This is a genomic window from Nonomuraea sp. NPDC050451, assembly GCF_044458585.1.
In genome coordinates this window covers 1-99,451 of sequence record NZ_JBITHZ010000006.1, presented here as the reverse complement: position 1 = coordinate 99,451, position 99,451 = coordinate 1, and the positions used below count along the sequence as shown (strand labels likewise).

Below are 99,451 nucleotides of genomic sequence, written 5' to 3'. Positions count from 1 at the left end.
CGGCCAGCGTAGCCCCGCAGGCCGGCCAGTGTGGGCCGGTTGGAGATGGCCGGCAGCTTCAGCAGCCCGAAGACTGAATTTCCTGATCGTCAGTGCGGCAGCAGGGCGTGCGACAGTTGGTCCGCGGCCCAGCTTTCCCACTGCCCCGTCGTCCATCCGCATTCGCGGATCATCACGAGAAACAGGTCCGGCGACAGCAGCCCGACGGTGATGTCGGTGGCTCGCCGTTCGGTCAGGCCGGGCCGCAAGGCGCGCAGCCCGGACAGGATGGCGACGAACGCCCCATGCGCGGTCTGACGCTGCTCGCTGTTGGCCGCCCATTGGTCGGCCATGTCGGCGTCGACGGCTGCCGCGTCACGGACGACCGCCAGTACGGGGGCGACCCGATCGAGTATGACGCCGCTCGCGTGGGTCCACCCTCGCACGACCGCCGCAGGGTCCCGCTCCGCCTGCAGGGCCGCGAACCAGGCCCGGCCCAAAAGCGGCACGGGCTCGTCGTCTCCGGCGGACGCGGCGTCGACCACGTGTTTGAGTAGCTGGCTCTTGCTCCCGTAGTGAAAGTACACAGTCTGCACCGACACCTCGGCCGTATCGGCGACCTGCTGGAAGGTCGTCCCGGCATATCCCCGCACCACGAACAGCTCGTACGCGGCCTGCACGATGCGGCCCTTGGTCTGCGCGGAGCGCCCTTTGGGGTTCTTGACGTCAGGCATTGATTTAGAGTACCACTTTAGAGTGTCACTCTATAGTCGCACTACAAAAGCCAGGAGTGGTTCATGACCGCGTTAGGTGGGTTCCACCACGTCAAGCTCCCTGTCTCCGACATCCACAAGAGTTTGGAGTGGTACAGACGCGTGCTCGGCCTTGAGGTGGCGATCGAATTCGTCGAGGACGGCGCGCTGCGCGGCGCCGCCTTACGCGACGCCGGCCAGAGCCTCATGCTCGCGCTCCGCGAGGAGCCCGAGCGAGCCGCCGCCCTGAGCGGGTTCGACCCGGTCGCGCTCGGCGTGCCGACCCTTCATGCGTTACACGCCTGGTCCGACCGCCTTGAGGCGCTGGGCGTGGGGCACTCCGAGATCGCCGAAGGCAGCGTGGGGTGGCTGATCAGCGGCATCACCGACCCGGACGGCATCGAGATCCGGCTCTACACGTTCCAGGAGCGGCCATGAGCGCATTGCACCTGCCCGCCGGCTCCGGCACCGTCCATCTGTTCCTCGGCACCACCATGACCGTGAAGGCGGGCGAACGGGAAACCGGCGGGGTTCTGACTCTCATCGAGCAGGAGTGCCCGCCCGGCTTCGCCGCTCCCCTGCACCTTCACCGACACGACGATGAGGCCTTCTACGTGCTGTCGGGAACCATGCAGGTCTCCTGCGGCGACAGGACGTGGCCGGCGGGCCCTGGTGCCTTCGTCCTGCTGCCTCGCGGGCAGCCCCACGCCTTCGTCAACCGCCAGGACCACCCCCTGCGACTGCTCCAACTGACCTGGCCGACCGGGTTCGAGCGCTTCGCCGCCGACATCGCCGCCCTCGGCGCCGGCCCACCCGACCCCGCGCGGCTCACCGAGGTGACCGCCCGCCACGGATACCAGATCATCGGCCCGCCCGCGGGGGCCGGACCAGGCCGATCACCAATTGGAGAGAACCCTCCATGACGAAATCCGCCGGGCCACAGGTGTCGCCATGACCATCTGCGCCGTACTGCTCAGGGACGGCGAGTGCCTCTGTCTTCGACCAAGCGACGTTCACCTGAAACCGCTACATGACCGCAGCCGGGGGTGCATGCTGTCCGGCGTCGGCATGATCCTCTTCGCGCTCACGATCACCGCGGACACCCTGCCGTTCGCGTACGCGGCCGACCCCGCGATACTGCCGGAGCCCCAGCTTTTCGACATCCTGAACGCGCATCTCGTCCCGGCGATCGCCGGCACCCAGATCGCCATCTCGGCCGCCATGCTGGTCGCGCTCATCGGGACGCTGCTGTCGAAGGCGATGCCACGCCGGCTGTAGATCGCGGGCATCGCGTACGTCATCGTGCGCCGGCCGAGAAGCTCGGCCGCGTCGCCGTCACGATCGCATACCCGCTGCAGGTCGCGCGCATCGCCGCCATCGGCTGGTACGGGCTTCGTACCGCGCTCAACAGCCGCTGACTCCGCAGGACCGCCGGCGTTCAGAGCCGGACCGGCGCCCACTCACGCCCGGAGTCCTCCCCGAGCGCAACCTGATCTCCCCACAGAAACGCCAGGAAGGGAACATTTCATGAGAAGCGCAGGCAGAACGATAAGCACAGCCGTAGCCGCCATCGCCCTCGCCCTCGCGGTACCGACCGCCGAAAGGGCGAGCGCCGCCACCCTCGAGGAGAAGACGTTCACCTGGAAGCGCCCCATGTACGCGGGCGACTGCGAAATCTCCTCCGGCGCGACGTGGACGCTGTACGCGAACGGCACCGCGCGACTGGACGCCACGGTGTTCAGCGTGGACGGCGATGACGCCTGGCTGATGTGGGCGCGACTGCTGGATGCGGACCGTGCCGTGCTCGGGGAGATCCGGGTGGCCGGAAGCAGCAGCACGAAGTTCGTCAAGAACCTGCCCGTCCAGTTCCGCAGGTACCGCTGGCTCGCCAGTGGCCGGTTCGACTCCGACCTGTTCGACCTGGTCGAGTACGTGTCGCTGAGCAAGCACTGCTGACCCCAAGGAGAAGATCATGAAGTACGTCACCTTCGGCGCGGCCGCCGGTCTGACCATCGCCTTGATGCCCGCCTCCGCCACTGCCGCGTCCACCGCACCGGGCCCGGACACCTGCCTGGTCGGCTACGTGTGGCGGGAGGCGCGTCCCACCGACCGGGTCTGCGTGACCCCGAAGGTCCGCGACAGGACCGCGCTGGAGAACCGGCTCAAATACATGAACTGGGTACCGGGCGCGTACGGCCCGCACACCTGTGTGAAGGGAATGGTGTGGCGGGAAGCCTTCGCGGGTGACGACGTCTGTGTCAACCAGAAAAGCCGCGACGAGGCGCTGCGGGACAACGCCGAAGCCGCCGATCGCAGGGTCACGGCCAAGCTGTGGATCACCAAATACCGCCTCGGACCGCAGGACAACGGCGACGGCACCGCCTCCACCACCTCGACCGACGACATCGAGCGGCTGAAACTGAACGGCAGCCACTACAACGTCGGCCAGGTGAGACTGTTCATCTACTACGACACCGGCAAGCTCTTCTGGAGCGGCACGGTCAGGGCCGCCAAGAACGGCGCGTACCCCGGTGGCAGTTGGGGCATGCAGACCGGCAAGTTCGACTGCTCGGCCCCGGGCAAGCCCGCCAACGCCTACGCCCGGGCCCAGGACGTCACCTCGGGCCGCTGGTCGCCCAAGGTCGCGGTCCGTATCGGCTGCGCCGTCTACTGAACGTCCGGCATCGGTCTCACAAGGACAGATCGCAAGCCGCCATCAGTCCGCATGAAAGCGATCCGCCATACACAAGGCGTGCCCCACTGGACCACTGGTGCGAGGAGACTCCCGTGCGTCGCGCAACATTCACCGCTCTGACCGGCGCCGCGATTCTGGCGGCAGGACTCGTTCCCCTCACGGCGACCCCCGCCAACGCCATGCCCGCCGGATGGTTCCACCTCCGGGGCACCACGAAGGACAAGACCGCTCCCTTCGCCCTTCGCGCCATGGACGTGCAATGGGCCCCCGACGGCAAGATCACTGGATTGGTCCGGTTGAACGCGAGCACGTTCGCCAAGGATTCGCAGCTGTGGAAGGTGCGATTTCCCACCACCGGAAAAATCGGCGAGGTCAAACTGGAGAACAAACTGACGGGACGATGCATCCTTTTCGGCGGCGGGCGCATGCAGGACGGCGGGGGCACCGCGGCGGGTCTGGGACCGTGCAGCAGCAACACCGTCTGGATGGCCATCCCGATGGGCCCCAACAAGTACGTCTTCCGCTCCCGGGCCAACGCCCCGGCCCACCCGATGTGTCTGAGCAAGAGCACGACGGGAAATCCGGAGTTCCTCAGACTCAAGGACTGCAGCGACAACCGCTTCACGCCCGAGATGGTCTGGGAAACGTACACATCAGGGTAGTGAACGGGGTCAGGAGACGGCGGCGTCCCGTCGCGGAGCCGTGGCCTCGGCCAGGGCCTTCTGCTCGGCTTCGACCAGGCTCCCGTGGCACCTGGTGGCGGTCACCGGCTACCCCGGCAAGGACGCCTTCATCGCCGACCCCGGGTCGCCGCTGCAGGGCCGCACCAAGCTTCTGAGCTGCACGGTCGCCACCTGCCGTTTCGGGTCAGCCGGACAGGGTCTGTGCTCCGAGCACCGCGACCGGTGGCAGCGTGCCGGGCGGCTCATCGCCACCACCTACGAACTGGCCCGGCGAAACTTGGCCGGACGGCGCGAAGGCCTCGTCCGACAACGGGCGGTGGTTCGGCGTCGACACGATCCCGCGGCGACGCCGAACCTCCTCGTCGGTGCCGGTCACGTCGGTCGTGCCGAGGGATCACCGGTTCGGCGGAGTCCGGCCGGCGTGCCCGGCAAGGGCCGCGTCACCCACTCGCCAGAGACCTTTCTCGGCGGCTACTCCGCGTAGGGCTGGTCCTCTCCCCGGGCGCTGTAGCCGAGGCTCCAGATGTAGCCGTCCGGGTCCGCGAAGGAGCCGCCGTACCCGCCCCAGGGCATGGCGCCGGCGGGCTTGAGGATCGTGGCGCCGGCCTTCGCGGCCTCCGCGATGATCTCGTCGACTCGCGCCTCACTACGGACGACGTAGGTGAGGACCAGTCCGCTGAAGCCGCTGCCTTCCGGGCTCGTGCCCACCTGGTCGGCCAGGCCTTCGCGGCCGTAGAAGCCAACAGGTGAGGCTCCGTCCGATTCGAAGAACACCGAGATGCCGTAGTCGTGTTCGACCTTCCAGCCGAGCCCCTCCGTGTAGAACTGCTTGGCCCGGTCCAGGTCTCGGACGCCGAGGAGGATCGAGCTGACGTGCGCTTTCACGCCTTGTCTCCTTTGTGCTTGAGGTGTATGTGCCGCCTGAACCCGCAGGCCGGACATCCGGGTCGGAGCCGGATGTCACATCGGCCTGGTTCCGCCGGTCAATTGATATGACCGGCGAAACGGAGGAATGTGACAGATGGCCGAGCAGGACTGGCTGAGCGAGCGGTTCGCCGAGCACCAGGACCGCCTGCGCGCGGTGGCCTACCGGATGCTCGGCTCACCGGGCGAGGCCGAGGACGCGGTGCAGGAGGCGTGGCTGCGGGTCGGCCGCGCCGACACCGGGCAGGTGGAGAACCCGGGAGGGTGGTTGACCACGATCGTCGCCCGGGTCTGCCTGAACATGCTCGAAGCACGCCGGACCCGGCGTGAAGAGTCGGCCGGGGCGCTGCCGCCCGAGCCGGCCGGGCCGCACGTGAGCCTCCATCCACCTGGCCAGGCCGGCCCCGAGGACGAGGCGCTGCTGGCCGATTCGGTCGGTGTCGCGCTGATGGTGGTGCTGGACACGCTGACTCCCGCCGAGCGGCTCGCGTTCGTCCTGCACGACGTCTTCGCCGTGTCGTTCGGCGAGATCGGCGCCATCATCGACCGATCCCCGGCGGCGGCCCGGCAGCTGGCGAGCCGGGCCCGGCGCCGGGTGCAGGGAGCTGCGAGCACATCCGATGCTGCGCGGTCGGCGAAGCGGGACATCGTCGAGGCATTCCTTGCCGCCTCCCGGAGCGGGGACTTCGCGGCCCTGCTCGAGCTGCTCGATCCGGACGTCGTGGTCGGCGAGATCCGCGGATACCACGCGGCGGCGACCTTCTTCGCCGGACGAGCTCAGGCCGCCCGGCTCGCTCTGGTCGACGGCGTACCGGCGGCCGTCTGGTCGCACCTCGGCCGGCCGAAGGCCGTCTTCACGTTCACCGTCAACGACGGGAAGATCACCCGCATCGATATCGGCACCGACCCCGACCGGCTTCGCGACCTCGACATCGTCATTCTTGCCGCCGGCGACAAGGAGCGGCCTTGACCCGCACGGATCTCAAGCTCTCGTCTTGCACTCTCGCTGTCCACGACCTCAACGAGGCGCTCGGCTTCTACGGTGACGTGCTCGGCTTCGAGATACGCGACGACGACGGGTCCGAGGGGATGCGACGGGTGAGCGTCGGCCCGCCGTCGCAGCCGGACGTGCGGATCGTCCTCGACTCCCCCGGCGCGGACCCGGGTGTCTCGCCGGCCAACCGGCAGGCGCTCGCAGACCTGATGGCCAAGGGCCTGCTGGGCCGTCTCGTCTTCGTGACCGACAGCTGCGATGCCACCTTCGAGCACATCGAGGCCGCGGGCACCGAAGTGATGCAAGAACCGATCAGCCAGCCCGACGGGGTCCGCGACTGTGCCTTCCTCGATCCCTCCGGCAACATGCTGCGATTCACCCAGCCGACGGGCCGACCGGCACCCTGAACGCGGCCACGGAAACGGGCCGCCTGCCGTCACCACCCTCACCGGGGCGAGGGCCCAGGACGGCTGGACGCGTGCCGCGCTCGTCCATGACCAGGCGCGGTGCTTGATCATCGTTGCCGCAGCCGTCCCGGGCACGGCGATAGCCTCGGCGAGGAAAGCGGACCGGTATCTGGGGCGGGGCGGGCCGGCAAGACAGCGGGAGCAGATCATGAAATTTCGAGCCTACGTCGAGCCTGCAGAGCCCATGAGAGGGCTGGAAGTTCCCGAAGGAGTCGTGGAGGCGCTCGCTGCAGGCAAGCGGCCGAGGGTGACCATCACGATCAACGGGCATTCATGGAAGAGCAGGGTCGCCATCATCCGCGGCCGCTACCTGCTCGGCCTGAGCAACGCCAACCGGCAGGCCGCTGGTGTCGTGACCGGCGACGAGGTCGAGGTGGAACTCGATGCCGAGCCTCCTGTCGTGGTCGAGCCCGCCGACTTCGCCCACGCCCTGGACGCCGATCCGGTCGCCCGCGCCGCCTACGACCGCCTGGCCTACAGCCACAAGCGCGAGCACGTGCTCGCCATCGAAAGCGCGAAGAAGCCCGAGACACGCGTACGGCGGATCGAAAAGGCCTTGGCAGCGCTGCGGGACCGGGAGCGTCCGTAGCGGGCCGACGCTGACAGCCGGTTCGGCGGAATGCTCGCGACCTGGACGCCCTGGTTGCCGCCTTTGCCCCGGACGGCGAGGTCACCCGTCCCGTCCGTGGGTACGGCGCCATCCGCGCGTGGGCGCATGCCGAGGTGATCGGCGGCACCCTGGAGGTGGTCTCCATCGCCGAGAGCGGCAGTCGAACGGGCAGAAGCTCCTGGTCCACTGGGCTCCGGCGGGATCCGGCGGATGGCGGGCGCACGGATTTCGGGGCCCGGGCGGCGGTGCGGGCGAGTGCTGGATGCCGGGCGGATCGGCGACGTCAACGGCGACCGCTATGACGAGGGGAAGGGGCGGAGGGGCACGGCATTCCGCATTCTGTATGGCATTTGGGTCTTGTAGCCGACCAAGTTAAGGATCACCCTGGCGGCAGGAGGCAGTGAGATGTCGCACCCACTCGGAGTAAGCCGACCGGATCTCGAAGTCACCGACCTACCCACGCCGGAAGAGGTCTTCAAGGTCTCCAAGATCGGCACCAAGGAACTGTTCAAGTACGCCGTAGGGCCGAGCCTGATCGCGCTCGGCATCTCCATCGGCAGCGGTGAGTGGCTGCTCGGGCCCCTGAACGTGGGGCAGTACGGATTCGTCGGCGTCGGCTGGGTCATCGTGGTCTCGGCGCTGCTGCAGACGTTCTACAACGTCGAGTGCTCGAGGTACGTCCTCGCCACCGGGGAGACGCCGGTGGTGGGGTGGGGACGGGTGCCGCCGGGGTGGCCGCTCTGGGTGCCGCTGTCCGTGCTCATCGTGATCTTCGCGTTCATCGCGGGCGGATGGGCCGCGTCGGCGGGTCAGGGCGTGTACGCGCTGGTCCACGGCGTCCCGCCGGCGGCCAACGACGTCGAGCCGCGCTGGTGGGCCGTCGGCCTGCTGGTGCTGGTGTTCCTGATCACCGCCGGGGCCAAGCGCATCAGCCGCGCGCTCGAGCTGGCGAACTGGGTGATGGTCGGCACCATCCTCCTCGCCCTGGTGGCCGTCGACCTGCTCGTGGTGCCGTTCAGCCAGTGGTGGGAGGGCATCCGCGGCTTCCTCACCCCGGCCGCTCCGCCCGCCGGGATCACGGCGACGCAGCTCGGCGCCCTGGCCGGGTTCACCGCGCTGGCCTCGGGCCTGAACTGGTACGTCATGGGCCACTACCGCGACAAGGGCTACGGCATGGGCCACCGCGTCGGCTACATCTCCGGCCTGCGCGGCGAGCGGCGCGAGATCCTGGCCAGCGGCGTCACGTTCCCCGACGACGAGCTCAACCGGGGCCTGTGGCGCAGGTGGTACCGGCTGCTGCTGACCGACATGTGGGGCGTGTTCTTCGTCGGAGCGATCCTCGGCATGCTGTTACCCACGATCCTCATGGCGCAGGCCGTCACGATGGCCGGGGAGAAGCCCACCCGGGCCAACGTGCCGACGTTCGTGGCCAGCGCGCTGGGCGAGCAGTACGGGCGGGTGAGCTTCTACGCCGCGCTCGTGATCGGCGTGCTGATCCTCTTCTCCACCCAGCTCGGCATCTTCGAGGCGATGGTCCGGGTGACGACCGACGCGGCGAACGCCACCAGCCCGCGCCTGCGCGCCCTGATCGCGGGGGACCCGCGCCGGTTCTACTACCCGTTCATGATCCTGCTGCTGGTCCTCATCTCGATCGTCATCTTCCAGTCGCTGCCGGTCGGCCTGGTGGAGTGGTCGGCCAACATGTCGAACCTGGGCGCGCTGATCTATCCGTTCCTGCTCATGTATCTGAACAGCAAGCTGCCGCGCCCGGCCCGCCCGCGCCCGTGGCACTACGTCATCCTCGTGCTCAACTTCCTGTTCTTCGGCTTCTTCTTCGTGAACTTCATCGCCGACTTCATCGGGGATCCGCTGGTGACGTTCTGACGAGGAAGACGTCGCCGTTGCCCGGCGCGTCGCCGCCCTTCGGGGCGCCGTAGGTCAGGCCCGTGATCGCCACCTCGCCCGACGGGGTGGCGGTCGCGTACAGGTTGGGCTCGGCGAAGGCGTCCACGCCGTCGTCCCTGGCGGTGCCGAGCTGGGCAGCGGCGCGCTGCCTGCCCTTGCCGTCCAGGCGCAGCGTCAGTACGTCGGCGCCGCCCGCCTGGACGCTCACCCGGCCCCGGGTGTAGCCGGCGACCTCGACCTCGCCGCCCGCGAGCGGGACCACGGCGGCGCCGGCATCCGTGGCGGTGGTGGCGAGGGTGTGCTGCCAGCGCTGCTTGCCCTGGCTGGTGTAGGCGGCGGTGTACGCGTCCCCGCCGATGCCGCCCGTGGCCACGGCCAGGCCCATCGTGGTGACGGCCACCGCGTTCAGCCGGTCGCTCGCGGTGCCGCCCGCCGTGGCGGCCCACTTCCTGGTGCCGTCCGTCGTGAACGCGGCCAGCCAGCCGCCGGGCGTGGTCGTGCCTGGCAGGACGGCACTGGCGCCGCCGGTGACGTAGACGTTCGAGGCGTCCGCGGCGACGCCGTAGGCCTTGTCCTCGCCCGCGCCGCCGTACTGGCGGATCCAGGACACCTCGCCGGCCGGAGTGAGGCGGGCGAGGATGGCGTCCTTGTCGCCGGCGTTGGCCCCGTCCAGCGCGCCCTTGGTGTAGCCCACGACGTACGCGCCGCCGTCGGGCGAGGCGGCCAGGCCGTAGAGGCGGTCGGCCACGCCCGGCACGCCGAACTGCGTGGTCCAGCGGACGGCTCCGGCGGCGTCGAGGCTGACCACGAACGCGTCGTCCGTGGTGTTGCCCGCGTGCCGCCCGTCCAGGTCGCCCTTGGTGTATCCGGCCGCCAGCACGCCGCCGTCCGGCAGGGCCGCCACACCGTACAACCGCTCGTCGGCCGCGGTGCCGAGCTGCTTGGTCCAGCCGCCGACGCGGGTGAGGACCGCGTTCCCGCCGGCCGCGTACCCGATGGTCAGGGAGCCGTCCGCGTGGGCCGCCACTCCCCCGGCCCAGTCGGGGCCGGCCGTTCCGTACAGCGGGGCGGGCAGCCCGGTCGGCGGCGTGACGCTGAGGCCCGGGCCCAGCTCGGCCATGGCCTGCTCGAAGGCGGGCTCCCACACCGTCCAGTCGTGACCGCCGTCCATGACGCGCAGCTGCGCGGAGAGCGCGGGCGAGCGCCGGGCCGCGTTGTAGAGGGCGGCTGACTCGAAGTCCAGGTCGTGGCGGGCGTCGGCGGGGTCCGGGTTGGCGTACTCGTCGTCGCCGACCGCCACGAACAGCCGCACCGGCAGGTCGGGGTCCAGCTTCGGCAGCAGGGCCGGGTAGTTGAGCTCCCGGTAGACCTCGTCGGAGAACTTCTCGCCGTCCTTGCCGAACGCCCCGTAGTCGCGGGTGGAGGAGTCGGACGGCGGCAGCGGCGTGTAGACGGCCGGGCTGAGCACGGCGGCGGCGCTGAACAGGTCCTGGTGCGCGAGTGCGAACCGCAGCGCGCCCGCGCCGCCCATCGAGTACCCGCCGACCAGGCGGGCCTCCCTGATGGGCGCCGTACGGTACGTCGCGTCCACGTACGCCACCAGGTCCCTGGTCAGGGCCGTCTCCACCGGCTCTCCTGGCAGGTCGGCGCCGGTGTAGCGGGAGTCCACGTACCAGCCGCCGCGCTCGCTCCAGGGGGCGTCCGGCATGACGGCGATGACGGGCGGGATGCGCTTGGTACGGATCATGTCGTCGAGCAGGGTCCTGACCCGGGTCCAGGCCTGCATGGTGTCGCCCCGCCCGTGGAGCAGGTAGAGCACGGGGTGGCGGTCGGTGCCGCGGTCGTAGCCGCTGGGCAGGTAGACGTTGAAGGCGATGTTCTCGCCCAGCGCCTGCGACGGGGCGGAGCCGGTGGTCAGCGTGCCGCCCGCCCGTACCTCCGTCTCGCCCGGAGCGGCCAGGAAGGTCAGTGACGCCAGGACGGCGAGCACGGCGAGCCAGCGGGGTTTGCGCATCAACCGCTCCCGTAAACGTTTACAGTACGCACCTTGCGGTGTTTCGGGAGAGTTTCGTGGTGAAGGTGTGGCCGTGTCAACCGCCTGCCCGCCGGGCGCGCCGGGGCGGGAAACCCCGGCGCGCCCGGCTCAGCGGCGGAAGACCTCCAGCAGTTCCTCCGCGCGCTGCGTGCGCGTGATCCACACCTCGCGCCCGCGCCGCTCCCTGGTGATCAGCTGCGCGGCGCTCAACCGGTCGCAGTGGTACGTGATGCTGCTGGGCGCGACCTGCATGCCCGCCGCCAGCATGCTCATGGTCATGGGCCGGCCGATCGCGACGAGCAGATCCGCGCGCACCGGCCCGACCAGCGCCGACAAGTCGTCGAACGCCGGCGCGACGGGCCGGTGCCACAGCGTCTCCGCTCCGGGGATGGGGTACGCGATCCAGACGGCCTCGTCGTGGTCCAGGCTGACGATGACCGCGTCCTTGCCCGCCAGCATCGGCACCAGGACGATCTTGCGATCCCCCAGCTCGAACGTGCTCGACTCCACGTCGGCGATGAGCAGCCCGCGCTCGCCGTACATGATGCGGCTGTTGAGGGCGCCGAGCAGCAGCTCGGGGCCGCCGCGGACGGCGGCGACGCCGACCCGCCGGACCTCTCTGTCCAGCAGCGCGCGGGCCCGCCTCCACACGGGCTCGGTGGTGTTCCAGACCCCGGCGAGGGCGTCGGTGTAGCCGTGCAGCCAGCGGGCGGGCCGCTCGGCCGCCGAGCGCCAGTGCGCGGGCAGCGGTCCCTGGCCGAACGCCTGCTCCAGATCCTTGAGCAGGTTGTCGGGCGGAAGGTCGCGCAGGGCGCCGATCTGGGCCTGCACGGAGATGTCTCCACCGGTGGGGGTGCGCGGCACGATGCTGTCGGGGACCACCGAGTAGCCGGGGGCGGCGAGTGGGCGTACCGCCTGGTGCCCCTGGGGGCTGATCCGCGAGCTGATCGCCTTGCGCCAGAGCTCCGGCAGACCGCGGCGGCGGCCCGCGAGAGCGTCGGCGATCATGGCGAGGGCGGTCAGGTGAGGCGAGATCGAGATGGACAGCTGCGGCGCGGAGGTGATGCGCAGTTCGCTCCACATAGTGGTGCTGATTACGTCGGCTCCTTCAGATCGGAATCGATCGGGTAACGATCTCCAACCTATTGCCGGTGGTTTCGTCCCACTTACAGCCTGGTTGCACGATTACGATCACGGAGCGCTTCACTTCGGACACCCGGCGCGGCCTGCGACGACCGGAGCACCGGTCGCCGCAGGAGCCGCGCTAGCGGGTCACCAGTCGCCGCCCTCGTCGTCTTCCTCGAAGATCTCCTCGACGATCTCCCCTGCCACGAGGCCCCCCACGACGCCCGCGGCACCGGCGGCGGCCACCGTGCCCCAGCCCGGACCGCCGCGGTGCTCGTCGTAGTGCCCGCCGTGGTGGTGCGGGTCGTAGTGTCCGCCGTGGAGGACCGGCCCATATTGGGACAGGCCGTCCAGCCAGCGGCCCAGCTCCCCCACCCAGTCGGTACGCAGGGCGTCGTCGTGGCTGACGTGGAAGCGGCCGATGGCGTCGCTCGACGAGAAGCGCCCGATGCGCTTGTCCGCCTCCAGCACCACCTCGAGCCCCGCCGGGTCGGCCACGAACGTCACCTCGACCTCGCCCACCCGGCCGGCGTAGTGGCCGGTCGGGTAGAACTCGATCTCCTGGTAGAACGGCAGCTGCTGGTGCACCCCGTACAGGTGACCCGCCTCCAGGTCGGCCGACCTGAACGCGAACCCGAGCCCCAGGAACGCCTCCAGGATGCGCAGCTGCGACGGCAGCGGCTCGATCGCGATCATGTCGAGGTCGCCCTTGTCGACGGCCTTGGCGATGGCCAGCTCCGTACGCACGCCGACCGCCATCCCGGTCAGCGGCTGCCCGGCGATCTCGCTGATCGGCGCCTCCCACGGCACCGGCAGCTCGAACCCGACGACCCGGTCCTCCCCCTTGCGCAGCGTGAACGGTCCGGAGACCCGCAAACTGGCGAACTCGCCGAGCCCGCCGTGCTCGCCGTTGCCGTGCTCGATCTCGACCCTCGCGACCAGGCCGAGGGTGATGTGCTCGATCTCGGCGTCGAAGTCGCCGCCCTTGAGCCGTACCTCCCCACGCAGCGTGCCGCCCGGCTGGGTCCGCGGGGTGGACAGCACGGTGTCCACCGAGGGCGCGCCGACGCCGAACGCTCCCAGCATCCGTTTGAAGACCACGGCTCTGTTCTCCCTGTCGAAGATCGGGTTGGGTTGTCTGCCGCAGGCCACAACGATCAACGCCATCCCCGGAGTTCCGCGCCCCGGAGCGTCGGCGGGAGTCAGGGAGTGGGATTTGGAGGTGGGGTGAGCCCGCCGGAGGCGTGGACGCGCTCGACGAAGCGGCAGATGTGGTCCCGGAGGAGGTCGGCGGCCTGCGACGGAGAGCCGGCCTGGGCGGCGTGCAGGATGCCGCGGTGCTCCTCGGCCTCGCGCTCCCACGTCGCCGCCCGGCTCCACGCCGCCGCCGAGATCAGCGCGGTCTGGTCGCGCAGGGAGTCGAGGGTGGAGACGAGCAGCGGGTTGCCGCACCCGGCATAGAGGGCGCGGTGGAAGTCGCGGTTGGCCAGGCTGCGATCGGCCCGGTCGGCGGCCTCGTCGGCGCGGCGCAGGGCGTCGGCGGCCGGGGTCAGGTCGGCGCCGCGCTGGACCGTACGGGCGACCGCCTCCGGCTCCAGCAGCACGCGCAGGTCGTAGACCGACTCCATCAGCGCGGTGTCCACCGTGCGCACCGTCGCGCCCTTGTACTCGCTCATGGTGACCAGCCCGGCCCCCGCCAGGGTCTTCAGCGCCTCGCGCACGGGCGTCTTCGACACCCCGAGCTGCTGGGCCAGGTCGGTCTCGACCAGGGGCTGGCCCGGCTGGAGGGCGCCGGTCAGGATCGCGTGCTTGATCGCCTCCAGGACGACCGTGCCCCGCGAGGACATTGACCTGGGCTGCCCGCCGAAGACTGGTGACGCGATGCTCATGACAAGAAGATATCTTACATCGCATCTCGTATATGACCGCTGTTTCCGTTACAGTCGCGTCAATTACCGACTTCAGTACCTTCACGAAGGGGGCTCGTACGAAGAGAGCCGTCCGGTGTGACCCGCGGACACGGGCCACACCGTTGATGACGGCTCACCACGCGCTGGACCGGACGGAACCCCGGAGGGCGTCGCGCCAACGACGCCGGCTGGGAACGCGATCCGGCGGTCCGGCGTGGCCACTGCACTGACTTGCAGCATGGAGCTCGAAATGCAGTCTAACTCCGCCATGCCCGCCCCCGCCGTGCCCGCGACAGCGCGACCCGCACGGTCCCGACTCCGCTGGACGATCATCACACTCTCGGGCCTCGGCCTGACGATCGCCTACCTCGACCGGTCCAGCCTCAGCGTCGCCAGCACCTACATGCAGCAGGAGCTGGGATTCGACCAGACCATGAAGGGGATCCTGCTCTCCTCGTTCTTCTGGAGCTACGCGATCTTCCAGCTCCCCTCAGGCTGGCTGCTCGACCGGTTCGGCCCCCGCGTCATCTATCCCATCGCCGTCGTGTGGTGGTCGCTGTGGACCGCCGCCACCGCCCTGGCCAGTGGCTTCGCCTCGCTGGTGGTCTGCCGGCTCGGCCTCGGCATGGGCGAGGCCCCCGTGCAGCCGGCCAACATCAAGGTGGTCTCCGCCTGGTTCCCGCGTAAGGAGCGGGCGCTGGCCTCCAGCCTGTTCGACACCGGCCAGCAGGTCGGCGTGGCCCTGTCCGTCCCGGTGGTGACCGGGCTCATCGCGGCCTTCGGCTGGCGGGCGGCGTTCGTCGTGATCGGCGTGCTCGGCCTGTTCTGGGTGGTCGGGTGGCTGATGATCTACCGCTCGCCGCGCGAGCACCCGCGCATCTCCCAGGCCGAGCTCGACTACATCGAGGGCGGCGACTCGGCCGTGCCCGACACCGGGCCGAAGATGCGCTGGATCTCGCTGCTGCGCTATCCGACCGTGTGGGGGCTGGTGCTCGGCTACATCTGCCGCTCGGCCACCGGCGCGTTCTTCCTGACCTGGTACCCGAGCTACCTGGTGGAGGACCGCGGTTTCACGATCCTGCAGCTGGGCGTGTTCGGCTCGATCCCGGCCCTGCTCGGGGTCGGCGCCACGATCGCGGGCGGCGCGTTCTCCGACTGGCTGGTACGCCGCGGCGTCCCCATCTCCCGCGCCCGCAAGATCCCCATCATCACCGGCATGCTGCTGGCCTCCACGATCGCGCTGACCACGTTCGTGCCGGGGAATGTGGCCGTCATGATCCTGCTGTCGGTCAGCAACTGCGCCCACTCCTTCGCCGGCGCCGCCATCCTCAGCCTGCCCGCCGAGGTGGCCCCGTCGCCGTCGGTGGTCGGCTCGGTCGCGGGCTTCCAGAACTTCGGCTCGCAGATCGGCAACATCATCAGCCCGATCCTCATCGGGTTCTTCCTGACGCTGAGCGGCAACTCCTACACCGGGCCCATGCTCTTCGCCGGGGCGATGGCCATCCTGGGCACGCTCATCTACGGGTTCGCGGTGAAGATCCGCCCGCTGAACGAAAGCAGAGGTTGATTCTTGCGTACTGTGCTGAACGACGTCGTGGCCGTCACGGTGACGCCCTTCGACGAGGGCGGCGCCGTGGATCTCGACGCCAACGCCAAGCTCGTGCGCAGGCTGGTCGACGCGGGTGTCAACGTGATCACGCCGAACGGCAACACGGGCGAGTTCTACGCGCTCAGCCCGGCCGAGCGGCGCCAGATGCTGGAGTCCACGGTGGCGGCGGCAGGTGAGGACGCCACCGTGCTGGCGGGCGTCGGGCTGGACGTGGCCTCCGCCGTGGAGTCCGCCCGGCAGGCCCGTGACCTGGGCGTGCCCATGGTGATGGTGCACCAGCCCGTGCACCCGTACGTGTCGGCCGAGGGCTGGGTGGCCTACCATCGCGAGATCGCCCGCGCGGTGCCCGAGCTGGGCGTCGTCCCCTACATCCGCAGCCCGCGCGTCGGCGGGGGCGAGGTGCGGCGGCTCGGCGAGGAGTGCCCTAACGTGGTCGGGGTCAAGTACGCCGTGCCCGACCCGGTGAGGTTCGCGTCGGTCGCCCGGGATGCAGGGCTCGACCGGTTCGCCTGGCTGTGCGGGCTCGCGGAGCCGTACACGCCGGCGTACTGGGCGGTCGGGGCGCGCGGCTTCACCTCGGGCCTGGTCACCGCGGCGCCCTCGCTGACGCTGCGGATGCGCGACGCGCTGCGCGCGGGCGACTATCCGGCGGCGATGGAGGTGTGGGAGCTGATCAGGCGGTTCGAGGAGCTCCGTGGGGCGGACGCCTCGGCCGACAACGTGTCGGTCGTCAAGGAGGCGCTCGCGCAGCTCGGGCTCTGCCGCCGCGACGTCCGGCCGCCCAGCCGGGCGCTGCCCGACGCCGTACGCGAGGAGGTGGCCACGATCCTGGCCGCCTGGCACGGAGGAGGAGCATGAAGATCACCGCGTTGCGGACGTACATGCAGCGCGTCGGGAACCGGCCTCGGCTGCTGGTGAAGATCGAGACCGACGAGGGCGTGTCCGGCTGGGGCGAGGCCTACAACCACGGCCCCGACCATGCCCTGCCGCCGGTGCTGGAGTACATGTTCCGGCAGATCGAGGGGGTGGATCCGCGGCGGGTCGAGTACGTGGTGCGCCGCCTGCTCCAGGAGGCCCGCTTCCCGCCGGGCGCGATCGGGCTGGCCGCCATCGCGGCCATCGACCAGGCGCTGTGGGACATCTCCGGGAAGGCGGCGGGCCTGCCGGTCTACATGCTGCTCGGCGGCAACGTACGCGACCGCGTCCCGGTCTACTGCGGCGTCTACACCGCGCCCGACCCGCCCGCCTGCCGCGACCTCACCCAGGAGCTGAACGACCGGTACGGCTTCACCGCCTTCAAGCTGAGCCCGTACCGGCGCGACCTGTACGCGGGCCGGTGGGGCAACGTGGTCAAGGAGGCGGCCGACTACTTCGCCGAGATCCGCTCGATCAGCCCGCCGGAGTGGGAGTTCGCCTTCGAGGCGCACGCCCGCATCTTCGAGCCGCGCCAGGCGATCCAGCTCGGCAACGCGCTGGCGCCGTACGACCCCCTCTGGTTCGAGGAGCCGATCCGGCCCGAGTACATCCCGGCGTGGGGGCACCTGCGCTCCCAGCTCAACGTGCCGCTCGCGACCGGCGAGTCGCTGTTCCTGCCGCAGGACTTCCTGGCCCTGCTGACGGCCGGCGGCGCGGACATCGTCCAGCCGGACGTGTGCGTGGTCGGCGGGCTGGCGCAGCTGCGCCGGATCGCCGCCATCGCCGAGGCGCACTTCGCGAGCGTGGCCCCGCACAACCCGATGGGGCCGCTGGCGACCGCCGTGAACGTGCACTTCGCGGCCGCCCATCACGGGCTGAAGCTGCTGGAGTACAAGCCGGATGAGACGACGTGGTGCCCGGACCCGTACCTGCCGGTGGACGGCTACCTGGAGCTGCGGCCCGACCGGCCGGGCTGGGGGGTGGAGATCGACGAGTCGGCCCTGCGCACCGACGACTACGTGCATTGGGAACGCGTCCTCCCCATCCGCCCGGACGGCTCCACCGGATACGTCTGACGCCCACCGGGGCTGAAATTCTGCCGTCGTCCGCGAACACGTAGGGAGTGAGACCCCACAGCGTGAGGATGACGCGTGAATGAACAAGACGACCAGTCCCGGTTCGAGGCGGTTTACCGGCGCACTCATGAGCAGATCCTCGGCTACGCCGTGCGGCGGTGCTCCTCTCCGGAGGACGCCGCCGACGTCGTGGCCGAGACCTATGTGATCGCCTGGCGGCGGATCGCCGAACTCCCGGACGGCGAGGCCGGCAGGTTGTGGCTGTACGGCGTGGCCCGGCGGGTCCTGGCCAACCACCGCCGCGGCGAGCGGCGCCGCCTCACCCGGCACACCGAGCTCACCGACGAGATCGAACACCTCTACGCCGCCACCTCCCACCAGAACGAGCACCAGAGCGAGCACGACGGCGTGGACGAGGCCATGAGCATGCTCTCCGACGCCGATCGCGAGCTGCTCGCCCTGGCCCTGTGGGAGGAGCTCGACCCAGGCGAGATCGCCCAGGTGCTGGACTGCTCCCGCAACGCCGCCCGCATCCGCCTGCACCGGGCCCGCAAACGCTTCGCCAAGGCGCTGGAACCCGCTCCGGCCCGGCGCCGGCTCATGCCCTCCCCTCGCCGCGCCCTGCTCGGCCTGGCCGTGGCCGCCGCGCTGGCGGGAGCCGTCGTCGTGGGGCCGTCCCTGTTCGGAGCGTCCGAGCAGGTGTACGCCAGCCAGGCCGTGACGATCGACCGCGTCGGCGACGAGTACGCCTTCTACTTCACCGAAGGCGACCCCGATCCCGCCGAACTGAAGAAGGCCTTCCACAAGGTCGGCCTGGACAACCTCACGGTGACGCTGATCCCCGTCTCGCCGCGGCAGCCGGGCTCCGTCTTCGGATTCGAGAAGTCCGACCCCGACGCGAAGGCGACGTTCACCGGGGACAGCTGCCCCGAGCGGGTCGACGACTGCATCACGGCCTTCAGCGTCACCGCGGACATCGAGGGGCCCGCTGAGGTCAGGCTGGGCCGCCCGGCGAAGCCCGGGGAGAAGTACGCCTACCCCGCCGACGCCAGTTGGCCGGGCGAGGCGCTGGCCGGGGTGAACCTCCAGGGACGCTCGGCGGCCGAGGCGGCAGGCGTCGTGCGCGAGCACCACCTGAAGGTGTCCTACGCCCTCGACTGGCCGCTGCGGAACGGCGACAAGGGCTGGCGTGTCGAGGAGGACGTGCCCGCCTCCCGCATCGATCCAGGCTGGCAGGTGGCGACGGCGGACACCTACAACGACGGCGTGATCGTCCTGCACGTGGTGCCGGGCCCGTCAGCCACCCCGCCGCCCGGATTCTGACCGGACCCGATGCTGGATAACGATTAGCTGTGAACCCCGCTCCCGATGTGCCCCTTTCAGGCGACCCGTGGAACGCTACAGACGGTATACCAGTGGCGAGGATCAGGTGAGAATCGGGTGGCATCGACTAGCGGGGGATCGATCTTGCGGAGGCTCGGCAGAGCGAGCGTCTTAGCGGCCGTCATGGCGCTGGCCATGACCAGCTGTTCCTTCGCTGGGCCCGCGGAGCAGGGGACCACGGGCGCCCAGCAGAAGGAGCAGCAGCAGTCTCCCGCCACGTCCCAGGCGGCGCCCGAGGCGCCGCCGAAGGTGGACGACGGCTGGCCGCGCTGGGGCTTCACCCATACGGGCGTCAGCGCCAACAACATCACCCCGCAGTTCGAACGCGACGTCGCCGGGCGGCTCTCGCAGACCCCGATGCTGCAGAACCAGCACATCATGGGGTTCGGAGCGCTCAACCCCGAGCCCTACCCGGGGCAGTACTTCTGGGAGGACCTCGACAGCCGGATCAACCTGATGAGGGAGTCCGGCGGCGTCCCCGTCGTCACGCTCTGCTGCGCCCCCGACTGGATGAAGGGCGGCCCCCAGGGTCCCACCGAGGAGTCGGCCTGGAAGGAGCACCTGGAGGACGCCCCCTACCCCGAGCACTTCGACGACTTCGCCAAGCTGGCGGCGGCCGTGGCCACGAGGTACAAGGACGTCAAGTACTTCATGGTCTGGAACGAGTTCAAGGGCTTCTGGCGCGACCACTCCAAGCCCGCGGACTACAAGGGCTACACCGAGCTGTACAACAAGGTGTACGCCGCGGTGAAGCAGGCCCGGCCCGACGCCAAGGTCGGCGGCCCATACCTCGGCTTCGACAGCAACAAGGGTGGTAACTCCGAGCTGCGCGGCGACTGGGGGGTCGTCAACCAGAACGTCCTGGACGCCTTCAACTACTGGTTCGAGAACAAGAAGGGCGCCGACTTCGTCGTGGTCGACGGCGCCTCGCCCACCGACGCGCACGAGCTGCTGCCCGACGAGTTCGGGGCGCTGGCGAAGTTCGGCGCGGTCACCAAGTGGCTGCGGGACAAGGTCGGCGACCTGCCGGTCTGGTGGTCGGAGTGGTACTTCGTGCCCGAGGACGGCACCACCTGGCCGGAGAACAAGCGGATCGCGGTGCAGGCCGCCTCGATGATCGAGTTCGCGAGCAGCGGCGCCGCCACGGCCCTGTACTGGAACCCGCAGACCAAGGACCGCGACTGCCAGCCGTGCCTGTGGGACCCGCGCAGCGGCGCCGAGACGGGCACCGGCCGGCTGCTGGCGAACTTCGTCAAGTGGTTCCCCGCCGGGGCCGAGCTGGAGCAGGTCACCTCGTCGGACGCCAAGGTCAGGGTGCTCGCGCAGCCGCAGCAGCTGCTGCTGGTCAACACCGCCGACTCCGCCGTGACCACGACCGTGGACGGCAAGGAGTACGCGCTCAAGGCGTACGAGATCAAGTGGACCGGCCGCTGAGGGTCGCAACCCCAGGGTAATCCCTGGGCCGTTCCCTGTGTCGCGGCGTGCCCCGCGGGCGGAGCCTGAGGGCATGGCCGCTGAGGGTGACATCGTCTCGGCCGAGGTCGAAGCGGCGCCTGGCCGGCAGCGCCAGGCGGCAGCCGCTCTGGCGTGCCTCGGGCTCAAGGTGCTCCACATCGGGACGACGATCAGCGTCAGCGCGCCCAGGGACGTGTGGGAGCGGGTGTTCGGCCTGCCTCAGCCGGCGGTGCCCGCCGAGCTGAGCGGGGACGTGGTCGCCGTGCACCGGGTGGAGCCGCCCGACTTCCATGCCCTCTGACGACCCGTCCACCGGTCTCATCTCGCAAAGGAGCGACATGACCACGATGACCGAGCGACGTGAGGACACCGTCTACTTCGAAGCGGCCCTGCGGCCGGAGAGCGGCGCCTCGATGTTCGCCGAATCCTCGGCGGCGCAGACCGCGAGCCTCGACCAGCTCAAGCCGGCCCCCGGCCTCGCCGAGCGCACCGCGAACGCGCTCCAGGCCAAGGGCTTCACGGTACGGCACGTCGGCACGTACTCCATCAGCGGCGAGGGACCGCGATCGCTGTGGGAGAGCACGTTCGGCACCCACGTGGAGGTGCGCCAGGCCGAACTGACAGGCCGTCCGCCGGACGTGACCTCCACGACCGGTGCCCAGGTGTCCTATCTGTCGCACGTGAGCGGCGAGCCGTTCTCGATCCCGCCGGACCTGGAGCCGTACATCGAGCGGGCCTACCCGCAGGCCCCGCCGCGCTTCTTCGGGGCCTCCCCCATCCCGCCCCGCGTCGGCTACCACCACCTGCGGGTGCCCGACGACGTGGCGCTCCTCCTGCGCGCGCACCAGGTGCACGACCGCGGGGTGACGGGCCGCGGCGTGCTGGTCGCGATGCCCGACACGGGCTTCTACCGGCACCCCTTCTACGACCACCACGGCTACAACTACAACGCCACGCTCGCTCCCGACGCCACCGCGGTGCAGCACGACGAGTACGGGCACGGCACCGCCGAGGCTGCGAACATCTTCGCCAGTGCCCGCGACATCGACTTCGTCGGCGTCAAGATGGGGGCCAACCCCACGCTCGCCTTCAAGACGGCCTCCGACCTGTCGCCGGCGGTCATGACCAACAGCTGGGGCTTCCACCTGCCCAACGTGACCTCCCTGCCGAACGCGCTGCGCCCGCTGGAGCTGGCGGTCATCGAGGCGGTACGCGAGCGCGGCATCGTCGTCTGCTTCTCGGCGGGCAACGGCCACGTCGCCTTCCCGGCGATGATGCCGGACGTCATCGCGGTCGGCGGCGTCTTCGTGGACGAGACGATGGCCAACGGCGAGTTCAGGATGGAGGCCTCCGACTACGCCAGCAGCTTCGACAGCCTCATCTACGCCGGGCGGCACGTGCCCGACGTGTGCGGGCTGGTGGGCAAGCAGCCGCGCGCCATCTACATCATGCTGCCCGTCGAGCCGGGCGACGAGATCGACACGAGCCTGGCGGGGCCCGGCTACCCGAACAAGGACGGCACGGGCAAGGACGACGGCTGGGCCGTGATCAGCGGCACCAGCGCGGCCTCACCGCAGGTCGCCGGGGTGTGCGCGCTGCTCAAGCAGGCGCAGCCGGGGCTGTCGCCGGCCCTCGTCAAGGCCGTGCTCAAGGCGTCGGCGCGGGACGTGGTCGACGGCAAGAGCGCGATGGGCGAGGTGGCCACCGACGGTTACGACGGGCCGACCGGGTCCGGGCTCGTGAACGCGGAGGCCGCGTACCGGCTGGCCCGCTCGGTCACGCCGCGCAACCTCCACACCCTCCCGCCGCCGCGCTGACGGATCTCAGGCCGTGCCCTCGCCCTGCTGGCGCAGCAGGGCGAGGGCCGCCTGCTTGGCCGTGGCGGCGGCGTCGCGCAGGCCGTGGTGGTCGGCGAGCACGGTGGCGCCCTCGACCAGCATCAGCAGCTGCCTGCCCAGGACCTCCGGCCGCCGGGCGCCGGCCCGGCGGGCGATGCCGGTCAACAGGTCGAGGTGGCGGTCGAGATGCCGGGCGGCGAGGGTGCGCGGGACGCCGTCGTGCCACTGGGTGGACGCGTTGACGATCGCGCAGCCGCGGAAGGCGGGCTCGGCGTACCAGCCGTCGAGCGCGTCGAAGACGGCGGCGAGCTGGGCGGCCGGGTCGTCGCCCGCCGCCTGCGCCGCCTCGCGCAGCCAGCCTACGACGTGGTCGCTGCGAGCCTCCAGCACGGCCTGGACCAGCCCGTCCTTGGAGCCGAAGTGCCGGTAGAGCGTCTCCTTGGACGCGCCGACGGTCGCGCACAGCTCGGCCACGCCGATGCCGTCGAGGCCGCGCTCGTAGAGCAGGCCGGTGGCGGCGCGCAGGATGGTCGCCCGGGTCTGGACGGGGTCGAGGGACGCGCCTTTGGGTACGGGCATACGTCAGATGGTACCGGCCGGTTCCAAGTCTCTGCTAAGTTTCGCATCGAAACGACCGGTTCGATGACGGACGGAGACCCGCGTGACCGACGTGTACGACCCTCCCACCACTCTCACGCCGCCGGCCAGCACGCCCGCGGTCACGTTCGAGAGTGGCGGCCACCGGCTGCTCGGCGTCCTGCACCTCCCGGCCGGGCCCGGACCCCATCCGATCGTGGTGCTGCCGCACGGCTTCCCGGGCAACGAGCGCAACTTCGACCTGGCCCAGGCGCTGCGCCGGGCCGGCTACGCGGCGCTGGTGTTCCACTACCGGGGCTCGTGGGGCGTGGGCGGGTCCTACTCGTGGCGGCACGTGCTGGAGGACGCGGCCCGGGTGGTGGAGGCGGTGCGCGAGGACTCCCGGCTGGACCCGGCGCGGCTCGGCGTGGTGGGGCACAGCATGGGCGGGTTCGCGGCTCTGATGACGGCCGCCGCCGATCCGGCGGTACGCGCGGTCGCCTCGGTGGCGTGCTTCGACGTGGGCCCGGCCGCCGCGGCGTGCCTCGCGGATCCGGCGGTGCGGGCGGCGTACGTACGGGATTTCGAGGGCGAGCTGCTGCCACTGCGGGACACCAGCGGCGCGGCGCTGGTGGCCGAGATGGAGGCCAACGCCCAGGAGTGGAGCCTGGCCTCGCTCGCCCCCCGCCTGGCCGACCGGCCCGTGCTGCTCATCGGCACGGGACGCGACCCCGTCACGCCCGCGGAGACGCACCACCATCCGCTGGTCCGGGCCTACGAGGCGCATCCGGTGCCGCGGCTGGAGCACCACCTGTTCCCCACCGACCACGCCCTGTCCGACCACCGGCTGACCCTCACTCACACGGTCCTGGACTTCCTGAACCGCACGCTCCACCCCTGATGCCCTCTGGTGAGGTTTTGGAAAAGATCTATACTTTTGTCCGAAACTCCCCCGGCATCCTCCCTTCACCCTTCAGGAGGGCATCACCGTGGCAAGCAAGACGAAGACCCGTGTCGGACTGGTCGCCGGCGGGCTGGGCGCATATTGGCCGCAGTTCCCCGACCTCCTCCCCCAGCTCCAGCGATCGGCCGACCGGGTCTCCGAACGGATGCGGGAGCTGGACGCGGAGATCGTGGACGTCGGGTTCATCTCCGACGCCCAGGAGGGCGCGGTCGCGGCCGAGAAGCTGCGGGCCGCCGACTGCGATCTCATCGTCGGGTTCCTCACGACGTACATGACGGCCACCATGCTCGTGCCCATCGCGCAGCGCAGCGGCGCGCCCGTGCTGCTGATCAACCTGCAGCCGACCGAGTCGATGGACCACGCCACCTTCGACACCGGCCAGTGGCTCGCCTACTGCGGCGCCTGCCCGCTGCCCGAGATGGCCAACGCCTTCCAGCGGTGCGGCATCCCGTTCCGCTCGGTGTCGGGCTACCTGGAGGACGAGCGCGCCTGGACCCGCATCACGAGCTGGGTGCGGGCCGCCGGGGCCCGCGCGGCCCTGCGGCACGGCCGCCACGGCCTGATGGGACACCTCTATCCCGGCATGCTGGACGTCTCCACCGACCTCACGCTCGTCTCGGCGAACTTCGGCGGGCACGTCGAGGTGCTGGAGTTCGACGACCTGCGGGTACGCGTGGAGAAGGTCACCGACGCCGAGGTCGCCGCCAAGCGCGCCGAGACCGAGAAGATCTTCGAGCTGGCCGACAGCGTCAACGGCACCGACCTCGAGTGGGCCTGCCGCGTCTCCGTCGGCCTGGACCGGCTGGTGGAGGACTTCTCGCTGGACAGCCTGGCGTACTATCACCGCGGCCTGGACGGGGAGACGCACGAGCGGCTGGGAGCCGGGATGATCCTGGGCGCGTCCCTGCTCACCGCGCGCGGCATCCCGGCGGCCGGCGAGTACGAGCTGCGCACCAGCCTGGCCATGCTGATCATGGACCGGCTGGGCGCGGGCGGGTCGTTCACCGAGCTCCAGGCGCTGGACTTCCACCGGGGCCACGTCGAGATGGGACACGACGGCCCCGCGCACCTGGCCATCAGCGCCCGCAGGCCGCTCCTGCGCGGGCTCGGCGTCTACCACGGGAAGCGGGGGTGGGGTGTTTCCGTGGAGTTCGACGTCAAGCACGGGCCGGTGACGGCGTTCGGGATCATCCAGCGCCGCGACGGCCGCTTCGCCCTGGTGGCCTCGGAGGGCGAGACCGTGGACGGGCCGCACCTGCAGATCGGGAACACGACGTCCCGCGTGGACTTCGGCCGGGACCCCGGCGAGTGGACCGACGACTGGAGCGCCACCGGCATGTCCCACCACTGGGCCCTCGGCACCGGCCACCGCGGCGCGGAGCTCAAGGCCCTGGCCCATCTGATGGAAACGGACTACATCCAGGTGTGACCCCTGGGCGCCCCTGCCGGGCCCGGGCCGCCGCAGGGCCCCGGCAGGGGCGTTCGGAGGGCTACTTTTACCTCCGCTTGCCGATCGATCAACGGGCCGCGGGGCTGAGCGGGGTGCTCAAGCTGTCCGGGTGATCGCCGTTCAGGGCTTCAAGAATGTCCGAACGGGAGGGCCGCTTCATGACGAACATTTCGCAAACACGTCAAGCGAGATCTTCCTCAGCGCCCTTCCGCTAGATCTACGCCCTGGCGCACCGTAAGCAATCTGCTACGTACGTGCGTGTATTCTGCCCATATGCGAGGTTTCAGACAATTCGGGCGCTCGCACATCGTGAGCGAAACGGGCTGAGGCGGTGCAGGGAAACGGCGCCCTGGCGACCGGTTCGTCCCTCCTGGACGAGCTGCTGGTCGAAGCCGTCGTCAGCACACGGGCGCACATAGGCAACCTCTATCTCCTGGACGAGGACGGCGACGTCCTGAAGATGGCCAGCCAGCTGGGGCTTCCCCCCATGATCGCCAAGGCGTGGGCCAGGGTCAGGACCAACGACCGCGCGCCGATCGCCACGTCGGTGTGCGAGCAGCGGCTGGTCTGGGTCCCCGACAGGGAGGGCCTGGCACGCGAGTTCCCGTCGGCGGCGCTGTCCGTGCCGTACGACTTCGCGTCCGCCGCACACCCTCTCATGTCCCACGGCACCGTCTGGGGCGGCTTCGTGCTGTTGTGGCCGGCGGGACGGGTGACCCGGCTGACCCAGCGCCAGCTCGACCGGATCGAGGACATCAGCGCCCAGATGGCCGAGGTGCTCCAGGAGGCGGCCGAGCAGGGGCAGCCGATCAGGCCGGGCCCGCGGCCCCGCGTGCTGGACCCGAAGCGCAAGGCCGACCCGCGGCCCGACCTGGTCGCGCTCGACTGCCTGAACCGGCTGCCCGAGGGTTACGGCTCGCTGGACGTGAACGGGCGCGTGACCCTCGTGAGCGCCCCGGCCGCCGACCTGCTGTTCAGCTCCGCGTCCGATCTGCTCGGCAAACGTCTGACCGAGGCGCTGCCGTGGATGAACGACCCCGCGTACGAGGACGCCTACCGCGCCGCGGTCGTCGGCCGCCAGGTCACCCACTTCACGGCGCGCAACCCCGCCGGGCGCCAGCTGTCGTTCCGCTTCTTCCCCGGCCTGTCCGGGATCACCGTGCGCATCACTCCGGCCGTCGGCGCCCGTGGCCCGGGTCACCTGGTGGCCGGCGCCGAGCGGTCGTCACCGCACGTCGCGCTGCACGAGATCCTGCACCTGGCGACCAAGCTCTCGCGGGCCGTGACCGCGCAGGAGGTGGTCGACCTGGTGGCCGACCACGTCATGCCCGTCTACAACGTCCAGGCCCTGGCCATCCTGACCTCGAAGGGCGGCCGGCTGCGCGTGGACGCCTCGCGCGGCTACAGCCCTCAGGCCATCCAGGATTTCGACGGACGTCCCGTGATCCCGCCGGACCCGGCCAACCACTCCTTCGACGCCGGCCAGCCGTCGTTCTTCTCCACATGGGACGAACTACGCAAGGCGTATCCGGGCGCCATCCGCTCGGACGACATGTCCGCCTGGGCCTTCCTGCCGCTGGTCACCTCGGGTCATCCGATCGGCACGTGCGTCCTCGCCTACGACCGGCCGCACCAGTTCTGCGCCAACGAGCGGGCCACGCTGACGGCGCTCGCGGGGCTGATCGCGCAGGCGTACGAGCGGGCCCGGCTCTACGACGTCAAGCACCAGCTCGCCCAGTGCCTGCAGAAGAGCCTGCTGCCGCGCAGGCTGCCCGAGATCCCCGGCCTCGAACTGGCCGCCCACTACCTGCCCGCCACCCCGGGCATGGACATCGGCGGCGACTTCTACGACCTCATCCGCCTCAGCGACACCATGGCCGCGGCGGTCATCGGCGACGTGCAGGGCCACGACGTGACCGCGGCCGCCCTCATGGGCCAGGTGCGCACCGCCATCCACGCCCACGCCACCTCCGGGGCCAGCCCGGGCGAGGTGCTCGCGCGCACCAACCGGCTGCTCAGCGAGCTGTCCCCCGACCGGTTCACCAGCTGTCTGTACGTCAACATCGACCTGCGCAAGCGCATCGCCTGCCTGGCCAGCGCGGGGCACCTGCCGCCGCTGTTCGGCCGGCCCGGGTGGCGTACCGAGGCCATCGACTCGTCCCCCGGGCTGCTGCTCGGCGTGGACCCCGACGCCGAGTACGCCACCACGGAGGTGCCGATGCCGCCCGGCTCCGTGCTGGCCCTCTACACCGACGGCCTCATCGAGGAGCCGGGGCGCAGCATCGGCGAGGCCATCGACGACCTGGCGGAGCGCTTCATGCCCTCGTCCGGCCAGCCCCTGCACGACCTGGCGGAGTCGCTCATCAAGCAGGCCACGGCCGAGCAGCGCATGGACGACATCGCGGTGCTCCTCTGCAGGACGTGAGGCGTCGGCCGGCTGTGTCAGGGCTCGCGCACCGCGCGCCCCATCCTGGACAGCGCCTGGCGCAGGACGGCCGGCGAGGTGGCGAAGTTGAGCCGCACGCAGCCGGCCCCGCCGGAGCCGAACACGTGCCCCGAGCTCAGGGCCACGCGGGCGCGGTCGAGGAACGTGTTCGCCGGTCCCGCGACGTCGCTGACGACGCCGAGTTCGTCGCCCTGCAGGTCACTGTGCAGGCCGAGCCAGGTGCAGTCGAGCCAGGCGAGGTAGGTGCCCTCGGGCGGCCGGTAGTGCGCCTCGGGGAGGTGTTCTTCGATCAGTTGGCCTAGAAGGGTGCGATTCGCGTCGAGTCCGCGTATCAGCTCGTCGAGCCAGGTTCCGCCCTCGCGGAACGCCGCGGTGTGCGCGATGACGCCCAGATGGCTGGGGCCGTGGCTGACTTCCTCGGGCATGCGCCGAAGGTCGTCAGCGGCGTCGGGGCCCGCGATGACCAGGGCGGCTTTGAGACCGGCGAGGTTCCAGGCCTTGGACGCGGAGGTCAGCGCGAAGCCGTTCTCGGATCCTTCGATGCTGAGGAACGGGATGAAGGTGGCTCCGGGCAGCACGAGGGGGGCGTGGACCTCATCGGCGATCACCCGGATGCCGTGCTTTCCGGCGAGCCGGGCGATCGCCTGCAGTTCTTCACGCGTGTGGACGACGCCGGTCGGGTTGTGCGGGTTGCTCATGAGGAACGCGGCGCGACGGCCTTGGCTCCGCGCGCGTACGAATGCCTCTTCCAGGGTGTCGAGGTCGACCCGCAGGTCCGGGCCGAGCCTCGCTTCGACGATCTTCCTGGCGTCGTGCGTGACGAACGCGTAGAAGGGCGGATAGACGGGCGAGCACACGACGACCGCGTCCCCGGGGGCGGTGATCAGGCGGAGGACTTCGACGATGCCCATCATGACGTCGGGCACGACGGCCGTGCGCTCGATGCGAACGCCGTCCCACCGCCATCTCTCCTGGGCGAACTCCGCGAGAGCCTCGGCATAGGCGGTCCCGTACGGGTATCCGGTGTCGCCGAGGTCGATCGCCCTGTGCAGCGCTTCGGCGATGGGAGGAGCCAGCGGCACGTCCATCTCCGCCACCCAGAGCGGCAGCACGTCAGCAGGGTGGACGCGCCACTTCATGCTCGTGCGCTCGCGTAGCTGTTCGAGCGACAGCCGCACGAGAGGATCGGCCCGCTGGGCCTCCGGGACTTCGGAACCCGCCCTCTTCATCACTCGTGACCCTCTCCCGCCTCTACGGTTCGAATCTGATCCGTCCGACGACGGACGGCGTGGCGCGGCTGACCATCACCTCGCCGCGCTCGACGGCGGTCTCCCGCACCCCGAACCGGGCCCCGAGGCTCTCCTGGACCCCGATCACCGCGCTCTCGGCGCGGGAGGCCGCCTCCGCGTCCCCGAACATCGTGATCGTCATCACCGTCCCGCCGCCGGTGTCGACGGCGGTGTAGAGGACCGATCCCACCTGTTCGGGGACGCGGTCGGCGAACTCCCGGTCCACGTGCTTCACCATCTCGGTGATCGCGCTCGCGTCCGCGCTGTAGTGCCTGACTATCGCATACATGCGGATTACGCTATATCCCCATACGAGGACTTTCAAGTCCCCAAATAAGGACTTAAACCACAGCCCCCGAGGCACGCCGGCGCTTGACGGGCGGCCCAGGAGGCGGCTTCCGGTCGAACCGCGACAGCCAGACGGCCAGCGGCCCGGCCACGAAGGCGGACGACAGCGTGCCCGCCACGATCCCCGTCACCAGCGCCAGCGCGAAGTCCCGCAGGGAGTCCCCGCCGAAGGCCATGAGCGCGAGCAGGATGAACAGCGCGCCGAGGCCGGTGTTGACCGTGCGCGGCATGGTCTGCAGGATGGCCGAGTTCACCGCCGTGGCGAACGGGTTACGGAGCGACCAGAGCTCGCGTACCCGGTCGAAGACCACGACCTTGTCGTTGACCGAGTAGCCGACGATGGTCAGCATCGCGGCCAGGAAGATCCCGTCGACCGGCTTGCCGAGCCACGCGAACATGCCCGCCACCACGGTCACGTCCACCAGCAGCGCCAGCACCGCCGCCGCGCCGAACGTCCACCTGAACCTGATCGCCAGGTAGGCCAGCTGCATGGACACGGCCACGCCGAGCGCGACGAGGGCGTTGCGGCGCAGCTCCTGGCCCAGGCTCGGGCCGACGAACTCCTCGCTCCGCTTGGTCACCTCCCCCGCCTGCCGCTCCAGCTCCTGCTCGATCCTGGCCACGTCGTCCAGGCCGAGCCGCCCGGCGCGTACGGTGACGCCGTCGCCGCTCGCCTGCACGACCGCCGAGGGGAACCCGGCCCGCGAGACGGCCTGCCCGGCCGCGTCGGCCGACAGGGGCTTCGCGGTGGCGAACTCGACGAGCCGCCCGCCGGTGAACTCCACGCCGAAGTTCAGCCCGCGGGCGAGCAGCCCGGCGACGGCCGCCGCCACCAGCGTGCCCGCGATCGCCAGCCACAGCCTCCTGGCCTTCATGAGCTGGGGGTTCCTGCGCGTCAGCCAGGTCCGTACGGCTCCCGGCGAGCCCAGGCCCGACAGGCGCGGCCCGACCCGCCCGATGACGGCGTGGGCGAGCACGCGGGTGATCAGCATGGCCGAGACCAGCGAGGCCAGCACGCCGACGGCCAGCGTCACGCCGAAGCCCTTGACCGGCCCCGAGGCCAGCCAGAACAGCAGGCCCGCGGCGATGAGGGTGGTGACGTTGGAGTCGGCGATGGCACTCCAGGCGTTCCTGAACCCCCGGTTCAGGGCCGCCTTCAGCCCGCGGCCGCGTCCCTGGTCGTACTCCTCCCTGGCCCGCTCGAAGACCAGCACGTTGGCGTCGATGGCCATGCCGATCGCCAGCACGAACCCGGCCAGCCCGGGCAGCGTGAACGTCGCCCCCATCGCCACCAGCGCCGCGTACGAGATCAGGCCGTAGCAGGCGAGCGCGATCGTCGAGAGCAGCCCGGACATCCGGTAGACCGCGACGATGAAGGCGGCCGTCAGGACCAGCCCGGCGACCGCCGCCTTGGCGCTCGCCTCGATGGCCGCCGCGCCGAGCGTCGGGCCGACCGTGCGCTGCTCGACGATGGTGAGCGGCACGGGCAGCGCGCCGCCCTTGATCAGCACGGCCAGGTCGCGGGCCTCTTCGTGGGTGAACGAGCCCGTGATGTCGGCGCTCCCGCCCGGGATGCCGGTACGGCAGGGGATCGACGGGTCGAGCGGCGGCGAGGAGATGACCTCGTCGTCGAGCACGATCGCGATCCGGCGCTTGGGGTCGCCCACCGGCTCGCACGCCGCCGCGCCGCTCATCCGCTGCCAGGCGCCGGCGTCGCGGAAGTCGATGCTCACCCACCAGCCGGGGCCGCGCTGGGGGTCGCTCTGCTCGACGGCGTCGGCGATGCCGTCGCCGGTGATGGCGGCGGGCCCGAGCCGCAATTGCCCGCCGTTCTCGTCGCGTACGCCGCCCTCGTCACCGAGGACGGGGTGGAAGGCGAGCTGCGCGGTACGGCCGATGACCTCGGCCGCCTGCCGCGGGTCGAGCACGCCGGGCAGCTCGACGATGATCCGCCGCTCGCCGGAGCGGACCAGGGTGGGATCGACCACGCCGAGCGCGTCCGCCCGCTGGCGGAGCACGTCGAGGGCGCGGTCGGTGGCGGCCGAGTCGGCCTTGACGGTGGGCGAGTCTCTCGTCTCGAAGACGAGCTGGGTGCCACCGCGCAGGTCCAGGCCCAGGCGCGGGGCGCTGACCAGGGCCAGGACCGAGGAGATCGCGATGACGGCAAGGGCCGTCACCGCACGCCAAACAGGCGCACGGAACATGAAAGCCTCCACAGGCTCAGATGTGCGAAAAGGGGATCTTCAGCACCCTGTGGAGGGAGGCCCCCGCGCGGGGGCCGCCGCCGGCCGGCGGTCGGCGGGGACGTCGGCGGCCGGGCTCGCGACCACGGCCACCCAGGCCCGCCGCGGCCGCGGCAGGACCGACGGCAGCACGGCCGGCCCCGCGGGTCCGGCGGTGCCGAGCAGGCCGTGCCGGGCCTGACCCACGGCCTCCCGGTACGGCTCCCGCTGGAGCCCCGGGTGTTCCTGGACCCTCGCCTGCACCGCCACGACGTGCGAGGCGACCTGGGCGTGGGCGGAGGGCGGCAGGAACCACGACAGGAGAAGGAGCAACGCGGCAGGCAGCCTGGTGCGCATGTCGCCTCCTTCTCCTCGAGCCTCAACCTAGCCCAGGAAAGGCCTCACCGGGGTGCGGGTCGTTCAGGGACGAGGGCCGAGCTGGAAGTGCCAGACGACCGCGACCGGCATGCCGCTCATGGCCGCGTCCGCGGCCTCCGGGCACCAGTGCACGATCTCCCAGGAGCCCTGCGGCGGGAGCGGGTCCGGCGGGCTCCCCCTCCAGGCCCAGCGGTACCCGGCTCCGGGCGGCTCCACGGAATATCCCGGCGCCATGCTACTTTCTATACGTGTATAAAAACCCTTGGGCCGCCATCGGCGTGCTCGCGTTCGGCGTGGCCGTCGGGACGCTGCAGATGACGGCGGTGGTGCCGATGCTGCCCGTCCTGCAGCGGCAGCTCCACGCGCCCCTGACCGCCGTCTCCTGGGCCCTCACCGCCGCCCTGCTCTCCGGCGCGGTCACCATCCCGCTGCTGTCGCGGCTCGGCGACCTCTACGGCCGGCGCCCCGTGGCGCTGGCCGCGCTGGGCCTGCTGGTGGCCGGATCGGTGCTCAGCGCCCTCGCCACCACGCTGCCCGTCATGATCGCCGGCCGGGTGCTGCAGGGCGTGGCCGCGTCCTTACTCCCCCTGGCCATCGGCATCGCCAGGCAGGCCGTGGCGCGGGACCGGCTCCCGACGGCCATCGGCGTGCTGAGCGCGATGATCGGGCTCGGCAGCGGCGCGGGCATGATCCTCGCGGGCCTGGCCGGGGGCACCTACCAGGCGCTGTTCTGGATCCTGGCCGGGCTGGGCGCGGCGAGCCTCGCCCTGGTCGTCGTCTTCGTGCGCGAGCCCGCCGGCCCCGCGCTGCGCGGGCGCCCCGACGTGGCGGGCGCGATCCTGACGGCCGGCTGGCTGGTCTGCCTGCTGCTGGCCATCAGCCAGGGCGCGGCCTGGGGCTGGACGTCGCCAGGCGTCCTCGGGCTGTCGGTGGCGGGCGCGGTGCTGTTCGGCGGGTGGGTGGTGCAGGCCCGGCGGAGCGCGTCACCGCTGATCGAGATCCCGATGCTGCTCCACCGCGGCACGGTCGGGGCGACGGTGGCCTCGCTGCTGCTCGGGTTCGCGCTGTTCGGCACGATCACCACGTTGTCGGCCGTGGCCCAGGCGCAGGGCGCCTCGGTGCTGCGGGTGGGCCTGTACCTGCTGCCGGCGGCGCTGCTGATGCTGGCCGTGTCGCTGTCGGCGGGCCGCCTGATGCGCAGGTTCTCGGCGTCCGCGCTGGTCGGCGCCGGGTCGGTGCTGGTGGCCTGCACGGCGTTCGGGCTGGCCACCTCCTCCGGGACGCCCCTCGGCCTGTACGCGGCCTCAGCCGTCCTGGGCGTCGGCATCGGCCTCGGGTACGCGGCGCTCGGCACGATGGCGGTCGAGCACGTCGAGCCGGCCAAGACGGCGGCGGCCGGCGGCGTGAACGCCCTGGTCAGGCTCGTCGGCAGCAGCCTGGCCGGAGCCGTGACGGGGGCCGTGCTGTCCGGCGCCGGAGCGGGATGGAGCTTCGCGATCGCGGGCTGCGCGGCCGTCGTCTCCGCGGTCTTCAGCTACGTGAACGGCGTCCTCGCCCGGTTCCCGCTGGCCGCGCCCGTGCCCGCGTGCGACGATCAATAGCGGCACCCCAACATCCCCCGGGGAGGGTCGATGCCCGGTCTGTCGTTCGAGCCCCTGACCCCGACGAGCTTTCTCGAACGGTCGGCGGCCGTGTTCGCGCGGCGGGTCGCGGTCGTGGACGGGGAGCTCGCGTTCACGTACGCGGAGCTGTGGGAGCGGGTGCGGCGGCTGGCCGGCGGGCTCGCCGCGACCGGGGTGCGGCCGGGCGACCGGGTGGCGGCGCTGAGCGCCAACGGTCACCTGCTGCTGGAGGCGACGTTCGGCGTGCCGGCGGCCGGCGCGGTCCTGGTGCCGATGAACATCCGGCTGTCACGAGCGGGACGACCGGGCGGCCGAAGGGCGTCGTCTACCACCACCGGGGCGCCTACCTGCAGGCCCTGGCCATGGCCATGCACACCCGGCTCGACGCCGCGAGCGGCTACCTGTGGACCCTGCCCATGTTCCACTGCCACGGGTGGTCCTTCCCCTGGGCGGTGACCCTGGCCGGCGGCCGCCACGTCTGCCTGCGCAAGGTGGAGCCGGGAACGGCCTGGCGGCTGATCCGCGAGCAGCGCGTCACCCACCTGTGCGGCGCCCCGACGGTGCTCACGTCCCTGCTGGCCCACCCGGCCGCGCCCGCCGACCCGCTCGAACCGCGCCTGCTCGCCTGCGTGGGCGGCGCGCCGCCGAGCCCCGTCCTGCTCGGGCGGGCGCTGCGGGCGGGGATCGACGTGATCCACCTGTACGGGCTCACCGAGACGTACGGACCAGCGGTGATCTGCCAGCCGCAGCCCGAGTGGCGCGACCTGGACGTCGGCGAGCTGGCCGCCCTGACCGCCAGGCAGGGCGTGGGCAACGTGATCGCCCAGCGGATCAGGGTCGTCGACGACAAGGGCGGCGACGTGCCGGCCGACGCCACCACGGTCGGCGAGATCGCGGTACGCGGCAACGACGTCATGGTGGGTTACCACCGCGACCCCGAGGCCACGGCCGGGGCCGCGCCCGACGGCTGGTTCCGGACCGGCGACCTGGCGGTGCTGCACCCCGACGGCTACGTGCGGCTGGTGGACCGCGCGAAGGACGTGATCATCTCGGGCGGCGAGAACATCGCCTCGGTCGAGGTGGAGAACGCCCTGGTGAGCCATCCGGCGGTGGAGGAGGCCGCGGTCGTCGCGCGGCCCGACGCCCACTGGGGCGAGGTGCCCGTGGCTTACGTGAGCCTGGCCGCCGGGTGGAGGGCCACCGAGGCCGAGCTGATCGAGCACGTACGGGGGCGGATCGCGCGCTTCAAGGCGCCCAAGGCGGTGTCCTTCTGCGAGCTGCCGAAGACCTCCACGGGAAAGATCCAGAAGACCGTGCTCAGGGAGCGGGCGGCGCGCACAGACCTAGCTCGACCAGAGCCTGAGCGATCTTGACGGCCTCGGCGGGGTTGCCGGAGAGCTCGCTGACCTTCACGGGGCCGCTCGTGAGGAGTTCGCAGGCCGCCGCGACCGCGCCCGGCACGCGGAAGGTCCGGTCGCCGGTCTTGATCCGCGACTCGCCGATCAGCGGCCAGGTGCCGGGACGCAGCGCGATCCGGTCGGACAGCCCGATCGAGACGCCGAGCAGCGCCTGGCTGAAGAGTCCGCCCTGGTGCGCCTCCCCGAAGGCGGGCCTGCTGTAGATCATCTCGTGGACGGCGGGCGCGGTGGCGGCCTCGGTCAGCGCCGCCGCGAGACGGTCGGCGTACTGCCTGACCATGGGCTGGACGCGCTCGGCGAGGCCGGCGCCCATGGGCAGCGCCACGGCGTACTCGTCGGAGCGCAGGAGGTCGGTGACGAACCCCTTCAGCAGGCCCGCCCAGGTCAGGGTGTTGACGCTGATCGTGATGTGGACGGAGGCGGAGGCGGCCGTCCGCACCAGGTGCGGCATCCCGCGCGGGACGTGGAGCACGTCGCCCGCGCGCAGCTCGTACGTGGAGCCGTCGCCCTCGGTGGCGACGACCTTCCCGCCGCCGGGGTTCGGCACGATGTCGTCGAACAGCGTCCACTGCTTGGCGCCGTGCGCCTGGATCACGATGATGTCCTGGGCGTCGCAGTGGACGTCGAACGCCCGCGCGCCCGGCGGCGCGACATAGACGTTGGCGTCCACGGGGTGCCCGACGTCCCGCTCGACGGTCTTGCAGAGCTCGTGCAGGCGCGGGAGCAGGAGGTTCACGGTGCCCAGGACGAGGGTCGCGCCCTCGCGGTAGAGCCGGACCACCTTGCCCGGATCGACCACGTCGTCGAGACCGGCGTAGCCGAAGGTCGACGGCGACGTGTAGTGGGCCGAGGGGATGACGGCCCCGTCCTTGACCACGCGGATCCCGGGCGCCCGCAGGCCGCTGCCGGTGAGGACGCGGTCGACGTCCGCCACGGAGGCGATCTCGCCGGGATCCGGCACCGCGCCCGGACGGAAGACCGCCCGCCGGGCCGGGAATTCGTCCCCCACGAGGTCGGCGAGGCTCAACATGGTCCATCTCCTCATAAGTCAGTCGAGCAGCAGGGCGGCGTCCCAGCCCGTCGCGGGTGGCCGGCCGGCCGCGTAGTGGTGCAGCGCGAGCGCGATCCCGGCCGCTCCTTCGAGCAACCCCACGCGGTCCGGAGCCACCTCGGCGCCTCCCGTCGCGGAGTACCGGAAGCCGAACGGGGCCTCGGGGCGGAACTCGCCGGCGACCCGCGCGGCCAGCCCGTCGGCCGCTTCGAGCAGTGCCTCGTCGCCGGTCTCCCGCGCCACGCGGCAGGTGACGTGCAGCATCCCGGCCCAGCCGTGGCACAGGCCCGCGTCGACCATGCCCCATTCGTCCCAGGGGCGGGCGAGCGCCGTGCGCAGCCCGAGCAGGGCGGCCTCCCGCCACTCCGGCCGGTCGAGCGCCTGCCCCGCCAGGAAGAGGGCGCGGGCGACGCCCGCGGCGCCGTAGCACCACGCGGGCCGGGTGGGCGGCCTGGCGGGGACGGCTCGCTCGAGCTGCTGCCGCAGGGGGACGACGGGCGGCCAGGAGCCGTCGTGCGCCCATTCGAGCAGCCAGGTCGCGATGCGCTCCATCGCCTCCTCATGACCCGGCAGCCGGAAGCCCTCGCGGTGGGCGATGGCGAGCAGGGCCAGCGGGCCGGGGATCCCGTGGGCGAGGCCGAGGTTGAAGTGGCCCTCGCCGGCGGGCGCGCCCATGACGGAGGCGTGCGACACGAGCCAGCCGGGGACGTTCTCCGAGCTCGGCTCGGTCAGGGCGATCAGGTACGCCAGCGGCTCCGTGTCGCCGTACGACAGCGCCAGGCGGCCCAGGCCGGTGAGCCCCTCGATGACGTCGTAGGCGCTGAAGCGCACCTCGCCCCGGCGCGTCTCGTCCTCGGCGCGATGCTTGATCAGCTCCCGCACGGCCGGCTCCGCGCGGGCCAGCAGCCCGGCGTAGTCGCCCGGCCGGCTCACCGCCGCCCTGATCGCGAACAGCAGCGCCGGCAGCCCGTCGATCAGCCCGTGCCGCCCCGCCTGGGATCTGGCGGCGGCGGCGAGGAACGCGTGGGCGCTCTCGCGGCGGCCGAGCTCGCTGTGCAGGAGCGCGACGCCGAGATAGCCCTCGTTCAGCGACATCGCGTGCCAGACCAGCGGCTGCCGGCCGTCGGAGAGCCGGTCCTGGTTGGCCGAGGCCACCCGGGCCACCTCCACGGGGTCGGCCAGCCGCCGCGCGACCTCCTCGACGATCTCCGCTATCTCTGTCATCGCCCGTGCCTCGCCCGGTCGCGGAGGGCCTGGACGGCGCCGCGGGCGATGGCGTACGAGGCGCTCTCGGCGGTCTTGGAGGCGCCGACCAGCCGGTTGTGATGCATGTGCAGCAGCGCCTGGAGGGGTGACCTGCGCCTCAGCGAGCGGATCAGCTCGCCGTACGCGGCCACCGCCGGCCTTCGGGCCCGCCAGATCTCCTCCAGCCGCGGGTCGAGGCCCGCGCCGCCGACGACCTCGACGGCGTTGCGCCTGATCGCCTGGAACGCGCGATGGTGCTCGTCCACCGGGTACTCGGCCAGCAGCCGCTCCTCCCACCCCGGCCCGTGGAAGGCGCGGGCCAGGTCGGCGTAGTTGGCCGCGGCGAGAAGCTCCGGCCGCAGGTCGAGCTGGAGGCGCAGCTGCGCCAGCACCGCGTCGCTGTCGGCCGCGAACACCCGCTCGGCCGCCTCCAGCGCCTCCGCCCCGCCGTACCGGTCGATCTCCGGCTCGTACGTGTCGAGCTGCACGGTGCGGGCGAGCCCGGCCCGGCACAGGTCGGCGGCCCAGTCGTGCACCAGGGGCAGCACGCCGCGGTGGAGCAGGGCCGGATCCCCGTGGAAGCGCAGGCGCAGGTGGGCGGCGGGATCGAAGTAGCGGATGAAGAACCAGCGGTCGACGCCCTCGGGCAGCGCGTCCAGCAGGACGGGGAGCCGCTGCCTGAGCAGGTCCGTGTGCCGGTCGGCCGAGGCGTACAGCTTGGCGAACAGCCACTCGCCGCCGGGATGGTGCCGCACGACCTGCGTCCCCGCGCGGGCCGAGGTGCGCACCGCGGGCTCCGGCGCGGCCGAGCGGAGCGTCACGACCACCTCGTTGGCGTGGCCGCCCAGCCAGGCCGTCCCGAACCCGGTGCCGCCCGGCGACTCCACCAGCAGGGTGCTCGGCCTGCGGGCCAGCTCGTCGCGGAGGATCCGGCGGTGCAGCGGGGCGTCGAGGTCGAGCCCGATGCGGTTGTCGCCGTTGGTCAGGTAGACCTCGTCCGGCACCCGCCACCGCTCGCGCCAGGCGTCGAAGCTCCGGTCCCAGTCGGCGTCCGGCGCCTTCTTGTCGTTGAGCTCGGCGGCGGGCCTCCAGATCGCCGAGGCCAGGATCGTGCGGTCGCGGCGCACGCGCGGCAGGAACGGCAGCGTGGCGCCCGCTCCGGCCCAGTCCCAAACCTGGCACGCCCGGTGCCGGTCCTCGCCCAGCTCGTAGATGAAGCGGACCAGCTCCAGGGCGACGCGGGGGACCACAAGCATGTGGAGGGTGGCGGGCACGATCTCCGTGCCGAGCCGCGGGCAGAACAGGAACAGCCGCTCGCCGGTGGCCCCCACCGCCAAATCGTCGAGGGTGAGCACCGACGGGTCGCCGCGGTCGGCGTACCGGCCGATGGGCAGCGTGCGGTCGGCCAGGATCGGCACGCGGGCCACGTTCGAGATCCGCGACCACGCCGGCTGGAACGTCACCTGCGCCGGCACCGCGCCCCCGCCCTCGCGCCACAGCCGCGCCGTCTGGTCGCGCAGCTCACCGAGGAGGTACGTGAACCGCCCGCTCAGGGCCCCGCCACGGCGCGAGATCGGCATGTTCGCGAGCACCAGCCGGAAGTCGCCCCGGTCCAGCGCCTCCACCGAGTCGGCCAGCAGGTGGGCGCCGATCTCCAGCACCTCGGGCAACCGCCCGTCGTCCGCGGTGGCCAGCCGGGCGAGCGTGGCGTCGTCCAGCTCCACCTCGCGCACGCCGTCGAAGACCGCGCCCTGGGCCAGCTCGCCGAGCACCTTGTCGCGGTAGCGGTTTCGCTCGGGGTCGGCGTCCGCGCGCTCGGAGGCCCGGTAGCCGGCCGGGGCGCCCAGCCCGAACTCGGGGTCCAGCAGCTCCTTGATCGGGACGAGCCGGGCGATGCCGTACCTCGTCACGAACTCCTCGAAGTAGCGGCGCAGAGCGTCGGAGCCCTGGTCGGGCGGGGTGATGCGGGTCAGGACGCCGGACATGGACTCGAACTCGGCCGCCACCTCGCGCGGGAGCCGCACGTCCACGTCGAGCTTCAGGTCCACGTGCGGCGCGTGGTGGTCGGGGCGCAACCGCCTGGTGGCGCGGAGCAGGTCGTTCCAGGCGAACATCCCCTCGCCCGGCGCGGGCTCGGTGTAGGCGCGCAGCGCCGCGGAGACCGCCGCGAGCCCCTCGTCGGGCGGCAACCGGCTCGCGACGTGCGCGACCGGGTCGGGGGCGTCGTCGGGGGGAACCAGCTCGGTCAGCAGCACCGTACGCTCGACGAGCTGCGCGAGCACACCCTCCACCTGCTCGCGCGTCCCCTGCGGGAAGGCCGCGCGGAGCTGGTCCGCCAGCTCGCCGAACAGCACCGGCCGCCGCGCCCGCTCCATCACCGCGCGGACCAGAGCGGTCAGGCGGACCGACACCTCGAGCACCGCGCCCTCGCCGTCCTGCGGGAGGTACGGCAGGGCCAGCCGGTCGCCGCGGGCGAAGCACAGGTCGTTGAGCACGACCCGCAACCGCCGCAGCACCTCGGGGTCGCGCTCGTGGTCGCGGATCAGCGCGAGCAGCCAGGCCGTGTCGGGGCGCACCCCCTTCTGGTGGTGCGCGCCGATCCTGGCCTTGGCCGAGTCGTCGAAGCGGGCCGCCGCCACCCCCGCCATCAGGCCGAACGGAGTCGGCCTGGTGGCCATGCGCAGCACGTAGCGGGTCGCGGAGACGACGGCGCGGCGCAACTTCTTCGGGTCGACCGGGCGACCCTCGTGCACGGCGTCGAGCGTGTGGGCGAGCGACGGGCTGGAGACCGCGATCGCCTCCCTGACCAGCGGGTCGGCGGTGACGGTCCGGAGGTATCCCGCCGGGTCGCCGTGGTCGCTGCGCGTCTCGTGCCCGCGCGCCGCCGGGAGCGCGCCCATCCGCAGCAACGCGAAGTCGGCGGCGATGAATCCTGCCTTGTCGGTCACCCGCTGCCCCCTTGCCTCTGTCCGGGTTGACTGAGGACCGTACCATCGATTTTCTCCGACCGTAAAACCCTTTCAAGTTATTCGAAACGGCGGCCTCAAGTCCGTCCGCTCTGTAAGGTCACTCCCCGATCAACTCTTACGAGGGAAATCAACGAAGAAAGGCAGACGATATGAGCCCAGTGGCCCAGATCGACCTCAGCGAGGACGTGTTCGACCTCGACATCGAACTCGTCATGGAGTCCGGCGCCGTGCCGTCGATCTACGCCTGCAGCGGCTCCGACGAGACCTGCGGGACCCAGGTGTCGTGGAGCGGGACGTGCGCCCACACGCAGGACTGCGGCACGTGTACGCCCACGTACGGGGCCAAGGCGCCGGGCCGGTGCATCTGATCACCGACGCACGTAGGGCCGCCGCCCTGGCCATCGCGCAAGAGGTGGCGGCCCGCCTGGCCCGGCCGGAAACCCTTTCTCCGGCCCCTTCTCCGGGGCCTGATTCGCTGGCGCGCGGAAAACTCGGACTAGTCCCGCTTTATGCGGTGCTGGATGGCCTGGCGCCGAATTCAGAATGGGACGTGTCCGGGCATCATATTCTTAAGGACGTCACATTTAGCGGACCGGCGGGAACGGCCGGACTTTTCTCCGGCGGGCTCGCCGGATTCGGGGTCGCGGCGGCGCTGATGGGGCGGCGCGCGGGCCGTTACGGGAAGGTGCTCGGGCGGCTCGACGCGGCGGTGGGGCCCGTGGCGGGCCACGATCTCATCGACGGGACGGCGGGCGCCGCCGCCTACCTGCTCATGAGACCTCCGTCCCCCGGCCTGGAGGCCGTGGCCCGCGATCTCGTGCGGGGCGCCTCGGCGTGCCCGCCGTTCCCCATGCGCCGGATCCCGCCGGGCTGGTCCGTCGGGGACGGATACGCCGACTGCGGCCTGGCCCACGGGGTCGCGGGGCCGCTCGCCGTACTGTCCCTGCTCAGCGGGCAGGTCGGGGAGCTCGCGCGGCCCGCCGTGCAGGCGCTGGCCGAGTGGCTGCTCGACGCGGCGGTCCAGGACGAGTGGGGGACGGCGTGGCCCGCGGGTGTGGACGGCGCGCGGACGTACTCCTCGCCGCGGCGGGCGTCGTGGTGCTACGGGGTTCCGGGCGTGGCGCGGGCGCTGTGGCTGGCCGGGGAGACGCTGGACGAGCCCCGCTACCGCCGCGCCGCCCGCGCCGCGATGGCCGAGCTGCTCGAAGCCCCGGACGGGTGGGGGCTGGAATCGCTCGGCGTGTGTCACGGGCTCGCCGGGCTGATGCTGATGACGGCGACCTTCACGGGCGCTGAGTTCGGAACGGCGGTGGAGATGCTCTTCGATCGGCTGTGCGCCGCCTACGACAGCCGCCTGCCGCTCGGCTTCGACGTGGCCGGACCCGGCCTGCTCAACGGCGCGGCGGGGATCGCCCTCGCGCTGCTGGCCGTGACGGGTGACCTGGAGGCCGCGCCCATGTTCCTGGCGGCCTGATGGGGCGGCATCGCGCGGGCGCCCACGACGCGTCGGTCCGCGGGGTCCCCGGGCGCGACCCGCTGTTCGGCCGGGGCATCCGCCTGTCGATCGGCCAGCTCAAGCACGAAGGGGCGGGACTGCGTACCGGCTTCGTGTCGATGCTGCGCGAGTTGCCCGGCCTGATCTCGGTCACGGTGCGGCTGGCGCGGCAGGCGGCGCCGAGGGCCCTCGTCGCCGTACTGGTCGCCGAGTTCCTCGGCGGGGTGGCGACGGTGGTCACGCTGCTGGCCACGTACCGGGTGCTCGTGCCTCTCATGACCGGCGGCCCGACGGCGGAGCGGATCGCGGCGGGCGTCCCCGCGCTGACCGCGATGGCCGGCGCGGCCGCGACCGGCAGCGTCATGCGGGCGATCAGCAAGGCGGCGGTCAGCCGGCTGGGGCCCAAGATCGAACGCCTGGCCTACACGCGCCTCCTGGAGGGGGCCGCCGGCGCGGAGCTGGCGGCGCTGGAGGAGGCGGGGTTCCACAACCTCCTGGAAGCCGCCAGGCAGGGCACCCGCTCGGCGCGCATCGTGATCACGCAGGCGGCCCAGCTGCTCGCCGGGCTCACCACCCTGCTCGCCGTCGGGAGCGTGCTCGGGGTGCTCCATCCGCTGCTCCTGCCGCTCCTGCTGGCCACGGTCGTGCCGAAGGGCTGGAGCGCCGTACGCTCGGCCCGCGCCCGCTTCGCCTCCGTCAAGCGGCAACTGGAGCTCACCCGGCAGCTCGAGGTGCTCAGCGGGCTGCTCACCCGGCCCGACGTCGCACCTGAGATCCGCGCCCACGGCGCGGGCCCGTTCCTGCTCGGGCACTACGGCCGGCTCTCCTCGCGGGCCGAGGGCGAACAGGCCCGGCTGGGCCAGGACGAGGCCCGCCTCTCGCTCGCCGGGGACGCCGTCTCCGGCGTCGCGACCGCGATCACGTACGCCACCCTCGCGGGGCTGCTGATCGCCGACGCCATCCCGCTCGCCGCCGCCGGTGCCGCCGTCATCGCCATCCGCACCGCCAAGGCCGGGCTGACCAGCCTGGTGATGTCGATCAACCAGGTGTACGAGCAGGGCCTGTTCGTCATGGAATGGGAACGGGCCTGCGCGGAGGCCGCCAGGCAGCGCATGCGCAGCGGACCCGTACCCCTTCCGCCGCACCCCGTCGAGATCCGGGCCGACAACCTCACCTTCGCCTACCCCGGGCAGGCCCGGCCCGCGCTCGACGGCGTCAGCGTCCGGATCCTGCCGGGCGAGATCGTGGCCCTCGTCGGCGCCAACGGCTCCGGCAAGAGCACCCTGGCCAAGCTGCTGGCCGGGCTCTACCTGCCGACCGGCGGCAGCGTCAGCTGGGGCGGCGTACCCATCGAGCTCCTGAGCCGCCGCAGCGTCTTCGACCGGGTCGCCCTCGTCGCTCAGGACTTCGCCCGCTGGCCCGCCACGGCCCGCGTCAACCTGGCCCTCGGCCGCGCCGACCAGGCCGAGGACCGCGAACGCCTGAGGCGCGCCGGTGCGGCCAGCGGCGCGGACGCCGTGGTGGCCTCCCTCCCCGACGGCTGGGAGACGCTGCTGGCCCGGGAGTTCATGGGCGGGACCGAGCTGTCGGGAGGGCAGTGGCAGCGCATCGGGCTGGGCCGCGCGTGGTTCCGGGACGCGTCCGTGCTCGTCTTCGACGAACCGACCTCGGCGCTCGACCCGAGGGCGGAGATCGAGATCTTCGACAAGGTCGCGGGCCTGGCCGCCATCGGGCGCACGGTCATCCTCATCACCCACCGCCTCACGTCGGTGACGCGCGCGGACCGCATCTACGTGTTCGAGGGCGGGAAGGTCGTGGAGCACGGCACCCACCAGAGCCTGATGCGCGTGGGCGGCTCATACGCCGCCCTGTACCGCCTCCAAGCCACCCAATACGCCCACGCCGACTAACCCCCGCCCGCCTTGGGACGGAGCGGGGCCAGCGCGAGGCGGGGTGGACGCGAGGCGGACGCGGGGCGAGGCGGACCAGCGGGGCCGGGCGGATGGGCAGGGCGGGGCCGAGCGCGGCCGTGCACCGGGGCTGGCCGAGCGGACGGCAGCACCGGCCGACGGCTCCCCTCCTCGCGCTCCCCCGAAGGACCCAGCCGTAGTACGGGCCGCACTTCGGCTGGGGTCCCTCGGGGAGACGCGCGGTAAAACCGCCCCGTCGCCGACGTACGCCGAGCCAGCCGAACGGCGGGCCGGGTGAGCGGGCCAGGTGGACGGGGCGGGTGGGTGGGGTGGGTGGGCGGGGTGGGCATTGCCGTCGACGGGCGCTCAGGCGGCCGGGTGGCGGGGCCTGACCTCGGGGGTTAGGCGGGTGGGGTGGGGTGGAAGGAGGTGTCGGCGTGGAACAGGGCGGTCCCGTCGTTGGCCTCGAAGCGGATCAGGAAGTCGCGATGCCGCAGGTAGTGCCCCTCGGGGTCGACGAAGGAGTAGGCCTTGGCGTCGTCCAGACCGGGCACGACGCGAAGGGTGACCGGCTCCGCCCCGAGCCGGCCCGTCGCCTGGATGTACGCCTGCGGGCGGTTGACCGACCGGAACACCCTCGGCACCCCCGTCGCGAGCAGCCCGCCGCCGCTCCCCGCCGTGGCGCGGGTGAAGGTCAGGGTGCCGAAGCCGAGGTGGTCGTACTTGGAGCCGCCGTAGTCCCCACCGCCCCCTTCCGCGTAGCCGTACAGGTCGATGCCCTGGTTCCAGGCCATCTCGCAGATCACGCCCATCCACCCGACGCCGACGCTGGTGTGCCCCTGGTCGCGGCCGCTCTCCTGCCACTGCCCGAGCCCGCCGGGGTGCAGGAACGGCACCGCGTTCATGATGGAGCCGTTGCCCTTGCCGTGCTTGAAGTACTCGACGGCCTGGTCGACCTTGGCGCGGTCGTCGCACAGGACGCCGATGGCCAGCACGGAGGCCATGCTGCACAGGTCCCAGTTGGCCCAGTAGTTGGTGATGCAGGCGCCGTTGTGCTCCTTCAGGAACCGGTCGTTCATCGGGTAGAAGACCGTCAGCATCATCTTCGTGAAGCGCTCGAAGTCGAAGCCGGGGTAGCCGCGCATGATCTCGGCGACGTTGGCGAACTGCCAGCCGAGGATCCCGGCCGCCAGGTAGCGGTCGGCGTTGCCGGTGACCGCCTTGAGCGCGGCCGACCAGGCGTTGAGGATGTCGCGGGCGGCGTCGCCGTGCGCCTTCTCCCCGCTGATCTTCCAGCGCAGCGCGTTCTGGTAGGCGGCGGCCACGTCGATGGCGAGCTGGACGTGGTTCGCGCCCGTGCCGCCCCTGACCACCGTCTCGAGCGGGCGCGGCTTCCAGGTGCTCTTGGAGCGCCCGTTGGCCGTCAGCCTGTCCCAGCCGGCCTTCCACGGCTGGGCGCCGGCGTTCACCTGGGCCCGTATCCGGTCGAAGTCGGCCTGCGTGTGCAGCAGGCCGGGATGCTTGAAGGCCGCCGCGGCCGCGGGCACGGCGGGCAGTACGGCGGCGCCCGCGGTCGCGGGCAGTACGGCGGCGGCGCCCGTCGCCGCGGCCGCCTTCAGCACGCTCCGGCGGGAGGGCTGCGTGGTCATATGGATCCTTCCTCAGGGGTCACTCTCGTCACAGGAGACCGCCGCGGCCGGCCCGGATAACACAAATCTCAGACCCGGCTTCGCTGCGGGATCCGCTCCGGGTTCGCCGCCCTGGTGACGTACTGGGGGACGGGGGCGCGGTCGTCGCCGGTGTCGCGGGTCAGGCCGTACCGGACGATGCCCTTGGCCGGGTCGGGCCTGGCCGAGAGGTCGGCCCAGACCTCCTGCCAGGTCCTGGGCGCGACGGTGAGGTCGATGTCCGTGCCGCTCTCGTTGTTGTGGAGGGTGACGCGGCCGTCGAGGTAGTAGAACTCGTTCTGCCACATCTGCTGCTGGCCGCGCGGCAGCCGGACGAAGCCGGTCTCGGGCGAGCCCATCCAGGTGACGCCGGGCGCCTGCTCGTCGTCCATCCGCCGGCCGCCGCCCGACGCCACGTGGAACAGCTTGCCCTTGAGCCCGGTCCAGGTCGCGGGCAGGAAGGGGCCGACGCGGTTGCGGTAGAGGATGCCCCAGCGGACCTGGACGTAGCCGCGGCCGGAGATGGTGACGTAGTCGCCCCTGTGGGTGATCGACGGGGCTCCGCCGAACCTGGAGTATCCGTGCTTGCCGCCGATGGCGACCGTGCCGCCGGGTCGCCGGGGCAGCGGGGCGGGCGGCCGGTTCCTGGGCGGCGCCTGGTCCACCGCGTCGACCGTCAGTCCGTACGGGCTCCGCGCGGGCCTGGCCGGGCGAGGTGAGGAGACGGGCGAGGAGGCGGGCGAGGACGACACGACCACCGGCGTGGCCCGGCGGGGCGGCGCGGGCTCGGGCAGGAGGGTCTGGACGACCACCGCTCCCCCGGCGATCAGCGTGGCGCCGGCCGCGGTGACCGCGATCGGCTTGGCGGCCAGCGCCGAGCCCGCCGCCACCTTGCCCTTGGCCAGCAGGCCGCCCTTGAGCGCCGGCGCGGCGGCCGTACGCGCGATCTCCAGCAGACCGGCGGCGATGCCGGCGGGGACGGCCACCAGGCCGAGCCCGGCCAGCAGCCGCTCGGCCGGCACCAGGTCGGCGAGGTGCTCGCCGCAGACCGGGCAGTCGCGCACGTGCCGGGACAGCCGCTTGCGCCACAGGTCGGACGGGGCGCCGTTCCACGTCTGCGCCACGGCGGCCAGCTCGGGGCAGGGCGGGCGGACCGCCAGTGCGCGCACCACCGCGCGGGCGGTCTCCAGGCGGCGTTTGGCGCGCTGGACGCGTACGGCGGCGTGCTGCTCGTTCGTCCCCAGCGCGGCGGCCAGCTCGGCCCTGGCCAGCTCGCCGGCCACCTCCATCCACCACAGCGCGAGCACCTCGCGGTCGTCGGCGTCGAGCCAGCGGGCCGCCTCGGCGGCCTCCTTGCGCTGCCCGGACAGGCCGAGCCGGGTGACGGTGAGCGCGGCGAAGTCGGAGGCCGCGTCGGCCAGGCCCATCGCCTCGTCGATGGCGGCGAGCGCGGCGTGCGGCGCCTGCCGCCACTCGCGTACCTGGTTGAGGGCGATGGCGACGAGCCAGGAGCGGAAGCTGTCGGGGTCGCGCAGCCCGGACACGCCGGTCACGACCCTGGCCATCGTCTCCTGTACGACGTCGTCCACGTCGGGGTGGCCGTTCATGGCGCGGCCCACGATGTTGTAGACGAGCGGCAGGTGGCTCCTGACCAGCTCGTCGATCGCGTCGCGGTCGCCCGCCCTGGCCGCGAGCACCGTTTCGACCTCGTACGTCGGACGCGCGTACATCCATCACCTCGATCCGGAGCCTCCGCTGCTCCGATCAGGAGACAGGAGTGTCACCGTTCCGATAACACAAAACGCGCATTGTTCCACTTATCGCCTACGAGGTGTCAATGCTCGCGTCAGACGACTCCGCCGTTGGCGTACAGGATCTGGCCGTTCACCCAGCGGGCCGGGCCGGCGAGGAAGGCGACCACCTCGGCGATGTCGTCAGGGGTGCCGAGGCGTTCGAGCGGCGCCAGGCCCGCCAGGCGGTCGATCACCTCCTGCTCCTTGCCGTCCAGGAACAGCGGGGTGGCGGTGGGCCCGGGGGCGACGGCGTTGACGGTGATGTCGCGCCCGCGCAGCTCCTTGGCGAGGATGAGCGTGATCGCGTCGACCGCTCCCTTGGTGGCGGCGTACGCGGTGTAGCCGGTGAGGGCGAGCTTGGTCACCGACGACGAGAAGTTGATGATCGCGCCGCCGGGGCGGACGCGGCGGGCGGCCTGCTGGTCCACGACGAAGGTGCCGCGGATGTTCGTGCGGTGCATGCGGTCGAGGTCGTCGAGCTTCAGGTCGGCCAGCGGCGACAGGAGCATGACGCCCGCGGTGTGCACGACCACGTCCACGCCGCCATACAGCTCCTCCACTTCGTCGAACATCGCCGCCACCTGCGACTCGTCTGCGACGTCGGCCCGCACCGAGCTCGCGGTGCCGCCCCGGCCGGTGATGGCCTCGACGGTCTCCTCGGCCCGGGCCGGGTTGCCCGCGTAGTGGACCACGACCGTCATGCCGTCGGCGGCGAGGCGCTCCGCGATGCTCCTGCCCATGCCTCCCGACCCTCCGGTGACGAGCGCGACACGAGGATGTGCCATGTCAAACCCCCTGGCTTAGCAGCGTTTCGCTCTTACGAGAGCAACGTTATCACAACTTCGTAGCGCCGCTACGAGCATGCTGTTATCGTTGTTTCATGGATGTTCGAACCCAGATGCTGGAGGCGGCCGAGAAGCTGCTCGACGAGTCCCCCGACAGGGATGTCTCCACCCGGGCGGTCTGCGATGCCGTGGGGGTGGGGGCGCCGGTCCTCTACCGGCTCTTCGGCGACAAGAACGGCCTGCTCAGCGCCGTCGTGGACCACGGGTTCGACCGGTATCTGGCGGTCAAGCGGGCCGCACGGCCGTCGGACGACCCCGTGGCCGACCTCAGGGAGGGCTGGGACACGCATGTGGCGTTCGCCGTGGCCCATCCGGCGGTCTACCGGATGATGTTCTCGCCGAGCCTGGCCGAGGTGCCCGGCGCGGCGAAGGAGGCACTGCGCCTGCTGCGGGAGGTGCTGGTCCGGTGCGCCGCCGCCGGCCGGCTCCGCGTCGACCCGGACGCCGCCGCGCAGGCCGTCATGTCGGCCAACATCGGCGTGGCCCTGAGTCTGGTGACGCAGCCGGAGACGTACCGGGATCCGGAGCTGTCGCACCGGGTGCGCGACGCGGTGCACGCGGCCCTGCTCGTGGACGACGCCGCCGCGCCCGGCGACACCTCGCTGGCCACGGCGGCGCTGCGGCTCTCGGCCCTGCTGACCACCGGCCGCCCGGGCGCGCTGACCGAGGCCGAGCGGGCACTGCTCCTGCAGTGGCTCGCCGCGCTGGCGAAGGACCCCGGCGAGCTCACGAGTCGATGAACGGCGACTCAGCCCGCCGTGAAGGCCCGTCGCAGTGCCGTCGCGTCGGCCGCCAGGAACTCCCCGAACGTCCGGGGCTCACGACCCGTCAGGTCCCTGACCGCGGTCGTCGTGGCGGCCAGCGAGCCGCTCGCCACCTGCCGGGAGAGCTCGGCCAGGTCGTCGGCGAACCGCGCGGGCAGCCCCTGCGCGCGCACCCCGGCGGCCAGCTCGTCCGGGGACAGCTCGGCGTGCCCGACGGTCCGGCCCAGCGCGGCTGAGAGCTCCTGCGCGAGCTCGGCGTAGGTGAGCGCCTGGGGGCCCGTGAGCTCGTACGTCTCGCCGAGGCCGCCCGACCCGGTGAGCAGGGCGGCGGCGCAGGCGGCGATGTCATGGCAGTCGATGTACGACACCCGCGCACCCCCGTAACCGTCGAGGAGCTTGCCCTCGGCGGTGAAGGCCGCCGTCCCGGTCAGGAAGTTCTGCATGAATCCACTCGGCCGCAGCATCGACCAGCCGAGCCCCGACGCCTTGAGATACTCCTCGATCTCCCAGTGCGCGCCCTGGGCCAGGCGGCCGCCCCGCTGGGCGCCCGAGACCGACACCTTCACCACCCTCGACACCCCGGCGGCCCGCGCCGCGTCGATCGCCGCCTTCTGCTGGCGGACCATCGGCTGCTCGCCCTCCACCGGCTGGGCGCCGCCGGCGTTGAGGAAGAGCCGGTCGACGCCCTTCATGGCGGCGGCGAGGGAGCCGGGGTCGTCGAAGTCCCCGATCACGACGTCGCAGCCCAGGGCCCGCCCCCTGCCCTCGTCGCGGACGAGCGCCTTGAACTCCACCCCCTTCTCCTGGAGAAGCCGCACGAGGTGCGTGCCGATGGATCCGGTGGCTCCGGTAACCAAGATCATGACAAGCCTTCCGCTAAACTGAGGCAACCTCGATTAAGGCTATATCGAGGCAGCCTCGAATTACTAGGGAAGCCCGCATGACCACGACCCGACGGCCCCGCGCCGACGCCCGCCGCAACTACGAGCGCCTGCTCGCCGAGGCCGACGCCGCCTTCAGGGAGCAGGGCGTGGAGTCCAGCCTGGAGGGCGTCGCCCGGCGCGCCGGGGTGGCCATCGGCACGCTCTACGGCCACTTCCCCAGCCGCCGCGCCCTGATCGGCGCGCTGCTCAGGGACCGCAACGCGGCCCTGTTCGAGCTCGGCGACGGGCTCCTGACCGGCCCGGCGCCGGACGCGCTCGCCGCCTGGGTCCGCGCGGCCACCGCGCACGCCGCCACCTATCGCGGCCTGGCGGCGTTGATCGCCGGCGGCCTCGACGACGAGGCGTCGGAGCTGCACGCCTCGTGCGTCCGGATGGCCGAGATCGGCGAGCGGCTCGTGGCGCAGGGGCGCGAATCGGGCGCCCTGCGCGCCGACGCGACCGGCGCGGACGTGACCGCTCTCACGTCCGCCGCCGCGTGGCTCCACGAGCAGGTGTCCCCCGCCGCCGCCGACCGCCACATCACCGTCACCCTGGACGGCCTCGCCGCCTCTCCCTGACGACCGGGTCCGCGCGGCCCCGCCCGGTCGCCGGTCTCACTGGTCGACCGCGTCGTGCTGGAGCACCTTGGGACGCTCGGCATCGTCGGCGCGCCGGCCGGCGTACAGGCTGGTGAGCGTGACGGTGAGCAGGACCCCGACGATGACGCCGAGCGAGGCGAGGGTGGGGATCTCGGGCACCCACGCCCAGATGCCGTGCGCCCAGTGCAGGACCAGCTTGACGCCGATGAAGGCCAGGATGACGGCCAGGCCGTGGTTGAGGTGCCGCAGCTTGGCCAGCGCGTCCCGCAGCACGAAGTACAGCGCCCGCAGGCCCAGCAGCGCGAAGGCGTTGGTGGCGAAGACGAGGAAGGGGTCCTCGGTCACGCCGTAGACGGCGGGCACCGAGTCGACGGCGAAGACGATGTCGGTGGCGAACACCGCCACGGTGGCCAGGGCCAGCGGGGTGACCGCCAGGCGTCCGTGCTCGCGCACCATCAGGCGGAAGCCGCGGTAGTCGGGGGTGACCGGGACGAACCGGCGCAGCAGCCGGACGCTGCGCATGGAGGAGACGTCCACGTGCTGGTCCTCCCCCTTCAGCGCCTCCCTGAGCACCTTGCCGGCGGTGACGATCAGGACCGCCCCGAACAGCAGGAACGCCCACGTGCCGCTCTGCAGCGCCGCCGCGCCCAGCGCGATGAAGACCACGCGCAGGACGAGCGCCCCGACGATGCCGTAGAGGAGCACCCGCTGGGTCAGCTCGTTCGGCACGGCGAAGGCGGTCAGGAGCAGCATGAAGACGAACAGGTTGTCCACCGACAACGACTTCTCCACCACGTATCCGGTGAAGAACTCCACCGCCACACCGGTGCCGAAGGCGCCCCACAGGTACGCGCCGAAGCCCAGCGGGAGCACCAGGTAGAACGCGGACCAAGCCAGGGCCTCGCGCATGTGGACCTCGTGCGGACGCCGGGTCAGCAGGATGTCGATCACCAACAGCAGAACCAGGGCGGCCACAGTGACCGCCCACAAGGTGACGGACGCGATGCTGCCCTGATCGGGCGCAGCCAGAAATGTCCCCGCGGACATGAAACCTCCTCGAACGTGCTCAGCCGTTCGAGGTCTCCTTCACCCGGGGGTAGCGGGCGGCCGTCCGGGGACGCATGGTACGTCCGTACTGACCGGATCGGCACTTGGGAAGTACTCCCCTCGCAGCCCCAGAGTAGGACATATCCCGCCAGGGCTCCACTATGGTGCCCGGATCAGGTGATGGGGACGTCTTGGAACTTCCCGAGCGCCAGCAGGTCAAGGTCCGCCCTCTTCGCCGTCCACGGCACGTTGTCGAACTCCGCGACGAGGAGGAGGGATTTGGCCGGGGCGATGTTGTTGATCGAGGTCCAGCTGGAGCAGATGCAGAAGCCGTCCTCGTCGATGTAGGGGCGGAGCGTCTTGGACCCGCCCTTGTAGGTCAGGCCGATGCTCGAGAGATCCTCCGAGTCCCGGCCCAGAATCGTGTACAGGTCCGCGTACGCGCCGTCCTTGGCGTCGTTTCTCACGGTCAGCTCGAGCCGGAGGTCTCCGTCCACGCGGTACAGGTTGTCGATGGTGATGTGGACGGGCACCCGTTGGGCGTCCAGGTTCCGCACGGACGTGTCCTTCTGCGCGAGCGGGGGGACGCTGCCGTCGGACGCCGCCTGAGAGGTTGCGGTGACCAGGGAAGTTCCCCGGTGGGCGGCCGTCTCCCACGGACGCCAGGCCGCGGCGACCGTCGCCCCGGTCACCAGGAGCGCGGCCGCGACCGCCACCGGGGCCTTCCAGCGGCCGGCCACCGGCGCGTCCCGGCGGCGGGCCGACGAGGCCGCCCACGAGTTGCTCACCGTGCGGACCCCGGTGTCCACCGACACCGACTCCCGGCCGAGCAGGCGGTCGAGGAGCTGCTGCGCCGTGGGCCGCCGCGCCGGGTCCTTGTCCAGCGCCTGCTCCACCAGGGGCCTGAGCCGCTCGTCCAGGCCCGTCAGCTCGGGAGCGCGGTGAACCACCCTGAACAGCACCTCGGGCGCGCCGCCCGTCCCGAACGGCGGCCGTCCGGTCGCCGCGTACGCCACGACGCCGCCCCACGCGAACACGTCGCTCGCGGCCGTGATCCGGCCCTCGGTGGCCTGCTCCGGCGACATGTACGCGGGCGTCCCCACGATCCCGGTGGACCGGCTCGCGTCCGGCTCAACGAGCTGCGCGATGCCGAAGTCGATCACCCGTGGGCCGACGGGGCTGAGCAGGATGTTCTGCGGTTTCAGGTCGCGGTGCACGACCCCGGCCTGGTGGATGGCGGTGAGCGCGGTCGCCACGCCGACGGCCAGGGCCTCCAGGTCGGCCCCGGCCATCGGGCCGCCTTTCCTGATGGCGCCGGCCAGATCGGGGCCGTCCACGTACTCGGTGACGATGTACGCGGTCTCACCGTCGATGCCCGCGTCCAGCACCGGCGCCGTGCAGAAGCGGGCCACGCTGCGCGCCGCCTCGACCTCCCTGGTGAACCGGCGGCGGAAGCCCGCGTCACTGGCCGGTCCCTCGCGCAACGTCTTGAGCGCGACGAGCCGGGATCCCGGGTCCCGGGCCAGGAAGACGACCCCCATACCGCCCTGACCTAAGAGACGGATGATGGTGTATGGGCCTATTTTCTGGGGTTCAGGGCTCACGCGTGAATTATGACCATCGATGGATGACGTTTGATAGCAGATCACTTGAAGGGCCGCCGAGACCACGCAGCGTCCATGATTCAGGACACGCCGTACACTTTCCTCTTGCCATGACTGGCGCTTTACGTGATGCTTTCAGATCTCTTGAGCGAACCGGCCGAAATCTCCCAGAGTGCGGCGGCAACCAGAGAGGTAGTTCATCCCCGTGACCCACCCGTGGCCCCAGCAGCCCGCAGAACCACTGATGTCGATGTCCGTAGAGCCGCTGCTGACCAGGGACTACGATGCCGACCCCGCCTTCGTCCACGAGCGCCTGCGCAAGAGGTACGGCCCGGTCGCCCCGGTCGACCTCCTCGGCATGCCGGTCTGGTTCGTCCTCGGTTACGAGGAGGTGCTCCGCGTCCTGCAGAACTCGGGCGGCATCTGGACCAAGAACGTGGACAGGTGGCGGATGAACGTCGAGGGCCGGATACCCGCGGACTGGCCGCTGCTGCCCGTCTTCCAGATCAACAACTCGGCCTTCTCCGAGGGCGCCGCGCAGCGCCGGTTGCGCAACGCGTGGACGCAGGCGCTGGCGCCGTTCCAGGACCACGCCAATCCGCAGGCCCAGCTGCTCGAACAGGCCGTCGTGCAGTACGCCGACGACCTCATCGCCGTGCTGGCGGAGGGCGGCTCCACGGGGTGGGCCGACCTGGCCGCCCAGTACGCGCGGCCACTCCCGCTGATGGTGGCCAACCGCATGCTCGGCTTCACCGCGGCGCGCGGCGAAGAGGTCGTCATGGACATCTGGCGGATGGTGGACGCCGGGCCCGACGCGGCCGCGGCGTTCGAGCGGCTGTACGCGGCCATGACGGAGCTCGCGGCCACCGCACGGGAACGGCCCGGCGAGGACCTGCCCTCCTACATGATCGCGGCCTGTCCTGACCTCACGCTGGACGAGCTGGCCCGCGAGCTGCTCATGCTGCCCGGCCTGCTCGACTTCACCGCCAGTTTGGTCTGCAACGTCGTCGTCGAGGTCGTCTCCAACCGGGACGTGCGGGCGAGCCTGTCGGTGGGCGCGATCGACGAGACGGTCAACCGGGTCGCGCTGCTCAACCCGCCGATGGCCAACCTGACCTTCCGCTTCCCCAAGACCGACGTGAAGATGGGGAACTACACGATCGCCACCGGCGATCCGGTGATGCTCTCCGTCGCGGGCGCCCACGCCGACCCGCGCTTCGCCGGGGCGCTCGACCACGAGGCCATCCGCAGCACCCGCGCGCACCTGGCCTGGGGCGCGGGGCCGCACAGCTGCCTGGGACACCGGCTGGCGACCCAGATGACGACGATCGCCGTACGCCGGCTCTTCAGCCGGCTCACCAAGATCAAGCTTGCGCTCCCGGCCGACCAGCTGCCCTGGCGCCCCTCCCCCTTCATGCGCGCCCTGCGGGCCCTGCCGGTCCAGTTCGAGCTCGCCGACGGCTACGTACCGGCGGGCGAGCGTGCCTCCGGCGGCACCGACGCGCCCGCGCCGCAGCCGTCCGCGCCGGGCGAGGCCGGACCGGCGTCGTCCCGGACCGGCGGGCTGTGGGGCTTCCTGCGCGGCCTGCGCCTCAAGCGCTGACCGGTGGGGTTCGGCTCGGCGTCATGCCGGGTCCTTGATCTCGCAGATCACGGTGCCGGCCGCCACCGTGGCCCCCACCTGGGCGGACATGCCGACGATGGTCCCGGCCTTGTGGGCGGTGAGCGGCTGCTCCATCTTCATGGCCTCCAGCACCACGATGGTGGCGCCGGCAATCACGTCGTCGCCGTCGGCGGCCATCACCTTGACGATGGTGCCCTGCATCGGGCTGACCAGGGCGTTCCCGCCGGCGGCGGCCTTGGCCCCGCCCCTCTTCTCGCGCCGGGGGGCGGCGGCCTTGGCGGCACGCGGCTTCGCGGTGCCGGCGGGGAGCACGACCTCCAGGCGTTTGCCCGCCACCTCGACGGTGATCCGCTCGAGCTCGCCCTGCTCCGGGGCCTCGGCGGGCACGCCGTCATAGGGGGCGATCCGGTTGTCGAACTCGGTCTCGATCCACCTGGTGTGCACGGTGAAGGGGTCTGCGGTGAAGGCCTCCTCCGCCACGACGGCCCGGTGGAACGGCAGCACGGTCGGCATGCCGTCGATTCCGAACTCCGCCAGTGCCCGGCCGGCGCGCTGGAGGGCCTGCTCGCGGGTGGCGCCGGTGACGACCAGCTTGGCGATCAGCGAGTCGAAGGAGCCGGGCACGGTCTCGCCCTGCTCGTACCCGGCGTCGAGGCGGACGCCGGGGCCGGAGGGGGCGCGCCAGCCGGTGATGGTGCCGGGGGCGGGCAGGAAGTTGCGGCCTGCGTCCTCGGCGTTGATCCGGAACTCGATCGAGTGGCCGCGCGGCTCGGGATCGTCGTAGCCGAGCTCCTCCCCCGCCGCGATGCGAAACATCTCGCGCACCAGGTCGATGCCGGTGACCTCCTCGGTGACCGGGTGCTCCACCTGCAGGCGGGTGTTGACCTCCAGGAAGGAGATCGTGCCGTCCTGGCCGACGAGGAACTCGCAGGTCCCGGCCCCGACGTAGCCGGCCTCGCGCAGGATCGCCTTGGAGCTCTCGCGCAGCAGGGCCTCCTGCTCGCCGGTGAGGAACGGGGCGGGCGCCTCCTCGACGAGCTTCTGGTGGCGGCGCTGCAGCGAGCAGTCGCGGGTGGAGACCACGACCACGTTGCCGTACGCGTCGGCCAGGCACTGGGTCTCCACGTGCCGGGGCCGGTCCAGGTAACGCTCCACGAAGCACTCGCCCCGCCCGAACGCGGTCACGGCCTCGCGCACGGCGCTGTCGTACAGGTCGGGGATCTCCTCGGCGGTCCGCGCCACCTTCAGCCCCCGCCCGCCGCCGCCGAACGCGGCCTTGATCGCGATGGGCAGGCCGTGCTCCTCAGCGAACGCCAGCACCTCGTCGACCCCGGCGACCGGGTCCGCCGTCCCGGCCACCAGCGGCGCGCCGACCTTCTGGGCGATGTGCCGGGCCTGCACCTTGTCGCCGAGCGCGGTGATCGCCGCGGGCGGCGGCCCGATCCACACCAGCCCGGCGTCGATGACCGCCTCGGCGAAGCCGGCGTTCTCGGCCAGGAAGCCGTAGCCGGGGTGCACCGCGTCGGCGCCCGACCGCGCGGCCACCTCGATGATCTTCTCGATCGACAGGTACGTCTCCCCCGGCGTGGCGCCGCCCAGCGCGTACGCCTCGTCGGCCATCCGGACGAAGAGCGCGTCGCGGTCCTGGTCGGCGTAGACCGCCACGCAGGCGATGCCGGCGTCGCGACAGGCCCGGACGATCCGGACGGCGATCTCGCCGCGGTTGGCGACGAGCACCTTGCGCAAGGTCGTGCTCACAGGGATCCTCCAAGACTCCAGCTCGACTCCCGCCATCCGCGGGGGCCGGTCACCAACGGGCGGCGCAGCACACGGCGGCGCGCAGGCGAGCTGCTACGGGGCGGCTCGGGAACGTCGTCGTGGGCGAGGGCGCGCAGCGCCACGACGAGCGCGGCCATCTCTTCCGGCGAGGGGTCACCCTTGATCACGTTCATAGCGGGATGTTCCCGTGCTTCTTGGGCGGCAGGGCGTCGCGCTTGCCGCGCAGCAGCCGCAGCGCGCGGGTGACCTCGCGCCGGGTCTCGCTCGGCGCGATCACCGCGTCCACGTAGCCGCGCTCGGCCGCCAGGTAGGGGGTGGCGAGGGTGTCCTCGTACTCGCGCACCAGCTCGGCCCGGAGCGCGTCGGGGTCGTCGGCGGCGGCCAGCCGCTTGCGGTGCAGGATGTTGACCGCGCCCTGGGCGCCCATCACCGCGATCTGCGCGGTGGACCAGGCCAGGTTCACGTCCGCGCCGAGGTGCTTGGAGCCCATCACGTCGTACGCCCCGCCGTACGCCTTGCGGGTGATCACCGTGACCAGCGGGACCGTGGCCTCGCCGTAGGCGTACAGGAGCTTGGCGCCGCGGCGGATGATGCCGTTCCACTCCTGCTCGGTGCCGGGCAGGAAGCCGGGCACGTCCACGAGCGTGAGCACCGGGATGCTGAACGCGTCGCAGGTGCGGACGAACCGGGCGGCCTTCTCGGAGGCGTCGATGTCGAGCGTGCCGGCCAGGCGCATCGGCTGGTTGGCCACCACGCCCACCGACCGGCCCTCGACGCGCCCGAAGCCGACCACGATGTTGGGCGCGAACAGCGGCTGCACCTCCAGGAACTCGCCGTCGTCCAGCAGGGCCGCGATGACCTCGTGCATGTCGTACGGCTGGTTCGGCGAGTCCGGCACCAGCGCGTCCAGCGCCAGGTCGTCGGCGCCGAACTCCAGGTCGGCCTCGAACTCGGGGTGCGGCGCTTCGTCCAGGTTGTTCTGCGGCAGGTACGACAGCAGCGCCCGGGCGTAGTCGAGCGCGTCGTCCTCGTCATGGGCCAGGTAGTGGGCGATGCCGCTGCGGCTGTTGTGCACCCGGCCGCCGCCCAGCTCCTCGAAGGTGACGTCCTCGCCGGTGACGGTCTTGATGACGTCCGGGCCCGTCACGAACATGTGCGACGACTCGTCCACCATGATCGTGAAGTCGGTGAGGGCCGGCGAGTAGACGTGGCCGCCCGCGCACGCGCCCATGATCAGGGAGATCTGCGGGATCACGCCGGAGGCCCGGATGTTGCGGCGGAAGATCTCGCCGTAGAGGCCGAGCGAGACCACGCCCTCCTGGATGCGCGCCCCGGCGCCCTCGTTGATGCCGATGATCGGCACGCCGTTCTTCATGGCCAGGTCCATGACCTTGCAGATCTTCTGCCCGTACACCTCCCCCAGGCTGCCGCCGGACACCGTGAAATCCTGCGAGAAGACGCACACCTGGCGGCCGTCGACGGTCCCGTAGCCCGTCACCACGCCGTCGCCGTACACGAGTCCGCCGCGGGCCAGCGCGTCCAGCTCGACGAAAGAGCCCGCGTCCAGCAGCCGCTCGATCCGCTCCCTGGCGGTCAGCCGGCCCTTCGCGTGCTGCTTGGCCGCCGCCCTGGCCTCGCCCACGTGAACTGCCTCGTCCAACCGCTCCTTGAGGCGGGCCAGGCTGCCCGCTGTGCCCTGCGCTGACATTCACCACTCCGCCGATAAGTCCCACCGATAAGACTCAGTTTCATATTGACGATACTCAGTTTCGATCGCTTGGATACCCCTAACTTTCGAGACAATGACCACGTGCCGAAACCGCCCATCAGCCAGCGCCTCGCCGAAGCCGCCGTGGCGCTGTTCGACGAGCACGGCTACGACGAGACCACCGTCGACGACATCGCCGCGCGAGCAGGCGTGAGCCGCAGCACGTTCTTCCGCTACTACCGCTCCAAGGAAGACGCGATCTTCCCTGATCACGACACCCTGCTGGAGCGGATCGCCGCCCGGCTGCGGGCCTCGACCGCCGACACCGCGATCGTCGCCATCACCGACGCGGTACGCATCGTGCTCGCCCATTACGTCGACGACGCCGAGGTGTCGCTGCGCCGCTATCGCCTGGTCCGCCGGGTGCCGGCGCTACGCGACAGGGAGATCGCCAGCGTGGCCCGCTACCAGCGGCTGTTCCGCGAGTTCGTCGGCGAATGGCTGGGCGACTCCCCCGACGCCGGCCTGCGCGCCGAGCTCATGGCCGCCTCCGTCGTGGCCGCGCACAACCAGGTGCTGCGGGGATGGCTGCGCGCGGGCGGCACGTACGACCCCGCCGGTCCCCTCGACCACGCGCTGCGGTACGTGATCGCCACCTTCCGCCACCTGGAGCAGCCGCAGGACAAGGGCGACCAGATCGTCGTCGCCACCTTCAGCCGCGCGGCCTCGCCCCAGGATGTCATGGCCGCCATCCAGCAGCACCTGGAGTCGCCCTCCTAGGAGACGCAACCCCTGACGACCCCCTCTTTTGGGAAGGTCTCAGCGGGCGAGGCCCGCGTCGCGGGCACGGATGATGGCCTCGGTGCGGTCGGCCACGTGCAGCTTGGCGAAGATGTTGGACACGTTGTTGCGCACGGTCTTGGGCGACAGGAACAGCTCCGAGGCGATCTGCGGATTCGACCGGCCGGCCGCGATCAGCGTGAGTATCTCCAGCTCGCGCGGTGTGAGCTGCGGGAACGCCGTGTCCTCGGTGGGCGGCGCGGCGAAGAACTCGGTCACCCGCCGGGCGATCGACGGCCCGAAGATGGCCTCGCCGTGGGCCACGGCCTGGATGGCGCGGACGATCTCGCCCTGGTTCGCGCCCTTGAGCAGGTAGCCGCGCGCCCCGGCGCGCATCGCCGCGAACAGGGTGGCGTCCTGCTCCGACATGGTCAGCATGACCACCCCGATGTGCGGGCTGTCGGCGACGACCCGGCGGGTGGCCTCGATGCCGTCCAGCTCCGGCATGCTGACGTCCATGACCACGATGTCCGGCTGCAGGTCGGCGGCCAGCGCGACGGCCTGCCGGCCGTCCGCGGCGGTGCCCACGACGTCGATGCCGGGCAGGGAGGCCAGCAGCGCCGCCAGCCCGTCGCGGTAGACCGGATGGTCGTCGGCGAGCAGCACTCGGATCGTCTCATCGGACACCGGCCACCTCCGTGGTCTGTTCGAGGGGAAGTCGCGCGCTCACGAGCGTCCCGCCGCCGGGCGGGCAGGTGACCTGGCAGTCCCCGCCGAGCTCGGCCGCCCGCTCGCGCAGGGACAACATACCGACCCCGGCCTCGATGTCATGACCGATGCCGCGGCCGTCGTCGCGTACCGTGATCTCCAGAGTCCCCCCGCGCACGCCGAGCATGATCTCGCAGTGCGTCGCCGCGGCGTGCCGCACCACGTTGGCCAGCGCCTCCGACACGATGCGGTACGCGGCCACCTCCACCGCCGCGGGCAGCGAGCCGAGCGCGTCGTCGCCGCTCACGACGATCTGCAGGCCGCCGGAGCGGACCCGGTCGGCCTGCTGTTCCACGGCGCGCAGCACGCCGAGCTCGTCGAGGGCCGGCGGGCGCAGGTCGTGCACCAGGCGGCGGACGTCGGCCAGCACGACGGACACCTCGGCCGCGGTCTGCTCGAGGATGCGGTCGGACTCGGCGGGCGCGGTGGCGGCCAGGTTGCGGGCGGTCTCGATGCGCAGCGCGACGGCACCGAGGCTTGGGCCGAGACCGTCGTGCAGGTCGCGGCGGATCCGGCGGCGCTCCTCCTCGCGCGCGGTCACGAGCCTGGCGCGGATGCGCTGCAGGTCGGCGCTGAGCTCGCTGGCCCGCGCCGCCTGGGCCGCCTGGCGGACGAGGTCGCCGAGCAGCCGCTGGTCCCGCTCGGTCAGGTCGGCCCGGCACAGGACCAGCCGGCCCACGGCCTCGTCGCGGTAGGCGACCGGCAGAGACAGCTGCGGCCCGTTCGGGGCGCCGTGCTCGACCACGGTACGCACGCCGCCCGGCCGCTCGATCTCCACCCGTACGTACGGCAGCCGGAACGCCTCTGACACGGTGTGGGCCAGCGCGGCGAGCTGCGCGTCGGGCTCGGTGGTGACCTCCAGCCGTTCGGCGAGCGTCGAGACCATCGCGTACGGGTCGTCGCGCGCCCCGCGCACCAGCCGCCGCGCCGCCCGCCACAACCACGTCCGCAGCGGCGCGTAGGCCACCGAGACGATCGCGATCGCGGCCAGCGCGGAGTCGCGCTCGCCCAGCACGCTGCCGGCGACGGTGAACACGGCCACGTCGATCGCGACCACCAGGACCGCGAGCATCCCGTACAGGAAGGTCGCCGGCAGCAGCCGGTCGATGTCGTACAGGCGGTATTCGGTCACCGCGATCAGCACCGCGGCGGAGGTGAGCGCGATCCCGACGCACATGAGCACCGACGACAGCTGCTTCAGAGGCACCATGAGCACGAACATGTCGGCCAGCGCGGCCCAGGTCAGCCAGCGGATCTGGGCGCGCCGCTCCGTGTCGGCCCGCCGGTAGCGGTGGACCATGACCGCGAAGGGGATGATCAGGCTCACCGCCGCCCCCGCCCGGGCGAGGGTGAGCAGGGCCGCCCACACCTCATAGGGCAGCTCCAGGCTGACGGCGTCGATGCCGAGCCGCAAAACCTCCGGGGGCAGCGGGCCGCCCTCGAACCGCGTCGTCGCGGACACCGGCACGAATATCCACACCAGCGGCAGGTAGCAGGCCAGCCCCAGGCCGGCGATCGACAGCCGCCGCCAGCCCTTGGCGGCGGGCAGCCGCCCGTCGGGGAAGAGCAGGATCAGCAGCGGCAGCCCGATCAGCAGCGCCGCGCCGAACCGGGCGTAGAACCAGTAGGCCGGCGCGGCTCCGAAGGCCCCGGGCGAGGTGTAGATCGAGTACACCGACCAGGCGCCGGAGAAGCCGTTCAGCGCCCAGTGCACGCCCGACAGGGTCAGCACCCAGGCGACGGGATGCCGGGGCAACCGCCGCAGCAGCAGCGCGCCGGGCACCGCCTGGGCCAGCCCCGACACCGCGGCCGGCCAGCTCACGGCTTCGAGGCCCGCGTTCGGCGGCAGCGGGATCCCGGAATTGCGGACGTCCAGCAGCACAGTGCCGACCGTGAGCACGACCGCGAGCGCCGCCGGGACCGCGGACAGGCGGCTGGCTTTTGTCACCTGAGCATTGTCGCCGGATTTGTGTCCCGTTGTCCCGGGACAGCCTGTCCCGGGACACGGCAGGGCGCCTCGGGACCGGATCAGGGACCGGCGGCTCTGCCGGCCCGGAACAGCAGGCCGACATCGTTGGGGGCATCGCAACAAACCGGAAGGAACCTCATGGACGCCCACATCACCAACGAGCCGGCACGGGCCCGCACGGACACCCAAGTGCTCAACTCCTCCCACTACACCGGCGCCGCACCGGCGGTGAGCGAGAGCGCGATCCGCCGCGCCGGGATCGGGCTGATGGTCGGCTCGCTGACCTGGGCGACGGCCATCTTCATCCACGGCACGCAAGGCGTCGGCGTGGGCGAGCGGATCATCGACCTGACCGGGCTGGCGTTCCAACTTGGCATCTTCTGCCTGCTCTGGGCGCAGATGAAGACGCGGGCGATCGGCACCTCGCGGGCCGCCGCGGTGGCGCTCAGGATCGAGGCCACGGTGCTCGGCCTCGCCGGCGTCTGGTCGCTGCTGCACGGCGTCCTGCCTGACGACGTCAAGGACGCGACCTGGCTGGCCTTCCTCGACATCTGCTGGCCGCTGTCGATGCTGGGCATGGCCGCGATCAGCGTCAAGCTCGCCACCACCGCGCGGTGGCGCGGGGTGCTGCGCTGGTGGCCGCTGATCGCGGAGAGCTGGGCGGTCGTGACCGTCCCCTGCTACGTGCTGGTCGGCGAGCAGCTGGCCCGCTGGGTCGGCGGCACCCACCTGGTCATCGGGTACGCCACGCTCGGCCTGCTGATGGCCCTGCGGCCCGCGGCCACGCTCTTCTCCAGATCCGCCTGAGTCGAACCGGACGTGCTGTGGAATTTCGAGTTCTGGGACCTGTCGAGGTCCGTGCCGACGGCGGGGAGCCCGTCGGCCTGGGCGGGGCCCGCCCGCGCGCGGTGCTGGCCCGGCTCCTCATCGCGCGGGGGGTCGTGGTCTCCGCCGACGCCCTGATCCATGACCTGTACGGGGACACGCCGCCGCCCAGCGCGCTGTCGTCGCTGCATTCGTACGTGTCGAACCTGCGCCGGGCGATCGAGCCGGACCGCGGCCCGTGGGCCAAGCCCAAGGTGCTGATCGGCCGGCCGCCCGGCTACCTGCTGGCCGCCGATGACGTGGACGCGTCCCGGTTCGAGGAGCTGGTGGGCCGGTCGGAGTTCCAGTCGCCGGGGGAGGCGCTGGCCTGCCTGGACGCCGCGTTCGGGCTGTGGCGGGGCACGCCGTACGGGGAGTTCGGGGACGAGCCCTGGGCCCTCACCGAGGTGAGCCGGCTGCGCGAGCTGCGGCTGGTCGCGCTCGAGTGGCGCGCCCGGGCGCTGCTCGACCTGGGCCGCCCGCAGGCCGTGATCACGGACCTGGAGGCGGAGACGGCCGAGAACCCGCTGCGCGAGCGGCTGTGGTGCCTGCTCGCCCTGTCCCTGTACCGCACCGGGCGGCAGGCGGAGGCGCTGGCCGTGCTGCGCCGCGCGGCCCGGCTGCTGGCCGACCAGCTCGGCCTCGACCCCGGCCCCGAGCTGCGCTCACTCGAACAGGACATCCTCCGCCAGGCCGACTCCCTGGAGCCGGCCGCCGGCCCGGCCACCCTGGTCGTGCCGGCCCAGCCCGGGCCGGCGGGGACCGGGCGATCGGCTCGCCGGGACGACCGGCTCGCCGAGCTGATGGCGCTGCCCGAGCGGGCCGCCGCCACCGGCCTGCGGCTGGCGACCGTGAGCGGCGAGGCGGGGATCGGCAAGACGTTCCTGCTGGAGGAGTTCGGCGAGCACTGCTCGGCCCGGCTCGGGCAGCTCGTGCTCTGGGGGCGCTGCCACGACGCCGAAGGGTTGCCGCCGCTGTGGCCGTGGGTCCAGGTGCTGCGGACGCTCGAACAGCACTGCCCGCCCGGCGACCGGCAGCCCCTGTCCGGCCTGCTCGACGCCGACCGCCCGGCCGACGCGCACGCCGTCGCGCGGTGGCTGACCGCGGCCTCGCGCGTCCGGCCGCTGGTGATCGTCCTGGACGACCTGCAGCGGGCCGACGCCGCGTCGCTGGACCTGCTCAGGGACCTGATCATGCGGCTGGACGGCGCGGCTGTCACGCTGGTCGCCGCGTTCCGTCCCGGTTTCGACGACCCGCTGAGCCGGCTGGCCCGCTACGACCTGGTCCGCCTGCGCGTCCGCGGCCTGGCACCGGCGGCCGTGCGGTCCATGGCGGCCGGCATGGGGGTGGCGCTCGACGCCGAGGCCGCGGCGCGGCTGGCGGACCGGACCGGCGGCAACCCCTTCTTCGTGCGGGAATGCCTCCGGCTGCGGGCCGGCGGGCACGCCGTGGACGCCGTCCCTGAGGCGGTCGCCGCGCTGGTGCGCTCGCAGCTCGAGGCCGAGGTCGCGGACGTGCTGGCGGTCGCGGCGGTGCTCGGCAGGGAGTTCGACCCAGCGATCGTGGCGCAGGTCGCGGGCCCCGAAGCGGACGACCTGCTCGACCTCGCGACCCGCGCGGGCCTGCTCACGCCCAGCGCCGACCCCGCCCTGCCAGGGCTGCTCGCCTCCAGCGAGGCGCTCGACCTCACGACCGACGCAGGACTGCCCGTCTCCAGTGACGCGGGCGGCGCGGGACTGCCCGTCGCGCAGGATGCGCCCGGCCGGGCGGGGCTGCTTCTCGGGGGCGGGGGTGCGTTTCGCGTGGAGCCGGCCGTGGCTGGGAGTGGGCGGCTGGTGTTCGTGCATGACCTGGTGCGGGAGGTGCTGGCCGGGGGCCTGGCGCCCCGGCGCAAGGCCGCCATCCACCGCGACCTGGCCGCCGCCCTGGCCGCCCGCCCGTCCGCCGACGTGGCCGCCATCGCCTGCCATGCCGTCCAGGCGGGCTCGTACGGCGACGCCGTGCACTGGGCCGTGGCCGCCGCCGAGCAGGCCGGCCTGCGCCTGGCGTACGCGGAGGCGGCCAGGTGGTGGGGCCACGCCGTGGCCGCCCACGACGCCTCGGGCGGCGACCCCGCCCAGCACGTGGAACTGCTGCTCCACCACGTCCAGGCCCTGGAGGCGGCCGGCGACCGGGAGGCCGCCCGCCGCGCCGGAGCCGCCGCCCTACGCGCCGCCGACCGCGCCGACGCGGGCGCCGGGCTGGTGGTACGCGCCCTCACCGCACTCGGCACGCCGTCCCTGTCGCTGCTACGCGACCCGTACCAGGCGGACCGGCACCCGGCGGACCGGCACCAGGCGGACCGGCACCAGGCGGACCGGCACCAGGTGGACAACCCCCGCCCGCTCGCCCGCACCCGCACCCGCGACGACCGCCGTCTCACCATGCACCGGCCCCGGGCCCTCACCGGATTGACGGACCTCACCGGCGAGTTACACGATCTGGCGGAACACACCGACAGCCCTCAGGTCGAGCTGCTCGCCGGCATGGTGGACGCCTGCGGCCGGCTGGAGGCGTTCGACGTGGCCGCCGCCGACCAGGCCGCCGCCCGCTGCGGCGCCCTCCTGCAACTCCACCCGCTGCCCTGGCCCCGCTTCCAGCACACCCTCTGGCAGGCCAACCGGCTCGCCCTCGACGGCCGCTTCGACGAGGCCGACCGCCTCTACGACGACGCCGACGACCAGGCCCGCCACCTCAACCTCCGGCACGCCCGCCAGACCGTCGCCACCGGCCGCGTCGCCCTCAGCTACCACCGCGGCGCCATCGCCGACGCCGCGCCCCTCATCGCCGCCATCCGCGGCGTCCATCCCACCCTCCACCACGACGCCACCACCCTGCACCTGTGCGCCGAAGGCCACCTCGACCACGCCCGGCGCCTCAACGGCGGCCCCCGCCCGGCCCCGCCCCGGGACTGGTCCTGGCTGTCGGCCACCTGCCTGCGCGCCGCCGCCGTCGCCGCTCTCGGCCGCACCCACGAGTGCCGCACCGCCTACACCGCCCTGCTCCCCTACAGCGGCCGCATCTCGGCCCTGTCAGCCGTGCTGTGCATGGGCCCGGTCGACTGGTACCTCGCCCTGCTCGCCACCGCCTCCGGGCACCACGACGCCGCCACCACCCACCTCACCGCCCTCGAACAGCAGGCCGGCGCCGCTGGCCTGCACTGGTGGCGCGACCGCGCCGCCGCCACGAGCGTCCGCAAGCACCTCCAGGTCGCCACCAGGGCGTGAGCCCCGCCGTCTCACGTCCTGGACAGCGGCCGGCTGAGCAGGCGGCGTCCCTCGTCCAGGAATCCGCGCTTGCCGTAGAAGTCGAACAGATGGCTCACGTCGTTGCCGTTGGGCGCGATCACGATCTCCAGGAGGGAACATCCCAGCTCCGCGGCCCAGCTCCGGCTGTCCTCGATCAGCCGGTTGGCCTCACCGCGCCTGCGCGCCTCCGGGGCGACGTAGAGGTCTTCGAGCTCGGCGATCAGCCCGGACTCGAGCCCGAACGAGGTCGTGGTGATCGCGAACGCGATGACCCGGCCGTCCTCCTCGCTCACCGCGACCCGGGCCGCGGGCGAGGTGATCAAGGTGGTGAGGTTGGCTTTGAGGTCGCCTTCCGGCGTGGTGAAGCCGTCCTCCTCGTAGAAGGCGACGGCGAGGGCGAGCAGGGCGGGCAGATCGGCTTCGCGGGCCGTACGGATCGACATGGGGGCCATGATCTCGGCCGATCCGCCGCCTCCGCCAACCGATTTCGCACAGCGCCCGTCAGGGCTTCATCAGCCTGCGGGCGATCACCCGCAGGGCGAGGACCTCGTCGGCGCCCTCGAAGATGGACAGTACGCGCGCGTCCACGAACAGCCGCGAAATGCTGTACTCCTCCGCGTACCCGTAGCCGCCGTGCAGCTGCTGGGCCTCCCTGGTGACCCATTCGGCCGCCCGGCAGGCGAGCTGCTTGACCTGCGCGGCCTCCAGCTGGCCGTCGCCGGCCGTCACGGCCCGGGCCGCCGCGAACGTGAAGGCCCGGCAGGCGGCGATCGATCCGGCCATCCTGGCGATCTTGGCGCGGGTCAGCTGGTAGTCCGCGAGCGGCCGGCCGAAGACCGACCGCTGCCGCGCGTAGTCCACGGCCAGCTCCAGCGCCGACTGCATGACCCCGACGGCCCTGGCGGCGGTCTGCAGCCGCGCGTTGGCGAACGCCTGCATCTGCAGGTAGAAGCCGCGCCCGAGACCGCCGTCCCCGCCGATCAGGTCGGCCGCGGGGACGCGCCAGCCGTCGAAGCGCACCTCGAACGAGTGCATGCCCCGATAGCCGAGCGTACGGATGGCGCGCCCCTCGACGGACCCGCCGCCCTCCTGGGTGAGGCGCCATTCGTGGCCGGTGAAGGAGGGTTTGTCCACCACGAAGAGCGAAAGGCCCCGGTGCCCGGCCGGGTCGGTGCGGGCCAGGACGAGGAGGCAGTGGGCGCGGCCGGCGAAGGTGCACCAGGTCTTGACGCCGTTCAGCACCCATTCGTCGCCGTCGCGGGTCGCGCTCGTGGTGATCTGCGCGACGTCGGAGCCGTGGTCGGGCTCGGTGACCGCCACGGCGCACAGCCGCTCCCCCGAGGCGATCATCGGCAGCCAGCGCCGTTTCTGCTCCTCGGTGCCGCCGCGGGCGATCGCGGTGGCGATGATCTCGGGACGCGTGATGAGCGAGCCGGCGGCCCCGAGCGAGGCCCGGGACAGTTCCTCGGTGACGACCACCATGGCGGCCAGTTCGTCGCCCTCGGCGCCGCCGCCGTACTTGGCCGGGATCGACAGCCCGAAGCAGCCCATGCCGGCGAGCCCGTCGATGATGTCGGCGGGGATGTCCTCGTCGTCGCGGTGGATGCGGTCGGCGACAGGGGTGATGCGGTCGGCGGCGAACTCGCGGAAGGCGGCGCGGACCAACTGCAGCTCGGCGGACAGGTGCCGTGGCCCCGCCTCGCGGGTGGCCAGCACGTGCTCGGCGACGCGCTCCAGGAACGCCGGGTCGCGTCCCGCGGCGACGTGGGCGGCGACGCCGTCCAGGGCCGTCCCGTCCACGCCCCACAGGGACTCCCTGCCGGTCAGGCGGCCGGCCAGGTCGGCGGCGACGTCGGCGGCGTAGAGCAGCGCCAGGCCCGCGCCGTGGTCCGCGTCGTGGTCGAGGAGCGACCCGGCTGCCGCGACCGCCGCCGACATGGACGCCACGTCGTAGGCCACGGCCTGGTCCCGGTCCGCGGAGGCGACGTGGGCGGCGGCCCTGCCGACTACGTCCCGCAGCGCCTCCACCACGGCACGCGCGCCACCGCGCGCCGTCGCCTCACGCACGGCCGTCGCCTCCCCCGAGCTCGATCGCCAGGGTGCTGTGGGGCTCGTCGTCCTGGCCGAACACGCCCAGCGTGGCCGCGTCGATCCGCCGCAGCAGCGCCGGCCGGCCGCAGAACAGGGGCTTGCGGTTCCGGTGCCGCATGCGCGCCACGGGGGCGTCGTACCCCTCAAGGCGCAGGACCTCCGCCAGGGCGAGCGTCATCAGGGGCCCGTGCACCACCAGGCCGGGGTAGCCCTCGACGCGGGTGGCGTACGGCCAGTCGTAGTGGATCCGGTGGGGGTTGGAGGTCGCCGCGCTGAACCGCATCAGCAGCGTCGGGTCCGTGGCGAACCGCCAGGCCCGCTCCCCCTCCCGGGTGAAAGGGGCACCGGCGGGCGCCAGGACCGCCGCGGGCCCGGCCGGTGCGGCCTCGGACGGGACGGCCCCGGCCTCGCGGTAGATGAGGTCCTGGCGTTCCTCGACGGCGAGCCGGTCGTGCTCGTCGTAGAGCCGGATGGAGACGACCACGACGACCAGCCGGCCCGAGCGCCCCGACTTCTCGGTGACCGACTCCACGCGCGCCTCGCGGCGTACCGTGCTCCCCACCGCGAGCGGGGCGTGGAAGGCGACCTCGCCGCCCGCGAACATCCGCCGCGGCAGCTCCACCGGAGGCAGGAACGACCCGCGCGCCGGATGGCCGTCCGCGCCGAGCACGGACGAGACGGGCCAGCGGGCAAGGGCGAGCCAGTGCCACAGCGGCGGCAGCGGATCCCCCGGGCCGATCGCGGGCGTGCCGTCGTCGAACAGCGCCGTCAGCGCGGCGACCGGGCCCGGTTCGACCGTCTCCCGGGTGGTGAGGGTGTGCGGTTCCCAGCTCACGTGGACCTTCCCTGCGTCGTCCGGATGACGCCGTCCTTCCGCAGCGCCGCCAGATCGGCCGCCGACAGGCCGAGCTCGGCGCGCAGCACCTCGTCGGTGTGCCCGCCGACCTCCGGAGACGCCTCCGGTGGCGCCTGCTCGCCGTCCATCACCAGCGGCGACCCCGGCGCCCAGTGCTCGCCGATGCCGGGCTGGGCGACCTTCCCCATCAGCGGGTTCCCGGGCAGCGTCGCGGCCAGCTCCGTGAAGCTCCGGTACGTCGACCACAGCACACGGGTGGCCCGCAGCGCCTCTTCTGCCTCGGCGAGCGTGCGGGTCTCGAACCAGCTGGCGATGAGGTCGCCGAGCACCCTGCGGTGCCGGTAGCGCTCGGACTCCGCGCCGAGGTCCACCCCGAGGGCGGCGGCCAGCGCGGAGACCACGCCGGTGAGGCCGGTGGCGGCGAGGAGGTCGCGCCAGTGCCGGTCGGTGAGCGCCACGACCATCAGCCGCCCGCCGTCGGCGGTGGCGAAGTCCCGGCCGAAGGTGCCGTAGACGTGGTTGCCGATCCGCTCGCGCGAGGTGCCGTTCAGCTGCGCCTCGGCGAGGTAGCCGAGGCTCCCCGCCGCCGCCAGGGCGACGTCCTCCAGCGCGACGCGTACCTGCTGCCCCTCCCCCGTGAGTACGCGGTGCCGCTCCGCGGCCAGCAGCCCGACCGCCAGGTAGAGGCCGGCGGCCAGGTCCCAGGCGGGCACCACGCTGTTCACCGGCTGCTCCGCGTCCTCCGGACCGGTCAGCAGCGGGAATCCGGTCGACGCCTGGACCGTGTAGTCCACCGCGGTCCCGCCGTCGCGGCGGCCGGTGAGCAGCACGTGGATCACGTCGGGACGGCGTGCCCGCAGCGCCTCGAAGGTCAGCTCCGGGTGCCGGTCGGAGTTGCTGATCACGATCCCGCCGCGCCGCCCTCCGCTGACGACCAGGTCGGCGACGAGCCGGCGTCCCTCCTCAGAGGAGAGGTCCACCTCGACGGCGCGTTTGCCCTTGTTGAGGCCCGCCCAGTACAGGCTCGTCCCGCTCTCGGCCAGCGGCCAGCGGGTGCGGTCGGGAGCGCCGCCGATCGGCTCGACCCTGATCACGTCGGCGCCCAGCTGCGCCAGCGTCATCCCGCTCAGCGGCGTGGCCACGTAGCTGGAGAGCTCGACGATCCGCAGCCCGCTCAGCGGCCGCGCGGCATCCTTGGTCAACGGGTGGTCCCGGTCGCACACCCGACCAACCTAACCGAACCGTTCACATCGGGCGCTCGCTAACATCCGTCGTCGGACAACCTGAAAGGCACGGCATGAGCGAGCACCCCCTGTGGCCCACGACCGGCGAGGCGACCATCACCGCCTTCCCCGTACCGCACGACGGTCCCAGCCCGGCCGTCGTGGTCCTCCCGGGCGGCGCCTACCACCACCTCGCCGACCACGAGGGCGCGCCGGTCGCGCGCTGGCTCAACTCGCTCGGCATCGCGGCGTTCGTCGTGCGCTACCGGATCGCGCCGCACCGCCACCCGCTGCCCCTGCTCGACGCCGCCAGGGCGGTGCGGTGGGTCCGGCACCACGCCGCCGGGACCGGTGTGGACCCGGCCCGCGTGGGGGTGCTCGGCTTCTCGGCGGGCGGCCACCTGGCCGGGCTGCTGGCCACCGAGGCGGGCTCCATGCTGACGGAGGGCCCGCACGACGCCGTCGACCAGGCCGACCCCCGCCCCGGCCTCGCCGTCCTCTGCTATCCCGTCGCCGCGCTCACCGGACCGGCCGCCCACCAGGGCTCCGCCGCCAACCTGCTCGGCCCGGACGCGCCCGAGTCCGTACGCTCCGAGCTGTCGCTCCCCGACCGCGTCGGCCCGGCCACGCCACCCATGTTCCTGTGGCACACGGCCGACGACGAGTCGGTCCCCGTCGAGAACACCTTCCAGGTGGCCCGGGCGCTCGCCCGCCACCGGATCCCCCTGGAGGTCCACGTCTATCCCAGCGGCCGGCACGGGCTGGGCCTGGCCGACGCCGATCCCGTCGTGGGCGACTGGACCGCCCGCTGCGCCGCCTTCCTGCGCGCCCGGGGCTGGTGAGAGGGGCTACCCGTGCCAGATCCGCAGGTAGGCCTCGCGGTAGCCGCGCGGGTCCCAGGACGCGGCGGCGTCGACGTTCTCCGTCGTGGTCAGGTGCACCGGCGTCACGTACCCGCTCGGCGGGTGCCCGGCGAACGCGCGGTTGAGCTCGTCGACGATCTGGCTGCCCTGCGCGTTCAGCGGCTCCGGGACGGTCGCGTGCTGGAAACGCCGGGCGCGGATCCGCTGGAACGCCGAGGGATCCCCGTCTCCCGCGCCGATGGAGTAGGGAGGCCCCTCGCCGGGCCGCCCGGCTGCGCGCAGCGCCGGAGCCGCGTCGGCGAAGTAGACGTCGTTGATGGCGACCGAGTACGTCCACCGGTCCCTGAAGCGGGACAGCAGGGACGAGACCTCCTGCGGCGTGCGGGTGCCCGCGTCGGGGAGCGGGATGTTCTCGTAGGAGAGGAGCCGGACGCCGGAGCAGGTAGCCAGGGTCTGCCTGATGAGCCGTGACTTGTTCTCGGCGAACGGGATCGAGGAGTCGGTGAAGATCACCGCGCCCGCCCGGCCGTTCGACCTGGCGATGATCCAGTACGCGCTGATCCGCGCGACGTCCTCCACCCGGCTGGTGACGTTGGTGAAGAGGCGGGGGTTCGCGCTGGGGCCGGGCGACTTGGTCGCGTGCCATCCCACGAGCTGGATCCCGGCGGCGTTGGCCTGCCTGACCTGCTGCGCCACGGACTCCGGGTCGAACCCGCCGATGACGATGCCCGACGGCCGGAGGGCGACCGCCTCGCCCAGGGCCACCCGGATCCCGGCGGGGGTGCCCTGGCCGTCGATCACGCGGAAGCTCCACCGTACGGACCGCGCGGCCGCCCGCACGGCATCGGCGGTGCCGGCCACGCCGGGGTTGGTCATGGTCGAGGCGACGAAGACGATGCTCTTGCCTGCGACGGCGCGAGGCCCGCTCGTGGGCCCGGCCCAGGGCACGTCCATCGCCTCGGCGAGCGCGACCGCCCGCCTGGCAGTGCGCACCACGTCGGGGCACCCCCCGGCCCCCTCGGGAGCGGGGGGCGGGGAGCCGAGCGAGCAGCCGCCGGCGACCAGGGCGAGCACCACGAGGCGGGCGAGGTTCATGGCCGGCTCGTCACCCGGCCGGCGTGCGTCCGGCGCCGCGCGGAGTAGCCGGCCAGCCCGACGGCGACGAGCAGGGTGGCGCCGTTGAACAGCGGGGTCACCCAGAAGTCCGCTCCGAGCTGGCTGATGCCCGACAGGCCGATGGCCAGGACCGCGATGGCGACGACCGTGCCCCAGGGGTTGGCCCGCCCGGGCTTGATCGTGGTGGAGCCGAGCAGCGCGGCCACGAACGCCGGCAGCAGGTAGTCCAAGCCGACGCTCGGGTTGCCGATCTGCTGCTGGGCCGCGAGGAGCACGCCCGCGAAGCCGGTCACCAGGCCGGATCCCGCGAAGGCGAGCACGACGTACCGGCGGATCGGGATCCCGACCAGCTCCGCCGCCCGCGGGTTCGAGCCGATGACGTAGAGGTAGCGGCCCACGGGGAGCCGCTCCAGCACCAGCCACAGCGCGGCGGCCAGGGCGACCACGTAGAACGCGGGCGTCGGCATGCCGAGGAGCGTCGAGTCGTACAGGCCGGTAAGGCCCTCGGGCAGGCCCTGCGGTCCGGGGAAGATCCGGGCGCCCTGGGTCGCCCAGCCCGTGACGGCGTACAGGATGCTGCCGGTGCCGAGGGTCGCGATGAACGAGTCGATGCGGGCGAACTCCACCAGCAGGCCGTTGACCGCGCCGACCGCCAGCCCGCCGGCGAGCACGGCGAGGCACGCCTCGGGCCAGCGCCATCCGGCGTTCACGATCAGCAGCAGCGTCATGACGTGCCACAGGCCCAGGCCGTAGCCGAGGGACAGGTCGAAGTTCCCGGTGATGATGGGGATCATCGCGCCGAGCGCCAGGACCGCGGTGATCGAATAGGCGGAGACGATCGCGGTCAGGTTGGCCATGGTGGGGAACGTGTCCGGCAGGGCGAGCGCGAACGCTGCGAACAGGACGACGGCCAGCGCGAGCAGCCCGTACCCGCCGATCAGGCGGCCGGCGGAGGGCTTTCTGCGGGGCGTGAGCTCGTTCGTCAGCAACGGTCCGTCCCAGGGATGGCCGTGGCCGCCCGGGTGAGCGCGGCGACGGTGAGGGCGTCGCCGCCCAGCTCGGCCCTCACCCTTCCGCGCGCGAACACGAGCGCTCGGTCGCACAGGTTCGCGACCTCCTCGAAGTCGGCGGAGACCAGGAGCGCGGCGGCCCCGCCCGCCAGGGCCTCGTCGAGCAGCCGGTGGATCTCGGGCTTGGCGCCGACGTCGACGCCGGCCGTGGGCTCCTCGAGGATCAGGAGCCGGCGGCGGACCCCGAGCCAGCGGCCGATCAGCACCTTCTGCTGGTTTCCGCCGGACAGGGCGGCGAACGGCGTCTCCGGGTCGGCCGGGCGGACGCGCAGGCGCTCGGCGATCGCCGCCGTCTCGGCGCGCTCGCGGCGCGGACTCAGCGGGCTCAGCGGCGATCGGCCGCGCACGCCGGGGTTGGCCAGCAGGTTCTCCCGCACGCTCAGGTCGGCGGCGGCCCCTTCCTCCTGCCGGTTGCCGGACACGAAAGCGACCCCGGCGCCGACGGCCGCCGCGACCGAGGCCGGCCGGTACGGGCTGCCGGCGAGCAGCACGCGGCCCGCCCGCATGGGGTACGCGCCGGCCAGCGCGCGGCCGAGGTCCACGTGCCCGGCTCCCATGAGCCCGACCAGGCCGAGCGCCTCGCCGGACCGCAGGTCGAACCCGACGGGGCCTGCCCGGCCGGCGCGCACGCCGTCCAGGCTCAGCAGGACCTCTCCCGGCCGGCGGACCCGGCGCCGGTGGGCCCTTTCCTCTCGCCCCACGATGTCGCGCACGAGGTCGGCCGGGTCGCGGCCGGCGAGCGGCCCCTGGCTGACGAGGCGCCCGTCGCGCAGGACGGCGACCCGGTCGGCGATCCGGTAGATCTCGTCCAGCCGGTGGCTGACGTACAGGATCCCGTGACCCCGGTCGCGGAGCGTGCGCAGGACGTCGAAGAGGCGTTCGCCCTCGGCGGCGGACAGGGAGGCGGTCGGCTCGTCCAGCACGATGAGCTGCGCGTGCGTGGCCAGGGCGCGGGCGATGGCGACCAGCGAGCGCTCCGCCCGCGTCAGGTCGGCGATCGGCTCGTCCGGGTCGAGGCGGGAGGCGACGATCCGGAGGGCGTCCACGCAGCGGCGGCGTACCTCGCGCCAGGAGATGAGGCCGCCGCGCCGGGCGTATCCCATGCCGAGGGCGATGTTCTCCGCGACGGTCATCCACTCCACGAGGCCGAGGTCCTGATGGATGAACGCCATGCCCGCGGAGGCGGCCTGGCTGCCGAGTGGATGGCCGGCCACGACGACCTCTCCCCCGTCGGCGTGGTGGACGCCGGCCAGGATCTTGATCAGCGTCGACTTCCCGGCGCCGTTCGCGCCGAGCAGGGCGAGGACGTCGCCGCGGCGGAGGTCGAGATCCACTCCCCGCAGCGCGTGGATGCCGCCGAAGCGCTTGCGCAGCCCCCGGATCCGGACGAGCGGATCCGGGGCCGCCGCCGTTCCCGGCTGGGGGCGCGGGTCACTCGCCATCGGGCCGGCGTGATTCCCACGCCTTGACGATCTGCGACCTGGACGAGAAGTTCAGCTTGCGCAGGACGTTCTCGACGTGGCACTCCGCGGTGCGCTGGGCGATGACCAGCGTCTCGGCGATCTGCTTGTTGCTCAGGCCCTTCGCGACCAGATCGGCGATCTCCCGCTCCCTGCGGGTCAGGATGGACGTGGCGTCGGACTCGGGCTGGGCGCTCTCCGCGCGGCGTGCGGGCTTCTCGTCCAGCGCGTACGCGGCGGCCTGCTCGGGGGTGAGCTCCGCGCCGCGGTCGAAGGCCGCCTTGAACGCCCGCTCCGAGAGATGCCGCCGCAGGCAGGACTCGCACCGGTCGTGGGCGCCGGCCAGGTGCCCGAGCCCGGGCAGCGAGGTCCCGATCGACTGCCAGACCATGTGGGCGGCGCCTAGCATCTGGGCGGCCTGCTCGTACTGCTCGTCGTCGGCCAGGATCCAGGCCAGCCCTTCGAGGCACTGGGCCAGGCCGAGGTGGTCGTTGCAGCGCAGCTTCAGCCGCACGGCGTCCCGCATCATGGTCACGGACTCCCGGAGCGCGCCCTTGCGCCGCCGGTCGAGGGCCGCGACCCACAGCGCGTACGAGATCGACCATTCGGCGTTCGCGCGCTCGGCCGTCTCCAGCACCTCCTCGCAGAGCGCCGTGGACCGCGGGTCGTCCATGAGGACGGCGGTCATGGCCAGCTGGAAGAGGGCCACCCACGCGTGCCCCCGGTGGCCGAGGGCGCGGCGGCGGGCCAGCGCCTCGTCCAGCAGCTCCATGGCCCGGGTGAAATCGCCGGCCAGCAACGCGGCGAACCCGGTGATGTGCAGCGCGCCGGCGAGCTGGGCCTCGTCCCCGAGCCGCTCAGCCAGTGCCTGGCACTCCTCCAGCAGCGGCTTGGCGGCCTGCGGGTCGCCCCGCAGCAGGACGAGCCACGCGTCGACCCACAGGGCCTTGGCCCGCCCGGCACTGGCGTCGGACTCCTGCGCCAGCGCCCGTTCCAGCCAGTGGTGGCCCTCGCTCGGGGAGCTCCACGAGAGCCGGTGGCTCCACATCGCGGCGGCGATCTCGAGCGCGGCCCACGCCTCGCCCGGCTCGCCCAGGCAGAACTCCAGCGCGGAGCGCACGTTCCCCTGCTCCTGGATGAGGCGCCCGAGCCAGTCCATCTGGTGCTCGCCGAACCACTCGTCCTCCGACCGTGCCGCCAGGCGGCGGCACCAGTCGCGGTGGCGCAGCCGCAGGGCCTGGTCCTGGCCGGAGGCGACGAGCCGCTTCCATCCGTACTGGCGCAGCGTGTCGAGCATCTCGAAGCGCACGTCGGAGCCCCGCCCCCGGCGCTGCATGATCGACTTGTCCACCAGCTGGGTCAGCAGGTCCATGAGGCTTTCGGGGGCGATCCCATCTTCCGAGCACACGTGCTCGATCGCGTCCAGGCCGCAGCCGCCGGAGAAGACCGACAGCCGCTCCCACAGCGTCCGCTCCTCCTCGGAGCAGAGGTCATAGCTCCAGTCCACCAGCGCCCGGAGCGTCTTCTGACGCGGCGGCGCGGTGGTGGGCCCGGTCGTCAGCAGCCGGAAGCGGTCCTCGAGGCGCTCCAGGATCTGCTCCACGGACAGGACCATCACCCTCACCGCCGCGAGCTCGATGGCCAGGGGGATGCCGTCCAGCCGCCGGCACAGCCGGGCGACCGCCGCGCTGTTGGCGTCGGTGACCCTGAACTCGTGCACGGCGGAGGCGGCCCGGTCCTCGAACAGGCGCACCGCCTCGTTCTCCAGGACGCCGTCCATCGAGATCTCGGCCGCCCCGGGCACGTTCAGCGGCGGTACCTCGAGGACCAGCTCCCCCGGGACGTGCAGCGCCTGCCGGCTGGTGGCCAGGATGCGCAGTTCGCGGGCCATCGCGAGCAGGTCACCGGCCAGCGCGGAGACCTGGGGCAGCAGGTGCTCGCAGTTGTCCAGCACCAGCAGCAGCCGTTTGTCGTGCAGGTACTCGGCGAGGGAGGCCGGATCCTGCCGGGGGCATCTGACGGCGTCGGCGACCGTCTCGGTGAGCAGCGCACCCGCCACCAACGGGGCCAGGTCGACCAGCCAGACCCCGTCGCCGAACTCCCGGGACATCTCGGCGGCGATCCGCCGCGCCAGCCGCGTCTTGCCGACCCCGCCGACGCCGGTGAGCGTCAGAAGCCGGCCGGCGGTGAGCAACCGCTTGCCCTCGGCGATCTCGTTCCTGCGACCGACGAAGCTCGTGAGCTCCAGTGGCAGATTCCCCGCACGTGACCGCGCCATCGCCCCCATAGCTTCCACAAACCTCGTCACCCGTGCGCACCCTCGCAGGCCTCGGCTTATTGCTACCCGTGGTGGGCAACGTCATGGCAGTGCGGACGCAAACCCTGCGCCAGCCGTGGACGGGCCGGTCATGCGTGGCCCAAGCCGCCTTGGGCGTCGGGCCGAGCACGGCTACGGTGGTTGACCTTGACGACACGTCGTGCTGAGCTCCGTATGACGGTGGTGTTGGTCAGCGTGTCAGGTTGCCTAGCCGCTTGATATCATGTGAACGAGCGCACAAATGGTCACAAAAGAGGAGCATCGAGTAGTGACAAGTGGCAGCGCGGGGTTCTCGGTGACTCCGGTGGTCAAGAGGAGCGCGGCCGTCCAAGTCGCCGACCAGATCGTCGCGGCGATCCGCGACGAGCAGCTCAAGCCCGGCGACAAGCTGCCTTCCGAACGCGAGCTGGCGCAGAACTTCGCGGTGAGCAGGCCCACCATCAGGGAGGCGCTCGCCGCCCTGGAGCTCGCCGGGCTGGCCAAGTCCCACAAGGGCAAGGGCACGGTGGTCACCGGCACCGCGGCCACCGTGGCGACCTGGGGCGTGGAGGTGCTGCCGCCGCAGGTGTTCGAGGCCAGGCTCGCGATCGAGCCCTCCCTGGCCGCGCTGGCCGCGGAGAAGCGCTACCCGGAGGACCTCGAGCTGCTCGAGACCACCCTGGCCAAGCTGGAGGCCGAGTACGCCGAGACCGGGGCCTACGCGAGCGACCTGCCCGTGCACCGGGCCATCGCCCGCGCCGCCCGCAACCCCCTGCTCGAACAGGCCCTCGAAGAGTCGTTGCGGCACGTCGAGGGGCCGTTGTGGCAGGAGCTGCGGCGCCGCGCGCTGGCCGAGGCCAGTGCCCGCGACGGCCATGTCGAGGAGTCCCGCATGGTCATCAGGCACATCCGGGAGGGCAACGCCGCCGAGGCGGCGGAGGTGTGGCGCCGGCACCTCCTGACCTACCGCAACGAGATCCTGGGGGCCGCCGCCACCGACGGCTGACCCACGTCCCCGCGCATCGGACCCGCCTGTAGCGACAGGCGGGTCTTCGTCGTGCGCGCGTGCGGCAGTTGGAAGTCAGGTTGCCTGGCAGGTTCGCGACCCGTCTGCGGGGACAAGTGCGACCTGATTTACATTTCCGGCTCTTGACACACCCCATTTGGCAAGAAAGTCTGGCTGGCAACCTACCAGGCAACCTTTCAAGTGAGGGGTGATGCTGTGGATCGGCCGGATTCCTCCACGCGAGTGGAGCATGATCTTCTGGGGCCGCTCACGCTGTCCGCCGACGTCCTCTATGGCATCCACACGGCCAGGGCCGGCGAGAACTTCCGCCTCGGCGGCGAGACCCTGCGCGAGTACCCGGCGCTGCTGGCCGCGCTGGCCCAGGTCAAGAGCGCCGCGGCGTGGACCAACGACAAGCTCGGGGTGCTCGGCTCCGACATCGCGCAGGCCGTCATGGCCGCCGCCCGGGAGGTCGTGGAGGGAGGTCTGCACGAGCACTTCCCGCTGGAGGTCGTCCAGGGCGGCGGCGGCACCTCGACCAACATGAACATGAACGAGGTGCTGGCCGGCCGGGCCTCCGCCCTGCTCGGGCGCCGGGTGGACGCGCACGACCACGTGAACCGGTCCCAGTCGACCAACGACGTGATGCCGACGGCGCTGAACATCGCGGTGCTGGTGACGGCCCGGTCCACGGCGCGCTCCCTGCGGGTCCTGGCCGAGTCGCTGAACCGGAAGGGCAGGCAGTACGAGTCCCTCACCCGGCTGGGCCGTACCTGCCTGCAGGACGCGGTCCCCGTGCCCGCGGCCCTCGTGCACGAGGGCCAGGCGACGTCGGTGCTGGGCGCGGCCGCCGCCCTGGAGGGCGCGGCCGACGCGCTGCGGTACGTGCCGCTCGGCGCGACCGCGATCGGCACCGGGCTCGGGGCTCCTGAGGGATACCGCGAGCTGGCGATCCGGCGCCTGGCCGAGGAGACCGGGCTGGACCTCCTGCCGTCGGTCAACCTGTCCGAGGGCATCTCGTCCCTGGAGGGCCTGGCCTGGGTGGCCGACGCGATGGCGCGGGCCGGCCGGGCCGTCGCCCGCGTCGCCGGCGACCTCAGGCTCCTCGCCTCGGGCCCGGTCGGCGGATTCGGCGAGGTCAGCCTGCCGCCCGTGCAGGCGGGCTCGTCGATCATGCCGGGCAAGATCAACCCGGTCATCCCCGAGCTGGTCATGCAGGTGTCCTTCCAGCTCCAGGGCGGCGCCCACGCCGTGCACCTGGCGAGCGCCGTCCCCGAGCTCGAGGTCACCGCCATGGCTCCGGTGGTGACCGCGGAGCTGCTGCGCGGCCTGCGGCGGCTCGGGCGGGTGTCGGAGGTGTTCGCCGACCGGTGCGTCGACGGGCTGACCTGGAACACCGCGGCCGTCCACGCCAACCTGCGGGGATCCCTGCAGCCGGCCGTCGAGTCGGCCGTCGAGCACGGGCACGCCCACGCGGTTCAGGAGGCCAGGTCATGACCGCCGTGACCATCGTCGATCCCATCCACGACGGGGCCACGGACCCCGTACTCGTCTGGAACCACGAGGAAGCCTCGTGGTGGTGCCTGTTCGCGCACCGCCGGGCCAACACGAAGATCGGCGGGCCGCCGCGGATCGGCCGCTGCCACGGCAGCCAGGTGGGTGTGGCGAGCTCGGCCGACGGCGGCCGGAGCTGGCTCTACCGGGGGACGCTCGCGCTGCCGGTCGAGCGCGGGACCAACACGTTCTGGGGCCCGGACGTGGTCTGGCACGACGGCGCGTACCACATGTTCGTGACCTTCATCCGGGGCGTGCCGGACGACCCGGCGTGGGACACGCACGGCCGGCCCAGCCCCTGGCACCGCCAGGTGCACCACCTGACGAGCGCCGACCTGTGGGACTGGGAGCACGTCTCCAGGCTGGACCTCGGCACGGACCACGCCGTGGATCCGTACGTGTTCCCCATGCCCGCGGGCGGCTGGGGACTGTGGTTCAAGGACGAGGCGCGGGGCGGCTCGATCTGGCGGGCCACCAGCGCGGACCTGTACGAGTGGAAGGTCGCCGACCGGGCCCTGGAGGACTGGCACGAGGGCCCGTCGCTCTTCGAGCTGGGCGGCGCGATCTGGATGCTGGCGGAGAGCCGCGACGGGCTGGTGGCCTACCGGTCCGGCGACGCGCTCACCTGGGAGCCGCGCGGCCCGCTGGTGGTCCCGGGCGAGACGGCACGCCAGCCGAACGTGCTGCCCGTCGGCGCCGGCAAGGCCTGCATCACGTACTACGTCCAGACGGGAACGGACAGCTTCGGCGAAGCGGTGCCCACGGCCGGCCAGGCGTCGGTCATCCGCGTCGCCGAGCTGGGTCTGGCCGGGGGTGACCTCGAATGCCGTACGGGGGTCGTCGCGGAGCTGCCGCTCCGCGCAGCAAGAATGTCCGACACCAGGTAGTCGAGCCCTGACCTCCTGGAAAAGCAAGGCTGGTGGCACATGAGCATTCACTCCAACCGCGGCAAGCACGCCCGCGCGGCGGTCCTCGCCGGCGCCCTCCTCCTCCCCCTCGCCGCCTGCGGAAGCGGCTCCGGCACGGGCACCACAGGCACCGGGGGCACCACGGGAACCACGGGCACGGCCGGCGCGGCGGGCTCCTCGGCCGCGATCGCCAAGGACGCCGAGCTGGCCGCCGCGGTCCCGGCGGAGATCCGCGGCCGCGGCTCCCTCATCATCGGCACCAACGCGCCCTACGCCCCCCTGGAGTTCTTCGCCGAGGACAACAAGACCCTGGTCGGGTTCGACATCGACACCGGCGACGCGCTCGGGCAGGTCCTCGGGCTGAAGGTGGACTGGAAGAACACCTCCTTCGACAACATCATCCCGGGCCTCGAAGCGGGCCGGTACGACATCGGGATCGCCGGGTTCGGGATCGAGCGGGAGCGGCTCGAGGTCGTCGGCTTCGTCTCGAACTACCTCAGCGGTGGCGGCTTCCTGGTGAAGAAGGGCAGCGGGATCAAGGCCAACGACTTCAAGGACACCGTCTGCGGCCTGCGGGTGGCCGTCCAGAGCGGGACGACGCAGGTCGAGCGGCTGGAGAAGGCCGAGAAGTACTGCGCCGGCGCAGGGAAGAAACCGGTCCAGATCATCCGCATCCCCGACCAGAACCAGGTCGTGCTAACGCTGTCCAGCGGCCGCGCGGACGTGGTGAGCGCGGACAAGCCGGCCGTGGAGTGGGCCGCGAAGCAGTCGGAGGGCGCGCTCTGCGTCACCGGCACGTACCGGACCCCGCACAGCCTGGCCGGCATCGCGGTCCCCAAGCGCAACGCCGCGCTCAACGAGGTCCTGCAGAAGGCGATGACGAAGCTGATCTCGGAAGGGCACTACAAGCGCATCGCCGAGAAGTGGGGCGTCGTCGACGGCGCGATCGAGAAGTCGGAGATCTTCACCAAGCCCGAGCAGGTCGGCGACGGTGACGAGATCTTCCCGCAGCCGATCAAGGAAGGATGTGCCTAGCCCATGCGCACTCCCCGACCGCCCTTCCCCGCGGTGACCTGACATGGCGACGGACACCACCCGGCAGACCTCTCCCGGGCGGACCGAGCCCGCGGAGATCAAGGCGATCCCGGCCCGGCACCCGTGGCGGTGGGTCGCCACCGGCGTCGTGCTGGTGCTCGTGGCGATGCTGGTCAACTCGCTGCTCACGAACCCGCGCTACCGGTGGGAGATCGTCGCCAAATACCTGTTCGACGGAACGGTGCTGCACGGTCTCCTGCTCACCCTGGAGTTCACCGCCATCGCCATGGCGATCGGCATCGCCCTGGGCGTCGTCCTCGCGGTGATGCGCGGCTCGCCCAACCGGGTGCTGTCGTGGACGAGCGGGGCCTACATCTGGTTCTTCCGCGGCACCCCGCTCCTGGTGCAGCTGATCTTCTGGTTCAACCTCAGCGCCCTCTACCCGGTCATCGGGCTCGGCGTGCCGTTCGGGCCGATGTTCGCGACGCTGGACGCGAACGTCCTGATCACGCCGTTCATCGCCGGCGTGCTCGGCCTGGCGCTCAACGAGGGCGCCTACATGGCGGAGATCGTCCGCGCGGGGATCATGTCGATCCCCAAGGGGCAGATCGAGGCGGCGAGCTCGCTCGGCATGTCGCGCGGCATGACGATGCGCAAGATCATCCTGCCCCAGGCGATGCGGGTCATCATCCCGCCGACCGGCAACAACACCATCGCGATGCTCAAGACCAGCTCGCTGATCAGCATGCTGGCCATCCCGGAGCTGCTCTACAGCGTGCAGGTCATCTACGGGCGCAACTTCCAGACCATTCCGCTGCTCATCGTCGCGAGCATCTGGTATCTGCTGGCCACCTCGATCCTGACCGCGCTGCAGACCAGGGTCGAGCGCCGCTTCTCCTCCGGCTCGGACACCGCCGCCTCGTACGGCTCCCGGCTGCGCCGCAACCTCTTCTCGCGACGGCGGACCGTATCAGAGGAGGCACGCTGATGTCCGGCAACACGTTGGTCGAGGCCCAGGGCGTCCACAAGAGCTACGGGCGCCACGAGGTGCTCAAGGGCATCGACCTCACCCTCGACGAAGGGCAGGTGCTCTGCCTGGTCGGCCCGTCAGGCTCCGGCAAGAGCACGTTCCTGCGCTGCATCAACCACCTGGAGACGATCAACCGCGGCCGGCTGTGGGTCGACGGCGAGCTCATAGGCTACCGCCAGAGCGGGGACTCGCTCTACGAGCTGCACGAGAAGGAGGTGTGCCGCCAGCGGGCGCGAATCGGCATGGTGTTCCAGAACTTCAACCTGTTCCCGCACTTCACCACGCTGGAGAACGTCACCCTCGGCCCGTGCCTGGTGAAGAAGGAGCCGCGCCCCGCCGCCACCGAGTACGCGGAGGAGCTGCTGCGCCGGGTGGGCCTCGCCGGCAAGCTGCACAGCTACCCCGGCCAGCTGTCCGGCGGCCAGCAGCAGCGCGTCGCCATCGCCCGCGCGCTGGCCATGCGCCCGAAGCTGATGCTGTTCGACGAGCCGACGTCGGCGCTGGACCCCGAGCTGGTCGGCGAGGTCCTGGACGTGATGCGGCAGCTCGCCCACGACGGGATGACCATGATCGTCGTCACGCACGAGATGGGCTTCGCCCGGGAGGTCGGGGACACCCTCGTGTTCATGGACGACGGACTGATCGTCGAGTCGGGACCCCCGCGGGAGGTCCTGGGCAACCCGCGGCACCAGAGGACGCGGGCGTTCCTGTCCAAGGTGCTGTGATGTCAGAAATGGAGCACACATGCTTGACGTGATCGTGATCGGGCTCGGCGCCATGGGGTCGATGACGGCCTGGCAGGCGGCCGCGCGTGGCGCCTCGGTCGTCGGGATCGAGCAGTTCCCGCTGGCCCACTCGCGGGGCTCCTCGCACGGAGGGTCCCGCATCTACCGGCAAATCCTCTTCGAGGGCAAGGAGTACGTGCCGCTGGCCCGCCGTACCCTCGACCTGGTCCGGGGGCTGGAACGGGAGAGCGGCGCCTCCCTGTTCACCCCGTCCGGCGGGATCGTCGTCGGCACGCGCGGCGGCCCGCTGATCGAGGACGCCCTGGCCAGCGCGACCGCGGGCGAGGTGACCTACGAATACCTCGAACCGGACGAGCTCGGGAAGCGGTTCCCACAGCACGCGGCGTTCGACGACGACGTGGCCGTGTACGAGCCGGGCGCCGGGGTCCTCCACCCCGAGGCATGCGTCACCGCCGCCGCCGAGGCGGCGCGGCGCGCGGGCGCCCGGATCCACGCCGAGAGTCCCGTACGCGCTCTGCATGTCGCCGACGGGCACGTCGAGGTCGTCACCGGCGAGGAGACGTTCACCGCGAGGAGGGTGGTGCTCGCCTCCGGCGCGTGGGGGCTGGACCTGCTGCCCGGGGTCGAGCTGCCGCTGCGGACGCAGCGCTCGTGCCTGGCCTGGTTCAAGGCCCGGCAGGACCAGGGCGACTACCGGCCCGACAGCTTCCCCGTGTTCGTCAGGGAGAGCCGGGACCTCGACGGGTGGGGGATCCCCGACGTCGACGGCCAGGGCGTGAAGGTCGGGGTCGGCGGCACGGTGAAGAAGCGCTGGCTGGACCGCCCGGAGGACAACTGGGAGCCCCCGTCCCCGCAGGACCTGGCCCCCACGGAGGACTTCTGCCGGCGCGCCTTCCCCGGGCTCGACCCCCGCGTCGCCCACGCCACGGCCTGCATGAACTCCAAGACGCCCGACGGCGACTTCATCATCGGCACCGTGGGCGGCACCGACCGCGTGGTCTTCGCCGGCGGCTTCTCCGGCCACGGGTTCAAGCACTGCGCGGCGGTCGGCCTCGTCTGCGCCCAGCTCGCGCTCGACGGCCGGACCGAATTGGACATCGAGAAGTTCTCTCCAGAACGCTTCAAGGACGCGGGATGAACTACGTACAGCTGGGCCGGTCGGGCCTGCGTGTCAGCCGGCTGGCCCTCGGGACCATGAACTTCGGCCCCGTCACCGGCGAGGAGAGCGCGCACCGCATCCTCGACCTCGCGGTGGCCGGCGGCATCAACCTCGTCGACACCGCAGACGTGTACGGCGCGGACGCCAACAAGCAGGTCTACGGCCTCGAACCGGAGAAGGGCCGGACCGAGGAGATCATCGGCCGGTGGCTGGCCGCGACGCCGTCCCGCCGCGACGAGATCGTCCTGGCCACCAAGGCGTACGGCGCCATGGGGCCGGGGGTCAACGACATCCGGCTCTCGGCCCGGCACCTCGTCCGGGCGTGCGAGGCGTCGCTGAAGCGGCTCAGGACCGACCACGTGGACCTCTACCAGCTCCACCACGTCGACCGCCTGACGCCGTGGGAGGAGATCTGGGAGGCGCTGTCCCTGCTGCGGCAGCAGGGCAAGGTCCTGTACTTCGGCACCAGCAACCACGCGGCCTGGCACATCATGCAGGGACAGCACACGGCGGAGCGGCAGGGGCTGCTCGGCTTCGTCTCGGAGCAGAGCATCTACAGCCTGGCGCAGCGCACCGTGGAGCTCGAGGTGCTGCCCGCCTGCCGGGCGCTGGGGATGGGCTTCCTGCCGTACAGCCCGCTGCACGGCGGGCTGCTCGGCGGCCTGCTGCGCAAGCAGGACGCCGCCCGGGGCAGGAGCGGTCGCGCCGCGTCGGCGATCCAGGGCCACCGCGCGCAGGTGGAGCGCTACGAGAAGACGTGTGACGCCTTCGGGGAGCATCCCGCCGTGATCGGCCTGGCGTGGCTGCTGCACCAGCCGGAGGTCACGGCGCCGATCGTCGGCGCGCGTACCGACGAGCACCTGTTCCTGGCGCAGCGGGCCCTGGAGGTCGACCTGGACGCCGAGCAGCTGGCGACGCTGGACGACATCTTCCCCGGCCCCGGCCCCGCCCCGGAGGCCTATGCCTGGTAGCAGCCTTCACGCCTGGTAGCAGGCTCTTCATGCCTGGTAGCAGGCTCTTCATGCCTGGTAGCGGCCGAGCTCCACGACGCGGACGAAGGAGGCGACGCCGTCGCCGGGGGCCGCGTACCCGTAGAGGCGGTCGCTGGCCAGCCGGGCGGAGGCCCCGGCGGCCAGGCTCACCGACCGGCCCTCGACGTCCAGGATCAGGGTGCCGGCGGTGACCAGGATCAGTTCCTCCGAGCCCCGGGGGTCGGGCTGGGCCTGATAGCGGTCCCCGGGCTGGAGGGTCCATTCCCACAGCTCGGGGCCGCCCCGGCGGGCGCTGGCCACGTGCAGGAGAGCCCGGCTGCCGGCGGGGCTGCGCCAGACCTCGACCGGCTCCGAGACGTGCAGCGGATCGGCTCCCGACGGCCCGGTCAGCGTCGCGAAGTCGACGCCCAGGCCGCGGGCGATCTTGTCGACGGTGACCAGGCTGGGATTGGCCGTGCCCTGCTCGATCTGGGTGAGCATGCGGCGGCTGAGCCCGGCGCGCTCGGCCAGCTCCTGCACGGTCAGGCCCGCTTCCTGACGGCGGCGGCGCACCTCACGGCCGAGGCGTTCGATGAAGTCCATGGGTGGTGTTGACACGCCGCCTCCCGCAATGTGCATTATATTTCCCATTATGAGCACTAGAGTACCCGTACTGGAGATCCTGCCAGAGCTGCCCGCCGCTCGCGTGCTCGACGCGCTCCGGGCGGCGTTCACCGAACTCGCCGGGGGGAAGGCGGCGCAGCCGCCCCAGACCGTCACCTTGCTGCCGGGCGGCGGCGACGTCATCGCCTACCAGGCGGCGCAGGGCGACGCCTACGGCGTCAAGGTCTCGCCGTACCTGCCCCAGCCCGGCGGCAAGGCCGTGGTCACCGCGTGGACGCTGCTGCTGAGCACGCGGACCGGCCGGCCCCTGCTGCTGTGCGACGCCGGCGCGCTCACGGTGGAGCGCACCGCGGCCACCAGCGTCCTCGCCGTGGACGAGCTCGCCCGGCCCGGCGCGGCCACGCTGGCCGTCATCGGATCCGGCCCCGTCGCCCGCGCGCACCTGCGCTACGCCCGCGCCGTACGCGATTTCACCTCGGTACGGATGTACTCCCCCTCACTGACCGCGTCCGCCGCGCCTGAGGGCGTGACCGTGGCCGGCAGCGCCGAGGAGGCCGTGGCCGACGCGGACGTCGTGCTGCTGTGCACCTCGGCCGCCCAGCCCGTGATCGACGCCGCCGGCCTCCGGCCGGGCACGGTGGTCACCTCCATCAGCACCAACGCCCCACGCGCGCACGAGATCGCCCCTCAGGCCCTCGCCGCCATGGACGCCTACGGCGACCACCGGCCCACCGTCACCGCCACGGCCGGCGAGATGGCCATCGCCGCCGAGCAGGGGCTGTGGTCCGCCGCGGACCTGCGCGGCGACCTCCCCGAACTCCTCACCGGGGCCTGCCCCGCCCCCACCGGCGACCGGCCGGTCTTCTTCCGCTCGGTCGGCCTCGGCATCGAGGACCTCGCCGTCGCCCGCCTGCTGCTCACCCTCTGAGAGGCCGTGATGTCCTTCACCCCGTTCGAGCTCGAAGAGTGGCAGTCCCGCTACGAGCACACCGTCGCCCACAACCTCGCCGACAGCGGCTGCCACCCGGTCGCCCTGGGCGAGCTGATCGGCGACGACCCCGCCGCCCTCGACCGCCTGCTGGCCGCCGACCTGCACTACCCGCCGGTCGGCGGGACCGACGCCCTGCGCGCCCTGATCGCCGGGTGGCACGGCGCAGACGCCGGCAACGTCCTGGTCACCGTGGGCGCCGCCGAGGCGAACGCCATCACCGTGGCCGGCCTCGTCGGCCCGGGCGACCACGTGGTCGTCATGGAGCCCGGTTACCGCCAGGTCCGCGGCTGCGCGCTGAACGCCGGCGCCCAGGTCGACCCGTTCCCCCTCGACCCCGACCGGCAGTGGCGGCCCGACCTCGACGCCCTGGACCGCGCCGTGCGTCCGGGCACCAAGCTCGTCGCCGTCACCAACCCCAACAATCCGGTCGGCACCATCCTCACCCCATCCGAGATGGACGCCGTCGTCGCGGCCGCCGACCGCGTAGGCGCCTGGATCCTCGCCGACGAGGTCTACCGCGGCACCGAACGCCTCACCGACGAGGTGACCCCGAGCTTCTGGGGCCGCTACGACAAGGTCGTGTGCGTCGGCAGCCTCTCGAAGGCCTTCGGCCTGCCCGGCCTGCGCCTGGGCTGGCTGGTCGCCCCGCCCGAGCTCACGGAGGCGGCCTGGCGGCGCCACGAGTACGCCACCATCTCCGCCGCCAGCCTGTCCATGCACCTGGCCGAGGTCGCGCTGCGCCCGGCGACCATCGACCGCCTGCTCACCCGCAACCGCACCCTGATCCGCGAGGGCTACGCGCGCCTGCAGGAGTGGATCGACGGGAGCGACGGGCTGCTGTCCGTCGTCCCGCCGCACGCCACCGCGCTGGGCTTCGTCCGCTACCACCTGCCCCGCCCCAGCGTCGAGGTCGCCCACGCGATCCGCGAGCACGGTGACGTCCTCGTCGGCGCCGGCGCGCACTTCGGCGTCGAGCACCACCTGAGGATCACGCACGGCCTGCAGGCCGGCTACCTCGACGCCGCGCTCGACGGCATCTCCCGCGCCCTCCGCAAGCTGCGAACCGGCTGATCCCCGAGCGGGATGCCCTGACATAATCGGGCAACCATGGGCATCCTGCATATCTTCGACATGGACGGCACCCTCCTGGCCGGATCCACCGCCAGCCTCGAGATCGCCCGCCACACCGGCACCACGCCGCGACTCCTCGAGATGGAGGCCCGCTTCGCCGCCGGAGAGCTCGACACCCGCGGCTTCTCCGCCGCCCTCCCCGGCCTCTGGGCCGACCTCACCCCCCAGGTCGTGGCCGCCGCCTACGCCGCCGCCCCCTGGCTCGGCGGCATCGCCGAGGTCTGCGCCGACATCCGCGCCCGCGGCGAACACTCCCTGGTCATCACCATGGCCCCGGACTTCTTCGCCCGCCACCTGCTGGAGCTGGGCTTCGACGAGGTCGCCGCCTCCAGCTTCCCGCCCCCGCCCTTCACCGCGCCCCTGGACCCCGCCGGCGTCCTGACGCCCGCCGACAAGGTCCGCATCACCGACAGCACCCGCGACCGGCTCGGGCTCGGCCGCGACCAGTGCCTGGCCTACGGCGACTCGATGTCGGACGCGCCCCTGTTCCGCCACCTGCCGCACACGGTCGCCGTCAACGCCGACCACCACCTCGCCGACCTCGCCGCCCTGGACTACCGCGGCGACGACCTCACCGAGGCCTACCGCCTGGCCCGCACCCTGCTCCCCACCGCCACCCCGACCCCCTGACCAACGGGCCCGAGCGTCGTTGCGTCACCGCGCCGAGAGGCGCGCGGCGGGTCCGGGGCGGAAGGGCTCCGGGGTCAGCGGCCGTCCAGCAGGTGAACGGCGTCGCCGTAGATGGCCGGGCTCCGATCCACCTCATCGACGAAGTCACGCGGGAAGCCGAGCTCGAACTCCACCGCCGACTCCAGCCGCCGCACCGCCTCCTCAGGCAGCACGACCCCCGACGCCCCCAGGTTGTCCTTGAGCTGTTCCGCGCTGCTCGCCCCGACGATCGGATGCACCCCACGCCCGAGCACCCAGGCGAGCGCCACCTGCGAGGCCGTGACGCCCAGCTCGCCGGCTACCTCGACGACCGCGCGCGCCGCGGCCCGGTCCCGCTCGCTCAGGGAGTCGGGCGACACGCGGGAGGCCGGCGCGCCGGGCTCGTTGTACCTGCCCGACAGCACGCCGCGCTCGAGCGTCCCCCACGCCGCCACGCTCATCCCGTACGCCTGCGCCATCGGCAGCAGCTCCCGCTCCACGTCCCGACGCAGCAGGCTGTACGGCACTTGCAACCCCGCGAACGGCGTCCACCCGCGCCACTCCGCCAGGGTGTTGGCCCGGCTGGCCAGCCAGGCCGGGGCGTCCGAGATGCCGGCGTAAAGGATCTTCCCGGCCTGGACCGCGTCGTCCAGCGCGCGCATCGTCTCCTCGATCGGGGTGTGCCGGTCCCAGACGTGCACCCAGAAGAGGTCGACGTAGTCGGTACGCAGCCGGCGCAGGCTCTGCTCCAGCGACAGCACGAGGTTCTTGCGGTGGTTGCCGGCGGCGTTGGGGTCGGTGCGATCGCGGGTGCCGGTGTACTTGGTGGCCAGGACGAAACGGTCGCGGCGTCCTTGGAGCAACTCGCCGACGACGTTCTCGCTCTCGCCGTACATGGAGGCCGTGTCGACGACGTTGCCGCCGGACTCGGCGTACAGGTCGAAGATGCGCCGCGCCTCCGGCGACACCTCGCGGTAGGTCATCGCGCCGAGGAACAGCTCGGAGACCCTGAGCCCGGTCCGGCCCAGCAGACGGTAACGCATGCACAGCACCTTTCACCCACTCGGCCCTCCATGATCCACGACCCGGACACCAGCGTCGAATCCGCGAAGGCGGCGGGCCGTCGCCTCATGAGCTCCGTACGGGGAGGCTGGTCAGGCCGTGCATGAGCAGCCCCGGACGCCAGGCCAGCCGCTCCTCGGGGACGGCGAGCCGCAGGCCGGGGAAGCGCTCCAGCAGGTGGCGGAAGGCCACCGCGCCTTCGGTCCTGGCCAGCGGGGCGCCGAGGCAGTAGTGGATGCCGTGGCCGAACGCGAAGTGCTGGCCCGGGGCCCGGGTGACATCGAGGCGATCGGCGGCGGCGAACTGCGCCGCGTCCCGGTTGGCCGACAGGAAGGACACCAGCACGAGCTGATTCGCCGGGATCTCCGTGCCGCCGATGGTGACGGGCTCCTTCGTAAATCTGAGGGTGGACGTGCTGACCGGCCCGTCGTAACGGAGAAACTCCTCGACCGCCGCCGGCAGCAGGCCGGGGTCCTCGCGAAGCTTGGCGTGCTGGTCGGGGTGGCGCAGGAGCGCGAGCATCCCGTTGCAGATCAGGTGCACGGTCGTCTCGTGGCCGGCGACCGTGAGCAGGAACGCGGTGTCGACGAGCTCCCGCCCGCTCAGCGCGCCCTCCTCGTCCTGGGCCTGCACCATGGCGCTGAACAGGTCATCGGCCGGCTCGGCCCGCCTGGCCTCGCAGAGCTCGGCGAGGTAGGTGATGAACTCGGTGGCGGCCCGCACGACCACCTGCGGGTCCAGTACGGCGCCCTCGATGGTGGTGTTGGACCACTTGATGAGCTGCGGCCAGTCGTTCTCGGGGATGCCGAGCAGCTCTCCGATCACCATGGCGGGCAGGGGCACGGCGTAGTCGTGCAGCAGGTCGAACTCCGGGCCCACCTTGTCCAGAAGGCTCGCGCTGATCTGCTCGACACGCGGGCGCAACGCCTGGACGCGGCCCGCCGTGAACACCTTGCCCACCAGCCGGCGCAGGCGCGCGTGGTCGGGCGGGTCGACGAAGAGCATGTTGTGGGGCACCACGGCCTCGTAGCCGCTGCTGTCGCCGCCCTCCAGCTCGTTCGACTTGATCATGTCCGGGTTGTTCGTGAAGTCCTTGCTGAGGCGCGGGTCGGTGCAGGCCGCCTTGACGTCCTCGTACCGGCTCACCACCCAGACCCGTACGCCCTGCGGGGTGGCGGTGCAGTAGACGGGGCGTCCTTCGCGGAGCCGCCCGAATACGGCATGCGGGTCACGCAAATAGTCCTCATCGAACAATGTCTCGGCCATCGTCACCCTTTCACATACGGAATGGCAGGGGTCCACCTTATGGTCGGGATCCGACGCTTTGCCATTTCCGTTTTCAAGCCTCAGTTTTCGGTCGCCCGAAAATAAGCTCCAAGTGATCGCCAAGTGACGGCTGCCAGAGTGGCCCGCATGAGAACGCGGACGACAACGCTGGCGGCGACCCTGGCCATGGCCGCCGCCCTGACCTGGACCGCCACCGCCTCCACGGCGAACCGGACCCATGACGGCGGCACCACCGTGCGCGCCGAGGGAGGCGAGTACGACATCAAGGACGTCCCAGACTGACGACTTGACGCTCCCCCTCGACTGATCGGAGCGACAACGCTTGCGATCGAGCGGGTTATCCAGAAAATTCACGAGATGACAATCGAAAGCCGTCGCCGGCGGGCCCGGGCATACAGCGTCCTCGCGGTAATAGCCGTGGCGGAGGCGTCTGATCACGTTCCGGTAGCCGGCGAGCTGGAACGCCGCGGCCGGATGGACGGCCTCGTCGGTGAGCGCGGTGTCGCAGGCCGGCAGGCGAGGCCGCTCTCGGTGGTCATGTCGAGCACGGTCAGGGCGGCGTGCAGCGCCTCTGCGGTGGCCGGGGCGGCAATCGCTGAAGCGGGCGGAAAGCTGCCCGTGGCCGCTGGTTCGAGTGAGGACCGGCAGCGCATCGATCCCGGCCACCCTGCCTGAACCGAACATCCGCGCCTCGAACCGATGAAGTGGTTTGTCCAGAGTGGCGGCGACCACGTCGACATGACGTACTACACCATCACCAGCGCGCCTTCCTCGACGCCCGCTTCACCGTCCACGAGCCGAGAGCCTTCCGGGCGGCCAATGTCGCCTTCGGCGCTCGACTTGTGGAGGCCGCCACCGCGTTGATCTCGACCTATTGCATAGGAAGCTTTCCTATTTAATACTTCGATCAATACAGCGTATCGCGGCGCGCGATGCTCCATCACGCTCCTGCTGCGCGTGACGCCCTGCCTCATCGGTTCGGCGCCTTACTGCCCGGAGGTCCTCGTGACTCGTCGTGTCTCTGCCCTTCTCACCGGCCTGCTCGCCTGTCTCGGCGCGCTGTCCATCTCCGCCGCGCCAGCGCAGGCGGCAACCGTGGAGGTGACCTACAGTCCGCTCTCACTCGGCGACTACTGCTCCGCCAAGGTCAATTCCTCCTCCACCATCGGCTTCTACAACGGCGGCCTGAGCTGCTACCGCTGGAGCACCGGCGGCACCGGCATGACCTACACCGGCAGCGGAAGCGCCTCCGCCGCGTGCGCGTACTTCAACCCCACCTACACCTACCTCGGCCACGCCCAGGGCGCCAGCCAGGCGCTGACCTGCACGTATTCGGTCTGACCTACTCCGGCGCCGCCTTTCGGAGGCGGCGCCGGACGGGCCCGCATCGCGCGGACGAGTGCCGGGAAGTCGATTGGGTGCTCGACGTCTGCCTCCGCCATGTGCCTGGCCATCTCGTCAGGCGGGACCCGTGTTCCTGGCCTCGCCGAGTAGCGGCCCAGTGCACTGAAACTTTCAACCATTTCCGCCGCCGCTGCCTGCGGGCGCCCCTCGGGAGTACATCACCCGATGGCGCGCATGTTGACCCGGCGCCCGGCGAGGTGCTGGATTCGCTGTGCGGTGGGAGACAGGCGCAGGAACGGAGGAGCCCCATGTTCGCCACGAAGCCGGTCCGGAGAATGCTGGCGCTCGGTTCCCTGATGGTGACGGCCTGCGGGGCGGGCGCGGTCGCCGTGTCGCAGCCGGCGGGACCACCTCGGTGGGGATCGCCGCGATATGCCGCAGCGGCCACCAGTACGGCGACTACGGCTGGGCGAGCGCCATGACCGCCATCCCCGCCGGAACGACGACCGTGACCGCGACCTGGGCCTGCAGCACCGGCCCGGTCTATCCCGGCCCGTGGCTCACGAACTGCGCCCTGCAGTCGATCACGTTCGGCTGACGCGGGCGAAGAGGTTCGCCAGGGCCGCCACCGTCGTACGCGACGGGCTCTGCAGGTCGCGCGGTCCGGGTGGAGCAGGCGCCGGTCCCCAGACGACACTGCCCGCCACGTACTCACACGTGCGCTTGCCACGTCACCAAGCTCAGTGCGGGCACCGTCAGCGCCAGCACCCTCTCCCGCGCGGCCGCGGAACAGCAGGGCGGCGGCCAGGAAGTACGTCGCCCCCGAACTGCCCGTGTAGTTGCGCGGGTCGCCGCCGGTGGAGACGGCCCCGGTCAGCATGCCCACGAGCCCCGGCAGCAGTGCGCCCGCCGCGAACTACACCAGCATGAGGGGCCGCTCGGGGTGTTGTTCGCTTCGGTGGGGGCGCGGGCGAAGAATAGCGCCGTCCGGGTGCGTCATGGTCAGCGGCGCGGGGACTCCTCGGCGGCGGGCTACTCCATGAGGGCCGCGCATACGTCGGGCGACGGCGGTTCGTCCGTTCGTTCGAGCCTGGTAGGCGTCCGGCTCCAGCCGATGCGTGCGGCTGGAGCCGATCGCCCGTCTTGCGTCAGCCGCCGAGGCCCAGATTCGCCAGGAGCTGGAGCACTAGCTTAAGGATCGGCGCCAGACCGTCCATGACAACACCGCCTATACACGCAGAGTGACATTTTGATTACTCTAGGTTACATCATGTGGCCCGGTTGTCCCTCGCTCTGCATCCAGGTCCTGATCATATGCGTCCGATAATTACCGCTTGAGGTTACGAAGTGCTGTGCGGGGTGTTTAGGTCGTTCTACGCCGTATTCTCGGGAAATCAAGACCGATCAGCAGCCGCACCATGCCGGCTCCGACGGCATCACGGTCATGGCGCAGCTGTATCACGCTCAGCAGTGCGTACCCACCCCTCCGGGTACGCCGGATCCTTCTTCGAGATCCGTACTCCGGCCTTCTCGCTGCTCTTGATCACCAGAGTCGCGTTCTCAGTACAACCACTCAAACCTCCCGGATCCTCACCACGCCGACCGGCCGGAAACCAGGTGCGGACTGCCGGTGCGGTGGTGTGTGATCGGGACTATGGCGATTGTGCTGGGTGAGCCGGAAGTCGACGGGTTGAGCGAGGTTGTGGGCGTGCTGCGGGAGTGGCAGTACGACGGGGCGCCGATGCAACTGCATCCGGGGGACCTGGGCTGGTTCTGGCGGTTCGGTGTGGAGGCAACGGCCGCGGCCATCCGGACGTGGAGCCGGGACGGACAGATTCTCGCCATCGGGCTGCTGGACCAGCCCGATCTGTTGCGGCTGACGATCGCGCCGGACGCCCAGCAGGACGAGGAGCTGGCGCAGCAGCTGGTTGAGGACGTGACCGAGCCGGAGCGCGGCGTGCTGATCGAGGGGAAGGTGAACGTCGAAGCGCCCATGTCCGCACTTGTCCAAGATGTGCTGTTCGAGAACGGCTGGAGCACCGACGAGCCGTGGACACCGCTGCGCCGCGATCTCACGGAGCCGGTGAAGGATCCAGGCGTGCGGATCGAGGTGGTCGGGCCGGAGCAGGCGCACGTGTGGGCTGCCGTGCTGCTGGCATCGTTCGACAGGTCGACGTTCACGGAAGAGCGTTGGCACGCGATGGCGGCCGGATTGCCGTACGCCGACGCCCGGTGTCTGGCCGCGTACGACGACCAGGGCGATGCGGTGGCGGTGGTGACGGTGTGGTCGGCCGGTCCGGGCAAGCCCGGGTTGCTCGAGCCGATGGGCGTGCACCGGGAACATCGCGGTCACGGCCACGGCAAGGCGATCAGCGTCGCCGCGGCCGCCGCACTCCAGGAGCTGGGTTCGTCGAGCGCGATCGTCTGCACCCCGAGCTCCAACGTCGGCGCCGTCGCCACCTACAAGTCAGCCGGCTTCCAGCCACTCTCCGAGGTCCGGGACAAATACCGGGACGTTTAGCCCCAAGCGGCTCTCAGAGATGAGGAGTCAGCTGCTTTCCCTCCGCGCAGCGGGCTGCGACCCGGACTTCTCGGAGAAGATCGGCACTCGGAATAAGGTGCGGCCGGAGGTCGCGAAAGCGGATGAAGCGGCGGGGCCGGGGTGCCACAGAGCTGCTCACCATCGCCGAGGAGCTGCGTCATCACGAGGGATCTCCAACCCCTCCGGGCCCGGCGCGGCGGGAGGGCCAGGCCGTCGCCCGTGAGCGGGGCCGCCATGGCGAACGGCGAGGAGACACCGGGCAAGGGCTCACCGGTCGCCCCCTCCGGCAGTCCACCTGACGCCCGGAGAGCAGGACACTCGCCGCCACAGAAGCCGGCGCTCCAGCGGCCGCATGAGGATCGGCGAGCTGATCCAGAGCCGTCGCGCCAGCAGTGAGGGCGCCTATCCCGACGGCAAGATCAGTGCGAATGAACCTCTTCGTGGGCCTCTTCGAGTGAACATCCCGCCAGGAACGCCGCGACCCCGCCGGTGAAGTTGGAGCACTCGAAGATGTCCTTGTGCGGGCAGGCCAAGCCATGGGCGATGGCGGTGCGGGCCACCTGGGCCTGGGCGATCCGTTGATCCAGCTCGGTGAGCTTGCGTTGGTACAGCTCCCGCCAACTGTCGCCCGCCGGCGAACGAGACGCGATGAACGCTTTGACCTCGCGCAACGTGAAACCGACATCTCGCAGCAACAAGACCACACCGACCAGCCCGACCGCCGATGGCGGATAACGCCGTTGGCCTGAGACCCGAGCCGGTGCCGGAAGGAGGCCGAGCTCCTCCCAGTAGCGCAGAGCGGAGGTGGCGACACCCGTGCGGCTCGCCAACTCACCGATCGTCAACTGCTCACCCATTGACTTCAAGCATACTTGAAGCCGTTGACTGGCGATCATGCAGACAGCAGGTACATCTCTCAAGCAACGCGTGATCAGAAAATTGGTGCGCCAGGCCCATCACCCCCGGGGCATCGTCGGGTGGGCGGTCGGCCGGATGTTCGCTCATCGCCCCTCCAACCGCAAGCGCAACGTCTGGGCGGTGTCGTTGCTGGACGTGCAGCCCACCGACCGGGTGCTCGAGATCGGCTTCGGTCCCGGCGTCGCCATCGCCGAGTTCGCCGGCCGCGCCACCCGGGGCCACGTCTTCGGCGTCGACCACTCGCAGGCCATGGTCCGGCAGGCCGCCCGTCGCAACGCCGCCGCCGTCCGCGCCGACCGCGTGCACCTCACGCAGGCCTCCGTAGAGCAGTTGCCGAGCTTCGGCGATCCGCTCGACGCCATCCTCGCCGTCAACTCCGTGGGGTTCTGGCCGGACCCGGTGGATCGGCTTCGCGAGCTGCGCCGCCTGCTCCGCCCGGCAGGACGCATCGCGCTCGTCAGCCAGCCCCGCTGCCCCGGTGCCACCCGGGACACCACGGCCCGAGCCGCCCAAGAGCTCCAGGACCTGCTCACCCAGGCCGGCTTCACCCATCTCCGGGTCGAGACCCTCGAACTCGAGCCGCCCGTTGCCTGTGTGCTTGCCGACAATCCGACCGGCATGCCGTCATGACCGCAGACGACACACCGACCTCCGGCTCATCTGGCTCGGACTCGTCCTGCGGGGGTGGACCGCTGGCGACCTACAGGCCGACGGGTATGGGCCCAAAGGCGAGATCCTGCTCGCCCGAACCGGAGATCATGGCCGCGACGCCGAACTCGCCTACGCCATCCACCCCCGACATCGCCTGGCCACTCGCGCGGTACAACTGATCACCGGCTATGCCTACGACGTCTCGGCATCGCCCGACACAACCAGGCCAGGCCGGAGTGCTGGTGCTGCTGGGGACTCCCATGAGCACCACCCGACTGGTCGCCGTGACCGGCCAGGGGCTGAGGTCGGTGGGCCGGCATCTGCGGGGCCTGCTGGACGCGGGGCTGGTGGAGCGGCGGCGGGCCGGGCGGTCGGTGCTTTACGTACGGACGGCGGCCCAGCACCGCAGGTCCCGGTGCGCTACCCCGGCTACCCGCTGAGGACGCGTTTCGGTCCGGGCGTTCTGGCGCCCAGCGGCGCGACAACGCCACATCGGACGTTTCCGCAGCCACGGACCCGACCGGCACATCGCGGTGCAGCTCATCGCTGATGGTGACGTACGGGAGCGGGGCGGCCCTCGCCTCGAAGTCAGGGACAGGGCGCCCGGCTGAGCGGACACTCAGTCGGAGCGTGGCCTGAGCAGGTCTTCGACAAGGGTGTCCACCAGACCATGGGGGATACTCGACCCCGTCAGGGCGCAATAGACAATCGGGCCGACAAGTGCGTCGATCGTGGCGTCGGGGCCGAGGGTGGGCGAGATCTCTCCGGCGTCGATTCCGCGCGCGAGCATGTCACGTTCCTGTTGACGGCGTGGACCGAGATAGCGCGTATGAAGGCTCTTGGCCGTGTCGGGATCGTGCTGCGCCTCGGCGATGAGTGCGAGCAGGACCTTGCCGGCAGGGTCGCGGGTGAGGAATCGCGCGAAACCGTGCAAGTAGTCACGGATGCTCTCTGCTGTGGGCTTCTCCGTGGGGACGGGAAGGATCTTGTCGCTGTCTTCGATGAGCGTGTCGAGGAGGATCTCGACCTTCGAGGGCCACCAGCGGTAGATCGTCTGCTTGGCGACGCCGGCGCGACGTGCGATCGCCTCGATGGTCAGAGCGCCGAAGCCGTGCTCGACGAGCAGATCGTCCGCGGCATGAAGCACAGCCAGACGGGCGGCCTCGTCACGCCGGGGGCCGGAACGCGCCCTGCGGGGCTGAGAGTTCGCGGCGGGCATGCGGGACACAATACCGGTCAGCAGTCCCGCGGTCCGTTGTCTAGACGCAACGTCCAGTCTAGATTAGATTTCCCCACCGCGAAGGAGTGAACGTGTCCGCCATGTCCAACCGCCAAGCTCTCATCATCGGAGCCTCTCGAGGGTTGGGGCTCGTCCTCGCCAACGAGCTCGCTCGACGCGGCTGGCGAGTCATCGCCACGACGCGCCGGAGCGGCGGCGAGCTGCAAGCGAATGCCGATGCCTGGGATGGACAGCTGAAGGTCGAATCGTTGGAGATGACCAGCCCCGAACAGCTGGCCGCCCTGCGCGAGCGCCTGGCCGGCTGCCGGCTCGATCTGCTCTTCGTCAACGCCGCAATCGACCGAGGCAATCTGCCCATCGACGAGGTCTCGACCGACATGTTCACCGAGGTGATGATCACTAACGCGTTGAGCCCGTTGCGCGCTCTTGAGGCCCTCCGCGGACTCGTCGCGCCCGGCGGAACCGTCGCCGTCATGTCATCCGAGCAGGGCAGCATCTCGCGAAACACCGAGGACGGCTTCGAGCTCTACAAGGCCAGCAAGGCCGCGCTCAACCAGTTGATGCGCAGTTACGCCACCCGCCATGCCGACGACGGACAGACCAAGCTGCTCATCGACCCCGGCCACAATCAGACCCGGCTCGGCGGACCCGATGCGCCCCTTACCGCCCAGGAGAGCATCCCGGCCGTCGTCGACGTCCTCGAAGCGCAGGCAGGCGCCCCCGGCCTGCAGTTCCTGGATCGTCATGGCGAGATCGTCCCGTGGTAGAGCGCCAGGTCACAGCGCCGAGGCCGCGCCTCCCCCTTACGTGGTCGGCAGAGCGAGCGGGGCACAGTTCGTCCGGCTCGCTCACGCCACCGCAGCGCACTGTCGGACTACGACGTCGGCCGGATACCTACCGCGAAGGCTCCACCGGCGGCGAAGAGGACGTCCGGGAAACGCCGCACAACTTATTGCGACTCCCGTTCTCAGGGCATCAGAGGGCAGTCGGCCCACGATCTTGTCGACGCGGTTACGGGGCCCGACGATGCTGACGGCGTTGTAGTCGAACCGGGCTACGCCCGCCCAGCGCTCGAGGAGCTGCAGGGATTGTCCGGGGTTGTCAAGCGAACCTGCTGGTCAGTCGCATGAAGGTCCTCAAGGCCCGTCAGGCGAGTAGACCCCGGCATGCCGAGCAAGGTGGGTCAGCGATGGGCCGTGGCGATGAGGCGTCGCAGTGCCGCGTGTGCGGGTGGGCCCCACGTGGCCTTGCCGCCTGGCCGGCCGTGGACACCGGCGTCGCCGACGTGCAGGCAGACCAGGGCGCGGATGACGGCCCATCCGCGGGCGCGGCGCAGGGTCGCGGCGTCCGGGGCCGGCTGGTAAGCGTCATAGAAGAGGTCGGCGGTGCCGTCCGGCAGCAGAGTCCAGGCGGCGGCGAGGTCGCAGGCCGGATCGCCGGCGAACAGGTCGCCGAAGTCGATCACGCCGCAGACGGTGCCGTCGGCGGTGAGGACGTTGGCCGGATGCAGGTCGCCGTGGAGCCACAGCGCCGGGCCGGCCCAGTCGGGCGCGGCGGCGGCATCTTCCCAGATGGCGCGGACGGCGTCCGGGTCGGGGATGAGTCCCAGCTCGGTGGCCGAGGCGAGCTGCTGGGCGACCCACTTGGAGGAGCCGGCCAGCGGTCCTCCGCGGCCCTGGCCGTCGGTGTCCACCTGTTCGGGGGCGGGTTGGTGAAGAGCGGTCAGGAAGGCGGCCAGGGCGGTGGCCGCCTGCGCGCCGCGCGTGACGGGGGCGCAAGGCCAGGTAGTTAAGGGGATTCGGTTCTTGTCAATCGGCTGAGGCGTGCAACGGACTCCTGTAGATCAGATGTCGGCGAAGATCATCTGAAG

At 71.8% G+C, this 99,451-nt stretch carries 93 protein-coding genes; 53 read left to right on the top strand and 40 right to left on the bottom strand.

Annotation, left to right across the window (positions count from 1 at the left end):
- Window positions 1-89 precede the first annotated feature (89 nt).
- Entirely contained in the window at window positions 90-713 is a 624-nt protein-coding gene (locus ACIBI9_RS21310) for a TetR/AcrR family transcriptional regulator (RefSeq protein WP_397223887.1), read from the bottom strand.
- 63 nt (window positions 714-776) lie between these two features.
- Between ACIBI9_RS21310 and ACIBI9_RS21305 the strand changes: the two genes are divergently transcribed.
- The 7 genes from ACIBI9_RS21305 to ACIBI9_RS21275 all read left to right on the top strand — a co-directional run bounded on the left by ACIBI9_RS21305 (window position 777) and on the right by ACIBI9_RS21275 (window position 4,593).
- Window positions 777-1,169, top strand: a complete 393-nt coding sequence (locus ACIBI9_RS21305; RefSeq protein WP_397223886.1) for a VOC family protein — start codon at window positions 777-779, stop codon at window positions 1,167-1,169.
- The gene (locus tag ACIBI9_RS21300) at window positions 1,166-1,654 is read left to right on the top strand and encodes a cupin domain-containing protein (protein WP_397223885.1); all 489 of its coding nucleotides are present in this window, start codon (window positions 1,166-1,168) and stop codon (window positions 1,652-1,654) included. Before ACIBI9_RS21305 ends, ACIBI9_RS21300 begins: the two co-directional genes overlap by 4 nt.
- A gap of 127 nt (window positions 1,655-1,781) precedes the next feature.
- On the top strand, window positions 1,782-2,009 hold the full coding sequence (locus ACIBI9_RS21295) for a hypothetical protein (protein ID WP_397223884.1): 228 nt from the start codon (window positions 1,782-1,784) through the stop codon (window positions 2,007-2,009).
- A gap of 249 nt (window positions 2,010-2,258) precedes the next feature.
- Window positions 2,259-2,687 (top strand): DUF6294 family protein, encoded by a 429-nt coding sequence (locus ACIBI9_RS21290; protein WP_397223883.1) that lies wholly within the window; start codon window positions 2,259-2,261, stop codon window positions 2,685-2,687.
- A 16-nt stretch (window positions 2,688-2,703) separates the two neighbouring features.
- The gene (locus tag ACIBI9_RS21285) at window positions 2,704-3,405 is read left to right on the top strand and encodes a hypothetical protein (protein WP_397223882.1); all 702 of its coding nucleotides are present in this window, start codon (window positions 2,704-2,706) and stop codon (window positions 3,403-3,405) included.
- Between the two features lie 113 nt (window positions 3,406-3,518).
- A complete protein-coding gene (locus ACIBI9_RS21280) occupies window positions 3,519-4,088 on the top strand; it encodes a hypothetical protein (protein ID WP_397223881.1) in 570 nt (189 codons plus the stop codon).
- Window positions 4,089-4,182: 94 nt separating this feature from the next.
- Window positions 4,183-4,593: a hypothetical protein gene (locus ACIBI9_RS21275; RefSeq protein ID WP_397223880.1), complete on the top strand. Its 411-nt coding sequence runs from the start codon at window positions 4,183-4,185 to the stop codon at window positions 4,591-4,593.
- On the opposite strand, the gene ACIBI9_RS21270 is transcribed toward ACIBI9_RS21275, so the two are convergent.
- Window positions 4,581-4,994: a VOC family protein gene (locus tag ACIBI9_RS21270; RefSeq protein WP_397223879.1), complete on the bottom strand. Its 414-nt coding sequence runs from the start codon at window positions 4,992-4,994 to the stop codon at window positions 4,581-4,583. The genes ACIBI9_RS21275 and ACIBI9_RS21270 overlap by 13 nt on opposite strands.
- A 136-nt stretch (window positions 4,995-5,130) precedes the next feature.
- On the opposite strand from ACIBI9_RS21270, the gene ACIBI9_RS21265 reads away from it, so the two are divergent.
- The 4 genes from ACIBI9_RS21265 to ACIBI9_RS21250 all read left to right on the top strand — a co-directional run bounded on the left by ACIBI9_RS21265 (window position 5,131) and on the right by ACIBI9_RS21250 (window position 8,988).
- Window positions 5,131-6,003: a sigma-70 family RNA polymerase sigma factor gene (locus ACIBI9_RS21265; RefSeq protein ID WP_397223878.1), complete on the top strand. Its 873-nt coding sequence runs from the start codon at window positions 5,131-5,133 to the stop codon at window positions 6,001-6,003.
- Window positions 6,000-6,434: a VOC family protein gene (locus ACIBI9_RS21260; RefSeq protein WP_397223877.1), complete on the top strand. Its 435-nt coding sequence runs from the start codon at window positions 6,000-6,002 to the stop codon at window positions 6,432-6,434. The genes ACIBI9_RS21265 and ACIBI9_RS21260 overlap by 4 nt, the downstream gene beginning before the upstream one ends.
- Before the next feature lie 208 nt (window positions 6,435-6,642).
- The gene (locus ACIBI9_RS21255; protein WP_397223876.1) at window positions 6,643-7,083 is read left to right on the top strand and encodes a YdeI/OmpD-associated family protein; all 441 of its coding nucleotides are present in this window, start codon (window positions 6,643-6,645) and stop codon (window positions 7,081-7,083) included.
- A 426-nt stretch (window positions 7,084-7,509) separates the two neighbouring features.
- On the top strand, window positions 7,510-8,988 hold the full coding sequence (locus ACIBI9_RS21250; protein ID WP_397223875.1) for an Nramp family divalent metal transporter: 1,479 nt from the start codon (window positions 7,510-7,512) through the stop codon (window positions 8,986-8,988).
- Here the strand turns inward: ACIBI9_RS21250 and ACIBI9_RS21245 are convergent.
- From ACIBI9_RS21245 to ACIBI9_RS21230, 4 genes are all read right to left on the bottom strand, one after another.
- Entirely contained in the window at window positions 8,960-11,023 is a 2,064-nt protein-coding gene (locus tag ACIBI9_RS21245; protein ID WP_397223874.1) for an alpha/beta hydrolase-fold protein, read from the bottom strand. The two genes, ACIBI9_RS21250 and ACIBI9_RS21245, sit on opposite strands and share 29 nt — an antisense overlap.
- 129 nt (window positions 11,024-11,152) lie before the next feature.
- A complete protein-coding gene (locus ACIBI9_RS21240) occupies window positions 11,153-12,127 on the bottom strand; it encodes an ArsR/SmtB family transcription factor (protein WP_397223873.1) in 975 nt (324 codons plus the stop codon).
- 189 nt (window positions 12,128-12,316) lie between these two features.
- Window positions 12,317-13,336, bottom strand: a complete 1,020-nt coding sequence (locus tag ACIBI9_RS21235) for a sporulation protein (protein WP_397223872.1) — start codon at window positions 13,334-13,336, stop codon at window positions 12,317-12,319.
- A 35-nt stretch (window positions 13,337-13,371) separates the two neighbouring features.
- Complete coding sequence (locus ACIBI9_RS21230) at window positions 13,372-14,058, bottom strand: GntR family transcriptional regulator (RefSeq protein WP_397223871.1); 687 nt, start codon at window positions 14,056-14,058, stop codon at window positions 13,372-13,374.
- A gap of 271 nt (window positions 14,059-14,329) precedes the next feature.
- Here ACIBI9_RS21230 and ACIBI9_RS21225 point away from each other — a divergent pair, with 271 nt between their 5' ends.
- The 7 genes from ACIBI9_RS21225 (at window position 14,330) to ACIBI9_RS21195 (ending at window position 22,334) form a co-directional block, all read left to right on the top strand.
- Window positions 14,330-15,646, top strand: a complete 1,317-nt coding sequence (locus ACIBI9_RS21225) for an MFS transporter (RefSeq protein ID WP_397223870.1) — start codon at window positions 14,330-14,332, stop codon at window positions 15,644-15,646.
- A gap of 12 nt (window positions 15,647-15,658) precedes the next feature.
- Window positions 15,659-16,546 (top strand): dihydrodipicolinate synthase family protein, encoded by an 888-nt coding sequence (locus ACIBI9_RS21220; RefSeq protein WP_397224186.1) that lies wholly within the window; start codon window positions 15,659-15,661, stop codon window positions 16,544-16,546.
- Entirely contained in the window at window positions 16,543-17,679 is a 1,137-nt protein-coding gene (locus ACIBI9_RS21215) for a mandelate racemase/muconate lactonizing enzyme family protein (RefSeq protein ID WP_397223869.1), read from the top strand. Before ACIBI9_RS21220 ends, ACIBI9_RS21215 begins: the two co-directional genes overlap by 4 nt.
- Before the next feature lie 75 nt (window positions 17,680-17,754).
- Window positions 17,755-19,002, top strand: a complete 1,248-nt coding sequence (locus ACIBI9_RS21210; protein ID WP_397223868.1) for an RNA polymerase sigma factor — start codon at window positions 17,755-17,757, stop codon at window positions 19,000-19,002.
- Between the two features lie 195 nt (window positions 19,003-19,197).
- Complete coding sequence (locus ACIBI9_RS21205; protein ID WP_397223867.1) at window positions 19,198-20,496, top strand: xylan 1,4-beta-xylosidase; 1,299 nt, start codon at window positions 19,198-19,200, stop codon at window positions 20,494-20,496.
- Between the two features lie 73 nt (window positions 20,497-20,569).
- The gene (locus ACIBI9_RS21200; protein WP_397223866.1) at window positions 20,570-20,818 is read left to right on the top strand and encodes a hypothetical protein; all 249 of its coding nucleotides are present in this window, start codon (window positions 20,570-20,572) and stop codon (window positions 20,816-20,818) included.
- Window positions 20,819-20,855: 37 nt separating this feature from the next.
- A complete protein-coding gene (locus ACIBI9_RS21195) occupies window positions 20,856-22,334 on the top strand; it encodes a S8 family serine peptidase (protein WP_397223865.1) in 1,479 nt (492 codons plus the stop codon).
- A gap of 6 nt (window positions 22,335-22,340) precedes the next feature.
- Here ACIBI9_RS21195 and ACIBI9_RS21190 read toward each other — a convergent pair whose 3' ends face one another.
- Window positions 22,341-22,934 carry a TetR/AcrR family transcriptional regulator gene (locus ACIBI9_RS21190; protein ID WP_397223864.1) on the bottom strand — a complete coding sequence of 198 codons (594 nt, stop codon included), beginning with the start codon at window positions 22,932-22,934 and terminating at the stop codon, window positions 22,341-22,343.
- 82 nt (window positions 22,935-23,016) lie between these two features.
- Between ACIBI9_RS21190 and ACIBI9_RS21185 the strand changes: the two genes are divergently transcribed.
- The 3 genes from ACIBI9_RS21185 to ACIBI9_RS21175 all read left to right on the top strand — a co-directional run bounded on the left by ACIBI9_RS21185 (window position 23,017) and on the right by ACIBI9_RS21175 (window position 27,770).
- A complete protein-coding gene (locus tag ACIBI9_RS21185) occupies window positions 23,017-23,832 on the top strand; it encodes an alpha/beta hydrolase family protein (RefSeq protein WP_397223863.1) in 816 nt (271 codons plus the stop codon).
- An 88-nt stretch (window positions 23,833-23,920) separates the two neighbouring features.
- On the top strand, window positions 23,921-25,324 hold the full coding sequence (locus ACIBI9_RS21180) for an arabinose isomerase (protein WP_397223862.1): 1,404 nt from the start codon (window positions 23,921-23,923) through the stop codon (window positions 25,322-25,324).
- 352 nt (window positions 25,325-25,676) lie between these two features.
- Window positions 25,677-27,770, top strand: coding sequence for a SpoIIE family protein phosphatase (locus tag ACIBI9_RS21175; RefSeq protein WP_397223861.1), 2,094 nt, complete (start codon window positions 25,677-25,679; stop codon window positions 27,768-27,770).
- 17 nt (window positions 27,771-27,787) lie between these two features.
- Here ACIBI9_RS21175 and ACIBI9_RS21170 read toward each other — a convergent pair whose 3' ends face one another.
- The 5 genes from ACIBI9_RS21170 to ACIBI9_RS21150 all read right to left on the bottom strand — a co-directional run bounded on the left by ACIBI9_RS21170 (window position 27,788) and on the right by ACIBI9_RS21150 (window position 32,262).
- Window positions 27,788-29,020 carry a MalY/PatB family protein gene (locus tag ACIBI9_RS21170; protein WP_397223860.1) on the bottom strand — a complete coding sequence of 411 codons (1,233 nt, stop codon included), beginning with the start codon at window positions 29,018-29,020 and terminating at the stop codon, window positions 27,788-27,790.
- A gap of 22 nt (window positions 29,021-29,042) precedes the next feature.
- Window positions 29,043-29,369, bottom strand: a complete 327-nt coding sequence (locus ACIBI9_RS21165; RefSeq protein WP_397223859.1) for a hypothetical protein — start codon at window positions 29,367-29,369, stop codon at window positions 29,043-29,045.
- A 52-nt stretch (window positions 29,370-29,421) separates the two neighbouring features.
- Window positions 29,422-31,632, bottom strand: a complete 2,211-nt coding sequence (gene secD, locus ACIBI9_RS21160) for a protein translocase subunit SecD (RefSeq protein ID WP_397223858.1) — start codon at window positions 31,630-31,632, stop codon at window positions 29,422-29,424.
- 39 nt (window positions 31,633-31,671) lie between these two features.
- Entirely contained in the window at window positions 31,672-32,007 is a 336-nt protein-coding gene (locus ACIBI9_RS21155; protein WP_397223857.1) for a hypothetical protein, read from the bottom strand.
- A gap of 63 nt (window positions 32,008-32,070) precedes the next feature.
- The gene (locus ACIBI9_RS21150; protein WP_397223856.1) at window positions 32,071-32,262 is read right to left on the bottom strand and encodes a hypothetical protein; all 192 of its coding nucleotides are present in this window, start codon (window positions 32,260-32,262) and stop codon (window positions 32,071-32,073) included.
- A gap of 14 nt (window positions 32,263-32,276) precedes the next feature.
- On the opposite strand from ACIBI9_RS21150, the gene ACIBI9_RS21145 reads away from it, so the two are divergent.
- Genes ACIBI9_RS21145 through ACIBI9_RS21135 form a run of 3 tightly spaced genes read left to right on the top strand, consistent with a single transcriptional unit; the run spans window position 32,277 to window position 35,023 of the window.
- Window positions 32,277-33,629, top strand: a complete 1,353-nt coding sequence (locus ACIBI9_RS21145; protein ID WP_397223855.1) for an MFS transporter — start codon at window positions 32,277-32,279, stop codon at window positions 33,627-33,629.
- Window positions 33,630-33,659: 30 nt separating this feature from the next.
- Window positions 33,660-34,106 (top strand): AMP-binding protein, encoded by a 447-nt coding sequence (locus ACIBI9_RS21140; protein WP_397223854.1) that lies wholly within the window; start codon window positions 33,660-33,662, stop codon window positions 34,104-34,106.
- Window positions 33,998-35,023, top strand: coding sequence for an AMP-binding protein (locus ACIBI9_RS21135; RefSeq protein ID WP_397224185.1), 1,026 nt, complete (start codon window positions 33,998-34,000; stop codon window positions 35,021-35,023). The genes ACIBI9_RS21140 and ACIBI9_RS21135 overlap by 109 nt, the downstream gene beginning before the upstream one ends.
- Here ACIBI9_RS21135 and ACIBI9_RS21130 read toward each other — a convergent pair.
- The 3 genes from ACIBI9_RS21130 to ACIBI9_RS21120 are packed head-to-tail and all read right to left on the bottom strand — an operon-like array spanning window position 34,968 to window position 40,312.
- Window positions 34,968-36,098 carry a JmjC domain-containing protein gene (locus tag ACIBI9_RS21130; protein WP_397223853.1) on the bottom strand — a complete coding sequence of 377 codons (1,131 nt, stop codon included), beginning with the start codon at window positions 36,096-36,098 and terminating at the stop codon, window positions 34,968-34,970. The genes ACIBI9_RS21135 and ACIBI9_RS21130 overlap by 56 nt on opposite strands.
- An 18-nt stretch (window positions 36,099-36,116) precedes the next feature.
- Complete coding sequence (locus tag ACIBI9_RS21125; RefSeq protein ID WP_397223852.1) at window positions 36,117-37,343, bottom strand: lanthionine synthetase C family protein; 1,227 nt, start codon at window positions 37,341-37,343, stop codon at window positions 36,117-36,119.
- Complete coding sequence (locus ACIBI9_RS21120) at window positions 37,340-40,312, bottom strand: lantibiotic dehydratase (protein WP_397223851.1); 2,973 nt, start codon at window positions 40,310-40,312, stop codon at window positions 37,340-37,342. Before ACIBI9_RS21120 ends, ACIBI9_RS21125 begins: the two co-directional genes overlap by 4 nt.
- A 170-nt stretch (window positions 40,313-40,482) precedes the next feature.
- On the opposite strand from ACIBI9_RS21120, the gene ACIBI9_RS21115 reads away from it, so the two are divergent.
- The 3 genes from ACIBI9_RS21115 to ACIBI9_RS21105 are packed head-to-tail and all read left to right on the top strand — an operon-like array spanning window position 40,483 to window position 43,738.
- Complete coding sequence (locus ACIBI9_RS21115; protein WP_397223850.1) at window positions 40,483-40,701, top strand: hypothetical protein; 219 nt, start codon at window positions 40,483-40,485, stop codon at window positions 40,699-40,701.
- Entirely contained in the window at window positions 40,617-41,807 is a 1,191-nt protein-coding gene (locus ACIBI9_RS21110) for a lanthionine synthetase LanC family protein (RefSeq protein WP_397223849.1), read from the top strand. Before ACIBI9_RS21115 ends, ACIBI9_RS21110 begins: the two co-directional genes overlap by 85 nt.
- Complete coding sequence (locus ACIBI9_RS21105) at window positions 41,807-43,738, top strand: ABC transporter ATP-binding protein (RefSeq protein ID WP_397223848.1); 1,932 nt, start codon at window positions 41,807-41,809, stop codon at window positions 43,736-43,738. The genes ACIBI9_RS21110 and ACIBI9_RS21105 overlap by 1 nt, the downstream gene beginning before the upstream one ends.
- Before the next feature lie 401 nt (window positions 43,739-44,139).
- Here the strand turns inward: ACIBI9_RS21105 and ACIBI9_RS21100 are convergent, their stop codons facing one another.
- The 3 genes from ACIBI9_RS21100 to ACIBI9_RS21090 all read right to left on the bottom strand — a co-directional run bounded on the left by ACIBI9_RS21100 (window position 44,140) and on the right by ACIBI9_RS21090 (window position 47,983).
- On the bottom strand, window positions 44,140-45,387 hold the full coding sequence (locus ACIBI9_RS21100; protein ID WP_397223847.1) for an AbfB domain-containing protein: 1,248 nt from the start codon (window positions 45,385-45,387) through the stop codon (window positions 44,140-44,142).
- A 68-nt stretch (window positions 45,388-45,455) separates the two neighbouring features.
- Window positions 45,456-47,135, bottom strand: a complete 1,680-nt coding sequence (locus ACIBI9_RS21095; protein WP_397223846.1) for an RNA polymerase sigma factor — start codon at window positions 47,133-47,135, stop codon at window positions 45,456-45,458.
- A 116-nt stretch (window positions 47,136-47,251) separates the two neighbouring features.
- Window positions 47,252-47,983 carry an SDR family oxidoreductase gene (locus ACIBI9_RS21090; protein ID WP_397223845.1) on the bottom strand — a complete coding sequence of 244 codons (732 nt, stop codon included), beginning with the start codon at window positions 47,981-47,983 and terminating at the stop codon, window positions 47,252-47,254.
- A gap of 95 nt (window positions 47,984-48,078) precedes the next feature.
- Between ACIBI9_RS21090 and ACIBI9_RS21085 the strand changes: the two genes are divergently transcribed.
- Complete coding sequence (locus ACIBI9_RS21085) at window positions 48,079-48,783, top strand: TetR/AcrR family transcriptional regulator (RefSeq protein ID WP_397223844.1); 705 nt, start codon at window positions 48,079-48,081, stop codon at window positions 48,781-48,783.
- Between the two features lie 8 nt (window positions 48,784-48,791).
- Here the strand turns inward: ACIBI9_RS21085 and ACIBI9_RS21080 are convergent, their stop codons facing one another.
- Window positions 48,792-49,670 (bottom strand): NAD(P)H-binding protein, encoded by an 879-nt coding sequence (locus tag ACIBI9_RS21080; protein ID WP_397223843.1) that lies wholly within the window; start codon window positions 49,668-49,670, stop codon window positions 48,792-48,794.
- A 77-nt stretch (window positions 49,671-49,747) separates the two neighbouring features.
- Here ACIBI9_RS21080 and ACIBI9_RS21075 point away from each other — a divergent pair, with 77 nt between their 5' ends.
- Window positions 49,748-50,308, top strand: a complete 561-nt coding sequence (locus tag ACIBI9_RS21075; protein ID WP_397223842.1) for a TetR/AcrR family transcriptional regulator — start codon at window positions 49,748-49,750, stop codon at window positions 50,306-50,308.
- Window positions 50,309-50,344: 36 nt separating this feature from the next.
- Here ACIBI9_RS21075 and ACIBI9_RS21070 read toward each other — a convergent pair whose 3' ends face one another.
- Entirely contained in the window at window positions 50,345-51,376 is a 1,032-nt protein-coding gene (locus ACIBI9_RS21070; protein ID WP_397223841.1) for a TerC/Alx family metal homeostasis membrane protein, read from the bottom strand.
- Between the two features lie 173 nt (window positions 51,377-51,549).
- On the bottom strand, window positions 51,550-52,980 hold the full coding sequence (locus tag ACIBI9_RS21065; RefSeq protein WP_397223840.1) for a serine/threonine-protein kinase: 1,431 nt from the start codon (window positions 52,978-52,980) through the stop codon (window positions 51,550-51,552).
- A gap of 244 nt (window positions 52,981-53,224) precedes the next feature.
- Here ACIBI9_RS21065 and ACIBI9_RS21060 point away from each other — a divergent pair, with 244 nt between their 5' ends.
- Window positions 53,225-54,583, top strand: coding sequence for a cytochrome P450 (locus tag ACIBI9_RS21060; protein ID WP_397223839.1), 1,359 nt, complete (start codon window positions 53,225-53,227; stop codon window positions 54,581-54,583).
- 21 nt (window positions 54,584-54,604) lie between these two features.
- Here ACIBI9_RS21060 and ACIBI9_RS21055 read toward each other — a convergent pair whose 3' ends face one another.
- The 3 genes from ACIBI9_RS21055 to ACIBI9_RS21045 are packed head-to-tail and all read right to left on the bottom strand — an operon-like array spanning window position 54,605 to window position 58,091.
- A complete protein-coding gene (locus tag ACIBI9_RS21055; protein ID WP_397224184.1) occupies window positions 54,605-56,350 on the bottom strand; it encodes an acetyl/propionyl/methylcrotonyl-CoA carboxylase subunit alpha in 1,746 nt (581 codons plus the stop codon).
- 8 nt (window positions 56,351-56,358) lie between these two features.
- On the bottom strand, window positions 56,359-56,556 hold the full coding sequence (locus ACIBI9_RS21050; protein WP_397223838.1) for an acyl-CoA carboxylase subunit epsilon: 198 nt from the start codon (window positions 56,554-56,556) through the stop codon (window positions 56,359-56,361).
- A complete protein-coding gene (locus ACIBI9_RS21045; protein ID WP_397223837.1) occupies window positions 56,553-58,091 on the bottom strand; it encodes an acyl-CoA carboxylase subunit beta in 1,539 nt (512 codons plus the stop codon). Before ACIBI9_RS21045 ends, ACIBI9_RS21050 begins: the two co-directional genes overlap by 4 nt.
- A gap of 102 nt (window positions 58,092-58,193) precedes the next feature.
- Here ACIBI9_RS21045 and ACIBI9_RS21040 point away from each other — a divergent pair, with 102 nt between their 5' ends.
- Window positions 58,194-58,871 (top strand): TetR family transcriptional regulator, encoded by a 678-nt coding sequence (locus tag ACIBI9_RS21040; protein WP_397223836.1) that lies wholly within the window; start codon window positions 58,194-58,196, stop codon window positions 58,869-58,871.
- Between the two features lie 39 nt (window positions 58,872-58,910).
- Here the strand turns inward: ACIBI9_RS21040 and ACIBI9_RS21035 are convergent, their stop codons facing one another.
- Together ACIBI9_RS21035 and ACIBI9_RS21030 are read right to left on the bottom strand one after the other, a co-directional pair.
- Entirely contained in the window at window positions 58,911-59,558 is a 648-nt protein-coding gene (locus ACIBI9_RS21035) for a response regulator (RefSeq protein WP_397223835.1), read from the bottom strand.
- Window positions 59,548-61,587 carry a sensor histidine kinase gene (locus ACIBI9_RS21030; RefSeq protein WP_397223834.1) on the bottom strand — a complete coding sequence of 680 codons (2,040 nt, stop codon included), beginning with the start codon at window positions 61,585-61,587 and terminating at the stop codon, window positions 59,548-59,550. The genes ACIBI9_RS21035 and ACIBI9_RS21030 overlap by 11 nt, the downstream gene beginning before the upstream one ends.
- Window positions 61,588-61,746: 159 nt before the next feature.
- Here ACIBI9_RS21030 and ACIBI9_RS21025 point away from each other — a divergent pair, with 159 nt between their 5' ends.
- Both ACIBI9_RS21025 and ACIBI9_RS21020 read left to right on the top strand, forming a co-directional pair.
- On the top strand, window positions 61,747-62,415 hold the full coding sequence (locus ACIBI9_RS21025) for a hypothetical protein (protein ID WP_397223833.1): 669 nt from the start codon (window positions 61,747-61,749) through the stop codon (window positions 62,413-62,415).
- Between the two features lie 17 nt (window positions 62,416-62,432).
- Complete coding sequence (locus ACIBI9_RS21020; protein ID WP_397223832.1) at window positions 62,433-65,738, top strand: BTAD domain-containing putative transcriptional regulator; 3,306 nt, start codon at window positions 62,433-62,435, stop codon at window positions 65,736-65,738.
- Window positions 65,739-65,749: 11 nt separating this feature from the next.
- On the opposite strand, the gene ACIBI9_RS21015 is transcribed toward ACIBI9_RS21020, so the two are convergent.
- The 4 genes from ACIBI9_RS21015 to ACIBI9_RS21000 are packed head-to-tail and all read right to left on the bottom strand — an operon-like array spanning window position 65,750 to window position 69,908.
- On the bottom strand, window positions 65,750-66,202 hold the full coding sequence (locus tag ACIBI9_RS21015) for a GNAT family N-acetyltransferase (protein ID WP_397223831.1): 453 nt from the start codon (window positions 66,200-66,202) through the stop codon (window positions 65,750-65,752).
- Between the two features lie 58 nt (window positions 66,203-66,260).
- A complete protein-coding gene (locus tag ACIBI9_RS21010; RefSeq protein ID WP_397223830.1) occupies window positions 66,261-67,826 on the bottom strand; it encodes an acyl-CoA dehydrogenase family protein in 1,566 nt (521 codons plus the stop codon).
- Window positions 67,819-68,685 carry a MaoC family dehydratase N-terminal domain-containing protein gene (locus ACIBI9_RS21005; RefSeq protein WP_397223829.1) on the bottom strand — a complete coding sequence of 289 codons (867 nt, stop codon included), beginning with the start codon at window positions 68,683-68,685 and terminating at the stop codon, window positions 67,819-67,821. Before ACIBI9_RS21005 ends, ACIBI9_RS21010 begins: the two co-directional genes overlap by 8 nt.
- Entirely contained in the window at window positions 68,682-69,908 is a 1,227-nt protein-coding gene (locus ACIBI9_RS21000) for a CoA transferase (RefSeq protein ID WP_397223828.1), read from the bottom strand. Before ACIBI9_RS21000 ends, ACIBI9_RS21005 begins: the two co-directional genes overlap by 4 nt.
- 95 nt (window positions 69,909-70,003) lie before the next feature.
- Here ACIBI9_RS21000 and ACIBI9_RS20995 point away from each other — a divergent pair, with 95 nt between their 5' ends.
- Window positions 70,004-70,771 carry an alpha/beta hydrolase gene (locus ACIBI9_RS20995; RefSeq protein ID WP_397223827.1) on the top strand — a complete coding sequence of 256 codons (768 nt, stop codon included), beginning with the start codon at window positions 70,004-70,006 and terminating at the stop codon, window positions 70,769-70,771.
- A 6-nt stretch (window positions 70,772-70,777) separates the two neighbouring features.
- Here ACIBI9_RS20995 and ACIBI9_RS20990 read toward each other — a convergent pair whose 3' ends face one another.
- The 4 genes from ACIBI9_RS20990 to ACIBI9_RS20975 are packed head-to-tail and all read right to left on the bottom strand — an operon-like array spanning window position 70,778 to window position 76,716.
- Window positions 70,778-71,887: a substrate-binding domain-containing protein gene (locus ACIBI9_RS20990; protein ID WP_397223826.1), complete on the bottom strand. Its 1,110-nt coding sequence runs from the start codon at window positions 71,885-71,887 to the stop codon at window positions 70,778-70,780.
- The gene (locus tag ACIBI9_RS20985; protein WP_397223825.1) at window positions 71,884-72,897 is read right to left on the bottom strand and encodes an ABC transporter permease; all 1,014 of its coding nucleotides are present in this window, start codon (window positions 72,895-72,897) and stop codon (window positions 71,884-71,886) included. The genes ACIBI9_RS20990 and ACIBI9_RS20985 overlap by 4 nt, the downstream gene beginning before the upstream one ends.
- Complete coding sequence (locus tag ACIBI9_RS20980) at window positions 72,891-74,420, bottom strand: sugar ABC transporter ATP-binding protein (protein ID WP_397223824.1); 1,530 nt, start codon at window positions 74,418-74,420, stop codon at window positions 72,891-72,893. Before ACIBI9_RS20980 ends, ACIBI9_RS20985 begins: the two co-directional genes overlap by 7 nt.
- Window positions 74,410-76,716 (bottom strand): LuxR C-terminal-related transcriptional regulator, encoded by a 2,307-nt coding sequence (locus tag ACIBI9_RS20975; RefSeq protein ID WP_397223823.1) that lies wholly within the window; start codon window positions 76,714-76,716, stop codon window positions 74,410-74,412. The genes ACIBI9_RS20980 and ACIBI9_RS20975 overlap by 11 nt, the downstream gene beginning before the upstream one ends.
- Before the next feature lie 307 nt (window positions 76,717-77,023).
- Between ACIBI9_RS20975 and ACIBI9_RS20970 the strand changes: the two genes are divergently transcribed.
- From ACIBI9_RS20970 to ACIBI9_RS20935, 8 genes are all read left to right on the top strand, one after another.
- Window positions 77,024-77,740 carry a FadR/GntR family transcriptional regulator gene (locus ACIBI9_RS20970; RefSeq protein ID WP_397223822.1) on the top strand — a complete coding sequence of 239 codons (717 nt, stop codon included), beginning with the start codon at window positions 77,024-77,026 and terminating at the stop codon, window positions 77,738-77,740.
- Window positions 77,741-77,983: 243 nt separating this feature from the next.
- Window positions 77,984-79,237 carry a lyase family protein gene (locus ACIBI9_RS20965; protein WP_397223821.1) on the top strand — a complete coding sequence of 418 codons (1,254 nt, stop codon included), beginning with the start codon at window positions 77,984-77,986 and terminating at the stop codon, window positions 79,235-79,237.
- Entirely contained in the window at window positions 79,234-80,181 is a 948-nt protein-coding gene (locus ACIBI9_RS20960) for a hypothetical protein (RefSeq protein ID WP_397223820.1), read from the top strand. Before ACIBI9_RS20965 ends, ACIBI9_RS20960 begins: the two co-directional genes overlap by 4 nt.
- Window positions 80,182-80,220: 39 nt before the next feature.
- On the top strand, window positions 80,221-81,237 hold the full coding sequence (locus ACIBI9_RS20955) for an ABC transporter substrate-binding protein (RefSeq protein ID WP_397223819.1): 1,017 nt from the start codon (window positions 80,221-80,223) through the stop codon (window positions 81,235-81,237).
- A 43-nt stretch (window positions 81,238-81,280) separates the two neighbouring features.
- Window positions 81,281-82,225 (top strand): amino acid ABC transporter permease, encoded by a 945-nt coding sequence (locus ACIBI9_RS20950; RefSeq protein WP_397223818.1) that lies wholly within the window; start codon window positions 81,281-81,283, stop codon window positions 82,223-82,225.
- Window positions 82,225-82,992 carry an amino acid ABC transporter ATP-binding protein gene (locus ACIBI9_RS20945; RefSeq protein WP_397223817.1) on the top strand — a complete coding sequence of 256 codons (768 nt, stop codon included), beginning with the start codon at window positions 82,225-82,227 and terminating at the stop codon, window positions 82,990-82,992. Before ACIBI9_RS20950 ends, ACIBI9_RS20945 begins: the two co-directional genes overlap by 1 nt.
- Before the next feature lie 19 nt (window positions 82,993-83,011).
- Entirely contained in the window at window positions 83,012-84,151 is a 1,140-nt protein-coding gene (solA, locus tag ACIBI9_RS20940) for an N-methyl-L-tryptophan oxidase (protein WP_397223816.1), read from the top strand.
- Window positions 84,148-85,143, top strand: a complete 996-nt coding sequence (locus tag ACIBI9_RS20935) for an aldo/keto reductase (protein WP_397223815.1) — start codon at window positions 84,148-84,150, stop codon at window positions 85,141-85,143. Before solA ends, ACIBI9_RS20935 begins: the two co-directional genes overlap by 4 nt.
- A 48-nt stretch (window positions 85,144-85,191) precedes the next feature.
- Here ACIBI9_RS20935 and ACIBI9_RS20930 read toward each other — a convergent pair whose 3' ends face one another.
- The gene (locus ACIBI9_RS20930) at window positions 85,192-85,761 is read right to left on the bottom strand and encodes a helix-turn-helix domain-containing protein (protein WP_397223814.1); all 570 of its coding nucleotides are present in this window, start codon (window positions 85,759-85,761) and stop codon (window positions 85,192-85,194) included.
- Window positions 85,762-85,795: 34 nt separating this feature from the next.
- On the opposite strand from ACIBI9_RS20930, the gene ACIBI9_RS20925 reads away from it, so the two are divergent.
- Genes ACIBI9_RS20925 through ACIBI9_RS20915 form a run of 3 tightly spaced genes read left to right on the top strand, consistent with a single transcriptional unit; the run spans window position 85,796 to window position 88,519 of the window.
- Entirely contained in the window at window positions 85,796-86,695 is a 900-nt protein-coding gene (locus tag ACIBI9_RS20925) for an ornithine cyclodeaminase family protein (RefSeq protein WP_397223813.1), read from the top strand.
- Window positions 86,696-86,704: 9 nt separating this feature from the next.
- A complete protein-coding gene (locus tag ACIBI9_RS20920; protein WP_397223812.1) occupies window positions 86,705-87,829 on the top strand; it encodes an aminotransferase class I/II-fold pyridoxal phosphate-dependent enzyme in 1,125 nt (374 codons plus the stop codon).
- A 36-nt stretch (window positions 87,830-87,865) separates the two neighbouring features.
- The gene (locus ACIBI9_RS20915) at window positions 87,866-88,519 is read left to right on the top strand and encodes an HAD family hydrolase (RefSeq protein WP_397223811.1); all 654 of its coding nucleotides are present in this window, start codon (window positions 87,866-87,868) and stop codon (window positions 88,517-88,519) included.
- A 74-nt stretch (window positions 88,520-88,593) separates the two neighbouring features.
- Here ACIBI9_RS20915 and ACIBI9_RS20910 read toward each other — a convergent pair whose 3' ends face one another.
- Complete coding sequence (locus ACIBI9_RS20910; RefSeq protein WP_397223810.1) at window positions 88,594-89,580, bottom strand: aldo/keto reductase; 987 nt, start codon at window positions 89,578-89,580, stop codon at window positions 88,594-88,596.
- 85 nt (window positions 89,581-89,665) lie between these two features.
- Window positions 89,666-90,865, bottom strand: coding sequence for a cytochrome P450 (locus tag ACIBI9_RS20905; RefSeq protein ID WP_397223809.1), 1,200 nt, complete (start codon window positions 90,863-90,865; stop codon window positions 89,666-89,668).
- Between the two features lie 147 nt (window positions 90,866-91,012).
- Between ACIBI9_RS20905 and ACIBI9_RS20900 the strand changes: the two genes are divergently transcribed.
- From ACIBI9_RS20900 to ACIBI9_RS20880, 5 genes are all read left to right on the top strand, one after another.
- Window positions 91,013-91,168 carry a hypothetical protein gene (locus tag ACIBI9_RS20900; RefSeq protein WP_397223808.1) on the top strand — a complete coding sequence of 52 codons (156 nt, stop codon included), beginning with the start codon at window positions 91,013-91,015 and terminating at the stop codon, window positions 91,166-91,168.
- A gap of 75 nt (window positions 91,169-91,243) precedes the next feature.
- Window positions 91,244-91,561, top strand: a complete 318-nt coding sequence (locus ACIBI9_RS20895; RefSeq protein WP_397223807.1) for a hypothetical protein — start codon at window positions 91,244-91,246, stop codon at window positions 91,559-91,561.
- Between the two features lie 330 nt (window positions 91,562-91,891).
- Window positions 91,892-92,227 (top strand): hypothetical protein, encoded by a 336-nt coding sequence (locus ACIBI9_RS20890; protein WP_397223806.1) that lies wholly within the window; start codon window positions 91,892-91,894, stop codon window positions 92,225-92,227.
- A gap of 418 nt (window positions 92,228-92,645) precedes the next feature.
- Complete coding sequence (locus ACIBI9_RS20885) at window positions 92,646-92,828, top strand: hypothetical protein (RefSeq protein WP_397223805.1); 183 nt, start codon at window positions 92,646-92,648, stop codon at window positions 92,826-92,828.
- Between the two features lie 1,056 nt (window positions 92,829-93,884).
- Window positions 93,885-94,751: a GNAT family N-acetyltransferase gene (locus tag ACIBI9_RS20880; protein ID WP_397223804.1), complete on the top strand. Its 867-nt coding sequence runs from the start codon at window positions 93,885-93,887 to the stop codon at window positions 94,749-94,751.
- Between the two features lie 440 nt (window positions 94,752-95,191).
- Here the strand turns inward: ACIBI9_RS20880 and ACIBI9_RS20875 are convergent, their stop codons facing one another.
- The gene (locus ACIBI9_RS20875; RefSeq protein ID WP_397223803.1) at window positions 95,192-95,629 is read right to left on the bottom strand and encodes a MerR family transcriptional regulator; all 438 of its coding nucleotides are present in this window, start codon (window positions 95,627-95,629) and stop codon (window positions 95,192-95,194) included.
- Between the two features lie 70 nt (window positions 95,630-95,699).
- Between ACIBI9_RS20875 and ACIBI9_RS20870 the strand changes: the two genes are divergently transcribed.
- On the top strand, window positions 95,700-96,320 hold the full coding sequence (locus ACIBI9_RS20870) for a class I SAM-dependent methyltransferase (RefSeq protein WP_397223802.1): 621 nt from the start codon (window positions 95,700-95,702) through the stop codon (window positions 96,318-96,320).
- 281 nt (window positions 96,321-96,601) lie between these two features.
- Window positions 96,602-96,781, top strand: coding sequence for a winged helix-turn-helix domain-containing protein (locus ACIBI9_RS20865; RefSeq protein WP_397223801.1), 180 nt, complete (start codon window positions 96,602-96,604; stop codon window positions 96,779-96,781).
- 179 nt (window positions 96,782-96,960) lie between these two features.
- On the opposite strand, the gene ACIBI9_RS20860 is transcribed toward ACIBI9_RS20865, so the two are convergent.
- Complete coding sequence (locus ACIBI9_RS20860; protein ID WP_397223800.1) at window positions 96,961-97,560, bottom strand: TetR/AcrR family transcriptional regulator; 600 nt, start codon at window positions 97,558-97,560, stop codon at window positions 96,961-96,963.
- 101 nt (window positions 97,561-97,661) lie between these two features.
- Here ACIBI9_RS20860 and ACIBI9_RS20855 point away from each other — a divergent pair, with 101 nt between their 5' ends.
- On the top strand, window positions 97,662-98,348 hold the full coding sequence (locus ACIBI9_RS20855) for an SDR family NAD(P)-dependent oxidoreductase (protein ID WP_397224183.1): 687 nt from the start codon (window positions 97,662-97,664) through the stop codon (window positions 98,346-98,348).
- A 416-nt stretch (window positions 98,349-98,764) separates the two neighbouring features.
- Here the strand turns inward: ACIBI9_RS20855 and ACIBI9_RS20850 are convergent, their stop codons facing one another.
- Window positions 98,765-99,379, bottom strand: coding sequence for a phosphotransferase (locus tag ACIBI9_RS20850; RefSeq protein ID WP_397224182.1), 615 nt, complete (start codon window positions 99,377-99,379; stop codon window positions 98,765-98,767).
- Window positions 99,380-99,451 lie beyond the last annotated feature (72 nt).

Coding starts and splice junctions, on each gene's coding strand:
- ACIBI9_RS20955 (WP_397223819.1), top strand. CDS start 80,221: ATGAGCATTCACTCCAACCGCGGCAAGCACGCCCGCGCGGCGGTCCTC.
- ACIBI9_RS20980 (WP_397223824.1), bottom strand. CDS start 74,420: ATGGCGAGTGACCCGCGCCCCCAGCCGGGAACGGCGGCGGCCCCGGAT.
- solA (WP_397223816.1), top strand. CDS start 83,012: ATGCTTGACGTGATCGTGATCGGGCTCGGCGCCATGGGGTCGATGACG.
- ACIBI9_RS20990 (WP_397223826.1), bottom strand. CDS start 71,887: ATGAACCTCGCCCGCCTCGTGGTGCTCGCCCTGGTCGCCGGCGGCTGC.
- ACIBI9_RS20925 (WP_397223813.1), top strand. CDS start 85,796: ATGAGCACTAGAGTACCCGTACTGGAGATCCTGCCAGAGCTGCCCGCC.
- ACIBI9_RS21025 (WP_397223833.1), top strand. CDS start 61,747: ATGGACGCCCACATCACCAACGAGCCGGCACGGGCCCGCACGGACACC.
- ACIBI9_RS21165 (WP_397223859.1), bottom strand. CDS start 29,369: ATGTATGCGATAGTCAGGCACTACAGCGCGGACGCGAGCGCGATCACC.
- ACIBI9_RS21070 (WP_397223841.1), bottom strand. CDS start 51,376: ATGTCCGCGGGGACATTTCTGGCTGCGCCCGATCAGGGCAGCATCGCG.
- ACIBI9_RS21045 (WP_397223837.1), bottom strand. CDS start 58,091: ATGTCAGCGCAGGGCACAGCGGGCAGCCTGGCCCGCCTCAAGGAGCGG.
- ACIBI9_RS20975 (WP_397223823.1), bottom strand. CDS start 76,716: ATGGCGCGGTCACGTGCGGGGAATCTGCCACTGGAGCTCACGAGCTTC.
- ACIBI9_RS20875 (WP_397223803.1), bottom strand. CDS start 95,629: ATGGGTGAGCAGTTGACGATCGGTGAGTTGGCGAGCCGCACGGGTGTC.
- ACIBI9_RS21245 (WP_397223874.1), bottom strand. CDS start 11,023: ATGCGCAAACCCCGCTGGCTCGCCGTGCTCGCCGTCCTGGCGTCACTG.
- ACIBI9_RS21285 (WP_397223882.1), top strand. CDS start 2,704: ATGAAGTACGTCACCTTCGGCGCGGCCGCCGGTCTGACCATCGCCTTG.
- ACIBI9_RS20995 (WP_397223827.1), top strand. CDS start 70,004: ATGAGCGAGCACCCCCTGTGGCCCACGACCGGCGAGGCGACCATCACC.
- ACIBI9_RS21075 (WP_397223842.1), top strand. CDS start 49,748: ATGACCACGACCCGACGGCCCCGCGCCGACGCCCGCCGCAACTACGAG.
- ACIBI9_RS21215 (WP_397223869.1), top strand. CDS start 16,543: ATGAAGATCACCGCGTTGCGGACGTACATGCAGCGCGTCGGGAACCGG.
- ACIBI9_RS21150 (WP_397223856.1), bottom strand. CDS start 32,262: ATGGCGCCGGGATATTCCGTGGAGCCGCCCGGAGCCGGGTACCGCTGG.
- ACIBI9_RS20860 (WP_397223800.1), bottom strand. CDS start 97,560: ATGCCCGCCGCGAACTCTCAGCCCCGCAGGGCGCGTTCCGGCCCCCGG.
- ACIBI9_RS20915 (WP_397223811.1), top strand. CDS start 87,866: ATGGGCATCCTGCATATCTTCGACATGGACGGCACCCTCCTGGCCGGA.
- ACIBI9_RS21050 (WP_397223838.1), bottom strand. CDS start 56,556: ATGAACGTGATCAAGGGTGACCCCTCGCCGGAAGAGATGGCCGCGCTC.
- secD (WP_397223858.1), bottom strand. CDS start 31,632: ATGTTCCGTGCGCCTGTTTGGCGTGCGGTGACGGCCCTTGCCGTCATC.
- ACIBI9_RS21225 (WP_397223870.1), top strand. CDS start 14,330: ATGCAGTCTAACTCCGCCATGCCCGCCCCCGCCGTGCCCGCGACAGCG.
- ACIBI9_RS21140 (WP_397223854.1), top strand. CDS start 33,660: ATGCCCGGTCTGTCGTTCGAGCCCCTGACCCCGACGAGCTTTCTCGAA.
- ACIBI9_RS20900 (WP_397223808.1), top strand. CDS start 91,013: ATGAGAACGCGGACGACAACGCTGGCGGCGACCCTGGCCATGGCCGCC.
- ACIBI9_RS21300 (WP_397223885.1), top strand. CDS start 1,166: ATGAGCGCATTGCACCTGCCCGCCGGCTCCGGCACCGTCCATCTGTTC.
- ACIBI9_RS21265 (WP_397223878.1), top strand. CDS start 5,131: ATGGCCGAGCAGGACTGGCTGAGCGAGCGGTTCGCCGAGCACCAGGAC.
- ACIBI9_RS20880 (WP_397223804.1), top strand. CDS start 93,885: ATGGCGATTGTGCTGGGTGAGCCGGAAGTCGACGGGTTGAGCGAGGTT.
- ACIBI9_RS21255 (WP_397223876.1), top strand. CDS start 6,643: ATGAAATTTCGAGCCTACGTCGAGCCTGCAGAGCCCATGAGAGGGCTG.
- ACIBI9_RS21200 (WP_397223866.1), top strand. CDS start 20,570: ATGGCCGCTGAGGGTGACATCGTCTCGGCCGAGGTCGAAGCGGCGCCT.
- ACIBI9_RS20950 (WP_397223818.1), top strand. CDS start 81,281: ATGGCGACGGACACCACCCGGCAGACCTCTCCCGGGCGGACCGAGCCC.
- ACIBI9_RS21310 (WP_397223887.1), bottom strand. CDS start 713: ATGCCTGACGTCAAGAACCCCAAAGGGCGCTCCGCGCAGACCAAGGGC.
- ACIBI9_RS21250 (WP_397223875.1), top strand. CDS start 7,510: ATGTCGCACCCACTCGGAGTAAGCCGACCGGATCTCGAAGTCACCGAC.
- ACIBI9_RS21230 (WP_397223871.1), bottom strand. CDS start 14,058: ATGAGCATCGCGTCACCAGTCTTCGGCGGGCAGCCCAGGTCAATGTCC.
- ACIBI9_RS21090 (WP_397223845.1), bottom strand. CDS start 47,983: ATGGCACATCCTCGTGTCGCGCTCGTCACCGGAGGGTCGGGAGGCATG.
- ACIBI9_RS21100 (WP_397223847.1), bottom strand. CDS start 45,387: ATGACCACGCAGCCCTCCCGCCGGAGCGTGCTGAAGGCGGCCGCGGCG.
- ACIBI9_RS21125 (WP_397223852.1), bottom strand. CDS start 37,343: ATGACAGAGATAGCGGAGATCGTCGAGGAGGTCGCGCGGCGGCTGGCC.
- ACIBI9_RS20855 (WP_397224183.1), top strand. CDS start 97,662: ATGTCCAACCGCCAAGCTCTCATCATCGGAGCCTCTCGAGGGTTGGGG.
- ACIBI9_RS21155 (WP_397223857.1), bottom strand. CDS start 32,007: ATGCGCACCAGGCTGCCTGCCGCGTTGCTCCTTCTCCTGTCGTGGTTC.
- ACIBI9_RS21240 (WP_397223873.1), bottom strand. CDS start 12,127: ATGTGGAGCGAACTGCGCATCACCTCCGCGCCGCAGCTGTCCATCTCG.
- ACIBI9_RS21305 (WP_397223886.1), top strand. CDS start 777: ATGACCGCGTTAGGTGGGTTCCACCACGTCAAGCTCCCTGTCTCCGAC.
- ACIBI9_RS21105 (WP_397223848.1), top strand. CDS start 41,807: ATGGGGCGGCATCGCGCGGGCGCCCACGACGCGTCGGTCCGCGGGGTC.
- ACIBI9_RS21205 (WP_397223867.1), top strand. CDS start 19,198: ATGACCAGCTGTTCCTTCGCTGGGCCCGCGGAGCAGGGGACCACGGGC.
- ACIBI9_RS20865 (WP_397223801.1), top strand. CDS start 96,602: ATGAGCACCACCCGACTGGTCGCCGTGACCGGCCAGGGGCTGAGGTCG.
- ACIBI9_RS21295 (WP_397223884.1), top strand. CDS start 1,782: ATGCTGTCCGGCGTCGGCATGATCCTCTTCGCGCTCACGATCACCGCG.
- ACIBI9_RS21060 (WP_397223839.1), top strand. CDS start 53,225: ATGTCGATGTCCGTAGAGCCGCTGCTGACCAGGGACTACGATGCCGAC.
- ACIBI9_RS20905 (WP_397223809.1), bottom strand. CDS start 90,865: ATGGCCGAGACATTGTTCGATGAGGACTATTTGCGTGACCCGCATGCC.
- ACIBI9_RS20895 (WP_397223807.1), top strand. CDS start 91,244: ATGACAATCGAAAGCCGTCGCCGGCGGGCCCGGGCATACAGCGTCCTC.
- ACIBI9_RS20935 (WP_397223815.1), top strand. CDS start 84,148: ATGAACTACGTACAGCTGGGCCGGTCGGGCCTGCGTGTCAGCCGGCTG.
- ACIBI9_RS21290 (WP_397223883.1), top strand. CDS start 2,259: ATGAGAAGCGCAGGCAGAACGATAAGCACAGCCGTAGCCGCCATCGCC.
- ACIBI9_RS21115 (WP_397223850.1), top strand. CDS start 40,483: ATGAGCCCAGTGGCCCAGATCGACCTCAGCGAGGACGTGTTCGACCTC.
- ACIBI9_RS21085 (WP_397223844.1), top strand. CDS start 48,079: ATGGATGTTCGAACCCAGATGCTGGAGGCGGCCGAGAAGCTGCTCGAC.
- ACIBI9_RS20920 (WP_397223812.1), top strand. CDS start 86,705: ATGTCCTTCACCCCGTTCGAGCTCGAAGAGTGGCAGTCCCGCTACGAG.
- ACIBI9_RS21170 (WP_397223860.1), bottom strand. CDS start 29,020: ATGAAGAGGGCGGGTTCCGAAGTCCCGGAGGCCCAGCGGGCCGATCCT.
- ACIBI9_RS21235 (WP_397223872.1), bottom strand. CDS start 13,336: ATGGCGTTGATCGTTGTGGCCTGCGGCAGACAACCCAACCCGATCTTC.
- ACIBI9_RS21095 (WP_397223846.1), bottom strand. CDS start 47,135: ATGTACGCGCGTCCGACGTACGAGGTCGAAACGGTGCTCGCGGCCAGG.
- ACIBI9_RS21015 (WP_397223831.1), bottom strand. CDS start 66,202: ATGTCGATCCGTACGGCCCGCGAAGCCGATCTGCCCGCCCTGCTCGCC.
- ACIBI9_RS21195 (WP_397223865.1), top strand. CDS start 20,856: ATGACCACGATGACCGAGCGACGTGAGGACACCGTCTACTTCGAAGCG.
- ACIBI9_RS21080 (WP_397223843.1), bottom strand. CDS start 49,670: ATGATCTTGGTTACCGGAGCCACCGGATCCATCGGCACGCACCTCGTG.
- ACIBI9_RS20945 (WP_397223817.1), top strand. CDS start 82,225: ATGTCCGGCAACACGTTGGTCGAGGCCCAGGGCGTCCACAAGAGCTAC.
- ACIBI9_RS21130 (WP_397223853.1), bottom strand. CDS start 36,098: ATGTTGAGCCTCGCCGACCTCGTGGGGGACGAATTCCCGGCCCGGCGG.
- ACIBI9_RS21190 (WP_397223864.1), bottom strand. CDS start 22,934: ATGCCCGTACCCAAAGGCGCGTCCCTCGACCCCGTCCAGACCCGGGCG.
- ACIBI9_RS20960 (WP_397223820.1), top strand. CDS start 79,234: ATGACCGCCGTGACCATCGTCGATCCCATCCACGACGGGGCCACGGAC.
- ACIBI9_RS20910 (WP_397223810.1), bottom strand. CDS start 89,580: ATGCGTTACCGTCTGCTGGGCCGGACCGGGCTCAGGGTCTCCGAGCTG.